The following is a 113997-nucleotide window of genomic DNA, read 5'->3' as shown; positions in this document are numbered from 1 at the left end:
ATGCTGCACGGCGACGCCCCCCCGTCTCGACGACACACGATCGCCCCCGACACCATGCAGTTCGACGCGCGCGCACGACTGCGCATACCCATCGGCGCGCACGGTTCCGTCGCCAGCAACCCGCATCGATCCATGCTCTAATGACCGCCTGTCGCGGCGCTGCCGGCGCCGTTTTCGCGCATGCAACCAAGGAGTTCACGATGATCGACGTCTATAGCTGGGCGACCCCGAACGGCCACAAGGTGCACATCATGCTCGAGGAAACGGGCCTCGCTTATCGTGCCCATCCGGTCGATATCGGTGCAGGCGACCAGTTCAAGCCGGACTTCCTGAAGATCAGCCCGAACAACAAGATCCCCGCGATCGTCGATCCGGACGGCCCCGGCGGCCAGCCGATCTCGCTGTTCGAATCGGGCGCGATCCTGATCTACCTCGCCGAGAAGGCCGGCAAGTTCCTGCCGACCGACCCGGCCGCGCGCTATGCGACGCTCGAATGGCTGATGTTCCAGATGGGCGGTGTTGGCCCGATGCTCGGGCAGGCGCACCACTTCCGCCTGTATGCGCCGGAGAAGATCGAGTATGCGGTCAACCGCTACACGAACGAGGCGAAGCGGCTATACAACGTGATGGACAAGCGTCTCGGCGAATCCGAATATCTCGCAGGCGACGCGTACACGATCGCGGACATTGCGACGTTCCCGTGGACGCGCTCGTGGCAGAACCAGGGCATCGTGCTCGACGAATTGCCGAACGTGAAGCGCTGGCACGAGGCGATCGCTGCGCGACCGGCCGTGCAGCGCGGCGTCGAAGTGCTCGCCTCGATGCGCAAGGCGCTGCAGGACGACAAGGCACGCGAAGTGCTGTTCGGTGCGACGCAATACGCGAAGCACTGACACGCATGTGACGAGCGGAGCGGCAGCCGTGGATGCCGCTCCCCGCGTCAGAAGTAATGCAGCGTGATGAATTCCGCCGCGCAGACAGGCAGCGGCGCATCGGGACCCTCGACCTGCATCGTCACCGACCACGTCACCTGCACACCGCCTTTCGCGGCCTCGGCGGTTTCCTTGACCGCAAACAGCGCACGCACACGCGCACCGACCGGCACCGGCTTCAGGAATCGCACGCGGTTCAGTCCGTAGTTCACGCCCATCTTCTGCTCGAAACGCATCGCGTCGACCATCAACGCCGGAATCAGCGACAGCGTCAGGAACCCGTGCGCGATCGGACCGCCGAACGGCGACTCGCGCCGCGCGCGTTCGGGATCGACGTGAATCCATTGATGATCGCCGGTCGCATCGGCAAAGCCATCGACACGACGCTGGTCGATCGCGATCCAGCCGCTCGCGAGCGGCTCTGCGCCGACACGCGCCTGCAGCGCCTGTGCCGATGCGATCAGCGGCAAGGTCACGTCGGTCATGCGTGCGTGCCTCCCGGATGGCGCAGCCCGAAGATCACCTTGGTATGCACGGTGATCACCGTCTCGCCGGCGCCGTTCACGCCGACCCATTCCGTCGACACGATGCCGCGGTCGGGCTTGCTCTCCGACACGCGCTTGTCGTGGACTTTCTGATACATCGTGATCGTGTCGCCGGCGCGCACCGGCTTGAGCCAGCGGATCGAATCGATGCCCGGCGACCCCATGCTGGTCGAGTCCTGACCGAGCTTCTTGATGAGCAAGCTCATGAACACCGAACACGTATGCCAGCCGCTCGCGACGAGCCCGCCGAAATGCGATGCCTTCCCGGCCTCTTCGTCGAGATGGAACGGCTGCGGGTCGTAGCGTTGCGCGAACGCCTTGATGTCGTCGGATTCGAACGTGTAGCGGCCCACTTCGGTGGTACTGCCGACCACCAGGTCTTCGTAACTGATACCCACTAGGTGTCTCCTTGTCTGGTGCGCTCACGCGTCACCGTCACGCCGCGTCGGCCTGCGCGAAATCAGGCAGCGCCGCGATACGGGCAAGATGATGATCGGTATCGCCGAGCGTCGTCTCGATGATCGTCAGCCGCTTGAACAGGTGCGCAGCGGCGACCTCGTTGGTCACGCCCATGCCGCCGTGCAGTTGAACGGCCTGCTGGCCGACGAAGCGCGCAGCGGCGCCGACACGCGCTTTCGCGGCCGACACGGCCTTGCGTCGCGCATCGGCATCGCCGCTCGCGTAGCGTACGGCAGCAAGGTAAGTCAGCGAACGCGCCTGCTCGGCATGGATCAGCATGTCGACCATCCGGTGCTGCAGCGCCTGGAAACGCGCGATCGGCATGCCGAACTGTTCACGCGTCTTCGTGTATTCGACCGTCGCACGATTCAGTTCGTCGAGCGTACCGACCGCTTCCGCGCACAGCAGGAACGTCGCGTAATCGGCAACCTGCTCGAGGGCAGCCGCGTCGCGCGCACCGCCCGTCAGCAGTCGCGCCGGTGTTTCGTTGAACGCGATCGTCGCGGCACGCTGGCCGTCGATCGTCCGGTAGTCGACCACCTGCGCATTCGCGGCATCCCGTTCGACGACGAAGAGGCCGATGCTGCCGCCGTCGACGCGCGCGGGCACGATCCACGCATCCGCCTGTGCGCCATGCTGAACGACCGACTTCGTGCCGGTCAGCCGGTACGTGCCGCCCTGCTCGCGCGCATGCGTGTCGAGTTCGAACAGGTCGTAGCGCGCATGCGGTTCGTGGAACGCGACCGCCACACGTTTCTGTCCCTGCGCGACCGCCTCCAGCAGCGCGGCATCCTCACCGGCGCCGGAGCCGGCGATGCGCAAGGCTTCGACGCCCACCACCGTTGCCCAGTACGGCTCGATCACGAGCGCGCGGCCGAGCTCCTGCATCACGACCAGCATGTCGACGGGGCCACCGCCGAAACCGCCCTGCGCATCCGGCACGGGCAGCGCGGTCAGCCCCAGCTCGGCGAACGCGCTCCATTGCGTGTCCGACACGCCCGCGTCGCTGCGCACGATCGCCTGGCGCGCTTCGAAACCGTATTGCTCGCCGAGATAACGGCGCAGCGCGTCGGCAAACTGCTGCTGCTCATCGGTAAAGCTGAAATCCATGGTTGTCTCCGTTCCCTGATCACAGCCCCAGAATCATCTGCGCGATGATGTTCTTCTGGATCTCGTTCGAACCGCCGTAGATCGACGTCTTCCGGTAATTGAAGTAGTACGCGGCAAGCGGTGCCGCATCGTCGTCGCCCGCGATGCTGTGCTCGCGCTGGCCGTCGAGGAACGGCACGTCGAACGGTGCGGCGAGCGGGCCGATCGCATCGACCATCAGCTCGGTGAGCGCCTGCTGCACTTCCGTGCCCTTGATCTTCAGCATCGACGCCTCGGGGCCCGGCCCCTTGCCGCTCGTCTCGCGGCTGACGACGCGCAGCACCGTCACTTCGAGCGCCATCAGCTCGACCTCGAGCGCCGCGACCTTCGCGGCGAACACGGGATCGGCAAGCAACGGCTTGCCGTTCTTGCGCTGGTTCGACGCCACGCGCTTCAGGAACGCGAGCTCGCGCTTCGACGCGCCGACGCGTGCGATACCGGTGCGCTCATGGCCAAGCAGGTATTTGGCGTAGGTCCAGCCGCGATTCTCGTCGCCGACGAGATTCTCGACCGGCACTTTCACGTCCTCGAGGAACACCTCGTTGACCTCGTGGTCCTCGTCGAGCATGACGATCGGGCGCACCGTGATGCCGGGCGTCTTCATGTCGATCAGCAGGAACGAGATGCCCTCCTGTTTCTTCGCGGCCGGATCGGTGCGCACGAGGCAGAACATCATGTCGGCGTACTGGCCGAGCGTCGTCCAGGTCTTCTGGCCATTGACGACGTAGTGGTCGCCCTGGCGCTCGGCACGCGTGCGCAACGATGCGAGGTCGGATCCCGAACCCGGCTCCGAGTAGCCCTGGCACCACCAGTCCGAGCCGTCGAGAATGCGCGGCAGATAATGACGTTTCTGCGCTTCGCTGCCGTATTTCATCAACACCGGCGCGACCATCGATACGCCGAACGGCAGCACGGTCGGCGCACCGATCCGCGCGCACTCCTCGTCCCAGATGTGTCGTTGCGTCGCGTTCCAGCCCGGGCCGCCGTATTCAACCGGCCACGCGGGCGCGGACCAGCCGCGCTGGCCGAGAATCCGGTGCCAGCTCGCGAAATCTTCGCGGTCGAGCCGTTTGTGATCGAGTACCTTGGCGCGCAGTGCGTGAGGCAGGTTTGCCTCAAGCCAGGCGCGGACGTCGACGCGGAACGCGTCGTCGGCGGGGGAATAATCCAGATCCATGCGCAGTGTCTCCTGTCCGCAGCCGTCCGGCCCGACAAAGACTCACTGCATACGCTATTGCAGCGGTTCTTTCAGCGCGGCAGGAATCGGCAGCGGCATCACGTCGATGCCTTCTTCGGCCAAGGATTGCACATCTTCGGGCGTCGTGACGCCACGGATGCTGCGTGCCGGCGCCTCGTTGTAATGGATGCGCCGCGCTTCCTCGGCGAAGCGCTCGCCCACATTCTCGGTTTTCTCCAGCACCTCGCGCAGCGCACGCATCACCTGCGCCTGCAGTGCACGCGGATCGGCCGGCTGTGCCTGCGTCGCGCCCGACAAGTTCAGGCGCGGCGCCGACGGCAGACGGTTGACCTCGGTCGTTCCGCACACCGGGCATTCGACCAGCTTGCGGGACAACTGCGCTTCGAATTCATCGGCGGAAGCGAACCAGCCTTCGAACCGATGACCGTGCGGGCACTGTAAATCGAGGACCTTCATGCTGAATCAGGGCGTGTGACGAGTGTAGCGCAAAAAACGCTTTTGTGAACGATCGTGCTAAATACTGATCGCGCGACGCGGAAGCATCGCGTCACCGGATTGTAACGCGGCGCCCCACCCGCCGCTGACGCCGCGCTCAGGGCGTCAGGACCGGCCCGAGTGGCCACGTGCCGGACAGCACCTTGTCGAGCCACATCGTGCCGATGATCGTCTTCACGTCGGAGATCTGGCCCGTGCGCACCCATTCCTGCAGATCGGCCTGCGTCGCGGTGAAGGTCTCGAGGAATTCGCCTTCATCGAGCTTGCGCTCGCCGGCCGTCAGCCCGCGCGCGAGGTACAGGTCGATGAATTCGGTCGAATAGGAAATGATCGGGTGAATCCGGGCCAGGAACACGTACTCGCGTGCGGTGTAACCCGTTTCTTCGCGCAGTTCGCGCACCGCGCATGCGAGCGCGCCTTCGTTCGGATCCAGCTTGCCGGCCGGGAATTCGGCCATCACCTTGCCGATCGGGTAGCGATACTGGCTTTCCATCAGCACGCGGCCGTCGTCGAACAGCGGGATCACCATCACCGCGCCCGGGTGCTGGACGTATTCGCGCGTGGCCTTCTTGCCGTCCGGCAGACGGACGGTATCGCGCTTGAGCTTGAGGAACGAGCCTTCGAAGATCGCCTCGCTTTCGAGGCAGGTTTCGGTCAATGCGGCGTCGTGATTGGGTAGTTCGGCCATCGGCGGCTCCGGGAATGAGCGCGACGGCCGAAGCCGTCAGCGTCGTTTGACGAGATACTGGAACGTGAAGCCGGGAAACGCGAACACGACGAACAAACTGAACGTGATCGCGTAGAACTGCCAGCCCTGTTCGAAGCGGTTGCCGGCGCGCGACTCGAGCCAGAAGCCGAGCGCGCCAACGATGAAGTACAGCACGATCAGCTCGCCGATCCGCACCCACCCGCTCTTCTTCGCCGTGCCGAACGGCACGACGGCGAAGAGACGTTGGTTCAGGAACGGCAGGTTGGCGCAGACGAGCGCCAACAGCACGATAAACCAGCCGGCTGCCGACATTACAGCGGCAGCGTGTGACGAATTGCCTGCAGGCAGGCCGTCAGCAGCGGGCTCGGGATCAGGCCCAGCACGACGACCGCGAGGCCGTTCAGCACGAGGATCGTGCGCTTGCAGAAATCGCCCGTGATCGGCGTCGCATCCTGCGGTGCATCGAAGTACATCAGCTTCACGATGCGCAGGTAGTAGAACGCGCCGAACAGCGACGTGATCACGGCCAGCACGGCCAGCCACGTGAGGCCCGCGTTGACGGTCGCCTCGAGCACGGCGAGCTTCGCGTAGAAGCCGACGGTCGGCGGGATGCCCGCCAGCGAGAACATCATGACCATCATCACGAACGCGAACACCGGGCTGCGCTTGTTGAGGCCCTTGAAGTCGTCGATCGTTTCGGCTTCGAAATCGCGGCGCGCGAGCAGCATCACCACACCGAACGAGCCGAGCGTCGTGATCAGGTAGACGATCGCGTAGAACATCGCCGAGCTGTATGCGTTCGCCGGTGCCGCCGCGTCGCCCTTCACGATGCCCGCGAGCAGGCCGAGCAGCACGAAGCCCATGTTCGAGATCGCCGAGTACGCGAGCATCCGCTTGATGTTGCGCTGGACGATACCGGTGATGTTACCGACGATCAGCGACAGCGCAGCGAGGATCACGAGCGCGGTCTGCCAGTTCTGTGCGAGCGGCAGCAGGCCCATCACCAGGAAACGCAGGCCCCACGCGAACGCGGCAACCTTCGGGCCGCCGCCGACGAACAGCGTCATCGCGGTCGGTGCGCCTTGATAGACGTCCGGCACCCACATGTGGAACGGCACGGCGCCGAGCTTGAACGCGATACCGGCGACGATGAAGACCACGCCGAACATCAGCACGGCTGCATCGGTGTTGCCGCCGACCGCCTTGTACACCTCGCCCAGCTCGAGCGAGCCGGTCGCGCCGTAGAGCATCGAGATGCCGTACAGCACGAAGCCCGACGCGAGCGCGCCCAGCACGTAGTACTTCATCGCGGCTTCGCTCGACTGCGCGGCGTCGCGGCGCAGCGCGATGACGGCGTACAGCGACAGCGACATCAGTTCGAGACCGAGGTACAGCGTCAGGAAGTTGTTGCCCGACACCATGACCAGCTGCCCGAGCAGCGAGAACATGCCGAGCAGGAACACGTCGCCGCGGAACATGTCGCGATCTTCGAGGTACTTGCGCGAATAGACGAGCGAGACCGCGAAACCGAACGACACGACCGCCTTCATCATGCTCGCGAACGAGTCGACGACGATCATCTTCGAGAAGAAGTAGTACTGCTGCGGGTCAAGCGCCTGCACCGCGAACCACACGCCGGCGACAACCGACGATACGACCGCGATCAGATAAGTCAGGCGGCGGCCGGAAGCACCGGTAAAGGTGTCGTTCAGCCATGCGACGACGATGGCGGCCATCACCAGCGCGTCAGGCAACAGGACATTCATAGGAGCGTTCATGATCTTGAGTTCCTCCGCTCGCGATTACTGGGCCAGCGGCAGCTTCGACTGCGCGACGTGGGAGAGGAGGTTTTCCACGGAAACGTGCATCACGTCGGTGAAAGGCTTCGGATACAGGCCCATCAGCATCGTGAACGCGGCGAGTACGGCCAGCATCACGAATTCGCGACGGCCGATGTCCTTCAGCTTGGCAACGTGATCGTTCGCAACCGCGCCGAAGTACACGCGCTTGTACATCCACAGCGTGTAAGCCGCGCCGAGGATCAGCGTGAATGCCGCGCCGAATGCGATCCAGAAGTTGTACTGGACGGCAGCGAGAATCACCATGAACTCGCCGACGAAACCCGACGTACCCGGCAGGCCGCAGTTGGCCATCGAGAACAGCATTGCGAAGGCCGCGAACTTCGGCATCACGTTGACGACGCCACCGTAATCGGCGATCTGGCGCGAGTGCACGCGGTCGTACAGCACGCCGATGCAGAGGAACATCGCGCCCGATACGAAGCCGTGCGAGATCATCTGGATGATCGCGCCTTCGACGCCGAGCTGGTTGAAGATGAAGAAGCCGAGCGTGACGAAGCCCATGTGCGCGATCGACGAATACGCGACCAGCTTCTTCATGTCGGACTGCACCATCGCGACGAGGCCGATGTAGATCACCGCGATCAGCGACAGCGTGATCACGACGGGAGCCAGGAAGTGGCTCGCATCAGGCGTGATCGGCAGCGAGAAGCGCAGGAAACCGTATGCGCCGAGCTTCAGCATGATCGCAGCCAGCACGACCGAGCCGCCCGTCGGCGCTTCCACGTGCGCATCCGGCAGCCAGGTGTGGACCGGCCACATCGGCACCTTCACCGCGAACGCGAGGAAGAAGGCAATGAACAACAGTATCTGCGGCGTCATCGCGATCTTGGCGTTCTGCCACGTCGCGAGGTCGAACGAGTGCGTTTCCGTGTACAGGTAGATCAGCGCGACCAGCATCAGCAGCGAGCCGGCCAGCGTGTACAGGAAGAACTTGAATGCCGCATACACGCGGTTCGGGCCACCCCACACGCCGATGATGATGTACATCGGGATCAGGGTCGCTTCGAAGAACACGTAGAACAGCAGGCCGTCGGCCGCCGAGAATACGCCGATCATGATCCCGGACAGGATCAGGAACGCCGCGAGGTACTGCGCGACGTTCTCGGTGATCACTTCCCATGCGGCGATCACGACGATCACCGTGATCAGCGCGGTCAGCACGACGAACCACATCGAGATGCCGTCGACGCCGAGGTGATACGCGATGTCGAAGCGTTCGATCCAGGTCGACTTCTCGACGAACTGCAGCGCAGCCGTGCTCGAATCGAAGCCCGTGATCAGCGGGATCGTGACCGCCAGGCCGAGCAGCGAACCGATCAGCGCGATCCAGCGGGCCGTCCCCGGATTTTTGTCGTTACCCACCGCAAGCACGAGGAGGCCGAAAACGATCGGCAACCAGATCGCGGTACTGAGAATCGGAAAAGCGTGCATTAAGTTGTCCCCCGCCTTATTTGCCGCCGAGCGTTACAAACAGGGTCAGGAGCCCCAGCATGCCGATGATCATGGCGAACGCGTAGTGATAGATGTAACCGGATTGGAGGAAGCGGATCACGCCGGCGAACCAGCCGATGAACCGGGCGCTGCCGTTGACGAGGCCGTCGATCACCACGACGTCACCCTCCTTCCACAGGCCGCGGCCGATCGCCACCGAACCACGGGCGAACACCACTTCGTTGATCTTGTCCATGTAGTACTTGTTGTCCAGCAGCGTGTAGATCGGGCCGAACGCGCGGCGGATCGACGCCGGCAGTTCCGGACGCTTCAGGTACAGGAACCACGCGACAACGACACCGGCGAGCGCGAGCCAGACCGGCAGGCCCGAAATCGAGTGCAGACCCATGCCCACCCAGTTGGTGAACTCGTGGCCCATCTCCTCGAGCGCCGGGTGATTCGCGCCAATGTAGATCACCTTGTCGAACGCGACGCCGTGCTCGAAGAAGTTGCCGTACAGCATCGGATAGATCGCGAACGCACCGATCACCACCGACGGGATCGCCAGCAGGACCAGCGGCACCCACACGACCCACGGGGTCTCGTGCGGCTCGTGCGCGTGGTCGTCATGACCGTGGCCATGGCCGTGGTCGTCGTGGCCGTGCGCAGCCGCCATGCCCATCGGCGATTCCGGATGCTTCGGCTTGCGGAAGCGCTCTTCGCCGTGGAACACCAGGAAGTACATGCGGAACGAGTACAGCGCCGTGACGAACACGCTCGCGACGACCGCGAAGTACGCGAAGCCCGAACCCGGCAGGTGCGACAGCTTCACCGCGTCGATGATCGAGTCCTTCGAGTAGAAGCCCGAGAAGAACGGCGTGCCGATCAGCGCGAGCGAACCGACGAGCGACGTGATCCACGTGATCGGCATGTACTTGCGCAGGCCACCCATGTTGCGCATGTCCTGGTCGTGGTGCATGCCCATGATGACCGAGCCGGCGCCAAGGAACAGCAGTGCCTTGAAGAACGCGTGCGTCATCAGGTGGAACACGGCGACCGGGTAAGCGGACACGCCGAGCGCGACGGTCATGTAGCCGAGCTGCGACAGCGTCGAGTAAGCAACCACGCGCTTGATGTCGTTCTGGACGATGCCGAGGAAGCCCATGAAGAGCGCCGTGATCGCGCCGATCACCGTGATGAACGACAGCGCGGTGTCCGACAGCTCGAACAGCGGCGACATGCGCGACACCATGAAGATGCCGGCGGTCACCATCGTCGCCGCGTGAATCAGCGCGGAGATCGGGGTCGGGCCTTCCATCGAGTCCGGCAGCCACACGTGCAGCGGGAACTGTGCCGACTTACCCATCGCGCCGATGAACAGGCAGATACAGGCAACGGTCAGCAGGCCCCAGTCGGTGCCCGGGAAGTGCAGGCTCGCCAGTTCCGCGCGCTTCGCGAACACTTCGCCGTAGTTCATCGAGCCGGCGAATGCGAGCAGCAGGCCGATGCCGAGCAGGAAGCCGAAGTCGCCCACGCGGTTCACGAGGAACGCCTTCATGTTCGCGTAGATCGCGCTCTCACGCGTGAAGTAGAAGCCGATCAGCAGGTACGACACCAGACCCACCGCTTCCCAGCCGAAGAACAGCTGCAGGAAGTTGTTGCTCATCACGAGCATCAGCATCGAGAACGTGAACAGCGAGATGTACGAGAAGAAGCGCTGGTAGCCGTCTTCTTCCGCCATGTAGCCGATCGTGTACACGTGCACCATCAGCGAGACGAAGGTCACGACGACCATCATCATCGCGGTCAGCGAATCGACGAGGAAGCCGATTTCGAGCTTCAGCGAGCCGACGTTCATCCATTCGTAGACGGTCGCGTTGAAGCTTGCGCCGCCCATCACGTCGAAGAAGACTTTCGCCGACAGGAGGAACGCGATCATTACGCCGAGGATCGTGATCCGGTGTGCGCCCTTGCGCCCGACTGCGTTCCCGAACAGCCCCGCAATCAGCGAGCCGGCCAGCGGAGCGAGCGGAATCGCCAGCAGCAGGTTTTCATTGAGTGTCGTTGACATAACAGCGTTGCCTGAAATTAACCTTTGAGCTGATCGAGATCCTCGACATTGATCGTGTCGAGCTTACGGAACAGGGTCACCAGAATCGCGAGGCCGATCGCGGCTTCCGCTGCGGCGACCGTCAGCACGAAGAACACGAAGATCTGGCCGTGAATATCGCCGAGGTAGTGCGAAAACGCGACGAAGTTGGTGTTCACCGCCAGCAGCATCAGTTCGATCGACATCAGGATGATGATGATGTTGCGGCGGTTCAGGAAAATCCCGACGATCGCGATCGCAAAGAGGATCGCGCCGAGCACGAGGTAATGAGCAAGAGTCAGCATGTTTTCTTTTCCTCCGCTTAGCCGTTGGTGCCCGAACCGGCTTCGCTCTGCGCCGTTTCCGGCTGCGGCTTTTCCGCTTCCATCTTCACGAGGCGCACGCGGTCGTTGCGGCGCACCTTGACCTGATCCGACACGCGCTGGCGCTTGCTGTCCTTGCCCTTGCGCTCGGTCAGCCCGATCGCTGCAATGATCGCGACCAGCAGCACGAGGCCGGCGATTTCAAACGCGAAGATGTAGTCGGTGTAGATCACCTTGCCGATCAGGCGCGTGTTCGACCAGTTGGCCATCTCGCCCGTCGCCATCGCGTGCACGGTCTGCGTGTCGCCGTAACCGCGCCACAGGATCAGCGCGGTTTCGATCACGATGATCGCGCCGACCACCGTCGCCATCGGGACGAAGCGCTTGAAGTCGCGGCGCAGGTAGTCGATGTTGATGTCGAGCATCATCACGACGAACAGGAACAGCACCATCACGGCGCCCACGTACACCAGCACCAGCAGGATCGCGAGGAACTCCGCTTCCAGCAGCATCCAGATCGCGGCGGCGTTGAAGAACGCCAGCACAAGGAAAAGCGCAGACGCCACCGGGTTGCGCGAAGTGATCACCTTCAGCCCTGATACCACCAGGAGCAGCGCGAAGATGTAGAACAGTACGGTCGTGAATTCCATGATTACCGGTTCATCGTTAGGCCATAGTCAGGCGCGGCTTGCGGGACGCTCTTGCGAGCCGCACCCGTCGCGGCGGCTCGGCCCGTGCTTCGGGCCGGCACTGCAAACACAATCAACGATACGGCGCGTCGGCAGCCTTCGCCGCGGCGATGTCCTTCTCGTAGCGATCGCCCACCGCGAGCAGCATTTCCTTCGTGAAATACAGGTCGCCGCGCTTTTCGCCGTGGTACTCGAGAATCTGCGTCTCGACGATCGAATCGACCGGGCAGCTCTCTTCGCAGAAACCGCAGAAGATGCATTTCGTCAGGTCGATGTCGTAGCGCGTCGTGCGGCGCGTGTTGTCCGCGCGCGTTTCCGATTCGATCGTGATCGCCATTGCGGGGCACACGGCCTCGCACAGCTTGCACGCGATGCAGCGCTCTTCGCCGTTTTCGTAGCGGCGCAGCGCATGCAGCCCGCGGAAACGCGGCGAGATCGGCGTCTTTTCTTCCGGGAACTGCACGGTGACCTTGCGCTTGAACGTGTAACGGCCGGTCAGCGCGAGCCCCTGCAGCAGCTCGGTCAGGAAGAAGGTCTTAAAGAAGTGTTGGATTGCGCTCATGATTTCGTCCGATTACTTCACCCAGATGTTGAGCGGCGACATCATCCAGAAGCCGACCACGATGACCCAGATCACCGTGACGGGCAGGAACACCTTCCAGCCCAGGCGCATGATCTGGTCGTAACGGTAGCGCGGGAACGTCGCGCGAACCCAGATGAACACCGACAGCAGTGCGAAGACCTTCAGCACCAGCCAGAAGACGCCCGGGATGAACGACAGGAATTCGAACGGTGCATCCCAGCCGCCGAGGAACAGCGTCGCGGCCAGCGCCGAGATCACGATCATGTTGATGTACTCGGCGAGGAAGAACAGCGCGAACGCCATACCCGAGTAATCGATCATGTGACCGGCAACGATTTCCGACTCCCCTTCCACCACGTCGAACGGGTGGCGGTTCGTTTCGGCGATGCCCGAGATGAAGTACACGACGAACGCCGGCAGCAGCGGCAGCCAGTTCCACGACAGGAAGTTCACGCCGTGGCCGGCGAAGAAGCCGTGTTGCTGCGAGCCGACGATTTCCGACATGTTCAGGCTGCCGGCCGTCATCAGCACGAGCACCAGCGCGAAGCCCATCGAGATTTCGTACGAGACCATCTGCGCCGCGGCGCGCATCGCACCGAGAAATGCGTACTTCGAGTTCGACGCCCAGCCGGCAAGAATCACCGCGTACACGCCGATCGACGAGATCGCCATCGCGTACAGCAGGCCCGCGTTGATGTCCGCGAGCACGGCCTTGGCCTGGAACGGGATCACCGCCCACACGGCGAACGCCGGCACGACAGTCATGACCGGCGCGATCAGGTACAACCAGCGGCTGGCTGCGCTCGGCTGAATGACTTCCTTCAGCAGCAGCTTCAGCACGTCGGCGATCGGCTGCAGCAGGCCGCCGGGGCCGACGCGGTTCGGACCGAGACGCACGTGCATCCAGCCGATCAGCTTGCGTTCCCACAGAATCAGGTACGCGACGCACAGCAGGATGACGACGGAGACGACGAGGATGCGCACGACTGCCCACACCGTCGGCCACGCGAAGCCGAGAAGCTGGGACCCGCCCGCGTTGATCGTATCGAACAAGCTCATTTACGCCTTCTCCACCACCAGTTCACCGGACAGGCTGCCGAGCGCTGCGCCGGCAGGCGTCGCCGCCGACACGCGAACGACGGTCTCCGCAAGATTCGCGTCGCGCACGGCCGGCAACTGCACCGCACGCTCGCCCTGGCGCACGCGCACGGCGTCGCCTTCCTTCAAGCCCAGCTTGTCGAACAGCGCGGCCGGCAGGGCCGCGGCGTTCGCCGCCTTCGCGGCAGTCGTCAGGTGCAGCGCACCTGCGCGGCGCACGAGTGCGTCGGCATGATAGATCGGCACATCGGCCAGGCGCTCGAAACCGCCGTTCGCGGCATTCGCCGCAACGCGCACCGGCGCGACCGACGTCTGGTTCGACAAGCGGCCCGCGACGCCGGCGTCGCCGAGCGCTGCGAGACGCACTTCTTCCGAGGTCTCGTATTCGAAGTTCGGCAGGCCGAGCAGGCTGCCGAGCACGCGCAGCACCTTCCAGCCCGGACGCGTGTCGCCGAGCGGGCGCACGACGCCGTTGAAGCTTTGCACGGTGCCTTCCGCATTCACGTACGTACCGGCCGTTTCCGTGAACGGCGCAACCGGCAGCAGCACGTCGGCGTAGTCGAGGCCGTGCTTGAACGGCGACATCACGACGACCATCTCAGCCTGGTTCAGCGCGGCGAGTGCCTGCGCCGGATCGGCCGTGTCGAATTCCGGTTCGACGTTCAGCAGCACGTAGCCCTTGCGCGGCTGCTCGAACGCTTCGCGTGCGTTCAGGCCGCCTTCGCCCGGCAGTGCGCCGACGACGTGCGCGCCGACCGTGTTCGCCGCTTCCGTCAGGAAGCCGAACGTGGCGCCGGTGTTGTCGGCGATCCACTTGGCGACGGCGTGCAGCTTCGCGAATTCCGGATGGCGGACCGCGACGTTGCCGAGCAGCACCGCGCGGCGTTCGCCGTTCGCGAGCGACTGGGCGACAGCCTGTGCAGCCGGCGATGCCGTGACGCCCGCGAGCGTGTCGGGCAGCGCGACGCCGCGCAGTTGCGCGACGGCCGCAGCGATGCCGGCCAGCTGGTCGAGCCATGCCGACGGTGCAGCAACGATACGTTGCGCGGTCGGGATCAGTGCGTCGTCACCGGTTGCGTGCAGGAAGTGCAGCTTCGCGCCGTTCTTCGCGGCCTGACGCAGGCGGGCGGCGAACAGCGGGTGGTCGCGGCGAAGGAACGAACCGACGACGAACGCGGCGTCCACGTTCGACAGATCGGCGATCGGCATGCCGAGCCACGGTGCGCCCTGGACCGGCGCCGAGAAATCCTGCTGACGCAGACGGAAGTCGACGTTCGGCGTCTTCAGTTCGTTGGCGAGCTGCTTCACGAGGAACAGCTCTTCAGCGGTGCTGTGCGCGCTCGCGAGCATCGCCAGCGCGTTCGCGCCGTGATCCGCGGCGATGCCCTTCAGGCCCTTCGCGACGTATTCGAGTGCGGTCTGCCAGTCGGTCTCGATCCACTGGCCGCCCTGCTTCAGCATCGGCTTCGTCAGGCGCTCTTCGCTGTTGAGGCCTTCGTACGAGAAGCGATCCTTGTCCGAGATCCAGCATTCGTTGATGGCTTCGTTCTCGAACGGCAGCACGCGCATCACGCGGTTGTTCTTCACCTGCACGACGAGGTTCGCGCCGACGGAATCGTGCGGGCTCACCGACTTGCGGCGCGACAGTTCCCACGTACGGGCGCTGTAGCGGAACGGCTTGCTGGTCAGCGCGCCGACCGGGCACAGGTCGATCATGTTGCCCGACATTTCGGAATCGACCGTCTTGCCGACGAACGTCGTGATTTCCGAGTGCTCGCCGCGGCCCAGCATGCCGAACTCCATCACGCCGGCGATTTCCTGGCCGAAGCGGACGCAGCGCGTGCAGTGGATGCAGCGCGACATTTCTTCCATCGAGATCAGCGGGCCCACGTTCTTGTGGAACACCACGCGCTTCTCTTCCGAGTAGCGCGACGACGACTTGCCGTAGCCGACCGCCAGATCCTGCAGCTGGCATTCGCCGCCCTGATCGCAGATCGGGCAGTCGAGCGGGTGGTTGATGAGGAGGAATTCCATCACCGACTGCTGCGCCTTCACGGCCTTGTCGGATTGCGTATGGACGATCATGCCGGCCGACACGGGGGTCGCGCAGGCAGGCACGGCCTTCGGCATCTTCTCGACTTCGACGAGACACATCCGGCAGTTGGCCGCAACCGACAGTTTCTTGTGATAGCAGAAGTGAGGAATGTACGTATCCGCCTTGTGCGCAGCCTGGATCACCATGCTGCCTTCGGGCACCTCGACCTTCTTGCCGTCTATTTCAAGTTCAACCATGATGGTGAATGGTCCTTAACCTATTTCCGCCCGTTCGCGCCTTCGCCCGACCGTGCGCTCAAATTCCGCAACCGGGTACGCTTCAGGCTGCCGCCGCGTGCGCGTGGCCGCCGACCATGCAGTGCTTGTGCTCGACGTGGTACGCGAATTCGTCCCAGTAGTGCTTGAGCATCCCGCGCACCGGCATCGCCGCCGCATCGCCAAGTGCACAGATCGTGCGGCCCATGATGTTCTCGGCAACCGAGTTCAGCAGATCCAGATCTTCCTGGCGCCCTTCGCCGTGCTCGATACGATTCACGACGCGATACAGCCAGCCGGTGCCTTCACGGCACGGCGTGCACTGGCCGCACGATTCCTCGTAATAGAAGTACGACAGGCGCAGCAGCGAACGCACCATGCAGCGCGTCTCGTCCATCACGATCACCGCGCCGGAACCGAGCATCGAGCCCGCCTTCGCGATCGAATCGTAGTCGAGATCCGTCTGCATCATGATGTCGCCCGGGATCACCGGTGCCGACGAACCGCCCGGAATCACGGCCTTGATCTTCTTGCCGCCGCGCATCCCGCCGGCGAGCTCCATCAGCGTCGCGAACGGCGTGCCGAGCGGCACTTCGTAGTTGCCCGGACGCTCGACGTCGCCCGACACCGAGAAAATCTTCGTGCCGCCGTTGTTCGGCTTGCCGATCTCGAGGTAATTCTGCGGCCCGATGGACAGCAGGAACGGCACTGCGGCGAACGTCTCGGTGTTGTTGATCGTGGTGGGCTTGCCGTACACGCCGAAGCTCGCCGGGAACGGCGGCTTGAAGCGCGGCTGGCCCTTCTTGCCTTCGAGCGACTCGAGCAGCGCCGTTTCTTCGCCGCAGATGTACGCGCCGTAACCGTGGTGCGCGTGCAGCTGGAACGAGAATTCCGAGCCCATGATGTTGTCGCCGAGGAACCCGGCAGCGCGCGCTTCATCGAGCGCGGCTTCGAAGCGTCGATACACTTCGAAGATTTCGCCGTGGATGTAGTTGTAGCCGACGGTGATGCCCATCGCGTACGCGCCGATGGCCATGCCTTCGATCAGCGCGTGCGGGTTCCAGCGCAGGATGTCGCGATCCTTGAACGTGCCCGGCTCGCCTTCGTCCGAGTTGCAGACGAGGTACTTCTGCCCCGGGAACTGGCGCGGCATGAAGCTCCACTTCAGGCCGGTCGGGAAGCCCGCACCGCCACGGCCACGCAGGCCCGACGCCTTGACGTCGGCGATCACCTGCTCGGGCGGAATCTTTTCTTCGAGAATGCGGCGCAGCTGCTTGTAGCCGCCGCGCGCGACGTAATCTTCGAGATGCCAGTTCTCGCCGTTCAGACCAGCGAGGATCAGCGGTTTGATGTGACGGTCGTGGAGGGACGTCATTTCGAGAGCTCCTCAAGCAGCTGGTCGATCTTCTCGCGGCTCATGAAGCTGCACATTCTGTGGTTGTTCACCAGCAGCACCGGCGCATCGCCGCACGAGCCCATGCATTCGCCTTCCTTCAGCGTGAACTTGCCGTCGGGCGTGGTCTCGCCGAAGCCGATGCCGAGCTTCTGTTTCAGGTAGTCGGCCGTCGCTTCCGCGCCGCCGTCCGGGCCAAGCTGGCACGGCAGGTTCGTGCAGAGCGTGATCTTGTGCTTGCCGACCGGGTTGAGCTCGTACATCGTGTAGAACGTCGCGACTTCCTGCACGGCGACTGCCGGCATGCCGAGATAGTCCGCGACGAACTGCATCAGTTCGGGCGACAGCCAGCCGTGCTCTTCCTGAGCAACGGCCAACGCCGACATCACGGCGGACTGTTTCTGATCGGCGGGATACTTCGTCAACGCTCGATCGATTTCCTTCAGGCCTTCAGCTGAGATCATTTTCAGACACGACTCTTTCAATTCCTACCGAACGAACAACCTGCCGCACACTGGGGTGCATGGACGGCAGACCTGGCGCTCACTCTGTTGACAGCTTGCGAAGCCGCGCCGGTTCAGCGCGCATCGCGTGTGACTTGCTGCTCGCCGCCCGCTCGCGCGGGCGGCGCTAACCATTAGCGATCGATCTCGCCGAACACGATGTCCTGCGTACCGATGATCGTGACGGCGTCGGCGATCATGTGACCGCGCGCCATTTCATCGAGCGACGCCAGGTGAGCGAAACCCGGTGCGCGAATCTTGAGGCGATACGGCTTGTTGGCACCGTCCGACACGAGGTAGATGCCGAATTCACCCTTCGGATGCTCGACCGCCGCGTACGCTTCGCCTTCCGGCACATGGAAACCTTCGGTGAAGAGCTTGAAGTGGTGAATCAAGTCTTCCATGTTGGTCTTCATGCCGACGCGCGACGGCGGGGCAACCTTGTGATTGTCCGTCATCACCGGGCCCTGATTCTTGCGGAGCCACTCAATACACTGTTTCGCGATGCGGATCGACTGGCGCATTTCTTCGACGCGCACCAGATAGCGGTCGTAGCAATCGCCGTTCACGCCGACCGGCACGTCGAAATCCATGCGATCGTACACTTCGTACGGCTGCTTCTTGCGCAGATCCCAGGCGATGCCCGAGCCGCGCAGCATCGGGCCCGTCAGGCCCATCTGCAGCGCACGTTCCGGGCTGACCACGCCGATCCCGACCAGACGCTGCTTCCAGATCCGGTTGTCGGTGAGCAGCGTTTCGTATTCGTCGACGCACTTCGGGAAGCGCGTGAAGAAGTCGTCGATGAAGTCGAGCACCGAGCCGCTGCGCGCTTCGTTCATCTTCGCGAGCGCCTTCTCGTTGCGAATCTTCGACGCCTTGTATTGCGGCATTGCGTCAGGCAGGTCGCGATAGACGCCGCCCGGACGGTAGTACGCCGCGTGCATCCGGGCGCCGGACACCGCTTCGTACACGTCCATCAGGTCTTCGCGTTCGCGGAATGCGTACAGGAACACGGCCATCGCGCCGACGTCGAGTGCGTGCGCGCCGATCCACATCAGGTGGTTCAGCACGCGCGTAATTTCGTCGAACAGCACGCGGATGTACTGCGCGCGCTCCGGCACTTCGATGCCGAGCAGCTTTTCGATCGCGAGCACGTAGCCGTGCTCGTTGACCATCATCGACACGTAGTCGAGACGGTCCATGTACGGCACGGACTGGATAAACGTTTTGGATTCCGCGAGCTTTTCCGTCGCGCGGTGCAGCAGGCCGATGTGCGGATCGGCACGCTGGATGACTTCGCCGTCGAGCTCGAGCACGAGGCGCAGCACGCCGTGCGCTGCCGGGTGCTGCGGACCGAAGTTGAGCGTGTAGTTCTTGATTTCTGCCATGACGCCCCCTTAATGTTTCAGACCGCCATAGCGATCCTCGCGGATCACGCGCGGCGTGATTTCGCGCGGCTCGATCGTCACCGGCTGGTACACGACCCGCTTCTCTTCCGGGTCGTAACGCATTTCGACATAGCCCGACACCGGGAAGTCCTTGCGGAACGGGTGACCGATGAAGCCGTAGTCGGTGAGGATGCGGCGCAGGTCGGGGTGGCCTTCGAACACGATGCCGTACAGGTCGAACGCTTCGCGCTCGTACCAGTTCGCGGAGGTCCAGATGTCGACCAGCGATGCCACGATCGGCAGATCGTCGTCCGGCGCGAATGCGCGCAGGCGCAGGCGCCAGTTGTTCGTGACCGACAGCAGGTGCGACACGGCCGCGAAGCGCGGGCCGTCGTAAGCACCGTCGCCGAAGGTCTGGTAGTCGACGCCGCACAGATCGAGCAACTGCTCGAAACGGAGCTTCGGATCGTCGCGCAGCATCTTTGCGACTTCGAGGTAATCGCTCGCCTTCACGACGAGCGTCAGTTCACCGATCGCTTCGGTGAGGCTCACCACGCGCGCGCCGAGCGCGGCTTCGAGGTTTGCCTTGAGGGTCTCGATTTTGCTTGCCATATTGAGGGGACGCTCGGGGCTTTATTGACGGGCGATGGTGTTGGTGCGACGGATCTTCGCCTGAAGCTGGATCACGCCGTACACCAGCGCCTCGGCGGTGGGCGGACAGCCCGGCACATAGACGTCGACCGGCACGATTCGGTCGCAGCCGCGGACCACCGAGTACGAGTAGTGGTAGTAGCCACCGCCGTTCGCGCACGATCCCATCGAGATCACCCAGCGCGGCTCGGCCATCTGGTCGTACACGCGACGCAGCGCGGGCGCCATCTTGTTGCAGAGCGTGCCGGCGACGATCATCACGTCCGACTGACGCGGGCTCGGGCGAAACACGACGCCGAACCGGTCCAGGTCGTAACGGGCCGCGCCCGCATGCATCATTTCGACGGCGCAACACGCGAGCCCGAACGTCATCGGCCACAGCGAGCCAGTACGCGTCCAGTTGATCAGCTTGTCAGCCGTCGTGGTGACAAACCCTTCCTTCAAGACCCCTTCGATACTCATTTGCTTTCCACTCCAGACGAGCGACCGAGCGTGGCCGCCCATGCAAACCGGCGATTAACCCATCACTCCCAGTCGAGGCCGCCTTTCTTCCAGATATAGGCAAAGCCCAGCAGGAATTCGAGCAGAAAAATCATCATTGCGATGAAACCCGGCCAGCCGATATCCCGGAGCGCGACGCCCCACGGAAACAGGAATGCGGTTTCGAGATCGAAGATGATGAACAGGATGGCGACGAGGTAGTACCGGACGTCGAATTTCATCCGGGCGTCTTCAAAGGCTTCGAAGCCGCACTCGTACGGTGCGTTCTTCTCGGCGTCCGGCTTGTTGGGACCAAGGAGCTTGCCGATGCTGACCAGCGCGATACCTAAACCAGTGCCCACGAGGAGGAACAACAAGACGGGGTAATAGGCTGCGAGGTTCAAGGCAATCCTCTATCGGTTGGTTCTGAGCGTCCGGAGAATACCACTTCCGGCGGAAGGAATCATTTCGGAGTACAGGCGATCGCAAGACAACCGCAAGCACACCCCAGAAATGAAAAATGCCAGCCACTAGAAGCGGCTGGCATTGAGTAACTTTGGTGCCGACGGCGAGACTCGAACTCGCACAGCTTTCGCCACTACCCCCTCAAGATAGCGTGTCTACCAATTTCACCACGTCGGCACTGCATGCAACCGGGGGTGTAACTACTTGTTTCCCGCGAATCGCTTCAAGAATTAAATTCTAACCTGACTTCCAGAATTGTTCAACGCACAAACGCAAAAATTTTAACTTTTTATTTCGGGACGTCCTGGCCCGGCGCGCTTGCAGCCGAACCTGCGGCAGCGGATGCCGCGACAGCCGGTGCCGATGCTGCAGGCGCCGATGCCGGTGCGGTCGCAACCCCACCCAGCACGCCTGCCGACGGCGTCGACTTGTACGAACCGAGGTACGTCAGCGCGAGCGTCGCGACGAAGAAGATCGTTGCGAGAATGCCCGTCGTGCGCGACAGGAAGTTCGCCGAGCCCGTTGCACCGAACAGGCTGCCCGACGCGCCGCTGCCGAACGCAGCGCCCATGTCGGCACCCTTGCCGTGCTGCAGCAGCACGAGACCAATCACACCGAGTGCAGACAGCACCTGCACCACAATAATCAGCGTCTTGAATAACAGCATCACACCCACCCGAATGGATCAGGCGACCGGAACGTCCGGCCGCCGTCATGGTTCAATTCGATCTCGGACCGCTCAGCGCGCGGCCCGGCAGATCGCCAGGAAATCTTCCGCCTTCAGCGACGCGCCGCCGATCAGGCCACCGTCGATGTCCGGCTGCGCGAACAGCTCTTCCGCGTTGTCCGGCTTCACGCTGCCGCCGTACAGTACGGACACGTCCGCCGCGCCCTTTGCCGCGAGACGCGCACGCAGGAACGCGTGCACGTCCTGTGCCTGCGCCGACGTCGCGCTCTTGCCCGTGCCGATCGCCCAGACAGGCTCGTATGCGACGACGATGCGCACGGCCTCGTCGGCCGTCAGCACGGCCAGCACTGCGTCGAGCTGCGCACCGACCACCTGCTCGGTCGCACCCGACTCGCGCTCGTCGAGCGTCTCGCCGACGCACACGACAGGCGTGAGCCCCGCCGCAAGTGCGCGCTGCGTCTTCGCCGCGACCGTCTCGTTGCGCTCGCCGTGATACGCGCGGCGCTCCGAGTGACCGACGATCGCATAGCGTGCGCCGAACTCCGCGACCATCGCGGCCGCCACTTCACCGGTGAACGCGCCCTGCTCGTGCGCCGACACGTCCTGCGCACCCCACGCGACACGGCCGCCGTCGAGCTGCGCCTGAACCTGCGCGAGATACGGGAACGGCACGCACACGCCGACCGACGTTTCGGCCGCCACCGCGCCCGCGCCCTGCACCACTTCGTTCAGCAACGCCTGGTTGCCGGCCAGACGGCCGTGCATCTTCCAGTTGCCGATCACACGCTTAGTTCTCTGTTTCGACATCGTGTCTGTCTCGTCACCGCTTGGTCATTAACGCGCCGGAAACCGGCCGTCAGGTTTGATCTGGCGAAGCAAACCGGCGATTTTACTGCGCGCGGCTTGAACCGGTCAAACCGCGCATGTCAAGCCCGGCCGCACGGGCCGTCAGGCGTTCGTACCCCAATCGAGCACGATCTTGCCGGTGTGCTCGCTGCTTTCCATCAGCGCGTGCGCCTGCGCGGCGTCCGCGGCCGGCAAGACGCGATAGATCACCGGCTTGATGCGGCCATCGGCAAGCAGCGGCCACACGCGCGCCTTCAGTTGCGCGGCGATCTGCGCCTTGAACTCGACCGGACGCGGGCGCAGCGTCGAACCCGTGATGGTCAGCCGGCGACGCAGGATCTCGCCGAGGTTGACGTCGGTCTTCGCGCCACCGAGCAGCGCGATCAGCACGAGGCGGCCGCCATCCGCTAGCGCGGACAGTTCGCGCGGCACGTACGAGCCCGCCACCATGTCGAGGATCACGTCGACGCCGCGATCGTGCGTCAGCGACTTCACGACCTCGACGAAGTCTTCCGTCTTGTAGTTGATCGCGCGTTCGGCGCCGAGCGCCTCGCACGCGCGGCACTTGTCGGCGGTGCCGGCCGTCGCGAACACGCGAAAGCCGAGCGCATGCGCGATCTGGATCGCCGTCACGCCGATGCCGCTCGAACCGCCCTGCACGAGCAGCGTTTCCTGCTCGCCGCCCTCGCCCGCGCCGAGCTGCGCGCGGTCGAACACGTTGCTCCACACGGTGAAAAACGTTTCGGGCAGCGACGCGGCCTCGATATCGGTCAGCCCGTCGGGCACCGGCAGGCACTGCAGCAGCGGCGCGACCGCATACTCCGCATAGCCGCCGCCCGCGAGCAGCGCGCACACGCGATCGCCCAGCTTCAGGCCGAACGGGTTCAGCGCGGCGTCGGACAGGTCGCCACCGACGATCTCGCCCGCGACCTCGAGGCCAGGCAGATCCGACGCACCCGGCGGCGGCGCATAGGCGCCCTTGCGCTGGAACACATCGGGCCGGTTCACACCGGAAGCCGCCACCTTGATCAGCACTTCGCCGCGCTTCGGTTCGGGGCGCGGGCGCTCCGCAAGCTTCAGCACGTCGGGGGCACCGAATTCGGTGATTTCGATGGCTTTCATGGTGATGGTCGCTCCAGGATCAGGATCGGAATCGGATGGCGCGCCCGCACGCGGCACGGGCGCCTGACCGGCGCTGCTGCGCCGCACAACGATGCTACAGAAAAAACGGCCGGCACGCTTTCGCACTGCCGGCCGTTGGTCCGCCTGCCCGCTTACTGCTGCGGCGGCGTGTCCGACTGCGACGCCGCCGCTGCTTCATTCAGCAGCGCCTTCGCCGACAGACGCACGCGACCCTTTTCGTCCGTCTGGATGACCTTGACCTTCACTTGCTGGCCTTCCTTCAGGTAGTCGTTGATGTCCTTCACACGCTCGTTGACGATTTCCGAGATGTGCAGCAGGCCATCCTTGCCCGGCAGCAGGTTCACGATCGCGCCGAAATCGAGCAGCTTCAGAACCGTGCCTTCGTACACCTGGCCGACTTCGATCTCGGCCGTGATTTGCTCGATGCGCTTCTTCGCTTCGGCCATGCCGTCGCTGTTCGTGCTCGCGATCGTCACGACGCCGTCGTCGGAGATGTCGATGGTCGTGCCGGTTTCTTCCGTCAGCGCGCGGATCACCGAACCGCCCTTGCCGATCACGTCGCGGATCTTTTCCGGGTTGATCTTGATCGTGATCATGCGCGGAGCGAATTCCGACAGTTGCGTGTTCGCACCCGAGACTGCCGACGTCATCTTGCCGAGGATGTGCATGCGGCCTTCCTTCGCTTGCGCGAGCGCGACCTGCATGATTTCCTTCGTGATGCCCTGGATCTTGATGTCCATCTGCAGTGCCGTCACGCCTTGCTCCGTGCCGGCCACCTTGAAGTCCATGTCGCCGAGGTGATCTTCGTCGCCGAGGATGTCGGTCAGCACCGCGAACTTGTTGCCTTCGAGGATCAGGCCCATCGCGATGCCCGCGACGTGCGCCTTCATCGGCACGCCGGCGTCCATCAGCGCGAGGCAGCCGCCGCACACCGAAGCCATCGACGACGAACCGTTCGATTCGGTGATTTCCGACACGACGCGGATCGAGTAGCCGAATTCGTCGGCGCTCGGCAGGCACTTGACCAGCGCGCGCTTCGCGAGGCGGCCGTGGCCGATTTCGCGGCGCTTCGGCGAGCCGACGCGGCCCGTTTCGCCGGTCGCGAACGGGGGCATGTTGTAGTGGAGCATGAAGCGCTCGCGGTACTCGCCTTCGAGCGCATCGATGATCTGCTCGTCACCCTTCGTGCCGAGCGTCGCGACGACCAGCGCCTGCGTCTCGCCGCGCGTGAACAGCGCCGAGCCGTGGGTACGCGGCAGCACGCCGGTGCGGATCTCGATCGGGCGCACGGTGCGCGTGTCGCGGCCGTCGATGCGCGGCTCGCCGTTCAGGATCTGCGAACGGACGATCTTGGCTTCGATGTCGAACAGCACGTTGCCGACCGTTGCCTTGTCGGCTGCGGCCGTACCGGCTGCCTGCGCGTCTTCCTCGAGCTTCGCCGAGGTTGCTGCGTAGACTTCCTTCAGCTTCGTCGAGCGTGCCTGCTTGTCGCGGAGCTGGTAAGCAGCGAGCAGGTCGTTCTGTGCCAGCTCGGTCACGCGCGCGATCAGCGCTTCGTTCTTCGGTGCCGGCTGCCAGTCCCACTCGGGCTTGCCGCCTTCGCGCACCAGTTCGTGGATCGCGTCGATCGCGACCTGCATTTGCTCGTGGCCGAACACCACGGCGCCCAGCATCACGTCTTCCGACAGTTGATCGGCTTCCGATTCGACCATCAGCACCGCACGTTCCGTACCGGCGACGACGAGGTCGAGGCTCGATGCCTTGATCTGGTCACGCGTCGGGTTCAGCACGTACGCGTTGTCGATGTAGGCCACGCGAGCGGCACCGACCGGGCCGTTGAACGGCAGGCCCGACACGGCGAGCGCAGCCGATGCGCCGATCAGCGCGGGGATGTCCGCCGGGATTTCCGGGTTCACGGACAGCACGTGGATCACGACCTGGACTTCGTTGTAGAAGCCTTCCGGGAACAGCGGGCGCAGCGGACGGTCGATCAGGCGCGACGTCAGCGTCTCGTGCTCCGACGGACGGCCTTCGCGACGGAAGAAGCCGCCCGGGATCTTGCCGGCCGAGTAGGTCTTCTCGAGGTAGTCGACGGTCAGCGGGAAGAAATCCTGACCCGGCTTCGCCGACTTCGCGCCGACGACGGTTGCCAGCACGACGGTGTCTTCGACGTCGACGATCACCGCGCCGCTCGCCTGGCGAGCGACTTCACCGGTTTCGAGGCGCACCTTGTGCTGGCCCCACTGGAATTCCTTCACGACCTTGTTGAACATGGACATGGTTGCTCCTTTGAATTCATGCATTTCAATCGCCGCGCCGGCCATCCAGCACGGCGGCGTCCCGACCGAATCACCCGGAGCAAGGTGTGTTTTTTATGCCATTCCAGCGCGGCGCTCACGCAGCGACGCGCTGGAATGACACAAATCCTGCCCCGGCATCAGCCGTTGCGGCAGCCCCGCACGAACGTGCCGGACAGCCTGCGATGCGTGTGACGCTACGCACCGCGCAAAAACAAAATGCCTGTATCAGCGGACTGACACAGGCATCTTGCTGGCGGCAATCGCCTCGATTACTTACGCAGACCCAGCTTCTCGATCAGTGCGCGGTAACGGTCGGCATCCTTGCCCTTGAGGTAGTCGAGCAGCTTGCGGCGGCGGCTCACCATGCGCAGCAGGCCGCGGCGGCTGTGGTGATCCTTCGCGTGGGTCTTGAAGTGACCCGTCAGTTCGACGATACGTGCGGTCAGCAGAGCGACCTGGACTTCGGGCGACCCCGTGTCGTTGGTAGCGCGGGCGAACTGAGCAACGACTTCCGACTTCTTGATATCTGCAACAGACATGTGATTTCCTTTCTAACTGAACAGGCGGACACGGAAGAATGGCCGTGCCGTGACTTACAACCGGCGCGCATTGTAGCACAACTCCGCACCGTTCTTACCGCCCCCTGTCACGGGCGCGTCATCGAGCAGGCGGACGGCATCTCCGTGCGCTGCGCCGGCACCGCGAGCACCGTCCGGAAGCCATAGCCCGAACCCTCGTTGTCGAAACGCACGCCCGGCGTGCCGACCTTGTCCATCTCCATCACGTAAAGGGGCTGGATCAACTGGTGATCCTGCGCGCGCATCCGCGACGCGTGGAAGCCATCGTCGAACGACAGGCCTTCGAGCGCGCGCGCAACCGCGACGGGGTCGGCCGACCCTGCGCGATTCAGCGCGGCGGCCAGCATCTCGATCATCAGGCTCATCCGGCGCACCGGATAGTCGTCCTGGGCGGCCGGAAAACGGTTCCGGAATGCGCGGTAGAACGCATCGGATTTCGCGCCGCCCGCGTTCGGGTGCCAGTCCGCCACGGCCACGACCCGCCCGACCCCGGCGTCGCCGAGTGCCGCCGGCGCGCCCAGGCTGTTGCCGTAGAACGTATAGAACTTCGCGTTCAGCCCCTGCTCGCGCGCCGCCTTCACGAGCAGCGTGAGGTCGTTGCCCCAGTTGCCGGTCACGACGGCGTCGGCGCCGCTCGCGCGGATCTTTGCGATATACGGCGAGAAATCCTTGATCCGGCCGATCGGGTGGAATTCGTCGCCGGCGATCGTCACGTCCGGGCGCCGCGCGGCCAGCGCCTGCCGTGCGAGCGCGCTGACGTCGTGGCCGAAACTGTAGTCCTGGTTCAGCAGGTAGACCTTGCGCAGCGCGCGGTCACGCGCCATCACGTCCGCGAGCGCGGCCATCCGCATACCCGCGTGCGCATCGAAGCGGAAATGCCAGAAACTGCAGCGCGCGCCGGTCAGCGCCGGATCGTCGGCCGAATAGTTGAGGAACAGCATCCGGTTGTCCGGATCGCGCGCGTTCAGCTTGTCGAGCGCCACGACGAGCGCGGCCGCGACGGCCGAGCTGTTGCCCTGCGTGACGAACCCGATATGGCGATCCGCGGCCGCGCGCAACTGTACGAGCGCCTCCTCGGGGCTGCCCTTGCTGTCGAGCACGACGAGCTCGAGGGGATGCGCACCGTCGCGCAGCTTCACGCCGCCGGCCGCGTTGACCTGCTCGACGCCGAAGCGCAGGTTGCGCTCGACTGCCGCACCCGCGTTCGCGAACGGGCCCGACATCCCTTCGATCAGCGCGATCCGCACCGGCTCGCCGCCGGCAAATGCGGATGACACCAGCATCCACCCCGCGCTCAACGCGAGCGCGCACCGCTTCCACCCCTGCATCGGCCACCTGCCCTTCAATCTGCCCGAGAAGCGCGGATCATAGGCCGGTGCCCGTGCCGCCCGCAAGCGCGACGGCGCTGGTGATCCGCACCGATTTTTTCCACGCGACGCGCGGCCGCGCGCCGTCCGTGATAAAACGGGAATTGTTTCCGTGTTCGGGAGAATCCCATGCGCATTCGCATTTCCGCGCGCCTGCCGGTGCTGCTTGCCGGCGCTGCCGCGCTGCTGGCCGGTTGCGCGCAACCGTGGCAGCAATACCAGGCCGGCCAGGACGAGTCGGCGATCGTCGCGCGCATGGGCCCGCCGCGCGAGATCTACGACCTGCCCGGCGGCGGCAAGCGCCTGATGTGGCCGACCCAGCCGATGGGCGAAATCACCGTCGCGGCCGACGTCGACGCGGCCCACAAGATCGTCAACGTCCGCCAGGTCCTGCAGCCGAGCGAGTTCTATCGCGCCGAGATCGGCAAGTGGACGAAGACCGACGTCCTCGTCAACTTCGGACGCCCCGTCGAGACGTCCTACTTCCCGCTGATGAAGCGCGAGGTGTGGACCTATCGGTATCTCGAGGACAACGTCTGGTACATGATGTACAGCTTCTACTTCGATCCGCAGGGCATCCTGCGCATCACGCAGAAAACGCCCGACCCGCTGCACGACCCCGACCGCCGCAACCTGTTCTGACCGATTACGCATTGACGCGCAATTTTCACGATGGCCATTCACGAATCATTGCGTGAATGGCCATTTCGTTTTTTCCGCCCTTCTATTAAATTTGGCAAATACGGCGGAAATCTTTTCCGATTAATGACAAGCCGATGGCAATACGCTGACATCCCCGTCATGCTGGCCTTTGCGCGGAAACAGGCACACGCCGTGCATGTCATGCGGCGAAATGGTGCATGCAATGCACTGCGCCAAATCAATTTGAAACAAATTGTTTCAGCACCCCCGAAGTGCTAGGGCATACCCCTAATATCAGTCGAAACCAAACCTTTCAATTTAGAAAGAATGCCATTGCGTCATTTCTGCCGATATTCGTTTGCCTTTATCACAAAGGAGTCCTCATGAATCGCCCGAAGAGCATGCTGGTTGCCAACATCGCCTGGGCCCGCGAAACGCGTGAATACACGCCCGGCTTCTTCGACGCACTCGCACGCGGCCAGAACCCGCGCGTGCTGTGGATCGGCTGCGCCGACAGCCGCGTGCCGGCCGAAACCATCACGCACTGCGCACCCGGCGAGCTGTTCGTCCATCGCAACATCGCGAACCTGTTCCATCCCGACGACGACAATTCCGCCAGCGTGCTCGAGTACGCGGTGCGCGTGCTGCAGGTCGACCACGTGATCGTGTGCGGGCACTACGGATGCGGCGGCGTACGCGCGTCGCTGCTGCCACCGCCGTCCGACCTGCCGCACGTCGCACGCCGCATCGCGCCGCTCTGCGCGCTCGCGCGGCGCCATCGCGACGCGCTGGACGGGCTCGACGACACGGCCGCCGCCGACCGCCTCGCCGAACTCAACGTGCTCGAACAGGTGCGACTGCTGCGCGCGTCCCCGATCGTGCAGGGTCGCGAACGGGCGCCGCTCGTGCACGGCTGGATCTTTTCGCTCGCCGATGGTCGCCTGAAGGAGCTCGACTCCGGCTACGTGACACCGACCGACCGCGCAAAACCCGCGCAGGTCGCCGCCGCTGCCGTGCTCTGACCCGCCCTTCCTACGCTATTGAAATCGCCCCGATCATGAAATTCAACGAGCGTCTGTCCACCCTGCCGCGCGACATCGTCGCCGGCGTCGTCGTTTTCCTCGTCGCGCTGCCGCTGTGTCTCGGCATCGCCAATGCATCCGGCGTCGAACCGTTCGCCGGGCTCGTGTCCGGCATCGTCGGCGGCATCGTCGTCGCGCTGCTGAGCGGCTCGTCGCTATCGGTCAGCGGGCCGGCCGCCGGCCTCGTCGTGATCGTCGTCGAAGGGATCGCACAACTCGGCAGCTTCTCCGCGTTCCTGCTCGCCGTGTTGCTGTCCGGCGTACTGCAGTTCGGGTTCGGCATGCTGCGCGCCGGCCGCTTCGCCGCCTATGTGCCGTCGCCCGTCATCAAGGGCATGCTCGCCGCGATCGGCCTGCTGCTGATCGTGAAGCAGGTTCCGTTCGCATTCGGTATCGGCGGCTCGACCGCGCAATCGTTTGCGAACTGGCCAGGCCTGCCGGTCGCATGGGCCGCCACGGCCATCGCACTCGCCTCGCTCGCGCTGCTGGTCGCGTGGGACACGCCCGCGCTGCGTCGCTTCGCGCTGGTGCGAGCGGTACCGGCCCCGCTCGCGGTGGTCGTGCTGGGGATCGGCGCCACGCTCGTGCTGAGCGTTGTCGCACCGTCAGTCGCGCCGGGCGCCGCCCATCGCGTGACGCTGCCCGAACTCGGATCGTTCGCGGCCTTCGCGGCGTCGCTCAAGCATGCGGAGCTCGGGCCGAACTTCGCGCAGCTCGTCAATCCGGACGTGTGGCGCGTCGCGGTCACGCTTGCGGTCGTCGCGAGCCTCGAGACGCTGCTGAGCCTCGAAGCGGTCGAGCAGATCGACCCGAAACGCCGGCCGACCCAGCCCGACCGCGAGCTCAAGGCCCAGGGCGTCGGCAATCTCGTCGCGGGCGCGGTCGGCGGGCTGCCGATCACGTCGGTAATCGTGCGCAGCTCGGTGAACGTCAATGCGGGCGCGCAAAGCCGGATGTCGGCGATCGTCCACGGGATGCTGCTGCTCGCGAGCGTGTTCGCGCTCACCGGCCTGATCAACCTGATCCCGCTCGCGAGCCTGGCCGCGATCCTGATCCACACCGGCTTCAAGCTCGCGAAACCGGCGCTGTTCCGCGCGGTGATGAAACAGGGCCCGGCCGCGTTCGTACCGTTCGCCGCGACCATCGCCGGCGTGCTCGCGGTCGACCTGCTGTTCGGCATCGCGCTCGGCCTCGCGTGCAGCATGCTGGCAGTCGCCGTCGCGAACCTGAAGAGCCCCGTCACGCTCGCGCAGCACGACGACCACTTCCTGCTGTCGTTCCGCAAGGACGTGTCGTTTCTCGGCAAGGTACAGGTCAAGCACCACCTGCGGCACATTCCCGATCGGGCCGCGGTGATCATCGACGCGACGCGCGCCGACTACATCGATCACGACGTGCTCGAGCTGCTCGACGCGTTCGTCGCCGATGCGCCGCGACGCGGGATCGCGGTCGAGTTCCGGCGGCGCAGCCCGGCGCCGCGCGCGGCTGCGCGCCGCTGGCTGTTCCGTGCACCGGCCGCCGAATGAGCGGCGCATGAAAAAACGCCCCGGCGGCACAGGGCCGCACGGGGCGTTTCGGCAATGCGCGACGCGCGGCGCTTATGCGCGCTGCGGATTGAGCTTGTCGTCCTTCGAATGCAGCTTGTTCAGTGCGGAGATATACGCCTTGGCAGATGCAGCGACGATGTCCGGATCGGTGCCGACGCCGTTGACGATCCGCCCGCTCTTCGACAGCCGGACCGTCACTTCGCCCTGCGCCTGCGTCCCGGTCGTGATCGCGTTCACCGAGTACAGCAGCAGCTCGGAACCGCTGCCGACTTCGCTCTCGATCGCGTTGAACGTCGCATCGACCGGACCGTTGCCGCGTGCCTCGCCGGTCACTTCCTTGCCTTCGACCCCGAACACGACCTTCGCGTGCGGCTGCTCGCCCGTTTCCGAGTGCTGCGACAGCGACACGAACTTGAAGTGCTCATGCTCGTGCGCGAGCGCCGACTCCTCCGACACGATCGCGATGATGTCCTCGTCGAAGATCTCGGCCTTGCGGTCGGCCAGATCCTTGAAGCGCATGAACGCGGCGTTCAGTTCGCTCTCGCTGTCGAGCGACACGCCGAGCTCCTGCAGGCGCTGCTTGAACGCGTTACGACCCGACAGCTTGCCGAGCACGATCTTGTTCGCGGTCCAGCCCACGTCTTCCGCACGCATGATCTCGTAGGTGTCGCGCGCCTTCAGCACGCCGTCCTGGTGGATGCCCGATGCGTGCGCGAACGCGTTCGCCCCGACCACGGCCTTGTTCGGCTGCACGACGAAACCGGTGATCTGCGACACGAGCTTCGACGTCGGCACGATCTGCGACGTGTCGATGCCGACGTCGAGATCAAAGTAGTCCTTGCGCGTCTTCACGGCCATCACGATTTCTTCGAGCGACGTGTTGCCCGCGCGCTCGCCGAGACCGTTGATCGTGCACTCGACCTGACGCGCGCCGCCGATCTTCACGCCGGCCAGCGAGTTCGCGACGGCCATCCCGAGGTCGTTGTGGCAGTGCACCGAGAAGATCGCCTTGTCCGAGTTCGGAATGCGTTCGCGCAGCGTCTTCACGAGGTTGCCGTACAGCTCCGGCACGCCGTAGCCGACCGTATCGGCAATGTTGATCGTCGTCGCGCCTTCAGCGATCACGGCTTCCAGCACGCGGCACAGGAAATCCATGTCGGAGCGGCTGCCGTCTTCCGGCGAGAATTCGACGTTGTCGGTGAACTTGCGCGCGAAACGCACCGCGAGGCGCGCCTGCTCGAACACCTGGTCGGGCGTCATCCGCAGCTTCTTCTCCATGTGCAGCGGCGACGTCGCGATGAACGTGTGGATCCGGAAGCTCTCGGCCGGCTTCAGCGCGTCGGCCGCGCGCTGGATGTCCTTGTCGTTGGCGCGCGCCAGCGAGCAGATCGTGCTGTCCTTGATGAGACCGGCGATCGTGTGGATCGCGTCGAAATCGCCGTTCGAGCTGGCCGCGAAACCGGCCTCGATCACGTCGACCTTCATCCGCTCGAGATGCTTCGCGATGCGGATTTTCTCTTCCTTCGTCATCGACGCACCGGGCGATTGCTCGCCGTCACGCAACGTCGTATCGAAAATGATCAGCTTGTCTGTCATGGGGGGCTCCAGGGCTCTTTATACGGAAATCAAACGTAATGAGATCGCGCCACCGCTGGCGACGCTCAACAACAGACGAGGCTTGACGGGGGGCGAGAACGGTCAGCGCGGCAGGCGCGCCAAAGCTAGCGCGCGTAGCGGCGCACCGGCTAGAAGGAGGGAGAGGCGGGAAAATGCGGTCATGCCGAAGACTATAGCGGCATTCCGCTGGGTGCGCAATCGGACGGCACCCGGGGCTTGCGGCGGCCCGATTCGAAACAGGGGCAAAAGAAAACGGCGGCCTGGAGGCCGCCGTTTCCGGGCGAAAAACCCGCGTCAGTGATCGCGCTGCGACGAGCGCGCCGGATTCGCACGCCCGCGAATGGCCATGTAGGCCCAGAACACGTAGCCGGACAGCCCGTACAGCACGAACAGGCAGAACAGCATCAGCGGCGGGTCGGACGACACCAGCACGAACGCGACGACGACCAGCAGGATCGCCGCGAACGGCACGCGATGCCGCACATCGAGTGCCTTGCCGCTGTAGAACGGCGCGTTCGACACCATCGTCACGCCCGCGTAGATCGTCAGCACGAACGCGACCCACGGCAGCCAGCCAAGCTTCATCGGCACGCGGTTGTCGGTCGCGAGCCACACGAAGCCGGCGATCAGCGCCGCGGCCGCCGGGCTCGGCAGCCCCTGGAAGAAACGTTTGTCGACGCTGCCGATGTTCGTGTTGAAACGCGCGAGCCGCAGCGCGGCGCCCGAGCAATAGACGAACGCGGCGAGCCAGCCCCAGCGGCCGAGGTCCTTCAGCACCCACTCGTACATCACGAGCGCGGGCGCGACGCCGAACGACACCATGTCCGACAGGCTGTCGAACTGCTCGCCGAACGCGCTCTGCGTATGCGTCATGCGCGCGACGCGCCCGTCCATCCCGTCGAGCACCATCGCGACGAAAATCGCGATCGCGGCGATCTCGAAGCGCACGTTCATCGCCTGCACGACCGCGAAGAAGCCGCAGAACAGCGCAGCGGTCGTGAATGCGTTCGGCAGCAGGTAGATGCCGCGGGTCTTCAGGAACCGCTGGCGCGCGGCGCGGCGGCTCTCGATGGGCACCGGATCCTGTGCCATCACCTTGTTGCGGCGGAACGGGCGTGGCGTCTGGCCGTTGCGCGGCCGACGCGGTTTGAATGCGGCCATCGTGCGCCCCGCCGCTTACTGTTCGAGCTCGGCGAGGATCGTCGACGACGCGTAGACCTTCTCGCCGATCGACACCTTCGCGCGGCTGCCGAGCGGCAGGTACACGTCGACGCGCGAACCGAAGCGGATGAAACCGTAGCGCTGGCCGCGCGACAGCGGTTCGCCGGCGCGCACGTAGCAGAGAATCCGGCGTGCGACGAGGCCGGCGATCTGCACGGCGGTCACGGTCTTGCCGCTCGCCGTCTGGATCACGACCGCATTGCGCTCGTTTTCCGTCGACGCCTTGTCGATCGCCGCGTTCAGGAACGCGCCCGGGAAGTACTCGACCTTGGAGATCGCGCCATCGACCGGCGAACGCTGCGAATGGACGTTGAAGACATTCATGAACACGCTGATCTTCAGCGCTTCGCGGTTCGCGTACGGATCCTGTGCGGTCTCGACCGCCACGATGCGGCCGTCCGCCGGGCACAGCACCGCATTCGGCTGCGCCGGGATCGGGCGCTGCGGATCGCGGAAGAACTGGACGACGAAGACGAGCAGCAGCCAGAACGGCCACGCGAAGCCGAAGCCCCCGACGGCATGGATCAACAGCGCGATGACGGCTGCAATCGCGATGAACGGCCAGCCTTCGCGCGCGATGATCGGATGAGGATAGTTCATGGATTCGTTCTGTGTTCGGTGAATTGCAAAGCCCGTAGGATAGCAAAAGCCGCCCGGGGCACTGCTGCCTTCGGGCGGCTTTTTGGTACCGGCCCTCTATTCGAGGGGCCGGAACAGCTCGCGGTGCTTAGTTCTTCGTCTGGTCGACGAGCTTGTTCTTCGCGATCCACGGCATCATCGCGCGCAGCTTCGAGCCGACCTGCTCGATCTGGTGCTCGGCCGTCAGGCGGCGGCGCGACTGCAGCGTCGGCGCGCCTGCCTTGTTCTCGAGAATGAAGCTCTTCGCGTACTCACCCGTCTGGATGTCGGTCAGGCACTGCTTCATCGCCTTCTTCGTCTCTTCCGTGACGATGCGCGGGCCCGTCACGTACTCGCCGTACTCCGCGTTGTTCGAGATCGAGTAGTTCATGTTCGCGATGCCGCCTTCGTAGATCAGGTCGACGATCAGCTTCAGTTCGTGCAGGCACTCGAAGTACGCCATTTCCGGCGCGTAGCCTGCTTCGACCAGCGTCTCGAAGCCAGCCTTGATCAGCTCGACGGTACCGCCGCACAGCACGGCCTGCTCGCCGAACAGGTCGGTTTCGGTTTCTTCACGGAAGTTGGTTTCGATGATGCCTGCACGGCCGCCGCCGTTCGCTGCCGCGTACGACAGTGCGATGTCGCGTGCCGCGCCCGACTTGTTCTGCGCAACCGCGATCAGGTGCGGCACGCCGCCACCTTGCGAGTACGTGCCGCGAACCGTGTGGCCCGGTGCCTTCGGCGCGATCATGATCACGTCGAGGTCGGCGCGCGGGATCACCGCACCGTAGTGGACGTTGAAGCCGTGCGCGAATGCCAGCGCCGCGCCCTGCTTGATGTTCGCGTGGACTTCCTTCGCGTACACGTCGGCGATCTGCTCGTCCGGCAGCAGCATCATCACGACGTCGGCGCCCTTCACCGCTTCCGCGACTTCCTTGACCGACAGGCCTGCGTTTTCGGCCTTGCTCCACGACGCGCCGCCCTTGCGCAGGCCGACCGTCACGTTTACGCCGCTGTCCTTCAGGTTCAGCGCGTGTGCATGGCCTTGCGAGCCGTAGCCGATGATCGTGACTTGCTTGCCCTTGATGAGGGAGAGGTCAGCGTCTTTGTCGTAGAAAACGTTCATGATGGTTCCTTCGCTAATTCAAAAATTCAACAATTCATTCGGATGGAGTACTGCGGGCCGGGACATGACGGCGCACCCGGCGTGCCTGTCTGGCATCACACCTTCAGGATGCGCTCGCCGCGTCCGATGCCGGAGCTGCCGGTGCGCACGGTCTCTAGGATCGCGCCCGCGTCCAGCCCCTGGATGAATGCGTCGAGCTTGTCGCTCGCGCCCGTCAATTCGATCGTGTAGGTCTTTTCGGTCACGTCGATGATGCGGCCGCGGAAAATGTCCGCCATCCGCTTCATTTCTTCGCGCTCCTTGCCCACTGCACGTACCTTGATCAGCATCAGCTCGCGTTCGATGTGTGCACCGTCGGTCAGGTCCACCACTTTCACCACCTCGATCAGGCGGTTCAGATGCTTCGTGATCTGTTCGATCACGTCGTCGGAGCCAATGGAAACGATGGTGAGCCGCGACAGCGATTGGTCTTCGGTCGGCGCCACCGTCAAGGTTTCGATGTTGTAGCCGCGTGCGGAAAACAGACCGACCACGCGCGACAGCGCGCCCGGTTCGTTCTCCAGCAGGACGGAAATGATGTGTCTCATGTTCGCTTCTTCCAGAATGTGTCCGTGTCGATTCACCCGCGCCGCGCGCCGCCGCATGCCGCTCCGCCCTTCGTGAAGGCGGGCCGCAGGGGCCGGGCGCGCGTCGCGCCGTTACAGATCTTCCGATCCGAGCAGCATCTCGGTGATGCCCTTGCCGGCCTGTACCATCGGCCAGACGTTTTCTGTCGGATCGGTCTGGAAGTCGAGAAACACGGTGCGGTCTTTCAGGCGCAGCGCTTCCTTCAGCGCCGGCTCCACATCCGAGGTCTTTTCGATCCGCATGCCGACATGGCCGTATGCCTCGGCGAGCTTCACGAAATCAGGCAGCGCATCCATGTACGAATGCGAATAGCGCTTGCTGTATTCGATCTGCTGCCACTGGCGAACCATGCCGAGATAGCGGTTGTTCAGCGAAATGATCTTCACGGGCGTGTCGTACTGCAGGCAGGTCGACAGTTCCTGGATGCACATCTGGATCGAGCCTTCGCCCGTGATGCACAGCACGTCGTCGTCCGGGTGCGCCATCTTGACACCCATCGCTGCCGGCAGGCCGAAGCCCATCGTGCCGAGGCCGCCGGAGTTGATCCAGCGACGCGGCTTGTTGAAACGGTAGAACTGCGCCGCCCACATCTGGTGCTGGCCGACGTCCGAGCACACGAACGCATTGCCGTCCGTCAGCTCCCACGCCTTCTCCACCACGTACTGCGGCTTGATGATCTCGCTTTCGCGGTCGTATTTCAGGCAGTCCTTCGAGCGCCAGCCCTCGATGTCCTTCCACCACTGCGCGAGCGCCTCGGTGTCGGGGCCATGCTCGGCCGTCTGCAGCTGCTCGATCAGCTCCTTCAGCACTTCCTTCACGTCGCCGACGATCGGGATGTCGACCTTCACACGCTTCGAGATCGACGACGGGTCGATGTCGATGTGGATGATCTTGCGCGGACGCGACGCGAAGTGCGCCGGATCGCCGATCACGCGGTCGTCGAAGCGGGCACCGATCGCGATCAGCACGTCGCAGTGCTGCATCGCCATGTTCGCTTCGTAGGTGCCGTGCATGCCGAGCATGCCGAGGAATTTCTTGTCCGACGCGCGATAGCCGCCGAGGCCCATCAGCGTGTTCGTGACCGGGTAGCCGAGGAGATCCGCGAACTGGTTCAGTTCTCGCGACGCGTCGGCGAGAATGATGCCGCCACCCGTGTAGATGTACGGACGCTTCGCCGTCAGCAGCAGCGACACGGCCTTGCGGATCTGACCCGAATGGCCTTTCGTGACGGGATTGTACGAACGCAGCGACACGCTCTTGACGGGCTCGTACTCGCACGGCGTCTTCGAGATGTCTTTCGGGATGTCGATCAGCACCGGGCCCGGACGGCCGGTGCGGGCGATATAAAACGCCTTCTTGACGGTTTCCGCGAGGTCGCGCACGTCCTTCACGAGGAAGTTGTGCTTCACGCACGGACGCGTGATGCCGACGGTGTCGCACTCCTGGAAGGCATCCTGGCCGATCGCGGCCGTGGGCACCTGGCCGCTGATCACGACCATCGGGATCGAATCCATGTACGCCGTGGCGATGCCGGTCACCGCGTTGGTGACACCGGGGCCCGACGTCACGAGACAGACGCCGACATTGCCGGTGGAACGCGCATACGCATCGGCTGCGTGCACGGCCGCCTGTTCGTGGCGCACCAGCACGTGCTGAATCTTGTCCTGCTTGTAAAGCTCGTCGTAGATGTAGAGTACCGAGCCGCCGGGGTAGCCCCAGATGAATTCGACGTTTTCATCGGCCAGTGCCTTCATGAGCACGGTACCGCCGATGGAGTCGCTATCGGGAGGGGAAAGGGGTTCCGACGTGGAGAATTCCGCGCTGGGCATGTTCATTTTGACCTTTCGAATTTTCGGCAAAAAATTGATCGGGTGCTCTCTGCCGGGCTTGTGGCTCGGGTTCAAGCGGCGCGTCCAGTTTGAAGGGCAGGCTTCTTGGGCCAGCCTCAAATGAGACCATCACTTCATGTTGCGAATCATTGACGATAGCGGGTCGCGATTGGGTCGTCAAGCAAAATATCCCGCAGCGCATCATGGGCACCGCCCGGCACCCCGCCGCCGCGGCTCGCGCGCAACGTGCGGCGCCCAACCCGGTGCCAAGCGGCACGAAAATTTGATAGCATCCGCGGGTTTTACGAAATTTTTCGACCTTTTACACCACGCAGCGGCCCGCAGCGCATACCTTCACGGAATGGCATCAGACAAGGAACTCGCCGACTTTCTGGCGGGCGTCGAAAGGCGCGCGTTCAAGCAGGCTGCGTACGCCGTGCGTGACGACGATGCGTCGCTCGACATCGTGCAGGACGCGATGATCAAGCTTGCGGAGAAGTACGGCGACCGGCCGGCGGCCGAATTGCCGCTGCTTTTTCAGCGGATCCTGCAGAACACGATCCACGACTGGTTCCGCCGGCAGAAAGTCCGCAACACGTGGGTCACGCTCTTCTCGTCGCTGAACAACACCGACGACGACGACTTCGACCCGCTCGAAACACTCGAATCCGCGAACGACAACGCGGGCGTCGAAAGCAGCGAGCACCGCCTCGAACGAGAGCAGGTTCTGGCCCTGATCGACGAAGAAATCCAGAAACTTCCAGCGCGTCAACGGGAAGCGTTCCTGATGCGTTATTGGGAAGATATGGATGTCGCCGAGACTGCCGCCGCAATGGGGTGCTCCGAGGGCAGCGTGAAAACGCACTGCTCGCGAGCCACCCATACCCTGGCGCACGCGCTCAAGGCCAAAGGAATCACGCTATGAGCTTCGCTCCCGCAAATCGAGAACACGAATTCGCGTTGAAGGTGCGCCGCGCGCTTGACGAGCGCGCGGCCGACCTGCCTGCCGCGACCACCGACCGTCTGGCCGTCGCCCGCCGGGCCGCGCTCGCGCGCAAGAAGCCCGAAGCCGCGACCGTGCCGGTGTTCGTGCCGGCCTTCGCCGGCGCGGCCGGTGCGTACGGCACGGCGCCCGCGAGCCGCCCGCAGGCGTCGCTCGCGCGCCGCCTGCTGCGCGCGTGGCCGCTGGCGCTGCTGCTCGCGGGGCTGGTCGGCATCGCCTACTGGGAAGACATGCAGCGCACCGCCGAACTCGCCGACATCGACGCGGCGATGCTCAGCGACGACCTGCCGCTCAACGCGTATCTCGACCACGGGTTCAACGCGTATCTGTCGCGCGCTCACTAACAGACAATAACGAGGGGATCGTACGGGTGAGTCAGAAGCGCGGCCTGGCCGTATTTTTCGGATGCGTAATCGCGATCGCCGTTTCCTACGTCGCCACGTACCCACGATTCCACCCGGCCCCCGCGACGCCTGCCGCCGCGACCAGCAGCCCTGCCGCGCCCGCGTCGGCCGCGACCGGGCTGACCACCGAACTCACCCCGCTGCCCCTGCCGTTGCCGGCCGCTACCGGCCCGCTGTCCTGGGCCCGACTCACACCGGCACAGCACGCGGCACTCGCGCCGTTCGCCGACCAGTGGGACGGCTTCAGCGATGCCCGCAAGCGCAAATGGCTGAAGATCGCATCGCGTTTCGCGAAGTTGACGCCCGATGATCAAAAGCGCCTGCAGGACCGGATGACCGAATGGGCGCGGATGACGCCCGAGCAGCGCCGCGTCGCGCGCGAGAACTACCAGAGCGCGAAGGAGCTTTCCGCGCAGGCACGCGAGCGCGCCTGGAAGGCGTATCAGCAACTCCCCGAAGAGCAGAAGGAACGTCTCGCGGCCGCCGAGCGCCGCCGCCGGCCAAGCGTCGTCAGCGCACCGCCGACCGTCGCCGACCGTGACGTCCGCCGCCTCGTCAATTCGCACGAACACGCAGCAAGCGGCGCAGCCACCGCACCGGCGCCCGTCTCGGCCGCCGTCGCGCCGCCGGTGCCCGCCTCGTCGACGGCCGGCGCCGCATCCGCACCGGCTGCCGTGGCGCCAGTATCGCCCGCTGACGCACCCTCGCTGTTCAAGGGCTCCTGAGCGCCCGTGGCGAACGCCCGCGCCCCCGAAACCCCGGCCGCCGCGCCGTCCGTGCGGCGGCGTCTCGCCGCGCTGCTCTACGAAGGCGTGCTGCTGTTCGGCGTGGTGTTCTTCGCCGGGCTTGCGTTCAGCCTCGCGACGCAGCAGCGCAACGGCCTCGTCCATCACAACCTGCTCGCCGCCTGGATCGCGCTCGTGGTCGGTGCGTACTTCGTCTGGTTCTGGACGCACGGCGGCCAGACGCTGCCGATGAAAACCTGGCGGCTGCGGCTCGAATCATCGAGCGGCCGGCCGCTGAGCGCGAGCCACGCGCTCGTCCGCTATGCGCTCGGCTGGCTGTGGTTCCTGCCGCCGCTCGCGCTGCATCCGCTCCTTGGCCTGTCGGTGCCCGTCACGCTCGCGCTCACTGCGGCGTGGATCGTCGCGTGGGCCGGCGCCGCCCGGCTGCATGCCGACCGCCAGTTTCCGCACGACCGGATCGCACGCACGCGCGTCGTCGCGATGCCACGCTGACGCGCCACATTCACCAGACCAAAGCATCTCGCCGGGGCAACGCCCACCCGCCCCGACAGCCTTGCCGGACAACGGCCGGACGTTCCGTACGGCAGGTTACGCAACGTCCCGTCATTCACTGCTAAACACCCTGCAGCGGTCGTAATAAGAACGTCTCGTGACTGTCACGGCACAGTCACGCCCGCATGGCGGAATGCCGGTAATGTCAACCGGCGCGAGTCATGCATGGGCCAGAAAACGTCCGCGACCTCCCTGTTCCGTCACCCCATCGGCGCCCGCGCCGCCACAGCTTTCCTGTCCGGTTCTGCCGCAACCGACGGGCTGGTGTCGCAAGACCCACCTGCCGGGCACGCTACGCAGCATGACGATCCCGATTCGTCTACCCATCGCTACCGGACCATCTGGCTGTCCGACATCCACCTCGGCTCGAGCGGCTGCCAGGCGCCGTACCTGCTCGACTTCCTGCGCCACAACGATTCGGAGTACCTGTACCTCGTCGGCGACATCATCGACGGCTGGCAGCTGAAGAAGGGCTGGTACTGGCCGCAGGCGCACAACGACGTCGTGCAGAAAATCCTGCGCAAGGCGCGCAAGGGCACGCAGGTCGTCTACATCCCCGGCAACCACGACGAGGGGGCCCGGCAGTTCTGCGACCTCGCGTTCGGCGACATCCAGGTGCGCGGCGAGGCGTTCCACACGACGCTCGCGGGCAAACGTTTGTGGATCGTGCACGGCGACCTGTTCGACGGCGTGATCCAGCACGCGAAATGGCTCGCGTATCTCGGCGACACGCTCTACACGCTGATCCTCGTGCTGAACCGCTGGTTCAACCGGATCCGCAGCCGGCTCGGCTTCCAGTACTGGTCGCTGTCGCAGTACCTGAAGCACCAGGTCAAGAACGCCGTCAACTTCATCTCGCAGTTCGAGACCGTGATGACCGACGAGGCGCGTCGCCGCGGCTGCGACGGCGTCGTGTGCGGTCACATCCACAAGGCGGAGATCCGTGACATCGACGGCGTGCTGTACTGCAACGACGGTGACTGGGTCGAAAGCCTGTCCGCGCTCGTCGAGACGATGGAAGGCGAACTGAAGATCGTCTACTGGACGGTGATGCGTGCCGCACCGTCGGAGACCACGTCGCGCAAGGCCAAGGCCACTGCCTGACACACCCCTACTTACAGGACAAAGCCGCGATGAAGATCATGATCGTCACCGACGCGTGGGAACCGCAGGTCAACGGCGTCGTGCGCACGCTGAAGAGCACGTCGCGCGAACTCACCGCGCTCGGCCACCGCGTCGAACTGCTGACGCCGCTGGAATTCCGCACGGTGCCCTGCCCGACCTACCCCGAGATCCGCCTGTCGATCCTGCCGTACCGCAAGCTGCGCGCGCGGATCGATGCGTTCGCACCCGACGCGCTGCACATCGCGACCGAAGGCCCGCTCGGCCTCGCCGCGCGGCGCTATGCGCGTGCGCGCAAGCTGCCGTACACGACCGCGTACCACACGCGCTTCCCGGAATACGTGCAGGCGCGCTTCGGCATCCCGCTCGCCGCGACCTACCGCTTCCTGCACTGGTTCCACGGCCCGTCGCTCGCGGTGATGGCGCCGACGCCGGTCGTCAAGCAGGACCTCGAGAAGTTCGGCTTCACGAACGTCGTGCTGTGGACCCGCGGTGTCGATCTCGACGTGTTCCGGCCGATGGAATCGAAGGTGCTCAATACCGCACGGCCGATCTTCCTGTACGTGGGCCGCGTGGCGATCGAGAAGAACGTCGAGGCGTTCCTGCGCCTCGACCTGCCCGGCTCGAAGTGGGTCGCGGGCGAAGGCCCCGCGCTCGCGGAGCTGAAGTCGCGCTATCCGGAAGTGAACTATCTCGGCGTGCTGTCACAGGCCGAACTCGCGAAGGTGTATGCTGCGGCCGACGTGTTCGTGTTCCCGAGTCGCACCGACACGTTCGGCCTCGTGCTGCTCGAGGCGCTCGCCTGCGGCACGCCGGTGGCCGCCTATCCCGTGACGGGCCCGATCGACGTGCTCGGCGAAAGCGACGCCGGCGCGATGCACGAGGACCTGCAGGAAGCCTGCCTCGAGGCGCTGAAGATCGAACGCACGACTGCGCGCGCGTGGGCCGAACGCTTCTCGTGGCGCGCGGCATCCGAACAGTTCGCGTCGCATCTGAAGCCGCTGCCGAAGACCGCGTACTCGCCAGCCGAAGGTGCCGCCGTTTGAAACGAGACCTGAACGACAAGACCCCGCCCCCCGACGCCACGCCGCAACGGCACCGCCCGTTCGACGAGGACGAGCCGCACGCCGACGCGGACGTGCACGCGCACGAACCGCTCGGCCCCGACGATCAACTGACGCCGCTGCCGCCGAACCCGTACAAGCGCCACCGCGGCATCACGCGCGCCTGGTACGCCCTCAAGCATTCGCTGAACGGCTTTCGCGTCGCGATCCGCGAGGAGAGCGCATTTCGCCAGGAGCTCACGCTCGCCGCGCTGATGCTCCCGATCGGCGCGTTCGCGCCGGTGCCGGCCGCCTCGCGCGCGCTGCTGATCGCGTCGGTACTGCTGGTGCTGATCGTCGAGCTGCTGAACTCGAGCGTCGAGGCCGCGATCGATCGCATCTCGCTCGAGCGCCACGAACTCTCCAAGCGCGCGAAGGACCTCGGCAGCGCCGCCGTGACGGTCGCGCTGTTCGCGTGCGTGACGACCTGGGGCTTCGTGCTCGGCCCGGTCGTCGCACGCTGGCTCGGCTTCTAGACGGCTGTCCTGCGGGCCCACGGCGCAGCGCCCGCGTGCGGCGCTGCACCATGCGCCGCGCGGGGCGATGAATACGAAATGCCCCGATGTGGCGAAACCCCGGTTTATAATCGTCCGCTAGACATAGAACAGCAACCCGCGCCGGACGAATCACGCAGCATCGATTGCAGCGCCCGCCAGTCCGGCACACACAGGGCCGGACGACATGGAAGCGAAACCTCCCCGCCGCACCCGCGAACGGATTCTCGAGTTGTCGTTGAAACTCTTCAACGAGATCGGCGAGCCGAACGTCACCACCACGACGATCGCCGAGGAAATGGAAATCAGTCCAGGCAACCTGTACTACCATTTCCGCAACAAGGACGACATCATCAACAGCATCTTCGCGCAGTTCGAGCAGCAGATCGAACGGCGGCTGCGCTTTCCAGAAGATCATCGTCCGACCATCGACGAAACCTGGTCGTACCTGCAGTACATGGCCGATTTCATGTGGACCTACCGGTTCCTGTATCGCGACCTCAACGACCTGCTCGCCCGCAACCGCACGCTCGAGACGCACTTCAAGCAGATCATCAGCCACAAGGTGCGCTTCGCGCACGACATGTGCGAGCTGCTCGTGTCCGACGCCGAGATGGTCGCGACGCCCACCGAGATCGAAGTCATCGCCACCAACATGGCCGTCATTTCGACGTACTGGCTGTCGTATCAGTACGTGATGCATCCGCGCAAGTACAACGACCAGGACGCGATCCGCGAGGAACTGCACCAGGTCAGCATGCACGTGATCTCCGTGATGGCGCCGTACCTGCGCGGCCGATCGCGCCAGCTGTTCGACGACCTGGTCTCCGGCAAGCTGCCGAAGCGCCAGTTCACCGACTACCTGCCGCCGCGCGACGGTTCGCCGCGCGCCGCCGGCGGGCATGCCCCCGCCAAGGATTCCAAGCAATGAAGGCTGTCTGCGTTTACTGCGGCTCGTCGTCCGGCGTGCGGCCCGTCTATGCCGACGCCGCGCGTGCCTTCGGACGCGCGCTCGTCGACGCGGGCCTCACGCTCGTCTACGGCGGCGGCCGGGTCGGCCTGATGGGCGTGATCGCCGACGAAGTGATGGCGGCCGGCGGCCGTGCAGTCGGCGTGATCCCCGAACTGCTCGTCGACAAGGAAGTTGGCCATACGGGGCTGTCGGAACTGCACGTCGTGCCCGACATGCACCACCGCAAGAAAATGATGGCCGACCTCTCGGACGCGTTCGTCGCGATGCCCGGCGGCGCCGGCACGCTCGAAGAGCTCTTCGAGGTCTACACGTGGGCGCAGCTCGGCTATCACCGCAAGCCCGTCGCGCTCTACAACATCGATTCGTTCTACGATCCGCTGATCGCGCTGCTGCGCCATACGGTCGACGAGGGCTTCATGCGCCCGGCCTATTTCGACGCACTGTGCGTCGAATCGGAACCCGTCGAACTGATCGAGCGACTGCGTCGCTACCAGCCGCCCGCCCGCGACAAGTGGGCACCCGACGCGGCCAAGTAACCGTCACCGGAACCCGCACACGATGACCGCACCGTCCGACCGCAAGGCCGTCCTCATCACCGGCGCAAGCCGTGGCATCGGCCGCGCGACCGCCGTGCTCGCGGCCGAGCGCGGCTGGGACGTCGGCATCAATTACGCGCGCGACGCCGCGGCGGCCGAACTCACCGCGCAGGCCGTCCGAGACGCGGGTGGCCGTGCGTGCGTCGTCGCGGGCGACGTCGCAAACGAAGCCGACGTCGTCGCGATGTTCGACACCGTCACGTCCGCATTCGGACGCTTCGACGCGCTCGTCAACAACGCGGGCATCGTCGCGCCGTCGATGCCGCTCGCCGACATGCCGGCCGACCGGCTGCGGCGGATGTTCGACACCAACGTGCTCGGCACGTACCTCTGCGCACGCGAAGCCGCGCGCCGGCTGTCCACCGACCGTGGCGGCCGCGGGGGCGCGATCGTCAACGTATCGTCGATCGCCTCCCGGCTCGGCTCGCCGAACGAATATGTCGACTATGCGGGGTCGAAAGGCGCGGTCGACTCGCTGACGATCGGTCTGGCGAAGGAACTCGGCCCGCACGGCGTGCGCGTCAACGCGGTACGCCCCGGCCTGATCGAGACCGAAATCCACGCGAGCGGCGGCCAGCCGGGCCGTGCGGCCCGCCTCGGCGCAACGACGCCGCTCGGCCGCGCGGGTGAAGCGCAGGAGATCGCCGAAGCGATCGTCTGGCTGCTTGGCGACGCGGCGTCTTACACGACGGGCGCCCTGCTCGACGTCGGCGGCGGCCGGTAATTCCGCACGGCGGGGCATCAAAAGCCGCCACCCGAAACAATCCGTCGTCACGACACCACAAATCTCCACAATTCCGTGACACGACCGGTAAACCTCCGTAACAATTCCGTGGTCTACTAGCGGATATTGAGACAGGTGTCATCAACACCTAACACCTGTCCGTTACCCCTTGATGTGGCCCTAATCGGTCCAGCCCATGTCGCCGGACCGGCTCGACTCGACCCGAGATTCCTTCCATGCCTGGAACCGCAGCGCCCAGCCGGCGACGCACGTCTGTGCCCGCTCCGGCCCCGCACACCCGCTCGTCCGCCGACGCCGATCTCACTGCAACGCTCGACGCCGCCGGCACGCCGATCGCCGCCTCGACCGCCGCAACCAGCGCCACGCGCGAACGTTCGCTCCTGGCCGGCTGGCGCGCGTGGCTGCTCGTCGCCGCGCTGATCTGCGCGTACACACTGCCGGGCGTGCTCGGTCACGATCCGTGGAAGCAGGACGAAACCTACACGTTCGGCATCATCCAGCACATGCTCGAGACCGGCGACTTCGTCGTGCCGACCAATGCCGGCCTGCCGTTCATGGAAAAGCCGCCGATTTACGCGTGGGTCGCGACCAGCCTCGCCTGGCTGCTGCAGCGCGTGATGCCGCTGCACGACGCGGCGCGGCTCGCAAGCGCACTGTTCGCCGCCCTCGCCTTCGGCTTCATCGCGCGCGCCGCGCGCGTCGCCAGCCGCGCGGACTCCTGGTTCGACCTGCGCGTGATCGGTCCCGCCGTGTTGAGCGCGGGCACGCTCGTCGTCATCAAGCACGTGCACGACATGATGACCGACACCGCACTGTTCGCCGGTACCGCAATCGGCTTCTGCGGGCTGCTCGAACTCGTGATGCAGCATGTCGCGCGCGCGCAGCAGATGCGGCACGGGCTGCCGGCCCGGCCGTCGGGCCGCTGGGCCGCGCCGCTCTTCGGCGCGGGCGTCGGCATCGCCTTCATGGCGAAGGGACTGTTCGTGCCGCTCGTATTCGCGGCCACGCTCACGGCCGCACTCGTGATCTACCCGGCCTGCCGCACCCGCTCGTTCGCACGCGCGCTCGGCGTTGCCGCGCTCGTATTCGCGCCGTTCGCGCTGGTCTGGCCGACCGCGCTGTTCCTGCGCTCCGAGACGCTGTTCATGACGTGGTTCTGGGACAACAACGTCGGCCGGTTCTTCGGCTTCTCGGTGCCCGAACTCGGCGCGGAAAACGACAAGCCGCTCTTCATCGTCCGTTCGTTCCTGAGCGTCGGCTTCCCGGTCGCGCCGCTCGCGATCGTCGCGCTCGCACGCGGGGCCTGGCGCGAGTGGCGCACGCCGGCGATCGCGCTGCCGGTGCTGTTCGCCAGCGTCGGGCTCGCGGTGCTACAAGTGTCCGCGACGTCGCGCCAGCTCTACATCCTGCCGTTCTTCGCGCCGCTCGCGCTGGTCGCCGCGCAGGCGATCGAACGCCTGCCGCGCCGGCTGCATCTCGCATGGGATTACCTGAGCCGCGCCCTGTTCGGCTCGGTCACCGTGCTCGCCTGGGCGATCTGGGCGGTGATGGCCGATCCGGCTGCATCGCACGCCTATCTCGCGCCGCTCGGCCGCTGGCTGCCGCTCGACTGGACGATGCCGATCGAACCCGCGCTCGTGTTCGGCGCGCTCGTGCTGACGGTCGGCTGGTTGACGCTGCTGCCGAAGCTGCGCATGACCGGTCGGTGGCGCGGCGCGCTGTCGTGGGGGGCCGGCGCGCTCGTCGCGTGGGGGCTCGTCTATACGCTGCTGCTGCCGTGGCTTGACGTCGCGAAAAGCTATCGCTCGGTGTTCGACGACCTGAACGCGCATCTCGCACTCGAATGGAACGACGGCGACTGCATGGCAAGCGTCGGTCTCGGCGAGTCGGAAGCACCGATGCTGTACTACTTCTCCGGGATCCAGCACACGCCGATCGACGATGCGCAGGCTGCCCGCTGCACGTGGATGATCGTCCAGGGCAAGCAGACCATCGGTCCGGCACCCGGCAGCGAGTGGAAACCGTTCTGGTCCGGCGCCCGCCCGGGCGACTCCGCGGAACTGCTGCGCGTCTACGTGCGCACGCCCGAACAGCACCTGCAGTGAAGCACGACGGCGCGGCGCGCCGTCTCGTGCTGGTTCAGATACCTTGGCGAAGGTTGAGCACAGCTGCCTGAGCGCGGTGCGCGCCCGCCGCCAGCCGGTTTCCACGGCACCCGCGAATCCGCGGGTTCGCTCCCTCCCCCGCGTCACGCCGCCGGCCCGGATCTTCAGAACGAGGAACCGGGCTCGCGAAGAAACGCCGTCTCCTCGTCGCTCGAGGCCCGACCGAGAATCGCGTTCCGGTGCGGAAAGCGGCCGAAGCGCTCGACGACGGCCGCGTGCAGCAACGCGAAGCGGTGATAGCTCTCGCACCCTGCCTCGTCGCGAATGCCCGCGCACAGGCGCACGGCCTCGCTCTGGCTGTCGACCGACTCGTCGTGCTCGAACGGCAGATACGCAAACGCACGGTGATGTCCGCTCGGCAACTGCGCGTCCCAGCCAGCCGCGACCATGCGGCGCGCGAGTGCGAGCGCCTTCGGATCGGCGGCGAACGCGCGTGGCGTGCCGCGATGGATGTTGCGCGAGAACTGGTCGAGCACGACGATCAACGCAAGCGCCCCCGACGGCGAGCCTGCCCAGCGATCGCATGCGCCGTCGCACGCGGCATCGAGCAATGCGCCGTAACGCGTGCGCAGCACGTCGTCGAACGCCGCGCCACCGTTGAACCAGACCTTGCGGGCCTGCCCGAATTCGGCCGAGCCCGGCTCGCCGAACCAGAAATCCAGAATCTCCCGCGCTTGCGGATCGAGCGCCGTCGCGCCCGCGTGGGTGGTATCGATCGTCATGCAAACTCCAGTACGAGGCGCCGGGTGCGCGCGCTCTTCTTTTCCAGTTTCGCGACACGCAGCTCGCCGATTTCGGACGTGTTGCGCACGTGCGTGCCGCCGCACGGCTGCAGGTCGACCTCCTCGATGCGCAACAGCCGCACGCGGCCGAGGCCCATCGGCGGCTTCACGCTCATCGTGCGCACGAGTTCCGGCCGCTCGGCCATCTCGTCGTCGGTGATCCATTCGGTCGTGACCGGGTGCGCGCCGACCACCAGCCCGGCGAGGCGTCGCTCGACATCGTCGCGGTCGATCGCATCGGACGTCGCGAAATCGAGCCGCACGTAGTCGGCCGTCACGCTGCAGCCGTCGACCGCGTACGGCAGCACCGCGCACATCAGGTGCGCGGCCGTATGCAGGCGCATGTGGCGGTAGCGGCGCAGCCAGTCGATCTCCGCGACCACGCGCATGCCGGGCGCGAGCGCCGCGACGTGCGCCTCCTGCCCCGAGGCGGGCACGTGCACGGCATCGTCGGGCGTCGCGCCGTCGAACTTGGCCTTGCGCGTATCGGCAATCGCGATCGTGCTGCCGTCGGGTAGCGTCAGCGTGCCGGTGTCGCCGGCCTGGCCGCCGCCGAGCGGATAGAACACGGTGCGATCGAGCCGGATGCCGTCGTCGCCGACGGCCAGAACGACCGCGTCGCATTGCGTGAGGTACGCGTCTTCGCGAAACAGCGCTTGTGTCGTCATCGGGCGAGCCTCGTATCGATTGGGGGAAGCGGCCAGTGTCGCGCCGCGCGGCGCGCGCGCCCAGACGCAGATCGTCCCGCGCGCGGACGGCGGCGTACCGGTCGATCAACCGGGCCGGTTGCGCATCCAGTCGGCCGTGTCGTAGAACGAGTGCATGAGCCGCTCGCGCAACGGCTCGGGCAGTCCGATGTCGTCCATCGCCCAGGCCATGCAGCGCAGCCACTGGTCGCGCTCGACCGACGCGATCGGAAACGGCAGGTGCCGCGCGCGCAGCCGCGGGTGGCCGAACCGGCTGATGTAGTGATCGGGGCCGCCCATCCAGCCGCACAGGAACCAGAACAGCTTGTCGCGCGACCCGTCGAGCGACGCCGGGTGCAGCGCGCGAATCTGCGCGAACTCGGGCTCGAGCTCCATCAGGTCGTAAAAGCGGTCCACCATTTCGCGCACGCGGGTTTCGCCGCCCACGAGCTCGAACGCCGTCGGTTGCGACGGCGCATCATCATTCACATCGGTCATACGGATAGTCGGAAAACGGGATCTTCAAGGGTGCCGGCGACGCTCATGCGTCGCGCAGCGACTGCAGCGCGGGGCGCCGCAGCACATTATGCAGGCTCAGCCAGCCGGCCGCACCGGCGCACACGACGCCGGCCGCGATGCCGGCCGGCACGAGCCACGGATCGACGGCGAGCCGGAAGTCGAACACGCGCGACGCAAGCACCCAGCCGACCGCGATCGCACCCGCCGAGGCCAGCGCACCGGCCAGCGCGCCGACCACGACGAACTCGGCGCGCTGCACCGCATTGACCTGCCCGCGCGACGCGCCGAGCGCGCGCAGCAGCGCGGCCTCGCGCACCCGCTCGTCGCGCGTGCCGGCAAGCGCCGTGTACAGCACGAGCACGCCGGCCGCCAGCGTGAACATGAACAGGAACTGCACCGCGCCGACCACCTGCAGCATCATCCGCTGCAACTGCGCGAGGATCGGCGCGACGTCGATCGCGGTCAGGTTCGGGTAGCGCGCGATCAGCGGATCGAGCAGCGCGGCTTCCGAGGCCGGCAAATGGAAGCTCGTCAGGTACACGGCCGGGAAGTCCTTCAGCGCCGGCGGCGGCATCAGCACGAAGAAATTGACGCGAAACGAGCCCCAGTCGAGCTTGCGCACGCTCGTGATCGGCGCGTCGACCGTGAGCCCCGTCACGTCGAAGCGCAGCACGTCGCCCGGCTTCACGTTCAAGGTCTTCGCGAGCCCGGCCTCGATCGAGATCTGCGGCGTGGCCGCGGTGCCGAACCAGTCACCTTCGACGATCCGGTTGTCGGACGGCAGCTCGGTCGTATACGACAGGTTGAACTCGCGGTCGACGAGCCGGCGCGCCTCGTCGGACGGGTACGCGTCCGGATTCACCGGCTTGCCGTTGATCGCGACGAGGCGGCCGCGCACCATCGGCGCGGGCACCGCATCACGAACGCCGTGCGCGGCCAGATAGGCCGCGACGTCAGCGCGCTGGTCGGGCTGGATGTCGATCAGGAACTGGTTCGGCGCATCGGGCGGCGTCGACTGCCGCCAGCCCGCGACCAGATCGTTGCGCGTGATCGCGATCAGCAGCAGGCACATCAGGCCGAGCGCCAGCGCGGTGATCTGCAGCGCGCTGGCCGTGCCGCGCCGGTGTAGCGACGCGAGCGCGTAGCGCCAGCCGACGCCCGCGGCCACACGCGCGTTGCGCACCGCGCGCGCGGCGGCGAACAGCACGAGCCGCGCGATCAGCGCGAAGCCGACCAGCGCGCCGGCGAAACCGCCCGCGACGATCAGCCCGAGCTTCAGGTTGCCGGCGGCCACGATCAGCAGCCCCGCGAACAGCACGACACCGATCGCATACGCGGCCCACGCGGTGCGCGAAGCGTCACCCCACTCGCGTCGCAGCACGCGCACCGGCGGCACCCGCGTGAGCGGCACGAGCGGCGGCAGTGCAAAGCCGAGCAGCAGCACCAGCGCCGCGCCCATGCCGATCAGCGCCGGCCACAGCGTGGGTGGCGGCAACGCGACGTCGATCAGACTGCCGAGCGCGGCCAGCAACGCCCAGTGGCCGCCGTAGCCGAGCACCGCGCCTGCCGCGCCGGACACGATCCCGATGCCGGCGAATTCGAGCGCGAACAGCGCACCGAGCGTGCGGCGGCTCACACCGAGGCAGCGCATCGTCGCGCAGCCGTCGAGGTGCCGCCGCATGTAGCGCTGCGCGGCCATCGCGATCGCGACCGCCGCGAGCAGCGCAGTGAGCAGCGCGACGAGCGTCAGGAAGTGGCGCGCGCGATCCAGCGTCTGCCGCACCTGGGGCTGGCCTTCCTGCAATGACTCGAGACCGACGCCGCGCAGTTTCCCGCCATCCACGCGGTCGTGCGCATACGCTTCGAAGCGCGCGACGGCCTGCGGGTCGCCGGCGACCAGCAGCCGGTACGTGACGCGGCTGCCGTAGCCCGTGAGCCCCGTCGCGGCGAGCTCGTCCGCGCGCATCATCAGCCGCGGCGAAAAATTGACGAACGAAAAACCGCGATCGAGTTCGCGGGAGATCGATGCGGCGACCTTGAACGTGCGCAGCCCGACGCGCACCGTATCGCCGGCCTTCAGGTGCAGCGCGTCGAGCAGCGCCGGATCGGCCCACACGGTGCCGGGCGCCGGAATCCCGGCGGCCTTCTGCGCCGTGGCGGCACCGGCCGGCAGGATCTCGACCGCGCCGCGCAGCGGATAACCGGGCGACACCGCCTTCACAGCCGCGAGGCGTGAGGGCGCCGCGTCGGTCGCCTGTCCGCCCGTGGCGGACGCGATCATGCTCGGGAAGATGGCGGTCGTCGCGGTACGCAGGCCGAGCGCGCGGGCCTGCCGGTCGAACGACGGATCGACGGGGCGATCGGCCCGCACGACGAAATCGGCGCCGAGCATCTGGCGCGCGTCGCGCTCGAGCCCCTGGCGCAGCCGGTCGGCGAGGAAGCCGACGCTCGTCAGCGCCGCGACCGCGAGCACCAATGCGAGGACGAGCAGCGTCAGCTCGCCCGCGCGCCAGTCACGCGCCGTCATGCGTGCGGCCTGGTGAATCAGGTCGCGCAGGCCGAAGCGGCCGGCATACGCGGACACGTCATGGCCGGGTTGCCCGGCAGGCGGCTGCGCCGCGTGTTGCCGCCCTTTCAATCGTGCTTTCCCCCGATCGAGTTGAGCCGCGACACCATGTGGTTCGCCATGCCGCGAAAGCCACCCGAGACGCCGCGCCACAGGCGCGGGAGCGCCCATGCCGACGCCGCGATGAACGCGGTGAGCAGCACGAGGAACGCGAGCGGAACGAAGAATGCAAGTACGAGCCCGCCGACCACGAGGCCGTCCTCGGTCGATGATGCGATCCAGTTCGAAATCGGTTCGGGAGACAGGTTGATCATCGCGCGCGTGCCGGCCTTCGCCACGTGCGCGGCGCCAGCCAGCGAGCCGCCGGCGAGCCCCGCGACCGCGAGCACGGTCGGATCGGCATGGCCAAGCGCGCCGGCTGCGAGCACGGCACCGGCCGGGATGCGGATGAAGGTATGCACGGCATCCCACAGCGAGTCGAACGCGGGGATCTTGTCGGCAAGGAATTCGGTGACGGTGAGCACGGCCGCGGCGCCGATGACCCACGGCGACATCAGGACGGCCAGCGTGTCGGGCAAATGAAGCCAGCCGAACCGCGCCAGCACGCCGGCGATCAGCACCGTCAGGTACAGGCGCAGGCCGCTCGCCCACGCGAGCCCCGCGCCGAGCGAAATGGCTTCGATCATGGCCCTCTCCTTGCACTTTCCGTGCGCTTTGCCGATTGATCGGATCGGGTCGGACAGACTGGCCGCGCGGCGCGTGGCGGCCGGCACCGCGTGCCGCGAGAAGCACGACGGATTTCAGGCCCGAATGCGTTCCATTATAGACAGGCTATCCGGGTGACCGGCGCAATTCCGCGGTGCGGCACCCGGGCGCGTGCGCACCCGGCTGCCGTCGTCAGGCGGCCGACGACAGCTTGAGGCCGATCAGCCCCGCGACGATCAGCACAGCGCTCGCGACGCGCGCGGCGGTCAGCGCCTCGCCCATCATCACGATGCCGAACACGAACGCACCGACCGCGCCGATGCCCGTCCACACCGCGTACGCGGTGCCGAGCGGCAACTGGCGCATCGCAACCGCGAGCAGCCCGAAGCTGGCCAGCGCCGTCACGATCGTAAACACCGACGGACCGAGCTTCGTGAAGCCGTCCGACGATTTCATGCCGGCCGCCCAGGCCACTTCCAGCAATCCGGCAATGAACAACAATCCCCACGCCATCTCGACGTACTCCGTATCGGATGGGGCCGTCCCCGTTGAATCGAATGACCCGGGGTCGTCCCCGGGCGGCGCCGAGTATAACAAGATGCTTACGGACGCGGCGCGGCGCCGGCGGCCGATCGGAGGCCGATCGGCCGGGCCCGGTCAGTTCGATACGCGCTTCGGCGTGACGCCGCCGACGCAGCGGTCGTCGCGGTACAGCGCCCACTCCTCGCACACGCGGCCATCCTTGAACACGCACATGCCGACCTGCCCGCTCGACAGGTTGCGGATCGTGTGACGGCCGCCGAGCTTGGCGCAATTGACCGACGCGGGATTGGCCATCGCCTGCTGGGACGACGACGGTTGCTGCCCGGGCGGCAGCGGTTGGGCGAACGCGCCAGACGCGGCAAGCGCCAGCGCACAGATGACGACCAGACGGACGGACATTGCACGCTCCTCGTTTTCGTTCGCGGAACGGTCAGGATAACGGGGAATGAGCGCCGGGTGTGCAACGCGCGCGTCGGCCGCGAGACTGTCGCGCCGGCGCAACCCTGCCGGTGCGCGACGTCACGCGCAAGTGCGCCGCTGCGGCGCGGCGCGACCCGTCACGCGGCCCCGACCAGCCGGTAGCCGACGCCCGTCTCGGTGACGATGTACTCCGGCTGCGCCGGGTCCCGCTCGAGCTTCTGGCGCAGGTGCGCCATGTAGATGCGCAGGTAGTGGTGGCTTTCGACGTGCGACGGCCCCCACACGTCGCGCAGCAACTGCCGGTGCGTGAGCACGCGCCCCGCGTGCCGCACGAGCGTGGCGAGCAGCCGGTACTCGAGCGGCGTCAGGTGCACGATCTCGTTGTCGCGCCACACCTGGCGCAGCGCGAGATCGACGGTCACGGTGCCGAAGCTCACCTTCGGCGACTCGTTCGCGCCGCCCTGGTTGCGCCGTCGCAGTTGCGCGCGGATCCGCGCACGCAGTTCGGATACGCCGAACGGCTTGGTCAGGTAATCGTCGGCGCCCGCGTCGAGCGCCGCGACCTTCTCTTCTTCCTGCGTGCGCGCGGACAGCACGATCACCGGCACCTCGGACCAGCCGCGCAGTTCGCGGATCACGTCGAGGCCGTCGGTATCGGGCAGGCCGAGGTCGACGATCACGAGATCGGGCTTGCGCGTCGCCGCGTCGATCAGCCCCTGCTTGCCCGTCTCGGCCTCGAACACCGCGATGTCCTCCTCCTCGAGCGCGGCGCGCACGAAACGGCGGATCTGCTTTTCGTCCTCGATCAGGACGACGGTCAGGCTGGGTTCACTCATGGTCTGGCAATGATTCGGATGGGGACGATGCACCCGGCACATCGGGTTCGTCGTCGGGTACGGCAGGCGCGGCCGGCGGCGTCTCGACCGGCAGCGTGAACCAGAAACGCGCGCCCGTCACGTGGCCGTCGGGTGCCGTGCGGTTGAGCGCGCCGATTTTACCGCCGTGCGCTTCGACGATCGCGCGGCAGATCGCGAGGCCGAGGCCGATGCCCGGCGTCGCCGATTCCTTCTCGCCGCGCGTGAACTTGTCGAAGATCCGCGTTTCCATCCCGGCCGGCAGGCCGGGACCATAATCGTCGACGAGCACGCGCACGAACGGCAACCCGTCTTCGGTCATGCGCTCGGCGCCGATGTCGAGCGGCGTATCGGCCGGCGTGTACTTCGCCGCGTTCTCGAACAGGTTGGTGAACAGGCGCTCCATCAGCACCGCGTCCATCTGCAGGAGCGGCAGGTCGGCCGGCAGCACGACGCGCGCGGGATGGCGCGCAAGCACACGCCTGCATGCAGCGAGTGCGGCGCCGACGGTTTCCTCGAGCAGCGACCACTGGCGCTTCAACTGCAGGCTGCCGGCCTGCAGCCGCGCCATGTCGAGCAGGTTCGTGACGATGCCCGTCATCCGCAGCGCCTCGTCATGGATCGCGTCGACGAGTTCGCCCTCGCGCTGCGCGAAACGTTCGGCCGCCGCCGCGTCGCCGCCCTGCGCGGCCGCCCGCCCGTTCGCGAGCATCGACGAGAAGCCGACGATCGTCGTGAGCGGCGTGCGCAGGTCGTGCGAGATCGCCGACAGCAGCGAGTTGCGCAACCGCTCGGATTCCATGTTGACGAGTGCGTCGCGCGCGATCTCGACGTAATGCACGCGTTCGAGCGCGAGCGCGATCTGCGCGGCGAACGCGTCGAGCATCCGCTGCTGCTCCGGCACCTCGAGTTCGCGCGGCTCGCGCGACGCGACCGCGAGCACGCCGCGCGTGCGCATCGGCGCCTTCAGCGGCAGGTACAGCGCGGCCGTCGCCGGCAAGGTATCGGTGCCGCGGCCGGCCGGCTTCTGCTGGTCGTACACCCACTGGCCGACGTCGCTGTCGAGATCGGCGCCCGTCAGCGTGACGGCCGCGTCGGGCTCCTCGATCTTCTGCCGCACCTTGTCCACGCTGTCGGGCAGCAGGAACGCGACGCGCGCACGGAACACCTCGCCCACGTGACGGCTGCCGATCTCGACGATCTGCTCGGTCGTCAGCGCCGCGCCCAGCTCGCGCGCCATCGCGTAGATCGCGCCGGTGCGCCGCTCGCGGCGCTGCGCGACGCTCGCCTGGCGCGTCAGCGTCGACGTCAGGTGGCTGATCACGAGCGACGTCAGCAGCATCCCGAAGAAGGTCAGCAGGTATTGCGTGTCGCTGACCGAGAACGACATGCGCGGCGGCACGAAGAAGTAATCGAACGCGGCCACCGACAGGAACGACTGCAGCACACCCGGGCCGCGCCCGAGCCGCACGGCCGAGAACACGACGCCAAGCAGGTACAGCATCACGAGGTTCGTCAGGTCGAGCCGCTCGGACACGAGGCTCGCGACGACCGTGATCGCCGCGCAGATCGCGGCCGCGTACATGTAGTGCCGCGGCGGCGAACGATGCGTGCCGAACTGCGCGAACGCATCGCGCCAGTCGCGCGCACGCGCGTCGAGCGGCGCGGCACGCGCCTCGTCGCTCGCGGACGCACGGATCAGCATCAGGTCGACGTCGCCCGCGCGTTCGGCGAGCTGTTCGCCGAACGGCCGCGCGAGGCGGCGCACGAGCCCGACCTTCGGCGAGCCGCCCGCGACGATCTTCGACACGTTGCGCACCTTCGCATAGCCGATCAGCGCAGCGACCGCGTCGGCGCCCGCGAGCGTGGCCGTTTCCGCGCCAAGCTCGGCCGCGAGCTTCAGCGCGTCGAGCGTGCGCTGCCGCTGCGCATCGGGCAGCCGCTGCAGGCGCGGTGTCTCCACATAAACGGCGATCCAGTCGGCCTTCAGGCTCGCGGCAAGCCGCGCGGCCGCGCGCACCAGCGTCGGCGCCTCGGGGCCGGGACCGACGCACACGAGCAACCGTTCGCGCGCCTGCCAGATGCGCTGGATCGAGCGGTCGGCACGGTATTCGCGCATCTGCGCGTCGACGCGATCGGCCGTGCGCCGCAGCGCCAGTTCGCGCAGCGCGATCAGGTTGCCCTTGCGGAAGAAGTTGCGCACCGCGCGCTCGGCCTGCTGCGCGAGATAGACCTTGCCGTCGCGCATCCGCTCGAGCAGTTCCTCGGCCGGCAGGTCGACGAGCGTGACTTCATCGGCCGCGTCGAACACGCGGTCGGGCACCGTCTCCCACACGCGGATGCCGGTGATCGCGCCGACCACGTCGTTCAGGCTTTCGAGGTGCTGGACGTTGACGGTCGTATACACGTCGATGCCCGCGTCGAGCAGTTCGTACACATCCTGCCAGCGCTTCAGGTGCCGTGCGCCCTGCACGTTCGAGTGCGCAAGCTCGTCGACGAGGATCAGTTGCGGCTGGCGCGCGAGCGCGCCGTCGAGATCGAATTCGGCGAGCGTGCGGCCGCGATAATCGATGCGCGCGAGCGGCAGCACGTCGAGGCCGTCGAGCAGCGCCGCGGTTTCGCTGCGCCCGTGGGTCTCGACGATGCCGACGACGACGTCGACGCCTTCCTGCAAGCGCTGGCGCGCGGCCTGCAGCATCGCGTAGGTCTTGCCGACACCGGCCGATGCGCCGAAGAAGATCTTGAGCTGGCCGCGCCGCTGCTTTTCTTCGTCACGCTGCAGCTTGTCGAGGAGTTGGTCTGGATCAGGACGATTCATGCGTCAGAAAGGCGGAGCGCCCGGATGCGCGCGAGTACGAGCATTGTTGTTCCAAATCGCCGCAAAAGGCAAAGACGGCGCATGCGCCGTCGGAAAAAGACGCGCCCGGCGCGGATCGGGCCGCGCCGGACGCCTGTTGTCGCACCGGCGACCCGGCCGCGTGCTCAGTGCGCGGCCTGCGCCGCGTCGAGCGCGAGGTTCAGCTGCAGCACGTTCACGCGCGGTTCGCCGAGCACGCCGAACTGGCGGCCCTTCGTGTTCGCGGCGACGAGCTGCGCGACCGCGTCGGGCGCCAGGTTGCGCGCCTTCGCGACGCGCTCGACCTGGTACGCGGCGGCGGCCGGCGTGATCTCCGGATCGAGGCCGCTGGCCGACGCCGTCACGAGGTCGACCGGCACGGGCTTCGACATGTCGGTGCCCGCGTCGCGCAGCGCGGCGATGCGCCCCTTCACCTGGTCGGCGAGCGACGGGTTCAGCGGGCCCAGGTTCGAGCCGCCGGAGCCGGTCGCGTTGTACGGCATCGGCGCCGTGGCCGACAGCCGGCCCCAGAAGTACTTCGGCGCATCGAACTGCTGGCCGATCAGCGCGGAGCCGACTGCCTTGCCGTCCTTCTCGATCAGGCTGCCATTCGCCTGCGACGGGAACACGGCCTGGCCGAACACGGTCATCACGGCCGGGTAAGCGAGCCCCGTCACCGCGGTCAGCACGACAAAGATCACGACGAGCGGACGAATCAACGTTTTCATGATGTTTCCTTCAAATACGGCCGGCTCAGGCCCAGCCGAGTGCAGCGAGCGTCATGTCGATCAGCTTGATGAACGGGAACGGCAGCAGCACGCCGCCGAGGCCGTACACCAGCAGGTTGCGGCGCAGCAGCGACGCCGCGCCGAGCGGCCGGTACGTGACGCCCTTCAGTGCCAGCGGAATCAGCGCGACGATGATCAGTGCGTTGAAGATCACCGCAGACAGGATCGCGGACGCCGGCGACGTCAGGTGCATGATGTCGAGCACGCGCAGCTGCGGGTACGTCGTCACGAACGCGGCCGGGATGATCGCGAAATACTTCGCGATGTCGTTCGCGATCGAGAACGTCGTCAGCGAACCGCGCGTCATCAGCATCTGCTTGCCGATCTCGACGATCTCGATCAGCTTCGTCGGGTTCGAGTCGAGGTCGACCATGTTGCCGGCTTCCTTCGCCGCCTGCGTGCCGGTGTTCATCGCCACGGCCACGTCGGCCTGCGCGAGCGCCGGCGCGTCGTTCGTGCCGTCGCCGGTCATCGCGACCAGACGGCCGGCTGCCTGATGCTCGCGGATCGTCGCGAGCTTGGTTTCCGGCGTCGCTTCCGCGAGGAAATCGTCGACACCCGCTTCCGCCGCGATCGCCGCGGCCGTCAGCCGGTTGTCGCCCGTCACCATCACGGTCTTGATGCCCATCTTGCGCAGTTCCGCGAAGCGCTCCTTGATGCCGCCCTTCACGATGTCCTTCAGCTCGATCACGCCAAGCACGCGCGCCGCCCCTTCATGCAGGTCGGCCACGACGAGCGGCGTGCTGCCGCGGCGCGCGACTTCGTCGACCGCGCGGCGCACTTCTTCCGGGAAGCGGCTGCCGTGCGTCTCGACGTAGTTGCGGATCGCATCGGCCGCACCCTTGCGGATCTCGCGGCCCGGCAGGTCGACGCCGCTCATCCGCGTCTGCGCGGAAAAGCCGATGAACGTCGCGTGCAGCTGCCCCATGTCGCGCTGGCGAATGTTGAAGCGCTCCTTCGCGAGCACGACGATGCTGCGGCCTTCCGGCGTTTCGTCAGCGAGCGACGACAGTTGCGCGGCATCGGCCAGCGCTTCCTCGGTCACGCCCGGCGCCGGCACGAACGTCGATGCCTGGCGGTTGCCCAGCGTGATCGTGCCGGTCTTGTCGAGCAGCAGCACGTCCACGTCGCCGGCCGCTTCCACCGCGCGGCCCGACGTCGCGATCACGTTCGCCTGCATCATCCGGCTCATCCCGGCCACGCCGATCGCGGACAACAACCCGCCGATCGTGGTCGGAATCAGGCACACGAGCAGCGCGACAAGCGCGGTGATCGTCACCACGTGGCCGGCCTTCATCGCTTCCACCGAGAACATCGAGAACGGCAGCAGCGTCGCGGTCGCGAGCAGCATCACGATCGTCAGCGCGACGAGCAGGATCGTCAGCGCGATCTCGTTCGGCGTCTTCTTGCGCTTCGCGCCCTCGACCATCGCGATCATCCGGTCGAGGAACGCCTCGCCGGGGTTCGCGGTGACCTTGACGACGATCCAGTCCGACAGCACGCGCGTGCCGCCCGTCACCGACGAGAAGTCGCCGCCCGATTCACGGATCACCGGCGCGGATTCACCGGTGATCGCCGATTCGTCGACCGACGCGACGCCATCGACCACCTCGCCGTCGGCCGGGATCACGTCGCCCGCTTCGACGAGCACGACGTCGCCCTTGCGCAGTTCGGTCGCGGTCGTGACGCGGATCGGCGACTTCGGATGCGGCTCGTTGAGCTTCTTCGCCATCACGTCTTTCTTCGCGCTGCGCAGCGATGCGGCCTGCGCCTTCGAGCGTCCTTCGGCGAGCGCTTCGGCGAAGTTCGCGAACAGCACGGTGAACCACAGCCACAGCGCGATCGCGAGGATGAAGCCCGCGGGCGCCTCGGCCTGGCCGGCGAGCGCCGCGATCCACAGGATCGTGGTCAGGATGCTGCCGACGTACACGCAGAACATCACCGGATTGCGGAACTGCGTGCGCGGCGTGAGTTTCTTGAACGAGTCCACGATCGCCGGGCGCAGCAGCGCCGGATCGAACATGGACCGTGTTGCGGAATGTTGAGTCATTGCGATCTCTTCAATCTCTTCAGTCTTTTCAATGTGTCGCCATATGGGCGCGCATTACGCGCCCAGCCACATCATCAGGTGCTCGACGCCCGGGCCGAGCGCAAGCGCCGGCACGTAGGTCAGCGCGCCCACCAGCAGCACGGTGCCGAGCAGCAGCACGACGAACAGCGGACCGTGCGTCGGCAGCGTGCCGCTCGTCACCGCGATGCGCTTCTTCGCGGCCAGCGAGCCGGCAATCGCCAGCACCGGCACGATCGTGCCGAAGCGGCCGAACCACATCGCGATCGCGGTCATCCAGTTGTAGAACGGCGTGCCGACCGTCAGGCCCGCGAACGCGCTGCCGTTGTTGTTGGCGGCCGAGCTGAACGCGTACAGGATTTCCGAGAAGCCGTGCGGCCCCGGGTTCGCGATGCCGGCCTTGCCCGCATCGGCAAGCACGGCGATCGACGTGCCGACCAGCACCAGCAGCGGCGTGAGCAGCACGACGATCGACACCATCTTCATCTCGTACGCCTCGATCTTCTTGCCGACGTATTCCGGCGTGCGGCCGATCATCAGGCCGGCGACGAACACCGCGAGCAGCGCGAACACGAGCATCCCGTAGAGACCCGAGCCGACCCCGCCGTAGATCACCTCGCCGAGCTGCATCAGCAGCATCGGCACGAGGCCGCCGAGCGGCGTCAGCGAATCGTGCATCGTGTCGACCGCGCCGCACGACGCGGCCGTGGTCGCGACCGTGAAGATGCCGGTCTGCGCGATGCCGAAGCGCGTTTCCTTGCCTTCCATGTTGCCGCCCGGCTGCAGCGCGCTGGTCGACTGGTCGACGTGCAGCGCAGCGAGCGTCGGGTTGCCGCCCTGCTCGGCGCTCACCTCGGCGCCGATCGCGATCACGAACGCGACCGTCATCGCCGCGAGCACCGCGATGCCCTGCCGGCGGTCGCCGATCATGCGGCCGAACACGAGCGCCAGCGCGGCCGGGATGATCAGGATCGCGAAGATCTGGATGAAGTTCGCGAACGGCGTCGGGTTCTCGTACGGATGCGCGGAGTTCGCGTTGAAGAAGCCGCCACCGTTGGTGCCGAGCATCTTGATCGCTTCCTGCGACGCGACCGGGCCCATCGCGAGCGTCTGCTTCGTGAGCTGGGTCGGCACCGTCACCGGGTTGCCCTTGTCGTCCTTCACCGGATTGCCCTGCGCGTCCAGCTTCGGCGCCGCATAGGTGCTCGTCTGCAGCACCGGCACGTCCTGGTACGCCTTCATGTTCTGGATCACGCCCTGGCTCATCAGCAGCGCGGCGATGATCACCGACATCGGCACGAGCACATACATCGTCACGCGCGTGAGGTCGACCCAGAAGTTGCCGATCGTCTGCGCGGTATGACGTGCGAAACCGCGGATCAGCGCGATCACGACGACGATGCCGGTTGCCGCCGACAGGAAGTTCTGCACGGTCAGGCCGAGCATCTGCGTCAGGTAGCTGACGGTCTGCTCGGGCGTGTAGTCCTGCCAGTTCGTGTTGGTGACGAAGCTGACGGCCGTGTTGAATGCGCCGTCGACCGTCATCGCGCCGAACTGCTGCGGGTTGCCGGGCAGGAAGCCCTGCAGGCGCAGCAGGCCGTAGAGGAACAGCGCGCCGAGCGCGTTGAACGCGATCGTCGCGACTGCGTACTGCTTCCAGTTCATCTCGCTGCCGGCGTCGACGCCGGCGATGCGGTACAGCGCGCGCTCGAGCGGCCCGAACACGCGCACGACACGCGAGCTGCCGTCCATCACCGCCGACAGGTAGCGCGCGACCGGAACGGCCGCCGCCAGCAGCACGACGATGAAGAGCGCCGTCTGAAAAAGATTGTTCGCGTTCATTCAATGTCCTCCGCGCGCAGCAGCGCAAAGACGAGATACGCGAACAGCAGGGCCGTCGAGGCGCCCGCCAGCCAAAGCATCCAGGTCATGCTCGCCCCCCGCGACCGTATTGCACGAGCTTGTCGCAACCGGCAATCAAACCGAGGATCAGCGCGGTGAAGAGCACCAGCACGCCGATGAAAACCCCATCCATTTTTCTGTTCTCCATCGTCGAAATCAGACGACTAGAACCTTATGGGAACGCACGTAAAGGACGGGTCAAAGGTATCGGGGCGCGTATAAAAAACGCGTAAACGTGGAATTCAGGGAAGGACGGCGGGAACCGGGAGGCGGGATGGACGGCACGGTGGTGCCGCCCGGACAAGCGCGTGCCGGCATGGCGCCGGCACGAGGGGACGGGTCAGGGAACGAGTATCGTCGAACCGGTGGTCTTGCGCGCTTCGAGATCTTCATGCGCGCGGCCGACTTCCGCGAGCGGATAGCGCTGGTTGATGCTCGTCTTCACCTTGCCCGACAGCAGCACGTCGAACAGCTCGGCGGCAGCGGATTCGAGATCGGCGCGCTTCGCGACGTACGAGAACAGCGTGGGTCGCGTAAAGAACAGCGAGCCGCGCGACGAGAATTCCTTCGAGTCGATCAGCGGCAGCGGGCCCGACGCGTTGCCGAAGCTGACGAACAACCCGAGCGGCGCGAGGCTGTCGAGCGAGCCGATGTAGGTGTCCTTGCCGATCGAGTCGTAGACGACCGGCACGCCCGCACCGTTCGTGATCTCCTTCACGCGCTGCGTGAAGTTCTCGCGCGTGTAGACGATCGGATGGTCGCAGCCGTGCGCCTTCGCGAGCGCGGCTTTCTCGTCGGAGCCGACCGTCCCGATCACGGTCGCGCCAAGGGCCTTCGCCCACTGGCACACGAGCAGGCCGACGCCGCCGGCCGCCGCGTGGATCAGGATCGTGTCGCCAGCCTTCACCGGATACGTGCGGCGCAGCAGGTAGTGCGCGGTCAGGCCCTGCAGCATCACCGACGCCGCGTCGTCGTAGCTGATGCCGTCCGGCAGCTTCACGAGCCGGTCGGCCGGCATCACGCGCTCCTGCGCGTACGCGCCCGGCGGCTGCCCGACGTACGCGACGCGGTCGCCCGCCTTGAGCGCGGTCACGCCTTCGCCGACGGCCGTCACCTCGCCCGCCGCCTCCATCCCGAGACCACCGGGCAGCGCTTGCGGGTAAAGGCCGGTGCGGAAATAGACGTCGATGTAGTTGAGGCCGACCGCATGCTGCCGGATGCGGACTTCACCCGCTTGCGGTTCGCCGACCTCGACATCGACCCACTTCATCACGTCCGGGCCGCCCGGCTGGTCGTATCGGATTGCTTTCGGCATCGTTTCGCTCCTCGTTTCTGATTCGGTCAGGGAAAAATCCGGGTCGCCCATCCGCGAGCCGGCCGATTCAGGCGGGAACCGGGCAGCAGGCGCGCGTCGCGACGCACGATTCTCGCCCGACGCCGCCAACCGTGCATGGCCCTGCCACCAGCAGGGGCAATCGGGTGCGGACAGCGCCTAGCAGACGTCCTGCATGTTGCGCGCCAGATCGTCGAGCAGCATCCGCGCGGTTGCGACGTTGGTCGCGACCGGCACATCGTGCACGTCGCACGCCCGCACGAGCGCGGTGATGTCGGGGTCGTGCGGCTGCGCGGTCATCGGATCGCGCAGGAACACGACGATGTCGATGCGGCCGTCGGCCAGTTCCGCACCGATCTGCAGATCGCCGCCGAGCGGCCCCGACAGCTTGCGCTCGACCTCGAGCCCGTGCGCGTCCGCGATGCGGCCGCCCGTCGTGCCGGTCGCCACCAGCCGGCATTGCGCGAGCGTCGTGCGGAATTCGCCCGCGAGCGCGACGATCTCGTCCTTCTTCGCGTCGTGCGCAATCAATGCGATGCGGGGTTTGCTCATCTCCAGATCCCTCGTTTCAGGTTGTCGTCGTGAAAGGCGGTGCGCGCGTCAGAACGTGCCCGGATACGCGCCGCCGTCGAGCAGCCAGTTCTGCCCGGTGATGTAGCCGGCATGCACGCTGCACAGGAACGCGCACGCCGCGCCGAACTCTTCGCGCGTGCCGAGGCGGCCGGCCGGGATGTCCTTCGTGCGCCGCGCGCGCAGCTCGTCGACGCTCACGCCCTGCGCCTTTGCCGACGCGGCGAGCGTAGTCGCGATCCGGTCGGTGTCGAACAGGCCCGGCAGCAGGTTGTTGATCGTCACGCCCTGCCCCGCAACCTTGCGCGACAGCCCCGCGACGAAGCCGGTCAGCCCCGAGCGTGCACCGTTCGACAGCGCGAGCACGTCGATCGGTGCCTTCACGGCCGAACTCGTGATGTTGACGATCCGGCCGAAGCCACGCGCGATCATCCCGTCGAGGGTCGCGCGAATCAGCTCGATCGGCGTCAGCATGTTCGATTCGAGCGCGCGGATCCAGTCGTCGTGCGAGAAGTCGCGGAAGTCGCCGGGCGGCGGGCCGCCCGCATTCGTCACGAGAATGTCCGGCTGCGGGCAGGCGGCGAGCGCGGCCGCGCGCCCGTCCGGCGTCGTGATGTCGCAGGCGACCGCGGTCACCGACACGTTCGCGCCGGCGCGGATCTCCTCCGCGGTTTCCTCCAGCGTGTCGCGCGTGCGCGCGACGATCACGAGGTTCACGCCCTCGGCGGCCAGCGCTTCCGCGCAGCCGCGTCCGAGCCCCTTGCTGGCCGCGCACACGAGCGCGGTCTTTCCTGCGATACCGAGATCCATCGTCGATTCCTTCGTGGCGACACGCGCCGGCACGGCCCCGGCCTGCCGGCGCATGAACCCCGGGCGGGTCAGGCGGGCAATCGGGCGGGCGCGGGCGCGCGGATTGTCGTGAGACGTCGATATTATCCGGATCATGCGGCGCGCCTTGGTAAAATTGCGGACATAAGCGCGCGGCCGGCTTGCGCCCGCCGCCGCCCCCCGATCCTCTTTTGCCGCCAAGGCGCCCCCGTCATGAAACAGGACAGCCGTTTCCCGAATCTCTTCATCACCGATCACCCGCTGATCCAGCACAAGCTCACGCACATGCGCGACAAGGACACGTCCACGCGCACGTTCCGCGAGCTGCTGCGCGAAATCACGCTGCTGATGGGTTACGAGATCACCCGCAACCTGCCGATCACGACCAAGCGGGTCGAAACCCCGCTCGTCGAGGTCGACGCGCCGGTGATCGCGGGCAAGAAGCTGGCGATCGTGCCGGTGCTGCGTGCGGGCATCGGGATGTCGGACGGCCTGCTCGACCTGGTGCCGTCCGCGCGCGTCGGCCACATCGGCGTGTACCGCGCCGAGGATCACCGCCCGGTCGAGTACCTGGTGCGCCTGCCGGATCTGGAAGACCGCATCTTCATCCTGTGCGACCCGATGGTCGCGACCGGCTACTCGGCCGTGCACGCGGTCGACGTGCTGAAGCGCCGCAACGTGCCGGCCGCGAACATCATGTTCGTCGCGCTGGTCGCCGCGCCCGAAGGCGTGCAGGTGTTCCAGGACGCACACCCGGACGTGAAGCTGTTCGTCGCGTCGCTCGATTCGCACCTGAACGAGCACGCGTACATCGTGCCCGGCCTCGGCGACGCGGGCGACCGCCTGTTCGGCACCAAGAACTGAGCACCGGCACGGCCGCGCGGCGCACGGCCCGGCTCGCGGCGGCCTGCCCGGCCGTTCGGCCATGCGCGGCGGCCCCGATCCGGCGGTCGCCGCGTGATAAAATCTCGATCCACTCGACACGCGCGGCCCCGCGGCTTCATGCCCGCCGAAACGGCCGCCGATTCAACGACACATTGAAACAATCGCCCGCGCTGCGCGCCCGGGCACGGAGAAAGGTATGGCTGGTCATTCGAAATGGGCCAACATCAAGCATAAGAAGGCAGCGGCCGACGCGAAGCGCGGCAAGATCTGGACTCGCCTGATCAAGGAAATCCAGGTCGCGGCGCGCCTCGGCGGCGGCGACGTCAATTCGAACCCGCGCCTGCGTCTCGCGGTCGACAAGGCGGCCGACGCGAACATGCCGAAGGACAACGTCAAGCGCGCGATCGATCGCGGCGTCGGCGGCGCGGACGGCGCGAACTACGAAGAGATCCGTTACGAAGGCTACGGCATCAGCGGCGCGGCGATCATCGTCGACACGCTGACCGACAACCGCACCCGCACGGTCGCGGAAGTCCGCCACGCGTTCTCGAAGTTCGGCGGCAACATGGGCACTGATGGCTCGGTCGCGTTCATGTTCGATCACGTCGGCCAGTTCCTGTTCGCACCGGGCACGTCGGAAGACGCGCTGATGGAAGCCGCGCTCGAAGCCGGCGCGAACGACGTGAACACGAACGACGACGGTTCGATCGAAGTGCTGTGCGACTGGCAGGCATTCTCGGCGGTGAAGGACGCGCTCGAAGCCGGCGGCTTCAAGGCCGAACTCGCCGAAGTGACGATGAAGCCGCAGAACGAAGTCGAATTCACCGGCGACGACGCGGCGAAGATGCAGAAGCTCCTGGACGCGCTCGAGAACCTCGACGACGTGCAGGACGTGTATACGAACGCCGTCATCGTCGAGGAATGATGTGCCGGCCGCCGTGCTCCTGTCGCGGCGGCGGCCCGACCGAATCCGCGGCCGGCGCGCCTGAGCGTGCCGGCCGCCCTGTTTTCTAGTCTGCGGGGAATCCCATGAAACTACTCGTCGTCGGTTCCGGCGGCCGCGAACATGCGCTGGCGTGGAAGCTCGCGCAGTCGCCGCGCGTCCAGATGGTCTACGTCGCGCCCGGCAATGGCGGCACGGCGCAGGACGAGCGTCTGAAGAACGTCGATATCACGGCGCTCGACGAACTCGCCGATTTCGCGGAACGCGAAGGCGTCGCGTTCACGCTCGTCGGGCCGGAAGCGCCGCTCGCGGCCGGCATCGTCAACCTGTTCCGCGCACGCGGCCTGAAGGTCTTCGGCCCGACCCGCGAAGCCGCGCAGCTCGAGAGCTCGAAGGATTTCGCGAAGGCGTTCATGAAGCGCCACGGCATCCCGACCGCCGAGTATGAAACGTTCTCCGACGTGGCCGCCGCGCACGCGTACATCGACGCGAAGGGTGCGCCGATCGTCGTGAAGGCCGACGGCCTCGCGGCCGGCAAGGGCGTCGTCGTCGCGATGACGCTGGAAGAAGCACACGAAGCCGTCGACATGATGCTGTCGGGCAACAAGCTCGGCGACGCCGGCGCGCGCGTCGTGATCGAGGAATTCCTCGATGGCGAGGAAGCGAGCTTCATCGTGATGGTCGACGGCAAGCACGCGCTGGCGCTGGCTTCCAGCCAGGACCACAAGCGCCTGCTCGACGAGGACCGCGGCCCGAACACCGGCGGCATGGGTGCGTATTCGCCCGCGCCGATCGTCACGCCGCAGATGCACGCACGCGTGATGCGCGAGATCATCATGCCGACCGTGCGCGGGATGGAGAAGGACGGCATCCGCTTCACGGGCTTCCTGTATGCGGGCCTGATGATCGACAAGGAAGGCAATCCGCGCACGCTGGAATTCAACTGCCGGATGGGCGACCCGGAAACGCAGCCGATCATGGCACGCCTGAAGAGTGATTTCTCGAAGGTCGTCGAACAGGCGATCGCGGGCACGCTCGACACGGTCGAGCTCGACTGGGACCGCCGCACCGCGCTTGGCGTCGTGCTGGCCGCGCACGGTTATCCGGACGCGCCGCGCAAGGGCGACCGCATCAACGGGATCCCGGCCGAGACCGAGCAGGCCGTCACGTTCCATGCGGGCACGACGCTCGACGGCGACAAGCTGACGACGTCCGGCGGCCGCGTGCTGTGCGTGGTCGGCCTCGCCGATTCGGTGCGCGAAGCGCAGCAGCATGCGTACGAGACGATCAACCAGATCAATTTCGAAGGCATGCAGTACCGCCGCGACATCGGCTTCCGCGCGCTCAACCGCAAGAGCGCTTGACGTCGCAATCGCCGCCCCGCCCTCGCGCGGCGGCGGCCCCTCTGCCGGGGTTCGATAGAATGCCCGGCAGATGCTTTTTTTACGGCCCCCGCTTCGGGCGGAGGCACCCAGTCCAGACATGACCGATTCGACCTACGACGTAGCGCGCGTGCGCACGTACCTCCAGGACCTGCAGACACGCATCGCCGACGCGCTCGGCGCGCTCGACGGCACGCCGCTCGCGACCGACGCATGGCAGCGCGGGCCGGACGAACGCCTGCGCGGCGGCGGCTGCACGCGGATTCTCGAAGGCGGCCGCGTGTTCGAACGCGCGGGGATCGGCTTTTCCGACGTCGCGGGCGATGCGCTGCCGCCGTCGGCGAGCGCGGCACGCCCGCAGCTCGCGGGGCGCGGCTTCGAGGCGCTCGGCGTGTCGCTGGTGCTGCACCCGCGCAATCCGTACTGCCCGACCGTGCACATGAACGTGCGGATGCTGATCGCGACGAAACCGGGCGAGGAGCCCGTGTTCTGGTTCGGCGGCGGCATGGATCTGACACCGGTTTACGGTTTCGAGGACGACGCCCGGCATTTCCACCAGACCTGCAAGGATGCGCTCGACCCGTTCGGCGTCGAGCTCTACCCGCGCTTCAAGAAATGGTGCGACGAGTATTTCTTCCTGAAGCACCGCAACGAGATGCGCGGCATCGGCGGGATCTTCTTCGACGATTTCTCGGAGCCCGGTTTCGAACGCTCGTTTGACATGATGCAAAGCGTCGGCGACGCGTTCCTGCAGGCCTACCTGCCGATCGTCGAGCGCCGCGCGGAGCTGCCGTACGGCGAGCGCGAGCGCGACTTCCAGGCGTACCGCCGCGGCCGCTACGTCGAATTCAACCTCGTGTTCGACCGTGGCACGCTGTTCGGCCTGCAAAGCGGCGGCCGGACCGAATCGATCCTGATGTCGATGCCGCCGGTCGCGAACTGGCGCTATAACTGGCAGCCCGAGCCGGGAACGCCTGAAGCGCGCCTGTACAGCGACTTCCTCGTGCCGCGCGATTGGGTCTGACCCCTGCTTCAAGCAAAGGACGCGTTTCTGGACACCACCGCCCGCCCCGCCCCGCTGCCGCGTCGTATCGGCTTGCTGGGCGGTACTTTCGACCCGATCCACGACGGCCATCTCGCGCTCGCGCGCCGGTTCGCCGAGCTGCTCGGCCTGACCGAACTCGTGCTGCTGCCCGCTGGGCAGCCGTACCAGAAGCGCGACGTGTCGGCCGCCGAGCATCGGCTCGCGATGACGCGCGCGGCCGCCGGTTCGCTGTCCGTGCCGGGCGTGACCGTGACCGTCGCCACCGACGAGATCGAGCATACCGGCCCGACCTACACGGTCGAGACGCTCGCGCGCTGGCGCGAGCGGATCGGCCCGGACGCGTCGCTGTCGCTGCTGATCGGCGCCGACCAGCTGGTGCGCCTCGACACGTGGCGCGACTGGCGCAAACTGTTCGACTACGCGCACATCTGCGTGTCGACGCGCCCGGGCTTCGAGCTCGGCGCGGCGCCGCCGGACGTCGCGCAGGAAATCGCCGCGCGGCAGGCCGGCGCCGACGTGCTGAAGGCCACGCCGGCAGGCCACCTGCTGATCGATACGACCCTTTCGTTCGACATTGCCGCGACCGACATCCGCGCCCACCTGCGCGAATGCATCGCGCGCCATGCGCAAATGCCCGACGCGTCGGCCGAGCATGTGCCGGCCGCCGTATGGGCCTATATTCTTCAACATCGCCTCTACCATTCCTGAATCCATGGATATTCGCAAACTGCAGCGCGTGATCGTCGACGCCCTCGAAGACGTCAAGGCGCAAGACATCAAGGTGTTCAACACCAGCCACCTGACCGAACTGTTCGACCGCGTGGTCGTCGCTTCGGGCACCTCCAACCGCCAGACCAAGGCCCTCGCGTCGAGCGTGCGTGACAAGGTCAAGGAAGCCGGCGGCGACATCGTCAGCTCCGAGGGCGAAGACACCGGCGAATGGGTGCTCGTCGACTGCGGCGACGCGGTCGTGCACATCCTGCAACCGGCCCTGCGCCAGTACTACAACCTCGAGGAAATCTGGGGCGACAAGCCCGTGCGGATGAAGCTCGGCGGCGGCAAGGGGAACGGCTTCGCCACGGCCAGCGAAAGCGACGACGAAGAAGAGGAAGCCGCGCCCGCACGCCCGGCGCGCAAGACGGCCGCCCGCCGCCGTTGAGCCCCGGGTCGTTACGCCTCTTCCGATGAAGCTTTTCATCCTTGCAGTCGGCCACAAGATGCCGGGCTGGATCGCATCCGGCTTCGACGAATACACGAAGCGGATGCCGCCCGAACTGCGCATCGAGTTGCGCGAGATCAAGCCCGAACTGCGTTCGGGCGGTCGCAGCGCCGAAAGCGTGATGGCGGCCGAGCGCCAGAAGATCGAGGCCGCGTTGCCGAAAGGCGCGCGCCTCGTCGCGCTCGACGAGCGCGGCCGCGACTGGACCACGATGCAGCTCGCGCAGGCGCTGCCCGGCTGGCAGCAGGACGGCCGCGACGTCGCATTCGTGATCGGCGGTGCTGACGGGCTCGATCCGGAGCTGAAAGCGCGCGCCGACACGCTGCTGCGCATCTCGAGCATGACGCTGCCGCACGGGATGGTGCGGGTGCTGCTCGCCGAACAGCTTTACCGGGCGTGGAGCATCACGCAGAATCACCCCTACCACCGCGCATGACGTGTCGTCCTCGAGACGCGCGACACGCGCGCTCACCGAGATAACGACACCATGCCGTCCAGCACGTCCCCCGCGCTTTTCCCGACCCTTTACCTCGCTTCGCAAAGTCCGCGCCGCCAGGAGCTGCTGCAGCAGATCGGCGTGCGCTTCGAGCTGCTGCTGCCGCGCCCCGACGAGGACGCCGAAGCGCTCGAAGCCGAGCTGCCCGGCGAAGCCGCCGATGCCTACGTGCGGCGCGTGACCATCGCGAAGGCCGCGGCTGCGCGTGCGCGCCTCGTCGCGAGCGGCAAGCCGGCCTCGCCGGTGCTGGTCGCCGATACGACCGTCACGATCGACGGCGCGATCCTCGGCAAGCCGGCCGACGCCGACGACGCCCTCGCGATGCTGACGCGCCTCGCGGGCCGCGAACACGCGGTGCTGACCGCCGTCGCCGTGATCGATGCCGACGGCGAACTGCTGCCGCCCGCGCTGTCGCGCTCGTCGGTGCGCTTCGCCACCGCGTCGCGCGACGCGTATGCACGCTACGTCGAATCGGGCGAACCGTTCGGCAAGGCCGGCGCGTACGCGATCCAGGGGCGCGCGGCCGAATTCATCGAGCGAATCGACGGTTCCCATTCAGGTATCATGGGTCTGCCCCTTTTTGAGACTGCCGCGCTGCTACGCACCGCGCGCGTCGCCTTCTGAACCCACCATGAACGAAGAAATCCTGATCAACCTCACGCCGCAGGAAACGCGGGTCGCACTCGTCCAGCAAGGCGCGGTGCAGGAGCTTCACGTCGAACGCACGCTGTCGCGCGGGCGGGTCGGCAACATCTATCTCGGCAAAGTCGTGCGCGTGCTGCCCGGCATGCAGTCGGCGTTCATCGACATCGGGCTCGAGCGCGCGGCGTTCCTGCACGTCGCCGACATCTGGCATCCGCGCCTCGCGGGCGAGCCGCAGTCGGGCACGCCGCACCAGCCGATCGAGAAGATCGTGTTCGAAGGCCAGACGCTGATGGTCCAGGTGATCAAGGATCCGATCGGCACGAAGGGCGCGCGGCTGTCGACCCAGGTCAGCATTGCCGGCCGCACGCTCGTCTACCTGCCGCAGGAGCCGCATATCGGCATCTCGCAGAAGATCGAGAGCGAGGCCGAACGCGAGGCCGTGCGTGCGCGCCTGACGGCCGTGATCCCGCCGGACGAGAAAGGCGGCTACATCGTGCGCACGATCGCCGAAGATGCCACCTCCGACGAACTCGCGGGCGACGTCACGTACCTGCGCAAGACCTGGGCGACGATCGTCGCGCAGGCGCAGCGGCTGCCGGCGACGAGCCTGCTGTACCAGGATCTCGATCTCGCGCAGCGCGTGCTGCGCGATTTCGCGAACGACGACACGACGCGCATCCAGGTCGATTCGCGCGAGACGTACCAGCGCCTCTCGGAATTCGCGGGCGAGTTCACGCCGGCCGTGAGCCCGAAGCTGCACCACTACACGGGCGAGCGGCCGCTGTTCGACCTGTACAACATCGAGACGGAGATCCAGCGCGCGCTGTCGCGCCGCGTCGACCTGAAGTCGGGCGGCTACCTGATGATCGACCAGACGGAAGCGATGACGACGATCGACGTGAACACCGGCGGCTACGTCGGCGCACGCAACTTCGACGACACGATCTTCAAGACCAACCTCGAAGCCGCGCATACGATCGCGCGGCAGCTGCGGCTGCGCAACCTCGGCGGGATCATCATCATCGACTTCATCGACATGGAGAACGCCGAGCATCGCGACGCGGTGCTCTCCGAGCTGAAGAAGGCGCTGTCGCGCGACCGCACGCGCGTGACGGTCAACGGCTTCTCGCAACTCGGGCTCGTCGAGATGACGCGCAAGCGCACGCGCGAATCGCTCGCGCACGTGCTGTGCGAGCCGTGCCCGACCTGCCAGGGCAAGGGCCAGGTGAAGACGTCGCGCACCGTGTGCTACGACATCCTGCGCGAGATCCTGCGCGAGTCGCGGCAGTTCAACCCGCGTGAATTCCGCGTGATCGCCGCGCAACAGGTGATCGACCTGTTCCTCGACGAGGAATCGCAGCATCTCGCGATGCTGATCGACTTCATCGGCAAGCCGGTGTCGCTGCAGGTCGAGTCGAACCTGAGTCAGGAGCAGTACGATATCGTGCTGATGTAGGGTTTACCCCATATCACCTCATATCGCCAACCTCCCCGAAAAGCCTTGCCTAGCAAGGCTTTTTCATTTTCAAAGAATTTTCCCGTATCATCCGGCGTCACGGAAGCGCGCCACAAATGGGTAGCTAGATGGGTAGCTAGAAGCGCAATTGCTCTGAAGCGGATCGTACATGGCGAAAAGAGAATCGAACTTACTCACAGACGTACAGCTTCGGAAGTGGCTGCGCGCGGGCGAGCCTGTCTCCAAGTCAGACGGCAACGGCCTCACATTCACGCTGTCCACAGCCGGCACCGCAGCATGGGTACTACGGTTTCGACATGGCGGCCGTCGCCAAGAGCTGACGCTCGGCCGCTACCCTGACCTCCCACTATCGGCCGCACGCGCAGCCGCGGCTAAGCGACGCGTCGCCGTTAGCGAAGGCATCAACCCGGCCGATGAAGTGCGCAAGGTCAAGGCGCGGAAGGATTGGACTGTTCGGCAGGTCGCAAAGGATTACCGCGAAAAAGTACTCAGCACGTTCGCGAACAGCACGCAGCGCAGCTACGGCCGCAATCTGAAGCGCGTCGAAAACGGCATGGGGTCGATGTCAGTTCAGTCTGTTGGACCCGCTGACATCGTGGCCGAGATCGAGCGCCACCAACTTGGATGGGTCGAGACTTTCACGCTCTGGTGCGTGCTGCGTGGCCTGTTCAAACATGCGACCGGCAAAAAGATCATCGCCGCCAATCCATGCGCAGGCATCCAACTCGATGCAATCATCGGGAAGCGACCCGAAGTGAAACAGCGATTAATGCTGACCGACGACGAGCTACATGTCCTGCTGAACGCGAAAATGCGCGACGTGAACCTCTACGCCGTCAGGATCGCGCTTGCGACCGGCGTGCGAATCTCAGAGCTATACACCGCATTCCGGCGGGACCTACACCTCAATGAGGCGCGCTGGCACGTTCCAAAAAGCAAGACCGGCCCGGAAATGGACATTCCGCTCGCGCCCATCGTGATCGAGTGGTTTGAACGCTTGCTCGATCTCGCTGGAACGTCGGAATACGTCCTGCCAGCCCGATTGAGCAATCGCATTGATCGGCACGACGGTGACACGCACGTATCGAAAGACGCAATTCGGGAGGCGATCGACTACTGGATCGAGCATCACGCCCCCGCGATTCGCCGTTTTACGCCTCACGATCTTCGAAGCACGATGAAGAGCCACATGCGCCGGCTCAAGGTGTCGCGCGACATTTCGGAAATGTGCTTAAACCACAAGGTTCCGGGCGTGGAAGGTATCTACGACCAATATACGTATTGGGACGAGCGACGAGACGCGCTGGAGCTATGGGCGGCGTACCTGACGACACGTATGCGTGGACTCGAATGGAATGTGACACCGATCAAGCAGTCGGCATAATGGTTTGCTGCGCCTAGTTCGACGGAACGAAAGCCGAGTGCCCTACCCGGCCGGCGCGGCTCCTTATTAGGGCTTTGCTACAGGGCAAGCATGAAAACGCGATCTAATTTCGTTAGTTTCCCAACCGAATTCGATCTTCGAAAATATGAAGACTGCGAGAAATTCGGATGGGCTGAGTGGTATAGCAACCTCATGGTGCGCACGCTTCGGCTCGACACCATTCGGAAGCACGTCGACTTCTACGGCGAAGAAATGAGAAGCGGCTTTCGTCACTGGTTTGAAGCACCCCTTGTAAAAAGCCTTGAAATCAAAGAGGGCGATGGATACTCCAAAAATATTAACCGGTCTCAAGTGAAGGATGTAACGGCGCTGGATTACCTAACAGGTCAATCAATTCTTTACAGCGACGACGATAGACATAAACCGTACCTGAATGCCGTGAGGACTATTGAACGTGAGTGGTCAGGAGACGGATCAAACGTTGATCCGAATGCGGTAGCGGCTGCGCTCGATATCCTCGACACTCCAGCATGGAAGATGGTTTCAGAGTGTGGGGTAAATTTGATGGGCGAAATCAGCGCTACCGTAGACTTATATGCCTCAGAAGAGAAGTTGATCGACGACTTCCGGCGTTGGCTCCGGAAAACTCGTAGTGCCCTAGGCATCCCGGATATGAAGAAACGCTTCAGCGCTGATGATTTTCGGGAATGGCATAAATACAGAATCCTTGCATATCTCGACCTCTTGTCGTGGGCGCAGCTATTTGGGCACACGCCAACCAACCAGCAATTTGGCATCGCCTTATTTCCTGATGAATACACAGTTAATCTCGCCGACCGCATGAGGAAGACTGTAGCGCCGACCGCACTCTCGCTCGCGACGGCGACGACGATGGACGCTCTGTTTGGACAGGCTCTTGAGGAAGTGGAACGAAATAATCAAAAAAACATTCCGGATCAATGATCGGGGGGATCGGCTCCGGTGCTTTTATCGCCGTCCATCGCTCCGGCGCGCCTTGGGGATCAACTCACTCCGGCGTCGGCATTGCGATCTTGGATGACTAGGTTATCGTGAAATTGTGCTAAATAATCCGTATCGCCCGTCGCATTCTGGATCACGACGGCGCGATACCCTCCGGGCAGTATCGCGTCGTGCTTATGGAGCGATACTGATGTCTCAACTCGTAAACTTTACGCTCTCGAAAGCGTTCGTTTCTTTCGATTCCCTGCCGAACTCCGCGCACGTCGACGTGCGCGCCGTCGCCGGCCTCTACGGTTGTTCAATTCCGACTGTCTGGCGGCGCGTCGCTGCTAGACTCATCCCTACTCCGAAGAAGTTCGGCCATTCCACGCGCTGGAATGTCGGCGAACTCCGCGCAACCCTGATGCCGGAGGCCGCCTAAAATGAGCGCAAAAAAAATGGCCGACCCGCAGGTCAGCCAAGGCAAAGAGAATCTCAATTCGAACGCAAATGTTAACACGACACTCTCGGTCAAGCCGCTCGGCAAAATCGAACACGTGTTGCTCGAATTGCGTCGCGGAATCTCGCTGAATCGTTTCGACGCCGAACGTATAGGCGACCACTGCCTGAATACAACCATCTCGACGCTGCGTGCGGAAGGCTGGCCCATCACGGGCGAATGGGAAACCGTACCGACCCGCTTCGGCAAGACGGTGCGCGTGCTGCGTTATCGTCTGACCGGCTACCAATACCCGGCGGGAGACGCCGACGAAATAGCCGTGATCCTGAGCGAAGAGGGCTCCGCATGATGCGCCCCTTCAAAAAGCTCTTGCCGTCCGTAAACCGGCGCGCGTATACTTTTACGGTGGCTGAAACAACAGCCGCCCGGATTGGCGTCCGGAAATTGTTGGCGGACGACCGCCGTGTGCGGTTTTTTTACGTCCGTACGCCTTCGCGCACCTTTTCTACGGGTGGGCCTTGGCGGGGGAGCGCTTGCGCTCGCCGGTGCCAACGTTCCGGTACGCCAACCCCGTCATGCGCCCGCCCACCCCGATTGGCGTCGGGGAGCGGGCTTTCAACACCAACGTTGGAGGCCGCTATGCGTCCTAACGCCCTTGCTCGTCCCGAGCAAACACAATCCCCCCTCGAAATCATCCGTATCGCACTGCGCGATGCTGCGCTGTCTGACCGTCCGAACGACGCTATCGACGTTCTCGGCACTACCCTGCTCCAACTGGCCGACATTGCCCGCGCGGAGGTGAGTCATGCGTAACTCAACTCACGACACAATTTATACCAAGGCGAGCCAGCTCGAAGCGATGTTGAACGTGGTTTCCATAGCAAACGAATATGCCTGCGACGAGCTGGACGCAACCACCAGAAGCAATTTCTCGTGGGTGATGATTGAACTCGTGGAGGGGATCAAGGCCGCGCTCGATGCTGACGTGGAAGTTGACACCCGCCGCAACGCCAAATGTCGGCGTATTCATGACGCTGAGTTGTCCTCACGAGGTGGTGCATGACTTTACAGACCGAAGAAGGCCGCATCCGCGCCGCGTTGAGTCACGTCCCGGCAGATTCCCGCGATACGTGGGTACAGATGGGCATGGCTGTAAAGGCCGAACTTGGGGAAGCAGGCTTCGACCTCTGGAACGCATGGTCGGGCGGCGCGGACAGCTACAGCGAGCGGGACTCCGCGACCGTCTGGCGATCGTTCAAGGCTGGCGGCATTACTATCGCGACTCTGTTCAAAGAGGCAATCAGTCACGGCTACCGCGAAAGCGAGCCGTTAAAGTTGATCGACGCCGACGAACTCGCGCGACGCAAGAGCCAGCGCGAGCACGAAGCGCGGGCGGCCGCTGCGCATCACGAACGCACGCAGGCGGAGGCAGCAGAGAAAGCCGTCGACCTGTGGGGCAAGGCCGGCAATCCACACGGCGACCATGCCTATATCCGCGCCAAGAAGATCAAGCCCTATGGGGCGAAGCAACTGCGCGACCAACTCGTATTGAAGGTTCAGGACGTAGACGGCGCACACCATTCGGCGCAGTACATCCAGCCGGACGGCTCCAAGGCGTTCCAGACCGGCGGACGTATCAGCGGTTGCTTTGTCGCCGTGACTGGCGGCGCGAAGCCCGGTAACGACACTCCCCTGCTGGTGTGCGAGGGATTCGCAACTGCCTGCTCGTTGCACGAGGCTACCGGCTATCCGGTAGCGGCTGCGATGAACGCGGGGAACTTGATGGCCGTGGCGAAGGCATGGCGGGCAAAGTATCCGCGCCTGCGTATCGTGATCTGCGCGGATGACGACACGGCGACCGCTGGCAATCCGGGTATGGCGAGGGCAAGGAAGGCGGCGCGCGTCATCGACGCACAGATAGCTGTTCCCGACTTCGGCGCCGACCGCCCGGAGACAACAACGGACTTCAACGACCTGCACGCGCTCAGCGGATTGGAGGCGGTGCGGGCATGCGTAGACGCCGCTACCGCGCCCGGCGGCGTCGGCATTCCCGGCGCGTTGACCAAAGCGCGCCAATCCGTCGTGCTTACGTCGTTCGCGAACATCAAGCCCGAAGCCATTCGCTGGCTTTGGCCGGACTGGCTCCCGGAAGGGAAGTTGACGCTTCTCGCAGGCTCGCCGGGAACCGGTAAGACCACGCTCGCACTCGCCCTGTCTGCCGCCGTCTCGCGCGGCGGTAAGTGGCCGGATGGATCGATCTGCCAGAACCCCGGCAACGTGCTGATCTGGTCAGGCGAAGACGACGCTAGCGATACGCTCGCACCGCGACTGCTGTATGCCGGTGCAGATATGAGCCGGGTTTATCAGGTCGGCGGCCGCGTCGACGAAAGCGGCGAAATCATGCCGTTCGATCCGGCCCACGACATTCCGCTGCTGGCCGAGCGACTGGCCGAAATCGGCGGCGCGAGCCTGCTGATTCTCGACCCGATTGTTGCTGCGGTTTCCGGGGATGCGCATCGCGTGAACGATGTACGCCGAAATCTGCAATCGCTTGTCGATATGGCGAGCGCGTACCGATGCGCGGTGCTTGGTATCAGCCACTTTGCCAAGGGCACCAAGGGCAGTTCGCCAGCTGAGCGCGTCATCGGGTCACAAGCGTTCGTGGCTCTGGCTCGCATGGTGCTTGTCGCAGGCAAGGATGAGACAGCCGAGCGCCGCATCCTCGCGCGCGCGAAATCCAACATCGCACCGGACGAAGGCGGCGTTTCCTACACGCTTGAACAAGGCGAGATCGAAGGCATCCCAAGCAGCCGCGTTGTATGGGGTGAACTGATCGACGGATCGGCTCGCGACATTCTTGGTGACGTTGAGCGGGACGACGAGGAACGAACGGGGCTCGATGACGCTTGCGAGTTTCTAGCCGGCCTGCTGTCGGATGGGCCAGTTCGAACGCGAGTGCTGAAAGCCGACGCAGACGGGGCCGGGCACAACTGGAAGATGATGCAGCGTGCCGCATCGAAGCTCGGCGTTGAGAAACGCAAGGTCGGCATGAAGGAAGGATGGGAATGGGCGCTCGCGAAGGAGACAGCCCGCGAAGAAGACACGAAGAATCCCGCTCTCTATACCGTGTCCCCTTCGGCAATTCATGTCCCCTTCGGCTCTGGCAAGGGTTTGCGGGCGGTCGATTTTGGCGATTTTCCCGAAGGGGACATTGCCAAGGGAGTGTCGCCTTCGGTGAATTCTTCGGTTTCTGACGCCGGAGGTGATGTATGACGCCCCTCGAAATCTGGATCGAGTGCCGTCGCAGCGGGATCACCCTGACCGTCGACGGCGACCGGTTTACATGGCGCGGCCCCAAGGATGCTGCCGCCCGACTGTTGCCCGCCATGCGCGCCAATCGGATCGCGTTGCGCGAGTGCGCCCGTGAACTGAACGGCCTGCCTCTGGAAGACGGCCCGTTCCTACCATGGGGGCCGTATATGACTCCCGAACTCGTGACTCAATGGCAACGCGAGTTGCATGACGCGGTAACGGAACTGGCGCGCCTGGAGCGCTGGCCGGATCGTGACTTTGACCATGTGGTGTCGTGTATCGAGCGACAGCCGCTGTCGACGCTACGCCCTGACCTGACCTATTTCACAGAACGGCTCGCGGCGGCGCGGGCCAGCATCAAAACGGAGAAGAAGAATGAACAGCACTGAGAAAGTTATTGCCGACTACCAACTTGCTGTGAAGCGCCTGTTTCAAGCGGCGTTCGATCAATTGCGCGTCGAAGACCCCGAGTATTACGGCTCATGCTCGCTCGTGCTGGCATCGGGCGGCGCGGTTGAACTGCGTAGCTGTGCGCTGCCAGGCAGCGTGTTGGAGACAGCTATCAGCGTCGTGGACGCGGCGGGCGAGCGGTCGGAAGTGTGTCGCATTGCGGCCGATTCGCTCATCCATTAAGGATAACTTATAATATTGACAAGTGCTATTTGTTGTGCATCCGCACGACATAGAGGCGATATCACAGGCGGTATGCCGTGCCCTGCCGCAATCACAACAACCAGTTTTTAGAAGGCTTCATATGCAATCGAATTCGCAAGTTACTCGTGGTATCAAATCCGTCCACGCCCAAGTTGGCTTGCCGGACATCAAGGCACTCATCGAAGGCGTTGAATCGGGGTTCAAGGCGTTCAAGGAAAAGAACCAAGCGGAAATGGACGAAGTGCGCGGTGCCATCGACAAGATGACGATCCGGCAAGCTGGCGGGGAGATGCTCGGCGGCGCGCGTGATTCCGATGCACAGCAGGAAGAGCAGCCGGTTCACGCATCGACCGGCCTCCGTGGCTCGCAGATCGGCGCGTTCTATCGCAATCGCGCTCAAGCGGCGCAGCGCGGCGCATTCTCCCCGGCAGCCAATTTCGGTATCGCGGACTTCATTCGCGCCGCTGCTGGTATGTCGGGCGTCCCCGAGGGTGCGCGTGCGGCGCTGTCGGAAGGCGTGGGTAAGGACGGCGGCTATGCGGTGCCGGACCTTGTGATGCCCGCGATTCTGGATGCGATGGTGAGCTCATCGGCAGTGCTGGCCGCTGGCGCGAGCATTCTGCCGCTTGGCGCTGCAAAGAGCTTGACCATTCCGGCTGTGGATCAACTGCCGAAACCGGCATGGCGCAACGAGAATGACCCGCTGGAAATCGGTGGCCCGACGTTCCGCGCCGTAACAGCCACGCCGCGTTCGCTCGCAATCGTGGTGCCGATCAGCCGCGAACTCCTGGCCGATGCTGACGACATGGATCGGGCCGTGCGACAAGCGCTCGCGCAAGCGTTCGCCAAGGCATTCGACCGCGCCGCGCTGGTTGGCTCCGGTAAGACTCCCGAGCCGTTGGGCCTGTACGGCATGACGAACGTACAGAAGATCAAGCAGACCGGCTCCGCGTTCGCGTATGCCGACATGCTGGCCGCGTATCAAGCGCAACTGGACGCCGATGCGCCCGCGCCCACGTCGATCATCATGGCGCCACGTACGCTGACCGGCCTTGCTGGTCTGGTCGACACGCTTGGTCAACCGCTCAACGCTCCGGCGCTGCTGGATGGTGTAGTGCGCCGTCCGTCCACTGGCGTTCCGACCAACCTTGGCGATGGCGCTAACAAGTCGCTGGCGTTTATCGGCAACTTCAACACGGTCCAATTCGTGATGCGCGAAAACTTCAATGTCCGTCTGCTGCCGGAGTTGCCGGGTTCGAACGGTCAACTCGCGTTCATCGCTCACGCGCGTTTCGACGTGGTGGCGAACTACCCGGACGCAATCACGGTGATTGAAGGCGTTACGAGCTAAGGCATACCGGCGGCGCGCTGCCTGACGATGCTCTGCTGGCACGGCGGCGCGAGGTTGCGTAGGCCCAAGCGAGGCGGCGCGGATGGCATAGCGCGCCGCTCGCGCGGCCGCAGGCACACCCGCACAGGGGGAGGGGGTAGCAAAAGTTTTCGGCTTTCTTCGACCGAGACCGACCGCTCCCGCACGCGCGGAAAATTTTCACATTTTCGAATTTTGTTAATTAACAAAATCCGCCGGAAAGCCATAGCCAGAAAGCCTTCAGCAGACTCTTCGCGTCGCGCAATGTTAATGGCATTAACATCACAAGGCGCCCCCTCTGTGGCACCACATACACTCCACCCCGACCCGACCCGACCCGACCCGACCCGACCAATCAATTTGACAATAACTTCAAATACGCACCGGCGGCCGATATCGAGCGCCGATTAACATCACGGCCCCAGCAAAGAAACACATCCCCGGCATTACGTAGAGCCAGCCGCTTGCCTTGGTGGAATGAACCATCCACGCCATCGCAACCCCAAGCACACCATAGCAAAGCGCACCACCGTATCTTGTGTCAAAAAACACCTCAAATTTTCGCCATACCGAAGCAAAAGGTAATTTCGAACTGAGAGGCACATTAAACGACTGGAGCATAATACCCTCCTCAATTGATCGAACTCCCTTTATTTTCCCGGCAACAGAGAATTTTTCCTCGACAGCCCCAGTATGGACAATTTGCGCAACAAAATAATCGCCATTATCAAGATAGTCGAAATTTATACGATATTCGACCGAACCCGGCACATAAGCATCGTCCGTTTCTGGCAAGCATCCTTCGCTCGATGACTGGGTCATCTGTATATCCAAGACCTGCACACCTTGCGGAAATTCAATGCGCAATGGGTCGCTCTTCGCAATATCAGCCCCATTAATCGTGCTGCGCCCCTTATTCCAAAATACCAAATTTGTCACACAAATTCTGTCTTGAGCCACTCCCTTATATCTCAACTCAAGGCCCTCAAGCGCGCTGTTAACCTTTTCAATAAGAACCTTTGTTTTTACTCCATACATCGGCTCCTTATCTCGCTTCGCCTTGAAATAAAATATTATCGATGAAACCAGAGAAATCACACCGACAATCGCTATCGCCAAAACAACCCACGGATTGGTAATGATTTTTTGCACTATAACTTCGTTCATTTTTTAGCCCCGGTTCATAACAACACCCGCATTATTGGGCAACCTTTATGCCGCCCCCCTTCATCGGCGGCTTTCTCCCGCTGCCAATTTTTCATCAAGTGCCTAGGCGGGTTGAAGGGCCGCGTCCACTTGCTCGATGGGGATAAGCCCGCATTTGTTGAGCTTGAATGTGCCGTGCTTGACCATCTTGCTAATCGTCCAGCGACTCAATCCCAGCATCTCTGCGGCTTGCTGCATCGTCACTTGAGACGGTCGGGGACGGCGCGCGCTGAAAAGCTCGAACGCCTTGATGGCTATCTTCATTTCGTCGGTCATGTCGTCTTTTCCGTCTCTAACGTTTAATGGTTTGGAGTTGGCCCGTTACCAGTGCGATTCTCGCTGAAAGTCCCGACCCAACCCACCGAGGATTTCTCATGATGGTAAGAATTTCCGCAACGAAGAGCAGAATTGCAAGAGCCAACTTACCCTGTATCATCCTGTTTCGTCATCAATGGGTAGCCAGATGGGTAGCTAGGAAGAAATTTAGCCTGCGGCACTTTCCCAACCCATTGACCTTAAACAGAAATACGAACAACCTCAAGACAGTACGATATCGTGCTGATGTAACGTTCCGTCCATCCGCCGCCGGCATCGCCGCGCGGCGCTTCGATGCGGCACCCGGGCCGCCCGCGCATGCTCCGCGCCGGCACCCGCCGCCGCCCTTTCTACCTACCCTTTTCGCATTCACCACACACCATGAGCCAAGGCCACAACCGCCGCCAGCGCAAGAAACTCCACATCGGCGAATTCCAGGAACTCGCGTTCAACGCCACCGCGCATTACCGCAACGAAATGACCGACCTTGAGCGCGGCGAACTGATCGACGCGTTCATCGACTTCGTCGAAGCGAACGGGCTGCTGACCGTCGCGTCGGCAGACGAAGGCATCGGCGCTTACGTGATTTCCGGCGCGCCGCGCGGCACGACGACCGACGCCGACCGCGAGCTCGTGCGCGGCTGGCTGGCCGCACGGCCGGAACTGACCGACGTCAAGGTCAGCGAATTCAGCGACGCGTGGTATCCGGAAGCCTGAGTTTCCGGTTTCATCGCCCCTCGCGCAGCGCCCGCGCCTGCCCGCCGCCACGGCGGGCCAGGCCGGCGCGGCGCCTCTCTCCTCCGCCCTCCCCCTTCGCCGTCGCGCGACACCCGCGCCAGCGGCACCCACTCACACGATTCGCGCCGCGTCGACGGTGATTACCCCGATTTCCGCAGTGAATCGGACGCTTACTTCAATTTAACGATCATTAAAAGACGGATCGCACCGGCGGACCTACTCTGATCGCCAGGAATCCGGTGTTTTCCGGCGCGATCGGCAAGCAAGGCGAAAGAATGCAAACCGCCCGCCCGACAGGTGTTCCGGATTCCGATACGGGCGAAAACGCGACACGGCGACAGGTCAATCAGGGAGACAACCAACAACGCGCCAGCCGCTTCCCCATCGCAGCGACGACACATCGGCGCACGCGAAGGCCGCCTGACCCCACTCTCCAATGAATACGAGGACGACATGGATACGCCGATCACCCATCAGGCAGGACTCCGAATGATCATGATCGCGGCCGGCGTTGCAGCGCTGATGTCGCTGTCCGCGTGCGGCGGCTCCGGCTCGCTGAGCCAGGGCACGGGCGGCACCGGATCGGGGTCGGGCGACACGACGGCCACGACCGGCGGCACCGGCAGCGGTTCCGGCGGCACGCAGGCCAATTCGGTCGGCCAGACGACCGCGGCGTCGAGCAACATCGTGACGGCCGCGGGCGGCACCGTGTCCGGCGTCGGCACGATGATCGCAGGCCAGTCGCTGCCCGGCACGAACGCAGCGACCACGCAAGGGCTCGGCACCGTCGTACAGGACGCCGGCGCCGCCGTCACGACACTCGGCACCGGGCTCGGGTCGGGGCTCGGCCAGCTCGGCGCATCGTCGAACCCGGTCGGCACGACGGTCGCGAGCACCGGCGGCGTGGTCACGAACCTCGGCGACGCGGTCGCGGCGACCGGCGGCGTCGTGTCGAGCCTCGGCGCCAACGGTTCGGCGCTGGCACCGCTCGCGCCCGTCACGTCGCCCGTCGGCAGCGCGGTCACGACGCTCGGCAATACGATCGCAGGCGGCGGCGCGACGCTCGGCACGCAGTTGTCGACCGGCCCCGTCGCGCAGGTCACGGGCGCCGCCAGTTCGGCGATCACGCCGATCACCACGCAGGTCGGGTCGGTCACGCAGACCGTCGCGTCGAGCACGCCGCTCGGCGCGCCGCTCACGAACCTCGTGACGACGGTCGGCAACGGCGTCGCGAACGCCGGCACGACGATCGCGAAAACCGGCGGGAATCCGGTGACGACCGGCGTCGGCAACGTCGTGACCGCGACCGGCAACACGGTGGCCACCGCCGGCACGACGCTGCTGGGCGGTGGCGGCGCCGCGACGAGTCCGCTCGCGCCGGTCACGGGGCTTTTGTCGACGGGCGCACTCGGCAGCGCGACGGGCGGCAGCAACCCGGCAGGCGCGCTCACGTCGGCGGTGGGCACCGTGACGGGAGCGGTGTCGGGCGCGGCCGGCGGCTCGCCCGTCGCGGGGCTGACGGGCGGCAGCGGCACCGGCGCGCTCTCGAAGACGGGCGGCGGCGTGCTCGCACCCGTGACGACGACGCTCGGCGCACTGGTCAAATAAGCGGCGACAGGCACGGCGCCCGCATCGTCACCGACGATCGGGCGCCGTGCCTCTGCCTCTGCCTCTGCCTCTGCCTCTGCCTCTGCCTCTGCCTCTGCCTCTGCCCCCGTCTCTTCAGAAGCCTCTGCCTCTGCAGAAGCCCCACCCTCGACCGGCATCTGACCGCTTGCCCCACCCCGCGATCCCTTCCTTTTCCCGACAGTCCGCCTCCAGCTAGCCATCGAAATCGGTCCTGAAAGCAAGACACGTTAAAATCTCACCTCGCGTGGTGCGCCGCCCGCACCCGCCATCCATCGCCAGCCGCGTGCCCTCGGGCCGCCCCCGACCCATGGAGTGAGTGTCAATGAGCGGCGGACTTCCGTTTCCCGCATCCCGCAAGTCGTTTCCGTCCTCGACGGTCTTCCTGATTCTCGCCACCGCCGCGCTGCTGTCCGGCTGCGGGCTGTTGCCGGTCCAGAATCCGCCCGCGCCGATCAGCGAGGCGCTCGTCGAGCCCGTCGAGGAAACCGCCGGCGAACCGCTGACGATGCCGCCCGTGCCGGCCCCGACGCGCCCGGAGGAACCGGAAGCGCCGAAGAAGCCGCACCACGAAGTCACGCGGCCGAAGCCCGTGCAGCGGCCCGAATCGCCGACACCGCCGCCGCCTCCACCCGCGCCGATCGTCGCGACGCGCCCGCTCGACCGCACCCAGATCCATGCGCTGCTCGACAGCGAAGTCGCGCGACGCAACGGCAAAGTGATCGGCCGCGCGGTCGACATGGTGACCGACGCGAGCGGCAAGCCGCGCGAGATGATCGTCAACCTGCAGGGCTTCATGGGCGTCGGCGACCGCAAGGTCATCTTCCCGTGGAACGTGTTCCGCTTCACGCCGGGCGGCAAGCAGGAGCCGATCGTGCTCGACGTGCCGTCGGGCGACCTGCCGCCGGCCGCGCGGCCCAAGGCCGTGCCGCTGTCGGGTTCGGCCGCGGCCTCGCCCGCGACGAGACTCACGCTGCTCGACAGCGACGTCGAGCGCTCGAACGGCACGAAGATCGGCCGCATCGTCGACGTGCTGATCGACCGCGCCGCGCAGCCGCAGGCTGTCGTGCTCGACCTCGGCGGCCTCGTCAATACCGACCGCCGTTCGATCGCCGCGAGCTGGGGCGCGCTGCGCTTCGTCACGCGCGACAAGGCGCTGCGCCCGCAGCTCGACCTGAACGACGCACAGATCAAGGCATCGCCGCCCTACGCGGCCGACAAGCCGATCGTCGCGGTCTACCCGCCCGTTACCCCGGCATCGGCGCCGGCTTCGTCTGCGAGTGCGACCCGATGACGATCAAGCATTCCGTCAGCGTACGCAGTCTCCGGTCCCTCGACTGGCTCAACTTCTTCGTTGCAAACGTTCAAACAGGGTTCGGTCCGTTCATCGCGTCCTACCTCGCGTCGCACAAGTGGACGCAGGGCGAGATCGGCATGGTGCTGTCGATCGGCACGATCAGCGCGATGGTCAGCCAGGTGCCGGGCGGCGCGGCCGTCGATGCGCTGAAGAACAAGAAAGGCGCGGCCGCGTGGGCAATCGCGGCCATCATCCTGTCCGCGGTGCTGCTCGCGTCGAGCCCGACGATCGTGCCGGTGATCGCCGCCGAGGTGTTCCACGGTTTCGCAAGCTGCATGCTCGTGCCGGCCATGGCCGCGATCTCGTTCTCGCTCGTCGGCCGCGCCGACCTCGGCGACCGGCTCGGCCGCAACGCACGCTGGGCGTCGATCGGCAGCGCAGTCGCGGCGGGCCTGATGGGGCTCACCGGCGAATACTTCTCCGCGCGCGCGGTATTTTGGCTGACCGCCGTGCTGGCGCTGCCCGCGCTGTTCGCGCTCGCGATGATCCAGCCGACGCACGAGGTGATCCCGCAGTCGTCGAAGCCCGACGACCACGACGAACCCGGCGAACGCGAAACGCTGCTCGAACTGCTGCGCGACCGCCGGATGCTGATCTTCGCGGCGTGCGTGGTGCTGTTCCACCTGTCGAACGCGGCGATGCTGAACCTCGCGGCGGGCGAAGTCACGGCCGGGATGGGCGAGAACGTGCAGCTCGTGATCGCCGCGTGCATCATCGTGCCGCAGGCGATCGTCGCGATGCTGTCGCCGTGGGTCGGCCGCTCCGCGCAACGCTGGGGGCGCCGGCCGATCCTGCTGCTCGGCTTCTCGGCGCTGCCGGTGCGCGCGCTGCTGTTCGCGGGCGTGAGCAGCCCGTACCTGCTGGTGCCGGTGCAGATGCTCGATGGCATCAGCGCGGCGGTGTTCGGCGTGATGCTGCCGCTGATCGCGGCCGACGTCGCGGGCGGCAAGGGCCGCTACAACCTGTGCATCGGGCTGTTCGGGCTCGCGGCCGGGATCGGCGCGACGCTCAGCACGGCTGCGGCCGGCTATGTCGCCGATCACTTCGGCAACGCGGTCAGCTTTTTCGGGCTTGCCGCCGCGGGCGCGCTCGCGGTATTGCTGGTCTGGCTCGTGATGCCGGAAACACGCGTCGAAAACGGCGACGCGGCTGCCGACGAACCGGCCTCCGCGTCGCCCGGACAGGCGCACTGACGCCCGCGCGCCACCGTTACCCGCTTTTTGGCCAACGCATGATGGATACGATCAGGACACTCAACGAAGCCCGCCAGCAGATCCAGCAGTCGATCTTCGATCTGTTCAAGGGGCTGTCATTCAGCGAACGGCTCGCGCAAGGCGGGCTGATGGCGCTGCAGGCCGTGTGCGGCGCGTGCCTCGCGTATGTGATCGGCCGCGCGCTGCACACCGAGCAGGCCGTGTGGGCGGCGATCACCGCGATCGCCGTGACGCAGCACAACTACTCGGACACGATGTCGCTGTCGCGCGACCAGTTCATCGGCGCAATGGTCGGCGGCGTGCTCGGCTTCGCCGGCGCGGCGCTCGGCGGCGACCGCCTGGTCGCGTATGCGATCACCGTCGCGGTCGTGATCGTCTGCTGCTGGTGCCTGAACGTAGGCAGCGCGGCACGGCTCGGCGGCGTGACCGCCACGATCGTGCTGCTGTTTCCGGGCAACGGCCCGCTGTGGGACATTCCGCTGATGCGGCTCGGCGAGGTGACGCTCGGCACGGTGTGCGCGCTGGGCGTGTGCTGGGTGATGTCGAGAATCGAGCGCCGCTGGTTCCGCCACGCCGCGGCAAAGTGACGCGGCGGACCAGCTGCCCGGCGCGCATCGCGGCATCGCGATTCGTGCCGGGGTATCGGCCAGGTCAGTCGCCGATCCGCAGCACGATGCCGGAACCGATCTGCACCAGCAGGTGATCGCCGCCGACGCCGACCCATTGATAGCCGCGCGGCGGCGGGCTGAGGTGATAGCCGCGCCAGTCGTCGATCACGTACTGGCGATCGCGGAACTCGGGGGGCAGCCGGTCGCCCTTGTGCCACTCGCGGCGCGGCTGGTCGGCCCAGCGTGGCGGCACGTCTTCGACGCGGCCGGGCCCTTTACGCATGTCGTGCTTGTCATGACCGTACGCATGGCCATTGCCATGATCGCGCCCCTGGTCGTCCTGTTGTGCGCTGGCCAACGTCGGCGCCGCCAACGCGGCGGCCACGAACAAAACGGCAAGAATCGGGTGCTTTGTTACCATCATCCACCTCCCGTCGAACCGCCGGCGCCGGGATGACGCCGCGGCCGTACAAGGCTAGCACAGCTCGCCAGGCCCGCCAGTTGCGCGGCTTCACGCACGAGGCAGCGGGTATACTCTCGCTCACCTTCGATCCGTACGATTTTTCATGGCTGAACCTACGCTCGGCGTCGCCATCATCGCCCACAACGCCGCACGCCGGCTCGCGCAATGCCTCGGCGCGCTGTCGTTTGCCGACGATATCGTCGTCGTCGACGGCGGCAGCACCGACGACACCGTCGCGATCGCCCGCGCGCATGGCGCACGCGTCGTCGTCGCGACGGACTGGCCGGGCTTCGGGCCCCAGAAGAACCGTGCGCTCGACGCCCTGTCGACCGACTGGGTGCTGTCGATCGACACCGACGAAGTCGTGTCGGACGAACTGGCCGCATCGATCCGCGCGGCGCTACGCGCGCCGCAGGCCGACATCTATGCCATCGACCGGCTGTCCGCTTTCTGCGGGCACTGGGTGCGTCATAGTGGTTGGTACCCGGACTGGATTCCGCGCCTGTTCCGGCGCAGCGCGGCGCGCTTCTCCGACGACCTGGTCCACGAGCGCCTCGTGTACGACGGCCCTGCCGCACGGCTCGACGGCAAGCTGCTCCACTATTCGTACGACGACATCGAATCGGTATTGCGAAAGCTCGACGCGTACTCGAGCGCCGGCGCCCGCCAGCGGCGCGCGGCCGGCGAGCACGCCGGCATCGGCAAGGCCATCCGGCGGGGCTTGTGGGCGTTCGTCCGCACCTACCTGCTGCGGCGCGGGTTCCTCGACGGCCGGGCGGGATTCATGATCGCGGTATTCAACGCGGAAACGGTCTACTACCGCTTCCTGAAACTGGCGCACGATCGTACGCCGCCGTCCGGCCGCTGAAGCCGGGCGCCACGCGACCCTTCAGCGGTCGCGCGTCAGCGACGATGTGTCGATGACCGACGTGCGTGGCGTCTCGACGGCCGGCCGGCCATCGACGAGCGCCGTCGCAACCTCGATCGCACGCTGCGACGAGAGCTCCGTCAGGCAGCGGCTCCAGCTTTCCAGGTGGCGGTCGCACCCCTCGAGCCTGCACGGTACGCAGTCGCCCTCGCCCTGCATCAGGTACACGTTGCCGCGCTGACCGGACCCGCGCAGCGGCCACGGTTCGTCGTGCGCCGGCCAGTTCGCGGGCCACGGCCCCCAGCGGACCGGATTGGAGGGCCCGAACAGCGCGAGGGTCGGCGTGCCGCATGCCGCGGCGACATGGGTTGCGCCGGTGTCGGGCCCGACGAACAGGCGCGCGCGACGAATCAGTTCCGCCGTTTCGCCGAACGTCAGGCGTCCGACAAAGTTGGCGACCGGCTCCTGCGCCGCGTCGACGATGCGACGCGCATAGTCTGCCTCCGCAGGCGCCGGGCCGCCGGTCAGCGCAACGTCGAAGCCGCGCCCGCGTGCCCAGCGGATCAGGTCGACCCAGCCGTCCTCATGCCATTGCTTGTAGCGGAACATCGGCGACGGATGCAGCACGACGAACGGCCGCTCGCCGGACAACCCGCCCGGGGCATGCAGCATTGCGTCGAACCGGGCCACGCGCGCGGGATCGGTGCCGATACCCGGCGCGACGACCTCCGCGCAGGGCGTCACGCCGAGCGCTTCGGCGATCGCAAGACTGCTCGTCACGGTATGCACGTCGCCGTGGCGATCAAGTGCAATGCCGTCGAGCATGAAGCGGATCAGCTTCGTCACGCGCGCGGGATCGACGAGCCCGACGCGCCGGCGGCCGCCGAACCACGCATAGAAGCGCGCCCGGTCGGAGCCGATCGCCGCACAGGCGAGATCGTAGCGACGCCAGACACGCAGCGCGTCGGCGAGACGCTCCCGCGGCTTCGCGCGCTGCGCGACGACGATCACGCGACGGATGTCGGGGTTGTGCTCGAGCACGCCCTCGGTTCCCTTGAACACGATCATGTCGATCTGCGCATCGGGCCAGCGGCGTTTCAGCGAGCGAACGAGCGGCGTGGCCAGCAATACGTCGCCGATCCGGCGGGTACAGGAAACGAGAATGCTGCGTGGCGGCGTATCGAGCCTGAGGGGAACGGTCACGGCGGGTATCGACAAATCGGAACGGGTAATTTTAGCGAAATCGCCGACGGCAAACCATTGGGCACACGGCCGTCAGGCCGTGAGCAGGCCATCGACCAGCGCGGCGATGCGCCGGTTCGCGGCCGCCACGTCGAGCGTCGCGATCTTCGCCGCTGCGCCGGTCGCAAGCAACGCGCGCAGCGACGCATCGGTGACGATCCGCTCGAGCGCGGCCGACATCGCGTCGATGTCGCCAACTGGCACGAGCAGGCCCGCGTTGCCCTCGTCCAGCATGTCACGCGGCCCCGTCGGGCAGTCGGCCGCGAGAACCGGCGTACCGAGCGCCATCGCCTCGCCGAGCACCATCGGCGCACCCTCGTAGCGGCTGCTCAGCACGAGCGCCTCGGCCGAGCGAATGAACGGAAACGGATTCGCGCAATAGCCGGCGAAGGAGACGGCATCGCGAATCCCGAGTTCCGCCGCGAGCTGTTCGAGCGTCGCGCGATCCGGGCCGTCGCCGAGCAGCACGAGCGTCGGGACGTCCGCGCTTCGCGAGCGCCATTTCGCATACGCGTGTAGCAGCGTCCTGTGATCCTTCTGCCCTTCGTCGAGCCTGGCAACCGACACGACGAACCGGCCGGCCGGTCGCTCGAATTCGGCATCGGCGCGGCGACGGATCGCGTTCACATCGATCACGTTCGGCAGATCGGCGATCCGCACACCCGACCCCGCGAATATCTCCTCCGCCTCGCGCCGCATCGCGGGCGTGAGCATCGCGATCGCCGCATAGTGCGAATACTGTCGCGTGCGCCGCGCCATGTACGCCCGGCTCTTGCTGCCGAAGCGCGCGACGAAGCTGTAATGGCTCACGCCGAACCAGGACGCGGCGCCGCGACCGGCGATCCGCCGCAGCGAGAAGTCGAAATCGCAGACGACATCGAAGCCGGCCGCCAGCCGCAGGAAGCGACGCGCGACGAGCGAGCGGATCGCCGCGTGCGTCATCAGCTTGTGCATCAGCTTCTCGCCGAAGCGCAACCGGCGGCGGCGCTCGACCTGATGCAGGACATGCGACCAGCGCGCGTGCGCCAGCACGTGAACCGGCACGTCGGCGGGAATCGCTCCGCTGCGTCGCAGCGCATCGAGATCGTCGGTCGGAAAGGCAACCGACAACGCGGGCGCGAAATGGCGGCGGTCCAGCGCGTTCAGCCAAGAAACCAGCGCGGTTTCGGTGCCGCCCCGCCCGAAGTCGTCGATATGGAACAGCAACCGCACCGGCTTGCCGTCCGCGCTTGGCGTCGCCGCTTGCGCGCGGCTCCGCACGATGCTCACGAGCCGCTCCCCGGCTGCGCCCGACGCACGCCGGCGCGTCGCTCACCGTACCCGAGCATCAGCCCGGCGAATGCCCAGAATGCGAGGATCGTTGTCTGCCACATGAAATCGTCCACCAGGTTCTTCGTGACCATGCCGGCGACGAGCGCGATGCCGCCCGCCGCGATCGACGGTTCAACGTGCCTCAAGCGCCAGAATGCGACGACGAGCGTCGCCAGCAACAGCGCCTGCAGCGCCAGGCCGATGCGCCCGGTCTGCAGCCACGTGTTCAGGAAAAGATTGTGCGCGTGCGTGAGCGCCTGCGGTTCGAGTGCCAGCAACTCCGGCGGCATCTCGCTGCGGTAAGCCATGCCCGGCACCGGTTTGCCGAAACCGATACCGCTCCATTCGTGGCGTCTGCCCTGCTCTTCGTAGAACTTCCACAGCTTCGGCCGCGTGTCCGATGACAACGTGTCGCCGACCCCGGTCATGCCGGGCGGCACATAGAGCCGCACACCGGCGATCGAGATGTCGCGCGAGGCGGCCAGCGGCGGCGGCGCGTCGTGATAGCGCAGCCGTGCGCTGATTTCGAGCGTGCCGACGGCGCCGACACCGACGACGGCCACGGCCAGCACCGCCAGCAGCAGATGATGCCGGTACAGCGGGAAAAGGCCGATCAGCAACGTGACCGCGGCGGCCGGCCAGAAAAAGCGGTTGAGGGTGGCGAGCCCGACCATCACGCACAGCACGATGCCCGTCACGCCGGCCCAGCGCCAGCCGCGTTTCGACACGAAGAACGCACAGAACAGCGCCATCGCAAACGCGGCGAGCGTACTCGTATGGCCGACTCGCGCATAAAAGCGCATCGGGATGGTCAGGGGGGTCGGCGGCTGCAGCTTGCCCCAGTAGATCACGCTGATCGCGGCGAGCAGCGCGCACGCGAGCCACACGGCCAGCGTGACGCGTTCCGCGCGTTCGACCCGCGTGCCGAACAGCCAGAAGCCCCAGAACGACAGCAGCGGATACACGACCTCGTCGAACCATGCGTGCCTGCTGACGTCCGGAAACACTGACCAGCGCACGGCGGCAAAACTCCACGCCGCCCAGGCGACGATCGGGACGAACAACGGCCACCGGAACAATGCCGGCCGCCCACGCGCGCAGGCCGCCGCGACCAGCGCGATACCGACCAGCACCATGCTGCTGTTCACGAACGCCGCCAGGTGTCCGAACATAACCGCGAACATCAGGACGGGGCAACCAATCCACAGAAGACGCTCGATACGCGCCGTAATAACAGTCATCGACCTTGCACCAGAACTTGTTGCAGCGCATCGCGCACCGCGTCCACCGACAGCCCGCTCATGCAGGCCGCGCTGCCGTCATGCCACGCGACGCACGTCGTGGCGTCGCGGTCACATCGCCGGATCCACTGAACGTGGCGCCGGAAAATATAGGGTTGATCGCGGCACGGCATGTCCGCAATCGTCACGGCGACGAACGGAACGTCGCGCCAATAGCGCCCGGCGCCGTGGACAACCGCGCTGCCGGGCCCGAACAGCGCAACGGTCGGCACGCCGATCAGGCGCGCGAGATGCGCAACGCCGGTATCGGGGCAGACAACCGCGCGCGCCGCCGCATACAGGTGCCAGAGATCCGCGAGGCCGAGTTTCCCGGCAAAATTTGGCTGCCCGGCGTGCGGACCGATCGTGTCGATCAGTTCGGATTCGCTCTTGCCGCCGCTCCACACCACCATCTGGCCGGCCGCCTCGATGTCGGCCGCCAGCGCACGCCAGCGCTCGACCGGCCAGCGCTTGACCATCGTACTCGCCCCGGGATGCAACACCACGTAAGGCCGCTCCCGAAGCACCGCGGGCAGCTCGGTGCTCGCGGCCGGCGCCGGCCAGTCACCCGGCCGGTACGCGCGCGGCGACGGACCGTCGACCAGGTCGGCGGTCAGATCACCCCACGCGGCGGGCTCGTCGGGATAGGGGCGGCACTCGTCGACCGGCCAGTTCTTCCAGGCCGGGGAATCGCCGCCATGTGCGACGATCCAGCGGCACCCCGCGCCGAGCGCGAGCCAGCTGTGACGGTTGTCCGCTGCAACGATGCCGAGATCGTAAGGCCCCGACGCCAGCAGCCGGCGCACCGACGCGGGATCGCGCGGATCGAAGGCCAATGCCTGCACGCCAAACGGTCCGCCCGTGTACAGCGGCGCAATCGCCTTCGGGCATGCGAGCACGATACGCGCAGCCGGATGCTGTTCGCGCAACTTCGCCAGCAACGGTGTCAGCAACAGCGTATCGCCGAGCAGCAGGTGATGCGCGACGAAAATGCTCGCCGGCTGCAAGGGCCTGCGCCGCAGCGGCTTGAACAGCAATCTCGGCAGGGCCCGCGCGAAGATGTGGATACGTCCGGGAAAACGGCTCATCGGTATACGGCGGGCGTCTCGATGGCAGGACTCGCAGTGAACATCGGCCTGACGAACGGCCAATTCGTCACACGAATCGTCATGATCATTGTGGATTGAATAAGTGCTTGCGCGGGGCAAATCGCGCCGGGCAACCTGTTCGGCGCACCGGAGCGGAAATCGCGAGCCGCGCTGCCAAACACCGGCCACCGGCCGGTAAACAGGCCGCCAGAGTATACCATCGCCCCCTCGCACTTCCGAACCGAAAGCCAGCCGACAGGCTGGCCATTGCGTGGCCGGAATGCCGCTACGCCGACGTACGCCCGTGGACCGTGCGAGCCAGCGCGAGCAACTGCTCGACATGATGGCGCACGCCCGGGTCGTAGCCCACCGCGCCGTGCGCGACGGCCGCCCGGTCGACGGCTTGCGCCCCGCTCGCCGCCGTCGCCAGCACCGCGCGCAGCGAATCTAGATCGTCCGCCGCGAACGTGAGCTTCGCATGCTCCGCGATCACGTCGTGGCAACCCAGCGTCGGTGGCAGGATCACCGGCGTCCCGCACATGACCGACTCAACGCCGACCAGCCCGAACGGCTCGTATTTCGATGCAAGGATCGTGTAGTCCGCTGCCCGGTAGCCGTCCTCGATGTCCTTCACGTAGCCGATGTAGCGCAGTTGCGCCGAGGTCCGCTCGGGCGGCCGGCCGGCCACCGCGACGACGATCGATGCGTCCGTGCCCTTCAGCGCGGCCTCGATTAGCGGCAGGCCCTTGCGCACGTGACTGCTCGACGGAAACAGCAGGACGACGTCGCGCTCGTCGAACCCGAAGCGGCGCCGCAACGCCGCCCGCTCGCCGTCGCCGACCGGTGTGAAGCGCTGCGCGTCGACCGGCGGATACAGCATGCGGATCTTCGCGTCGTCGACGCCGTACAGCGTGCGCAACTCGTCGCGCATCATCTGCGAATGGGCGACGACGTAGCGCGCGGCCGCATACTGCCGGCTCTCGAGCGCAATCTGGCGCCGGTCGAAATAGCCCGGCGCCCGGCCGATCGCGCGCAGGAAGCCGCGATGCGTGCCGCCGCAAATCGCGATCTCGGCGCCGACGACCCGGTTGCAGCCGATCAGGACGTCGACGTTCGCAGCGCGGCGCGCGCCGCGCAGCCGCCACGAAAACCATTCGTCGCGCAGCTTGCCGGGCAGGAACGACACATCGATCCGATGCGGCTCGACGAGCCGCGCCTCGGGAATCGACGCATCGACCGACCTTGCGAAGAACGCCGGCGTCACCCCGGCCTCCACCATCCCGCGTGCGATATCGATCGCGTAGCGCTCGAGGCCGCCGCCGTGTTTCAACGCATTGGCCGACAGGCCGATCTTCATCGCGGCACTCCCGCGATACGAACCGGCGCGACGCTCACCCGGCCTCCTGCTGGAACTGGATCCGGTGCAGGTGCGCATACAGGCCGCCGGATTCGAGCAGCTCCGCGTGGTTGCCGCTCTCGACGATGCGGCCGCCGTCCATCACGAGAATCCGGTCGGCGCGCTCGATCGTCGACAGCCGGTGTGCGATCACCAGCGTCGTACGGCCCTTCATCAGCGTCTCGAGCGCCGCCTGAACATGGCGCTCGGATTCGGAATCGAGCGCCGACGTCGCTTCGTCGAGAATCAGGATCGGTGCATCCTTGTAGATCGCGCGGGCGATCGCGAGGCGCTGGCGCTGGCCACCCGACAGGCGCATGCCGTTGTCGCCGACGAGCGTGTCGAGCCCGTCGGGCATCGCCTCGACCGTACTGAGCAGGTTCGCCGCGCGCAGCGCCGCGGTCACGCGCTCGCGGTCGGGCGTCTGCCCGTACGCGACGTTGCTCGCGATCGTGTCGTTGAACAGCACGACATCCTGGCTCACCATCGCGATCTGGCCGCGCAAGTCGCGCAGCTGGTATTCGGGCAACGCAACGCCGTCGACGAGGATCTCGCCGGAGGTCGGATCGAAGAAGCGCGGCAACAGGTTGACGAGCGTCGTCTTGCCGCTGCCCGACGGGCCCGCGAGCGCGATCATCTCGCCGGGCGCCACGTCGAACGACACGCGATCGAGCGTCGGCTTGCCGGTACCCGCGCCATACGCGAACGACACGTCGCGGAACCGGATCCGGCCCGTCGCCTTCTCGAGCGGCTTGCCGCCGCCTTCGGGCTCGCACGGCTCGTCGATCAGGCCGAAGATCAGCTCGGCCGCCGTCATCCCGCGCTGCAGCGGCTGGTTCACGTCCATCAGGTGCTTGAGCGGCGAAATGATCAGCAGCATCGCCGTGACGAACGCGACGAAACCGCCGACCGTCGTCTGGTCGTTCGACGACTGCACGACCGCGATCGTCAGCACGACCGCCAGTGCGATCGACGCAAGAAACTGCGTGAGCGGCTGCGCGAGCCCGCCCGACACGATCATCCGCATCGAATAGCCGCGCAGGCGCCGGCTCAGCTCGTTGAACCGGCCGATTTCGTACTGCTCGCCGTTGTGGATCTTGACGACCTTGTAGCCGCCCACGGTTTCCTCGACGATGTACGCGAGCTGGTTCGTCAGCATCTGGTGCTCGCGGTTCAGCCGGCGCAGGCGCCGGTTGATCTTGCCGACGAGCCAGCCGATGCACGGCAGCAGCACGGCGACGATCAGCGTGAGCCGCCAGTTCAGGTAGAACAGGTAGCCGAGCAGGAAGAGCACCGTCAACGAATCGCGCACGAGCGTGATCAGCACGCCCAGCAGGACGTTCAGGACCTGGTTGACCTCGAAGACGACCGCGTTGATTACCGTGCTCGCGGTCTCGCGCTGGAAAAACGACACGCCGGTGTGGATCATCCGGTCGAACATCTGGATCCGCAGATCGAGCAGGATCCGGTTCGACACGTATTGCAGCAGGTAGTTGGACGCGTACTGCGCGGCGGCCCGCACGAGCGCGAGACCGACGACCGCGATCGGCACGTAGAGCTTCGCGCTCACGTCGCCCTTGGTGCCGAAGCCGCGATCGAGCAGCGGCTTGAGCAGCGCCGGGATCCCGGCTTCGGTTGCGGCGACGACGGCCATCGCGAGGACGCCGGCCACCATCACCCACAGGAGCGGCTTCAGGTAAGGCCACAAACGGCGTGCGACGACCACGGGCGACGACGCGTCTTCGCCGCCCAGGGGTTTGCTAAGAGTAGGCTTGACGCTCAAGATGCCCTCAAGGAATTCGAACCGGGTAACATTCAGTAGACAATTTCGGCCGAGCTGCCGTCGAACGCCGCGCGCAGTTCCGCGAGCAGCACGTCGCTCGGCTTCACGCGCCACGCGTCGCCGAGACGCATTTCACCCTGTGCCCGCGCGTTGCTGTAGTGGACCTGCACAGCGAGCCCGTTCGGCAGCGGCGCCTGCGGGCGGCGACCGCCATCGCGCCCGCCACCGCGCGGCGCCGGCGCTTCAACCGCCGGCGCGGCGGCCGGATCGTCCTTCGATACGTGCGACTCGAGCACGCGGCGCAGCGCGACTGCGTCGGCGTTGCCGTTCATCGTCAGCCGCACGGCCTGCGCATAGCGGCTGCGCGCGCGCTCGAGATCCATCACCGTATCGGCCGTGAAGCGGATGCCGCCGGTGAACGCATCGTTGCGCGCCTGCCCCTGCACGATCAGCAACTCGTCTTCCTTGAACAGTGCCTTGTTCGCCTCGAACTGCTCGTTGAAGATCGTGATCTCGCACTGGCCCGAACCGTCGTCGAGCAGCGCGATCAGCATCTTGCCGCGCTGGGTCATCTGCGTGCGCAGCGATGCGATGATGCCGGCCACGATCTTGTCGCGTCCTTCCTTCAGGTCGCCGACCTTCTGCCGGACGAAGCGGCGCACCTCGTCGCGATACGCGTCGAACAGGTGGCCGGACAGGTAGAAGCCGAGGGCCCCCTTCTCTTCCTGCAGGCGGCGCTTGTCGTCCCACGCGGGCTCGTCGACGAGCGCGTGCGCGTGCGGCGACTCGGCACCCATGTCGAACAGGCCGGCCTGCATTGCGTTCGCCGCGGCCTGGTCGGCCGCTTCCATCGCCAGCGGCACCGACGCGATCAGCTGCGCACGGTTCGTATTCAGCGAATCGAACGCGCCGGCGCGGATCAGCGCCTCGACCGTGCGGCGGTTGACGACGCGCCGGTCGATCCGCTCGCAGAAATCGAACAAGTCGGTAAACGCCTTCTCCTCGCGGGCGCGCAGGATTTCCTCGATCGCGTTCTGGCCGCTGCCCTTCACCGCACCGAGGCCATAGCGAATCGTGCGCGAGCGCTTGCCGTCGGCTTCGGCGACCGGCTCGAAGCGGTAGTGCGACTGGTTGATGTCGGGCGGCAGCACGGCGAGGTTGTTCACGACGCAATCGTCGAACAGGATCTTCACCTTGTCGGTGTCGTCCATCGCGAGCGTCATGTTGGCCGCCATGAATTCGGCCGGATGGTGCGCCTTCAGCCACGCGGTGAAGTACGCGAGCAGCGCATAGGCCGCCGCGTGCGACTTGTTGAAGCCGTAGCCCGCGAACTTCTCCATCAGGTCGAAGATTTCGTCGGACTTCTCGCGGGCCAGGCCGTTCTTCGCGGCGCCCGCCGCGAAGATCTCGCGGTGCTCGGCCATCTCCTCGGCCTTCTTCTTGCCCATCGCGCGGCGCAGCAAGTCCGCGCCGCCGAGCGAGTAGCCGCCGATGATCTGCGCCATCTGCATCACCTGCTCCTGATAGACCATGATGCCGTAGGTCTCTTTCAGGACGGGTTCGACGCGCGGATCGGGATACTCGACCTTCTCGCGGCCGTGCTTCCGTGCGCAGAAGCTCGGGATCAGGTCCATCGGGCCCGGACGGTACAACGACACGAGCGCGATGATGTCCTCGAAGCGGTCGGGCTGCGCATCCTTCAGCATGCCCTGCATCCCGCGGCTTTCCAGCTGGAACACCGCGACCGTGTTGGCCTTCTTCAGGATCTGGAACGACGCCGGATCGTCGAGCGGCACCTGCGCGAGCGACCAGTCGGCCTTCGACGGATCGAGGCGGCGGATATAGCGCTCGGCCCAGTCGAGGATCGTCAGCGTCGTGAGACCCAGAAAGTCGAACTTCACGAGGCCGACGGCTTCGACGTCGTCCTTGTCGTACTGGCTGACCACGCCGCCGTCGTCGCCCTGCGTGTACAGCGGGCAGAAGTCGGTCAGCTTGCCGGGCGCGATCAGCACGCCGCCCGCGTGCATCCCGACGTTACGCGTGAGGCCTTCGACGCGCTGGGCGAGGTCGAGCAGCTGGTGCACTTCGTCCTCGTGGTCGTAGCGCTCCTGCAGTTGCGGCTCTTCCTTCATCGCGTCGGCGATCGTCACGTGCTTGCCCGGCTTGAACGGGATCAGCTTCGCAATGCCGTCGGTGAACATGTAGCCGAGGTCGAGCACACGGCCGATGTCGCGCACGGCCGCCTTCGCGGCCATCGTGCCGAAGGTGGCGATCTGCGACACGGCGTCCGCGCCGTACTTCTCCTTCACGTACTGGATCACACGATCGCGGCCGTGCTGGCAGAAGTCGATGTCGAAGTCGGGCATCGACACGCGTTCCGGGTTCAGGAAGCGCTCGAACAGCAGGTTGTAGCGCAGCGGGTCGAGGTCGGTAATGCCGAGCGCGTACGCGACCAGCGAACCGGCGCCCGAGCCGCGGCCCGGGCCGACCGGCACGCCGTTGTTCTTCGCCCAGTTGATGAAGTCCGCAACGATCAGGAAGTAGCCCGGGAAGCCCATCTTCGTGATGGTCCCGCACTCGAATTCGAGCCGCTTGTAGTACGTGTCGCGCTGCGCGTCACGCTCGGCTTCGGCCGGATACAGCTGCGCGAGGCGGGTCTCGAGCCCCTCCTTCGACAGCTGGACCAGGTAGTCGTCGAGCGACATGCCGTCCGGCGTCGGGAACAGCGGCAGTTTCGGCTTGCCGAGCTCGAGCTTCAGGTTGCAGCGCTTCGCGACTTCGACCGTGTTCGCGATCGCCGACGGCAGGTCGGCAAACAGCGCGGCCATGTCGTCCTGCGTGCGGAAAAACTGGTCGGTCGTGAAACGCTTCTGGCGCCGCGGGTTCGCGAGGATGTCGCCTTCCGAGATACACACGCGCGCCTCGTGCGCGGTGAAATCGTCGTCGGTCATGAACTGCGTCGGGTGCGTCGCGACGACCGGCAGTTGCAGCGCCGCGGCGAGCGCCGCAGCCTGCTGGATGTACGCCTCGGCGCCCGGCTGGCCGTACCGCTGCAGCTCGATGTAGAAGCCGCCCGGGAACACCTTCGCCCAGCGCTCGGCGTGACGGCGCGCGGCTTCTTCGTTGCCCGCGGCAAGCGCGAGCCCGATATCGCCCTGTTGCGCGCCCGACAGCGCGAGCAGCCCCTGCGCGAGCTCGCCGTCGAGCCAGCTCGCGTCGAGTTCCGCACGGCCGCGGTACTGGTTCGTGAGCCACGCCTTCGACAGCAGCTCGCAGAGATTCAGGTAACCGACCTTGTCCTTGACGAGCAGCAGTAGCCGCGACGGCTTGTCGCGGTCGTCCGGATTGGTGATCCAGACGTCGCAGCCGGCGATCGGCTTGATGCCCTTGCCGCGGGCTTCCTTGTAAAAACGGACGAGACCGAATGCGTTGCCGAGATCGGTGAGCGCGAGCGCGCCCTGACCGTCTGCGGCCGCGGCCTTGACGATGTCGTCAATGCGCACGATGCCGTCGGCAATCGAGAATTCGGAGTGAACGCGAAGATGGACGAAGCGGGGATCTGACATGGGCGCTATTGTAGCCGCCCCGCCACGCGGGCTGCCCAAAAAATCCCCGCCCCGGCCGTTCGGCCGATGCGCGCGACCACACGCCGCGCGACTGGCCAAACGGCCGGATGCTGGCCTGAGCGCCGTTTGCGGGATAATACGGTTTTTCGAATCCACGCCCCGGCTTCGCACCCTTTTTTGCGGGCCGCCGTGCGGCCGTTTTCCCGTCGGACCATCATGACCATCGTCAACCTCGCCGCCTACCACTTCGTGTCGCTCGACGCGAACGAGCAATGGCGCCCGCTCGTCACCGCCCGCTGCAACGAACTCGGCCTGCGTGGCACGATCCTGCTCGCGCCGGAAGGCATCAACCTGTTCATCGCCGGCACGCGCGAAGCCGCCGACGCGTTCATCGCGTACCTCCGCCACGATCCGCTGTTCGAAGGCAAGTTCGCGTCGCTGCAGTTCAAGGAAAGCCTGTCCGACTCGCAGCCGTTCCGCCGCATGCTCGTGCGCCTGAAGCGCGAGATCATCACGATGAAGAAGCCCGCGATCAAGCCGGAACTCGGCCGCGCGCCGTTCGTCGACGCGCGCACGCTGAAGACGTGGCTCGACCGCGGCCACGACGACACGGGCCGCCCGGTCGTGATGCTCGACACGCGCAACGCGTTCGAAATCGACGTCGGCACGTTCGACGATGCGCTCGACTACCGGATCGACAAGTTCAGCGAATTCCCGGAAGTCATCGATGCGAACCGTGCCGACCTCGAAGGCAAGACGGTCGTGTCGTTCTGCACGGGCGGCATCCGCTGCGAGAAAGCCGCGATCCACATGAAGGAAATCGGCATCGAGAACGTGTACCAGCTCGAAGGCGGGATCCTGAAATACTTCGAGGAAGTCGGCGGCGCGCACTATCACGGTGACTGCTTCGTGTTCGACTACCGCACCGCGCTGAACCCGCAACTCCAGCCCACCGAAAACGTCACGTGCTTCGCGTGCCGCGCGGTCGTCACGCCGGAAGCGCAACAGTCGCCGAGCTACGTGCACGGCAAGTCGTGCCCGGCCTGCGCACCGGCGGCGAGCGCCGCGTAAGCGCGCGTTGCCCCGTGCCCCGATGACTGCCTATCGCGGCCGCTTCGCGCCGTCGCCCACCGGCCCGCTGCACTTCGGCTCGCTGGTCGGCGCACTCGCGAGCTGGCTCGACGCACGCGCGCACGGCGGCGCATGGCTCGTGCGCATCGAGGATCTCGACGGCCCGCGCACGGTGCCCGGCGCGGCCGACGACATCCTCGCGACGCTCGCGCATTTCGGCATGACGCCCGACGAGCCGCCCGTCTGGCAAAGCACGCGCGATGCCGCCTATACGGCCGCGCTCGAACGGCTCGTCGCAGCCGGGCTCGTCTATCCGTGCGGCTGCACGCGCAAGGAAATCGCCGATTCGCTACGCGCCGCGCACGAGCGCCACACGACGCTCGCCTACCCGGGCACCTGCCGCACCGGCCTGCATGGCAAGCCCGCGCGCGCATGGCGGCTGCGCGTGCCGGATGGCGACGATGCGATCGTCACGTTCGACGATCGCTGGCAGCACACGCAATCGCAGAACCTCGCGACCGAAGTCGGCGATTTCGTGCTGAAGCGCGCGGACGGGCAATGGGCCTATCAGCTCGCGGTCGTCGTCGACGATGCCGAAGCGCACATCACGCACGTCGTGCGCGGCGCCGACCTGCTCGACTCGACCGCGCGCCAGATCCACCTGCAGCGCTGCCTCGGCGTGCCGACGCCGCGCTACCTGCATGTGCCCGTCGTCGTCGATGCGAACGGCGAAAAGCTCAGCAAGCAGACGGGCGCGACCGCGCTCGAACGCGACGATCCGCTGCCGGCGCTGCAAGCCGCCGCCGCGCACCTGGGCCTCGCGCCCGACGGCGCGTTCGCAGGCACGACGCTCGATGCGTTCTACGCGGCCGCAACGGCCGCGTGGGCGACGCGCTTCGGGCCGCAAGCCGGCTAAACGCGCGGCAACGAGCCGGTTTCGCGGCGATCGGGCGTCGGCCGGGTGCCGGCTGCGTCGCTCGCCGCCTGCGTACTACACCCTCTTCCGCTCCCCCATCGAACCGCGGCTCCAATGAAAAACGGGCACATGCTCATCGCATGCACCCGCTTCTCCCGCAGCGCTCGCGCGCCGCTCCGTCACGTCCGCCGGGCTTACGCCGACGGCTTGCGCGGCATCCCGAACCCGCCGAGCAGCGCGGCGACCTGACGCTTCGGCCCCTTCTTCTCGGGCTGCTGCGCAGGCTGCGCGTCTTCCTGCTGCTTCGCCGGCGCCGACGGCTCGTACGGCTTCAGGAAGAAATCGTCGACCGGCGCTTCGTGGCGACGGTGATGGCCGCGCTCGGAACCGCCCGGCCGGCGCCCAGATGCGCCGCGATGCTCGTCGCGCTCACGACGGCCACCGCGTTCGCCGCCCCGTTCGCCACCGCGCTCGCTGTTACGGTCGCCGCCGCGATCGCCGCCGCGGTCGTTGCCGCGCTCGTCGTGACGGTGGCGCGCCGGCTTGTCGAGCACGAGCGTCTGCATTTCGAGCGGACGCTTGATCAGCTTCTCGATATCGGCGAGCTGCTTGCGCTCGTTCGGGCTGCACAGCGACAGCGCGTCGCCCGTCGCACCCGCGCGGCCGGTACGGCCAATCCGGTGCACGTAGTCTTCCGCGCTGAACGGCAGGTCAAAGTTGATCACGGCCGGCAGCTCGGCGATGTCGAGGCCGCGCGCGGCCACGTCGGTCGCGACCAGCGCCTCGATCTCGCCGCGCTTGAACGCGTCGAGCGCCTGCATCCGCTCGAGCTGCGTCTTGTCGCCGTGGATCGCCGACGCGACCACGCCGTCGCGCTCGAGGTTGCGCGCGAGCCGGCTTGCGCCGATCTTGCTGTTGCAGAACACGATCACCTGCTTGAGCGCGCGATCGCGCAGCAGCTGCACGACGGCCGCCTGCTTGTCGCCTTCGGCGACGTCGTAGACGATCTGCGTGACGTTCGCGTTCGTCGAGTTGCTGCGCGCGACCTCGATCGTCTGCGGATTGCGCAGGTAGGTCGACGCGAGCTTCTTGATTTCCCCCGAGAAGGTGGCCGAGAACAGCAGCGTCTGGCGCTCCTTCGGCAGCAGGTTCAGGATGCGCTGCAGATCGGGCAGGAAGCCCATGTCGAGCATCCGGTCGGCTTCGTCGAGCACCAGGATCTGCACCTGGCCGAGATTCGCCGTCTTCTGCTGCACGTGGTCGAGCAGGCGGCCCGGCGTCGCGATCAGGATCTCGACGCCGCGGCGCAGTTCGGCCATCTGCGGGTTCATGTCGACGCCGCCGAACACGACCGCGCTGCGCAGCGGCGTGTGCTTCGCATACGCGTGCACGTTCGCGGCGACCTGGTCGGCGAGTTCGCGGGTCGGCGTGAGGATCAGCGCACGCACCGGGTGGCGCGCCGGTGACGCGCTCGTATTGGCCTGCGGCAGCAGGCGCTGGATGATCGGCAGCGAGAAACTCGCGGTCTTGCCGGTGCCCGTTTGCGCGGCGCCCATGACGTCGCGGCCGGCGAGCACGACCGGAATGGCCTGCGCCTGGATCGGCGTCGGCGTCGTATAGCCCTGCTCCGCAATGGCTTTCAGGATATCGGCGGCAAGGCCGAATTGATCGAAGGTTGCGTCGACGGGCTTGGCGACAGAATCGGACATGGTGGCGTTTCGCTCAAAAGGCGCGGCGGGGACATCGTGCGTCAGGCCAGCCGGGCCTGCGCTCATCACAATTCGGAAATAGACGGAGCCGCGGCGCGCCGCGCGGCGCCGCTCTGGCGCTTGGGACCGGTTCAATACGAACGCGGGACACCAGGCCGTGCGGACTCCGTTCGGCGCGAATGCCGGCGGAAAGGGGCGTATTGTAGCACTGCGCGGCCATCTGTCCGTGACAACGCCGCGAACGGCCGCAACGGCAGTTCGCGCGATGGGTCCGGGCAGGCCCTCGCGGTCGACGGATGGCCCGATTGGACTATCCCGATCGGCCGGTGGGCAATTTCAGGGGTCCGATCCCGGATCGTCCTGCCCGGCCGCCCGCTGACAGCCCACGTGCAGGGCCGCCAGGCACAGGAGCCGGCCGCCGGCAGGCAGCGGCGGCGCACGATCCACGTTCGCGCCGGGCGCTCAGCCTTTCTTCTTTTTCTTCTCGACCTGTACGCAGTCGCCCAGCAGCGGCGGCGAATTCTGGTCGGCGATCTCGTCGCGCAGCGTCGCTTCCTTGCCCTTCGTCCACCACGTGTAGCGGCCGGCCTGGTAGCGCGCGCCCGACGCCGACACGGTGTCGACGAACAGCATCTGCTTCCCGTTGACCGGCACGAGCGCGAAGCTCTGGCCGTTGCCCGCGAGCCAGTACGACACGCGCACGGGCTGCTTCTGGTTCGCACACTGGTAAACGGCGAACTGGCGCGAATCGGCGTCGATCTCTTCGACGGTCAGTTGCGCGGCATGCGCGACGGAAACGGCGGTGCCGGCGAGCACGAGCGCGGCGAGGGTTTGGCGAATCATGCAGGCCCTCTCACGAGACGGGTGGAAACGCGCCCTCGCGGGGCGCGCGATTCTTGTTGGCGTTCGGCTGGCGATCGCGCCGGGTATCGCGATCAGGGATCGATGACGTCGGCACACGCGTCGGTCGGCGCGGCCGCGAGGTGGCCGACGAGCGGCACGATCTTGAGCCCGGCCGACGCCACCCGGCAGGGAGCGGCCGCGAGGCCGCAACCCGCGAGACTCGCGACAAGCGCCAGCGCGGCGGCCAGTTTTCCAATACGCAGCCAGTTCGGCGTCATCGTCCTCTCCTGGTTACGTCAGCGCGCCGACACGGGCCGGACGGCCGCGGCGGCACGCTTCGCGCGTTCGCGGGCTTCGTCGACGGTCGCACCGGTCGCCAGCGCGACGCCCATGCGCCGCTTCGCAAAACTTTCCGGCTTGCCGAACAGGCGCAGGTCGGCGCCCGGCACCGCCAGCGCGTCGCGCACGCCTTCGAACGCGATGCCGCGCTCGTCGAGCCCGCCGTAGATCACGGCCGATGCGGCCGGCGTGCCGAGTGCCGGATCGACCGGCAGCCCGAGAATCGCGCGCGCGTGCAACTCGAATTCCGACTGGCGCTGCGATGCGAGCGTGACGAGGCCCGTATCGTGCGGCCGCGGGCTCACCTCGGAGAACCACACGTCGTCACCGCGCACGAACAGTTCGACGCCGAACATGCCGCGCCCGCCGAGCGCCTCGGTGACCTTGTGCGCGATCTCGCGCGACTTCTCGAGCGCCGTCGCGCTCATCGGCTGCGGCTGCCACGACTCGACGTAGTCGCCCGCGACCTGCACGTGGCCGACCGGCTCGCAGAAGTAGGTGCGCGTGGCGTTCGTCGCCGGATCGATCGCGCGCACGGTGAGCTGCGTGATCTCGTAGTCGAAGTCGACAAAGCCCTCGACGATCACGCGGCCGTGGTTCACGCGGCCGCCCGCCATCGCGTAGTCCCACGCCGGCTTCACGTCGGCTTCCGTCTTCACGACCGACTGCCCCTTGCCCGACGACGACATCACGGGCTTCACGACGCACGGCATGCCGATCTTCGCGATCGCCGCGCTGAACGCTTCGAACGAATCCGCGAACGCATACGGCGACGTCGGCAGGCCGAGTTCCTCGGCCGCGAGCCGGCGGATCCCTTCGCGGTTCATCGTGAGCTGCGTCGCGCGTGCGGTCGGGATCACCTCGGCGAGGCCGGCCGCCTCGATCGCCGCGAGCGCGTCGGTCGCGATCGCCTCGATCTCGGGCACGATCAGGTGTGGGCGCTCGGCCTCGACGATCGCCCGCAGCGCGGCGGCGTCCGTCATGTCGATCACGTGCGCGCGATGCGCGACCTGATGGCCCGGTGCGTCCGGATAGCGGTCGACCGCGACGACTTCGACGCCGAGCCGCTGCAACGCGATGATGACTTCCTTGCCGAGTTCGCCGGCGCCGAGCAGCATGACGCGCGTGGCCGAGGGTGAGAGCGGCGTACCGAGCCGCTGACCGATCTGCATGTGATTACCCGCTTCTGGTGGAGGACGAAAACGGCTCCGATGTTAACACGCGCCACGACACCGGTTTGGCGCGTTTCGCCGTGCCGGCAACCGGCCGCGGGCCGCTCGCGAGCGGGCTGCGAACGTTTTCATGCGCGAAGTGTCGGCTCGCCTGCCGCGGGGCGGGTGCGTTACTCTTACGCCTTGATCAGAATCCGATGAGGAACGAGGCTCATGTCCCACCTGTCCGCCGCCGCACGCGCACGCACCGGCCTGCTTCGCCCGTTGCGCGCGCCGCTCTGCGCGTTGACGCTTGCCACGCTTCTCGCCGCCTGCGCGATGCCGACCAATCCCGATTCCGCCGCCCCCGCACCCGACCCGTACAACCCGGCCGCCGTCCAGCTGCTCGACGACACGAGCTGGGAACTCACCAGCTGGCTGAACGCCGACGGCTCGCAGCGCGCGATCCCGCACGGCGACAACGGCGAACCGATCAAGCTCGCGCTGTCGACCGATTCCGGCATCCGGCGCGCCAGCGGGTTCTCGGGCTGCAACCGCTACATGGGCACCTACGCGATCAAGAACGGCCTGCTGAGCTTCGGGCCGCTCGCCGGCACGCGGATGGCCTGCCCGAATACGCTCGGCGGCCAGCTCGAAGCCGCTTACCTCGACGCACTCGCCCACGTCGACAAGACCGGCGTGCAGATGCGCGAGCCGCAGCAATTGCAGATCGTGACCGCTTCCGGCGCAACGCTGACCTTCACGCACCGGAGCCCCTGATGCACGGCGCGCGCGAAGGCCGACCGACCGCCTTCGCGTGCCGCGCACACGCGTCGCGCGGTGTGAATCGGATGCACGCCGCGTTAGAGTCTTGTTCGCCGGCCGGTTAAACTCGGCGGGTCGCGCCCCGCGCGCCCCTCCCCACTCCTGTTTCAAAGCATGCACACGGTAGTCTTCGGCTGGTTCGGCATCTCCGCCGTCTGGTTCCTCCTTCTCTTCTGGCGTCTCGTGCAGGCGATGCTGCCTGGCGGCGTCGGGCTCGCCGGCCGCGGCTCGATCCGCCTGTGGCTCGGCTTCGCTGCGGTGTTCGTGGCGAGCTGCACGCTGACGAGCCCGCTGTCGGGCCCCGACACGAACGCACTCGGCCATGCGTTCTCGGCAGGCTTCGCCCACGTGCTCGGCCCGATCGGCACGCCGGTCGCGATGGTCGTGCTGTTCTTCGCCGGGCTGCCCTGGCTGACCGGCATCGGCTGGCGGCAGTTCGCCGCGTGGGTCGACACGTCGTTCGGCGTCAAGCTGTCGCGCGACGGCAGCGACGACGATGCACGCAGCATCGCCGACCTGCCGCGCAGCGCGCTGCATCGCGACGACGACGTCGTCCAGCCGAGCACCGCGCATACCGTCAACTCGATGGCGCCGCGCCAGAACGGCCGGTATTCGCGTCCGACGCTGTGGAAACCCGACCCGCAGGCGCGGCCGAAGCCGCGCGGCACCCCGCCCCCGCGCCCTCATGTGGAACCCGTTGCGCCGTCGGGCTGGTTGAAGCCAACTGCGCCCCAGCGCATGCCGACGCCGCCCGCGCCGATCCCCCCGGCCAGCGCGATGCCGCCGCCCACGACCGGCAGCACCGCCAGCCTCGCGCGCGCAGCGGCGAACTCGCAAGTCCCGCGCCCTGACCCGGCCCCGCTTCCGGTCGGATTCGAACCCGTCCGCCCGCGGCCGACTGCCGCGCGACCGGCCACCGCCGCGTTGAAGCAGACCCCGCCGCGCACCACGGTCACGCCGCGGCCGGCCGCCGCGCAGCCGCAGCGCCCGCCGGTACGCCCCGCCGCAGGAGCCGGTTCGGCCGGCCTGCCGTCGGATGCGGCACGACGTCGCCCGGCGCCGCCAACACCGGCGCGCGCGCCGCTGTATGCATGGACGGAAAAACCCGCCGCGCCGATCACGCCGGCGCCGAGCGTGCACGACACGCTGCGCTCGATCGAGGCCAGCACCGCACAGTGGGCGACGCTGGACAATGCGCAGTCGGCCGACGCAGGGCACGCAGCGGCGGCAGCCGCAACCGTGGCTGGTATGGCCGCGGCAGCAGCCGGCATTGCAGCGCCGGCAGCGGCGGCCGTGCCGACCGGGATCGCGTCCGCGACCCACGGCCTCGCGACGCATGACACCCGTGCTCCGCTCGCACACGATGCGGCGCCGGCGTTCGACGACAACGCACCGATCGTGCTCGACGCGTTCATGCTGGCAGCGCCCGCTGTCCATGCACCGGTTGCCGATGCGGGCGTCGTGGCGTTCGACGCTGCCGCACCGCACGCGCTGTCGAATACCGGCATCGACGATGCTGCGTTCCCCGATCGCGCCGACAACGCGATCCGATACGCCGACGATGCGCCCGCCGCGCCGGCATCGGGAATCACGCCCGCGCCGTCGTTCGACGCGCCCATCGACCTCGCGCCGTGGGAAGACCTCGCCAGCCAGCCGGTTTCCGCGTTCGACGCATCCGGCTGGAACCCGGTCGCCGAGTCATCGACGGACACGACGGGATCGGAACCGGCCCATGCTGGCGCCGCACACCCCACGACCGAGGCGGTTCATGACATCGCCGCAGGCAACCCGTCGGCATCACTCGATACCGACGACACAGTCACGGCGCAACCGGCTTCCGCAATCGATCGCACGGCATCGGCCCGCGTGCCGCAGGGCATCGCCGACGTGAAGCCCGCCGGGAACATCGCACCGTTCGCGGCCCTCCCCTCTTCGCCGATCGCCGAAACGCCGTCGCGCGCAAGCGCCGAAGCCAGGCCGTTTGCGGCAGCGCCGACACCGGTCGCACCGGAAACCGCCAAGCCGGACACCGTGGAATCCGCGACACGGCCGTCGGCAATCGCTCGGGACGCCACGCCGACGGCGGCATGGTCGTGGACGCCGTCAACGGCACAACCCGCCAAGACGAATCCGCCCGTTGCCGCTGAATTGCCGACATCGCCGGTCGCCGCTCAACCGTTTGCCGCCGCGCAAACGGCTTCGGCAGCCGCTGCGTCGCCGCTCGTTGGCACCACCCACGGTTCGACCGCGCAAGCACCAGCATCGCCCGTTGCGCCGGTCACCGCCGCCGCTTCACCGAATAGCGTGACCGGCACCGCGTCGGCTTCGCTTTCGCAGCCCGTCGCTTCGGCATCGACCTTTGCAGCCGTCACGCCGGCATCCCCTATCGGCGGGATCGGCGCTACGTCGGCTTCACTTTCGCAGCCCGCCGCTTCGACATCGACCGTTGCCGCCGTCACGCCGGCATCCCCCATCGACGGGACCGGCGCTACGTCGGCTTCACTTTCGCAGCCCGCCGCTTCGGCATCGACCTTTGCAGCCGTCACGCCGGCATCCCCTATCGGCGGGATCGGCGCTACGTCGGCTTCACTTTCGCAGCCCGCCGCTTCGGCATCGACCTTTGCAGCCGTCACGCCGGCATCCCCTATCGGCGGGATCGGCGCTACGTCGGCTTCGCTTTCGCAGCCGGCCGCTTCGGCATCGACCGCTGCATCCGTCACCCCGGCATCCCCCAGCGGCGTGACTGGCGGTGCGTCGGCTTCGCTTTCGCAGCCCGCCGCTTCGGCATCGACCTTTGCATCTGTTGCACCGGTCAGCGATGGGGGCACGACTTACGGTTCGCTCCCCCGCGCCTCGACACCTGCATCGTCCGTTGCACCCGCCGTGACGCCGTCGACGGCCAGCCCGTCGGCTTCGACGTCCGGTTCGAACGCGCCAGCGCCGGCGCCGGCGCCGACTGCCACGCCGGCGATCGCCACCGCGACGCCTGCCAATGTCGCGCCCGGCTCGATTACGGCACCGTCTTCCGCACCCGCTCCGACACGCCAGGCCAGCCCGGCAACTTCGTCGACGGGTACGACATTCGGCACATTCAGCCCCTCCGGCGCAGTCGTACCTCAGCCGGCCGCAAGCCTGCCCGTACCACCGGCTGCTTCCGACATGACCGCACCGTCCACCGGCGCAGTCGCCCCGATCGCCACGGCCGCAGCGACTCCGGCGCAACCGATCGCCAGCTCGACCGTTACGCCGGCCGGCTCGCTGACGTCCTTCGGCACGACCACCGCGACGCTGGCTCCATCGATCGCTTCCGCACCCGTAGCAATCGGAGCCACGGCGTTCGCCACCCCACCCGCCCCGGCCTCGTCGCCGGCCAGCTGGTCCGTGTCGAATGTCGCCGCAACACCGGCAGCCGCATCGACCATGGCACCGCCGCAACCCGCAGCGACACTCCCCGGCGCGAGTCTGTCCGTACCGGCGCTCCCCGTTGCCCCGCCGGCCGAAGCAGCCACCGCCGCGGCGACCGAACCGGCCTCGCCGATCGAAGCCGCATCGCCGCCGCCCCCCGACACCCCCGCTCGCCAGCCGCGCCCGAACGCGTTCGAATTCCACGCGCCCGCGTCGTTCAACGTCGAACTGCCGACACTCGACCTGCTCGAGCCCGCATCCGGCGACATCGAAACGATCACCGACGAACACCTCGCGCAGACGGCGCAGGTGATCGAACAGCGGCTGCAGGAATTCAAGGTGCCGGTGACGGTGGTCGGCGCGTCGGCCGGCCCCGTGATCACGCGCTTCGAGATCGAACCCGCGCTCGGCGTGCGCGGCAGCCAGATCGTCGGGCTGATGAAGGACCTGTCGCGCGGCCTCGGCCTCACGTCGATCCGTGTCGTCGAGACGATTCCCGGCAAGACCTGCATGGGCCTCGAACTGCCCAACTCGAAGCGCCAGATGATCCGCCTGTCGGAAATCCTCGAGTCGCGCCAGTACCAGCACTCGGCCTCGCAGCTGACGATCGCGATGGGCAAGGACATCACCGGCCACCCGGTCGTCACCGATCTCGCGAAGGCGCCGCACATGCTCGTCGCGGGCACGACGGGCTCGGGCAAGTCGGTCGCGATCAACGCAATGATCCTGTCACTGCTGTACAAGGCGACACCCGAGGACGTGCGGCTCATCATGATCGACCCGAAGATGCTGGAGCTGTCGGTCTACGAAGGCATCCCGCACCTGCTCGCGCCGGTCGTCACCGACATGAAGCTCGCGGCGAATGCGCTGAACTGGTGCGTCGGCGAGATGGAGAAGCGCTACCGGCTGATGTCGGCCGTCGGCGTGCGCAACCTCGCGGGCTTCAACCAGAAGATCCGCGACGCCGAAGCGAAGGAAAAGAAGATCGGCAACCCGTTCTCGCTGACACCCGAGGATCCCGAGCCGCTGTCGACGCTGCCGCTGATCGTCGTCGTGATCGACGAGCTGGCCGACCTGATGATGGTCGCCGGCAAGAAGATCGAAGAGCTGATCGCGCGCCTCGCGCAGAAGGCGCGCGCGGCCGGCATCCACCTGATCCTCGCGACGCAGCGCCCGTCGGTCGACGTGATCACCGGCCTGATCAAGGCGAACATCCCGACGCGCGTCGCGTTCCAGGTGTCGTCGAAGATCGACTCGCGCACGATTCTCGACCAGATGGGCGCCGAATCGCTGCTCGGGATGGGCGACATGCTGTTCCTGCCGCCGGGCACCGGCTATCCGCAGCGCGTGCACGGTGCGTTCGTCGCCGACGAGGAAGTACACCGGGTCGTCGAGTACCTGAAGCAGTTCGGCGAGCCGCAGTACGAGGAAGGGATCCTCGACGGCCCGGCCGCCGACGGGGCAACGCAGGACCTGTTCGGCGAAGCGCCGGACGCGGAAGCCGATCCGCTGTACGACGAAGCCGTCGCGTTCGTCGTGCGCACGCGGCGCGCGTCGATCTCGTCGGTGCAGCGGCAATTGCGTATCGGCTACAACCGCGCCGCACGCCTCGTCGAGCAGATGGAGGCAGCCGGGCTCGTGTCGCCGATGGGCATCAACGGCAGCCGCGAGGTGCTCGTGCCGGCCGCGGCCGACTGAGCGCGGCGGCCGGTCGGCCGCCGTCAACCGATACGGGCGCCCCGGGAAACCGGCCGCCCCGAAACACAAAGGGCGCTGCATCGGCAGCGCCCTTTTTCATTTACTGCACCGGCACCAGCTTGAAGTCGACCGGCTTGCCGACCGCCACCTTCTGCGGATTCGGGCCGAGCTGCCCGGTTTCGACATTGCGGCTGAACACGTAGAACGTATCGCTGTCCTGGTTGCCGACGATCAGCCACTTGCCGGTCGGATCGATCAGGAACTCGCGCGGCGTCTTGCCGAGGCTCGACTGGCGGCCGACCTGCTTCAACCGGCCGTCTGCCTGGTTCACCGCATAGATCACGAGATCGTTCGCGTCGCCGCGGTTGCTCACGTACAGGAAGCGGCCGTCCGGCGACAGATGGATCGCGCCGCCGCCGACCTTGCCCTTGAAGCCCGGTGCCGTCATCGACACGGTCTCGA

Annotated in this window: 108 protein-coding genes and 1 tRNA gene (1 of these 109 running past the window's edge); 43 read left to right on the top strand and 66 right to left on the bottom strand. The window is 66.2% G+C overall.

What is annotated here, in order from left to right; translation table 11 throughout:
* The first annotated feature begins 200 nt into the window (after positions 1-200).
* Complete coding sequence (locus tag LGN19_RS21560) at positions 201-893, top strand: glutathione binding-like protein (RefSeq protein ID WP_226216999.1); 693 nt, start codon at positions 201-203, stop codon at positions 891-893.
* 47 nt (positions 894-940) lie between these two features.
* Here LGN19_RS21560 and LGN19_RS21555 read toward each other — a convergent pair whose 3' ends face one another.
* From LGN19_RS21555 to LGN19_RS21420, 28 genes are all read right to left on the bottom strand, one after another.
* Entirely contained in the window at positions 941-1417 is a 477-nt protein-coding gene (locus LGN19_RS21555; protein WP_226216997.1) for a MaoC family dehydratase, read from the bottom strand.
* Positions 1414-1875 (bottom strand): MaoC family dehydratase, encoded by a 462-nt coding sequence (locus LGN19_RS21550; protein WP_174961680.1) that lies wholly within the window; start codon positions 1873-1875, stop codon positions 1414-1416. The genes LGN19_RS21555 and LGN19_RS21550 overlap by 4 nt, the downstream gene beginning before the upstream one ends.
* Positions 1876-1912: 37 nt before the next feature.
* Positions 1913-3046 carry an acyl-CoA dehydrogenase family protein gene (locus tag LGN19_RS21545; RefSeq protein ID WP_226216995.1) on the bottom strand — a complete coding sequence of 378 codons (1134 nt, stop codon included), beginning with the start codon at positions 3044-3046 and terminating at the stop codon, positions 1913-1915.
* 19 nt (positions 3047-3065) lie between these two features.
* A complete protein-coding gene (locus LGN19_RS21540) occupies positions 3066-4262 on the bottom strand; it encodes an acyl-CoA dehydrogenase family protein (RefSeq protein ID WP_174961676.1) in 1197 nt (398 codons plus the stop codon).
* 54 nt (positions 4263-4316) lie between these two features.
* The gene (locus tag LGN19_RS21535; protein ID WP_122945890.1) at positions 4317-4739 is read right to left on the bottom strand and encodes a DUF1178 family protein; all 423 of its coding nucleotides are present in this window, start codon (positions 4737-4739) and stop codon (positions 4317-4319) included.
* 136 nt (positions 4740-4875) lie between these two features.
* On the bottom strand, positions 4876-5466 hold the full coding sequence (locus LGN19_RS21530) for an NUDIX domain-containing protein (protein WP_011352689.1): 591 nt from the start codon (positions 5464-5466) through the stop codon (positions 4876-4878).
* Positions 5467-5502: 36 nt separating this feature from the next.
* Entirely contained in the window at positions 5503-5799 is a 297-nt protein-coding gene (locus LGN19_RS21525) for a DUF2818 family protein (protein ID WP_046544751.1), read from the bottom strand.
* A complete protein-coding gene (nuoN, locus tag LGN19_RS21520; RefSeq protein WP_174961694.1) occupies positions 5799-7253 on the bottom strand; it encodes an NADH-quinone oxidoreductase subunit NuoN in 1455 nt (484 codons plus the stop codon). Before nuoN ends, LGN19_RS21525 begins: the two co-directional genes overlap by 1 nt.
* A 36-nt stretch (positions 7254-7289) precedes the next feature.
* On the bottom strand, positions 7290-8780 hold the full coding sequence (locus tag LGN19_RS21515) for an NADH-quinone oxidoreductase subunit M (protein ID WP_069248465.1): 1491 nt from the start codon (positions 8778-8780) through the stop codon (positions 7290-7292).
* A 16-nt stretch (positions 8781-8796) separates the two neighbouring features.
* The gene (nuoL, locus tag LGN19_RS21510; RefSeq protein ID WP_122945893.1) at positions 8797-10851 is read right to left on the bottom strand and encodes an NADH-quinone oxidoreductase subunit L; all 2055 of its coding nucleotides are present in this window, start codon (positions 10849-10851) and stop codon (positions 8797-8799) included.
* 17 nt (positions 10852-10868) lie between these two features.
* The gene (nuoK, locus tag LGN19_RS21505; protein ID WP_122945894.1) at positions 10869-11174 is read right to left on the bottom strand and encodes an NADH-quinone oxidoreductase subunit NuoK; all 306 of its coding nucleotides are present in this window, start codon (positions 11172-11174) and stop codon (positions 10869-10871) included.
* Positions 11175-11191: 17 nt separating this feature from the next.
* Entirely contained in the window at positions 11192-11842 is a 651-nt protein-coding gene (locus LGN19_RS21500) for an NADH-quinone oxidoreductase subunit J (RefSeq protein ID WP_046544750.1), read from the bottom strand.
* 112 nt (positions 11843-11954) lie between these two features.
* Positions 11955-12443, bottom strand: coding sequence for an NADH-quinone oxidoreductase subunit NuoI (gene nuoI, locus LGN19_RS21495; RefSeq protein WP_011352695.1), 489 nt, complete (start codon positions 12441-12443; stop codon positions 11955-11957).
* Positions 12444-12455: 12 nt separating this feature from the next.
* Complete coding sequence (gene nuoH / locus LGN19_RS21490) at positions 12456-13523, bottom strand: NADH-quinone oxidoreductase subunit NuoH (protein WP_226216993.1); 1068 nt, start codon at positions 13521-13523, stop codon at positions 12456-12458.
* Positions 13524-15854, bottom strand: a complete 2331-nt coding sequence (nuoG, locus tag LGN19_RS21485) for an NADH-quinone oxidoreductase subunit NuoG (RefSeq protein ID WP_122945896.1) — start codon at positions 15852-15854, stop codon at positions 13524-13526. It lies immediately after the preceding gene.
* A gap of 82 nt (positions 15855-15936) precedes the next feature.
* Positions 15937-17247: an NADH-quinone oxidoreductase subunit NuoF gene (gene nuoF / locus LGN19_RS21480; RefSeq protein WP_006478267.1), complete on the bottom strand. Its 1311-nt coding sequence runs from the start codon at positions 17245-17247 to the stop codon at positions 15937-15939.
* Complete coding sequence (nuoE, locus tag LGN19_RS21475; RefSeq protein ID WP_006750460.1) at positions 17244-17729, bottom strand: NADH-quinone oxidoreductase subunit NuoE; 486 nt, start codon at positions 17727-17729, stop codon at positions 17244-17246. Before nuoE ends, nuoF begins: the two co-directional genes overlap by 4 nt.
* A 173-nt stretch (positions 17730-17902) precedes the next feature.
* A complete protein-coding gene (locus LGN19_RS21470; RefSeq protein WP_043188847.1) occupies positions 17903-19156 on the bottom strand; it encodes an NADH-quinone oxidoreductase subunit D in 1254 nt (417 codons plus the stop codon).
* A gap of 9 nt (positions 19157-19165) precedes the next feature.
* Positions 19166-19768, bottom strand: a complete 603-nt coding sequence (locus LGN19_RS21465; RefSeq protein WP_011352699.1) for an NADH-quinone oxidoreductase subunit C — start codon at positions 19766-19768, stop codon at positions 19166-19168.
* Between the two features lie 21 nt (positions 19769-19789).
* On the bottom strand, positions 19790-20269 hold the full coding sequence (locus tag LGN19_RS21460) for a NuoB/complex I 20 kDa subunit family protein (RefSeq protein WP_006398799.1): 480 nt from the start codon (positions 20267-20269) through the stop codon (positions 19790-19792).
* Between the two features lie 62 nt (positions 20270-20331).
* Positions 20332-20691: an NADH-quinone oxidoreductase subunit A gene (locus LGN19_RS21455; RefSeq protein WP_226216991.1), complete on the bottom strand. Its 360-nt coding sequence runs from the start codon at positions 20689-20691 to the stop codon at positions 20332-20334.
* Positions 20692-20844: 153 nt separating this feature from the next.
* Positions 20845-20929: transfer RNA gene (locus LGN19_RS21450), tRNA-Leu, on the bottom strand.
* Positions 20930-21041: 112 nt separating this feature from the next.
* Complete coding sequence (secG, locus tag LGN19_RS21445; RefSeq protein WP_011352700.1) at positions 21042-21419, bottom strand: preprotein translocase subunit SecG; 378 nt, start codon at positions 21417-21419, stop codon at positions 21042-21044.
* Between the two features lie 72 nt (positions 21420-21491).
* A complete protein-coding gene (gene tpiA / locus LGN19_RS21440; protein ID WP_122945899.1) occupies positions 21492-22247 on the bottom strand; it encodes a triose-phosphate isomerase in 756 nt (251 codons plus the stop codon).
* Between the two features lie 141 nt (positions 22248-22388).
* A complete protein-coding gene (locus LGN19_RS21435) occupies positions 22389-23408 on the bottom strand; it encodes an NAD(P)H-quinone oxidoreductase (protein ID WP_122945900.1) in 1020 nt (339 codons plus the stop codon).
* Positions 23409-23560: 152 nt separating this feature from the next.
* The gene (pnp, locus tag LGN19_RS21430; RefSeq protein WP_122945901.1) at positions 23561-25708 is read right to left on the bottom strand and encodes a polyribonucleotide nucleotidyltransferase; all 2148 of its coding nucleotides are present in this window, start codon (positions 25706-25708) and stop codon (positions 23561-23563) included.
* Between the two features lie 290 nt (positions 25709-25998).
* Positions 25999-26268, bottom strand: a complete 270-nt coding sequence (gene rpsO / locus LGN19_RS21425) for a 30S ribosomal protein S15 (protein WP_043188860.1) — start codon at positions 26266-26268, stop codon at positions 25999-26001.
* Positions 26269-26375: 107 nt separating this feature from the next.
* Positions 26376-27635 carry a branched-chain amino acid ABC transporter substrate-binding protein gene (locus LGN19_RS21420; protein WP_122945903.1) on the bottom strand — a complete coding sequence of 420 codons (1260 nt, stop codon included), beginning with the start codon at positions 27633-27635 and terminating at the stop codon, positions 26376-26378.
* Between the two features lie 168 nt (positions 27636-27803).
* Here LGN19_RS21420 and LGN19_RS21415 point away from each other — a divergent pair, with 168 nt between their 5' ends.
* The 3 genes from LGN19_RS21415 (at position 27804) to LGN19_RS21405 (ending at position 30924) form a co-directional block, all read left to right on the top strand.
* Entirely contained in the window at positions 27804-28316 is a 513-nt protein-coding gene (locus tag LGN19_RS21415) for a hypothetical protein (protein WP_122945904.1), read from the top strand.
* Between the two features lie 383 nt (positions 28317-28699).
* Complete coding sequence (locus LGN19_RS39950; RefSeq protein ID WP_226216989.1) at positions 28700-29338, top strand: carbonic anhydrase; 639 nt, start codon at positions 28700-28702, stop codon at positions 29336-29338.
* A 35-nt stretch (positions 29339-29373) separates the two neighbouring features.
* On the top strand, positions 29374-30924 hold the full coding sequence (locus LGN19_RS21405) for a SulP family inorganic anion transporter (RefSeq protein WP_226216987.1): 1551 nt from the start codon (positions 29374-29376) through the stop codon (positions 30922-30924).
* Positions 30925-30996: 72 nt separating this feature from the next.
* Here the strand turns inward: LGN19_RS21405 and LGN19_RS21400 are convergent, their stop codons facing one another.
* The 6 genes from LGN19_RS21400 to LGN19_RS21375 all read right to left on the bottom strand — a co-directional run bounded on the left by LGN19_RS21400 (position 30997) and on the right by LGN19_RS21375 (position 37989).
* A complete protein-coding gene (locus LGN19_RS21400; protein WP_226216985.1) occupies positions 30997-32541 on the bottom strand; it encodes a 2-isopropylmalate synthase in 1545 nt (514 codons plus the stop codon).
* Positions 32542-32856: 315 nt separating this feature from the next.
* Positions 32857-33723 (bottom strand): CDP-diacylglycerol--serine O-phosphatidyltransferase, encoded by an 867-nt coding sequence (pssA, locus tag LGN19_RS21395; RefSeq protein ID WP_122945908.1) that lies wholly within the window; start codon positions 33721-33723, stop codon positions 32857-32859.
* 15 nt (positions 33724-33738) lie between these two features.
* A complete protein-coding gene (locus LGN19_RS21390) occupies positions 33739-34383 on the bottom strand; it encodes a phosphatidylserine decarboxylase (protein ID WP_011352710.1) in 645 nt (214 codons plus the stop codon).
* 127 nt (positions 34384-34510) lie between these two features.
* Positions 34511-35527 carry a ketol-acid reductoisomerase gene (gene ilvC, locus LGN19_RS21385; RefSeq protein WP_043188872.1) on the bottom strand — a complete coding sequence of 339 codons (1017 nt, stop codon included), beginning with the start codon at positions 35525-35527 and terminating at the stop codon, positions 34511-34513.
* Positions 35528-35622: 95 nt separating this feature from the next.
* Complete coding sequence (gene ilvN, locus LGN19_RS21380; protein WP_011352712.1) at positions 35623-36114, bottom strand: acetolactate synthase small subunit; 492 nt, start codon at positions 36112-36114, stop codon at positions 35623-35625.
* Positions 36115-36225: 111 nt separating this feature from the next.
* Complete coding sequence (locus LGN19_RS21375) at positions 36226-37989, bottom strand: acetolactate synthase 3 catalytic subunit (RefSeq protein ID WP_046544741.1); 1764 nt, start codon at positions 37987-37989, stop codon at positions 36226-36228.
* Positions 37990-38344: 355 nt separating this feature from the next.
* On the opposite strand from LGN19_RS21375, the gene LGN19_RS21370 reads away from it, so the two are divergent.
* From LGN19_RS21370 to LGN19_RS21320, 11 genes are all read left to right on the top strand, one after another.
* A complete protein-coding gene (locus tag LGN19_RS21370; protein WP_226216984.1) occupies positions 38345-38908 on the top strand; it encodes an RNA polymerase sigma factor in 564 nt (187 codons plus the stop codon).
* The gene (locus tag LGN19_RS21365) at positions 38905-39330 is read left to right on the top strand and encodes a DUF3619 family protein (RefSeq protein WP_226216982.1); all 426 of its coding nucleotides are present in this window, start codon (positions 38905-38907) and stop codon (positions 39328-39330) included. The genes LGN19_RS21370 and LGN19_RS21365 overlap by 4 nt, the downstream gene beginning before the upstream one ends.
* Before the next feature lie 26 nt (positions 39331-39356).
* Positions 39357-40115 carry a DUF3106 domain-containing protein gene (locus LGN19_RS21360; RefSeq protein WP_122945910.1) on the top strand — a complete coding sequence of 253 codons (759 nt, stop codon included), beginning with the start codon at positions 39357-39359 and terminating at the stop codon, positions 40113-40115.
* 6 nt (positions 40116-40121) lie between these two features.
* Positions 40122-40628, top strand: coding sequence for an RDD family protein (locus tag LGN19_RS21355; protein ID WP_174961663.1), 507 nt, complete (start codon positions 40122-40124; stop codon positions 40626-40628).
* Positions 40629-40853: 225 nt separating this feature from the next.
* Entirely contained in the window at positions 40854-41792 is a 939-nt protein-coding gene (locus tag LGN19_RS21350) for a UDP-2,3-diacylglucosamine diphosphatase (RefSeq protein WP_122945912.1), read from the top strand.
* A 29-nt stretch (positions 41793-41821) separates the two neighbouring features.
* On the top strand, positions 41822-42856 hold the full coding sequence (locus tag LGN19_RS21345) for a glycosyltransferase family 4 protein (RefSeq protein WP_122945913.1): 1035 nt from the start codon (positions 41822-41824) through the stop codon (positions 42854-42856).
* On the top strand, positions 42853-43389 hold the full coding sequence (locus LGN19_RS21340) for a diacylglycerol kinase (protein ID WP_226216981.1): 537 nt from the start codon (positions 42853-42855) through the stop codon (positions 43387-43389). Before LGN19_RS21345 ends, LGN19_RS21340 begins: the two co-directional genes overlap by 4 nt.
* A 205-nt stretch (positions 43390-43594) precedes the next feature.
* On the top strand, positions 43595-44338 hold the full coding sequence (locus LGN19_RS21335) for a TetR/AcrR family transcriptional regulator (RefSeq protein ID WP_122945914.1): 744 nt from the start codon (positions 43595-43597) through the stop codon (positions 44336-44338).
* On the top strand, positions 44335-44916 hold the full coding sequence (locus LGN19_RS21330; RefSeq protein ID WP_043188888.1) for a TIGR00730 family Rossman fold protein: 582 nt from the start codon (positions 44335-44337) through the stop codon (positions 44914-44916). Before LGN19_RS21335 ends, LGN19_RS21330 begins: the two co-directional genes overlap by 4 nt.
* 22 nt (positions 44917-44938) lie before the next feature.
* Positions 44939-45700, top strand: coding sequence for an SDR family oxidoreductase (locus LGN19_RS21325; RefSeq protein WP_175223063.1), 762 nt, complete (start codon positions 44939-44941; stop codon positions 45698-45700).
* 236 nt (positions 45701-45936) lie between these two features.
* On the top strand, positions 45937-47826 hold the full coding sequence (locus LGN19_RS21320) for an ArnT family glycosyltransferase (protein WP_226216979.1): 1890 nt from the start codon (positions 45937-45939) through the stop codon (positions 47824-47826).
* Positions 47827-47990: 164 nt separating this feature from the next.
* Here the strand turns inward: LGN19_RS21320 and LGN19_RS21315 are convergent, their stop codons facing one another.
* The 17 genes from LGN19_RS21315 to LGN19_RS21240 form a co-directional block, all read right to left on the bottom strand.
* A complete protein-coding gene (locus LGN19_RS21315; RefSeq protein WP_122945916.1) occupies positions 47991-48608 on the bottom strand; it encodes a DUF924 family protein in 618 nt (205 codons plus the stop codon).
* The gene (locus LGN19_RS21310) at positions 48605-49336 is read right to left on the bottom strand and encodes an alanyl-tRNA editing protein (protein WP_226216977.1); all 732 of its coding nucleotides are present in this window, start codon (positions 49334-49336) and stop codon (positions 48605-48607) included. The genes LGN19_RS21315 and LGN19_RS21310 overlap by 4 nt, the downstream gene beginning before the upstream one ends.
* A 105-nt stretch (positions 49337-49441) precedes the next feature.
* Entirely contained in the window at positions 49442-49852 is a 411-nt protein-coding gene (locus LGN19_RS21305) for a group II truncated hemoglobin (RefSeq protein WP_226216975.1), read from the bottom strand.
* Positions 49853-49895: 43 nt separating this feature from the next.
* Complete coding sequence (locus tag LGN19_RS21300; protein ID WP_226216973.1) at positions 49896-52511, bottom strand: ABC transporter permease; 2616 nt, start codon at positions 52509-52511, stop codon at positions 49896-49898.
* Entirely contained in the window at positions 52508-53125 is a 618-nt protein-coding gene (locus tag LGN19_RS21295) for a DUF4126 domain-containing protein (protein WP_122945919.1), read from the bottom strand. Before LGN19_RS21295 ends, LGN19_RS21300 begins: the two co-directional genes overlap by 4 nt.
* A 211-nt stretch (positions 53126-53336) precedes the next feature.
* Positions 53337-53657, bottom strand: coding sequence for a quaternary ammonium compound efflux SMR transporter SugE (gene sugE / locus LGN19_RS21290; protein WP_122945920.1), 321 nt, complete (start codon positions 53655-53657; stop codon positions 53337-53339).
* A 144-nt stretch (positions 53658-53801) separates the two neighbouring features.
* Entirely contained in the window at positions 53802-54086 is a 285-nt protein-coding gene (locus tag LGN19_RS21285) for a DUF333 domain-containing protein (protein WP_043188908.1), read from the bottom strand.
* Between the two features lie 158 nt (positions 54087-54244).
* The gene (gene kdpE / locus LGN19_RS21280; protein WP_122945922.1) at positions 54245-54943 is read right to left on the bottom strand and encodes a two-component system response regulator KdpE; all 699 of its coding nucleotides are present in this window, start codon (positions 54941-54943) and stop codon (positions 54245-54247) included.
* Complete coding sequence (locus tag LGN19_RS21275) at positions 54936-57779, bottom strand: DUF4118 domain-containing protein (RefSeq protein WP_226216971.1); 2844 nt, start codon at positions 57777-57779, stop codon at positions 54936-54938. Before LGN19_RS21275 ends, kdpE begins: the two co-directional genes overlap by 8 nt.
* Before the next feature lie 164 nt (positions 57780-57943).
* Complete coding sequence (gene kdpC / locus LGN19_RS21270) at positions 57944-58525, bottom strand: potassium-transporting ATPase subunit KdpC (RefSeq protein ID WP_122945924.1); 582 nt, start codon at positions 58523-58525, stop codon at positions 57944-57946.
* A gap of 25 nt (positions 58526-58550) precedes the next feature.
* On the bottom strand, positions 58551-60635 hold the full coding sequence (gene kdpB, locus LGN19_RS21265) for a potassium-transporting ATPase subunit KdpB (protein ID WP_122945925.1): 2085 nt from the start codon (positions 60633-60635) through the stop codon (positions 58551-58553).
* Positions 60636-60689: 54 nt separating this feature from the next.
* Positions 60690-62495 (bottom strand): potassium-transporting ATPase subunit KdpA, encoded by a 1806-nt coding sequence (gene kdpA / locus LGN19_RS21260; RefSeq protein ID WP_226216969.1) that lies wholly within the window; start codon positions 62493-62495, stop codon positions 60690-60692.
* Positions 62492-62584 (bottom strand): K(+)-transporting ATPase subunit F, encoded by a 93-nt coding sequence (gene kdpF, locus LGN19_RS21255; RefSeq protein ID WP_006752209.1) that lies wholly within the window; start codon positions 62582-62584, stop codon positions 62492-62494. Before kdpF ends, kdpA begins: the two co-directional genes overlap by 4 nt.
* On the bottom strand, positions 62581-62703 hold the full coding sequence (locus LGN19_RS39605; RefSeq protein ID WP_264173142.1) for a hypothetical protein: 123 nt from the start codon (positions 62701-62703) through the stop codon (positions 62581-62583). The genes kdpF and LGN19_RS39605 overlap by 4 nt, the downstream gene beginning before the upstream one ends.
* A gap of 192 nt (positions 62704-62895) precedes the next feature.
* Positions 62896-63870, bottom strand: coding sequence for a quinone oxidoreductase family protein (locus tag LGN19_RS21250; RefSeq protein WP_226216968.1), 975 nt, complete (start codon positions 63868-63870; stop codon positions 62896-62898).
* 177 nt (positions 63871-64047) lie between these two features.
* Positions 64048-64440, bottom strand: coding sequence for a methylglyoxal synthase (locus LGN19_RS21245; protein ID WP_043188929.1), 393 nt, complete (start codon positions 64438-64440; stop codon positions 64048-64050).
* Between the two features lie 48 nt (positions 64441-64488).
* Positions 64489-65268, bottom strand: coding sequence for an SDR family oxidoreductase (locus tag LGN19_RS21240; RefSeq protein ID WP_174961645.1), 780 nt, complete (start codon positions 65266-65268; stop codon positions 64489-64491).
* Positions 65269-65499: 231 nt separating this feature from the next.
* On the opposite strand from LGN19_RS21240, the gene upp reads away from it, so the two are divergent.
* From upp to LGN19_RS21150, 18 genes are all read left to right on the top strand, one after another.
* Entirely contained in the window at positions 65500-66150 is a 651-nt protein-coding gene (upp, locus tag LGN19_RS21235) for a uracil phosphoribosyltransferase (protein ID WP_043188934.1), read from the top strand.
* A gap of 217 nt (positions 66151-66367) precedes the next feature.
* Positions 66368-67096 carry a YebC/PmpR family DNA-binding transcriptional regulator gene (locus LGN19_RS21230; protein ID WP_011352741.1) on the top strand — a complete coding sequence of 243 codons (729 nt, stop codon included), beginning with the start codon at positions 66368-66370 and terminating at the stop codon, positions 67094-67096.
* A gap of 104 nt (positions 67097-67200) precedes the next feature.
* Complete coding sequence (gene purD, locus LGN19_RS21225) at positions 67201-68478, top strand: phosphoribosylamine--glycine ligase (RefSeq protein WP_039370477.1); 1278 nt, start codon at positions 67201-67203, stop codon at positions 68476-68478.
* Between the two features lie 118 nt (positions 68479-68596).
* Positions 68597-69520 (top strand): oxygen-dependent coproporphyrinogen oxidase, encoded by a 924-nt coding sequence (gene hemF / locus LGN19_RS21220; RefSeq protein WP_122945928.1) that lies wholly within the window; start codon positions 68597-68599, stop codon positions 69518-69520.
* Between the two features lie 3 nt (positions 69521-69523).
* Positions 69524-70249, top strand: a complete 726-nt coding sequence (locus LGN19_RS21215) for a nicotinate-nucleotide adenylyltransferase (protein ID WP_226217015.1) — start codon at positions 69524-69526, stop codon at positions 70247-70249.
* Between the two features lie 4 nt (positions 70250-70253).
* Complete coding sequence (gene rsfS / locus LGN19_RS21210; protein ID WP_105818712.1) at positions 70254-70700, top strand: ribosome silencing factor; 447 nt, start codon at positions 70254-70256, stop codon at positions 70698-70700.
* A 25-nt stretch (positions 70701-70725) separates the two neighbouring features.
* Positions 70726-71196 (top strand): 23S rRNA (pseudouridine(1915)-N(3))-methyltransferase RlmH, encoded by a 471-nt coding sequence (gene rlmH, locus LGN19_RS21205; protein ID WP_011352746.1) that lies wholly within the window; start codon positions 70726-70728, stop codon positions 71194-71196.
* A gap of 51 nt (positions 71197-71247) precedes the next feature.
* Positions 71248-71880 carry a Maf family protein gene (locus LGN19_RS21200; RefSeq protein WP_122945930.1) on the top strand — a complete coding sequence of 211 codons (633 nt, stop codon included), beginning with the start codon at positions 71248-71250 and terminating at the stop codon, positions 71878-71880.
* Positions 71881-71887: 7 nt separating this feature from the next.
* A complete protein-coding gene (gene rng / locus LGN19_RS21195) occupies positions 71888-73357 on the top strand; it encodes a ribonuclease G (protein ID WP_069248507.1) in 1470 nt (489 codons plus the stop codon).
* Positions 73358-73526: 169 nt separating this feature from the next.
* On the top strand, positions 73527-74762 hold the full coding sequence (locus tag LGN19_RS21190; protein ID WP_226216966.1) for a tyrosine-type recombinase/integrase: 1236 nt from the start codon (positions 73527-73529) through the stop codon (positions 74760-74762).
* A gap of 90 nt (positions 74763-74852) precedes the next feature.
* On the top strand, positions 74853-75725 hold the full coding sequence (locus LGN19_RS21185; protein ID WP_226216964.1) for a DUF6387 family protein: 873 nt from the start codon (positions 74853-74855) through the stop codon (positions 75723-75725).
* 208 nt (positions 75726-75933) lie between these two features.
* Positions 75934-76164 carry a helix-turn-helix transcriptional regulator gene (locus LGN19_RS21180; protein ID WP_226216962.1) on the top strand — a complete coding sequence of 77 codons (231 nt, stop codon included), beginning with the start codon at positions 75934-75936 and terminating at the stop codon, positions 76162-76164.
* A gap of 1 nt (position 76165) precedes the next feature.
* On the top strand, positions 76166-76531 hold the full coding sequence (locus tag LGN19_RS21175) for a hypothetical protein (protein WP_226216960.1): 366 nt from the start codon (positions 76166-76168) through the stop codon (positions 76529-76531).
* Between the two features lie 456 nt (positions 76532-76987).
* Positions 76988-77245: a hypothetical protein gene (locus LGN19_RS21170; RefSeq protein WP_226216958.1), complete on the top strand. Its 258-nt coding sequence runs from the start codon at positions 76988-76990 to the stop codon at positions 77243-77245.
* On the top strand, positions 77242-79455 hold the full coding sequence (locus tag LGN19_RS21165; RefSeq protein ID WP_226216956.1) for an AAA family ATPase: 2214 nt from the start codon (positions 77242-77244) through the stop codon (positions 79453-79455). The genes LGN19_RS21170 and LGN19_RS21165 overlap by 4 nt, the downstream gene beginning before the upstream one ends.
* Entirely contained in the window at positions 79452-79883 is a 432-nt protein-coding gene (locus tag LGN19_RS21160; protein WP_226216954.1) for a hypothetical protein, read from the top strand. The genes LGN19_RS21165 and LGN19_RS21160 overlap by 4 nt, the downstream gene beginning before the upstream one ends.
* Positions 79870-80127, top strand: a complete 258-nt coding sequence (locus tag LGN19_RS21155; protein WP_226216952.1) for a hypothetical protein — start codon at positions 79870-79872, stop codon at positions 80125-80127. The genes LGN19_RS21160 and LGN19_RS21155 overlap by 14 nt, the downstream gene beginning before the upstream one ends.
* Before the next feature lie 121 nt (positions 80128-80248).
* On the top strand, positions 80249-81499 hold the full coding sequence (locus tag LGN19_RS21150; RefSeq protein ID WP_226216950.1) for a phage major capsid protein: 1251 nt from the start codon (positions 80249-80251) through the stop codon (positions 81497-81499).
* A gap of 390 nt (positions 81500-81889) precedes the next feature.
* Here the strand turns inward: LGN19_RS21150 and LGN19_RS21145 are convergent, their stop codons facing one another.
* The gene (locus LGN19_RS21145) at positions 81890-82684 is read right to left on the bottom strand and encodes a hypothetical protein (RefSeq protein ID WP_226216948.1); all 795 of its coding nucleotides are present in this window, start codon (positions 82682-82684) and stop codon (positions 81890-81892) included.
* A 102-nt stretch (positions 82685-82786) separates the two neighbouring features.
* Positions 82787-82999, bottom strand: a complete 213-nt coding sequence (locus LGN19_RS21140; RefSeq protein ID WP_226216946.1) for a helix-turn-helix transcriptional regulator — start codon at positions 82997-82999, stop codon at positions 82787-82789.
* A 420-nt stretch (positions 83000-83419) separates the two neighbouring features.
* Here LGN19_RS21140 and LGN19_RS21135 point away from each other — a divergent pair, with 420 nt between their 5' ends.
* The 5 genes from LGN19_RS21135 to LGN19_RS21115 all read left to right on the top strand — a co-directional run bounded on the left by LGN19_RS21135 (position 83420) and on the right by LGN19_RS21115 (position 88560).
* Entirely contained in the window at positions 83420-83755 is a 336-nt protein-coding gene (locus tag LGN19_RS21135; RefSeq protein ID WP_089440694.1) for a YggL family protein, read from the top strand.
* 474 nt (positions 83756-84229) lie between these two features.
* On the top strand, positions 84230-85384 hold the full coding sequence (locus LGN19_RS21130; RefSeq protein ID WP_226216944.1) for a collagen-like triple helix repeat-containing protein: 1155 nt from the start codon (positions 84230-84232) through the stop codon (positions 85382-85384).
* 343 nt (positions 85385-85727) lie between these two features.
* Entirely contained in the window at positions 85728-86696 is a 969-nt protein-coding gene (locus LGN19_RS21125) for a PRC-barrel domain-containing protein (RefSeq protein WP_174963327.1), read from the top strand.
* On the top strand, positions 86693-87952 hold the full coding sequence (locus LGN19_RS21120) for an MFS transporter (RefSeq protein ID WP_122945935.1): 1260 nt from the start codon (positions 86693-86695) through the stop codon (positions 87950-87952). The genes LGN19_RS21125 and LGN19_RS21120 overlap by 4 nt, the downstream gene beginning before the upstream one ends.
* Positions 87953-87993: 41 nt before the next feature.
* The gene (locus LGN19_RS21115; protein WP_122946737.1) at positions 87994-88560 is read left to right on the top strand and encodes an FUSC family protein; all 567 of its coding nucleotides are present in this window, start codon (positions 87994-87996) and stop codon (positions 88558-88560) included.
* A 64-nt stretch (positions 88561-88624) separates the two neighbouring features.
* Here the strand turns inward: LGN19_RS21115 and LGN19_RS21110 are convergent, their stop codons facing one another.
* Entirely contained in the window at positions 88625-89002 is a 378-nt protein-coding gene (locus LGN19_RS21110) for an RcnB family protein (RefSeq protein ID WP_374104188.1), read from the bottom strand.
* A gap of 145 nt (positions 89003-89147) precedes the next feature.
* Between LGN19_RS21110 and LGN19_RS21105 the strand changes: the two genes are divergently transcribed.
* Positions 89148-89912: a glycosyltransferase family 2 protein gene (locus LGN19_RS21105; protein ID WP_226216942.1), complete on the top strand. Its 765-nt coding sequence runs from the start codon at positions 89148-89150 to the stop codon at positions 89910-89912.
* A gap of 21 nt (positions 89913-89933) precedes the next feature.
* Here LGN19_RS21105 and LGN19_RS21100 read toward each other — a convergent pair whose 3' ends face one another.
* The 7 genes from LGN19_RS21100 to dnaE all read right to left on the bottom strand — a co-directional run bounded on the left by LGN19_RS21100 (position 89934) and on the right by dnaE (position 101578).
* The gene (locus LGN19_RS21100) at positions 89934-91115 is read right to left on the bottom strand and encodes a glycosyltransferase family 9 protein (RefSeq protein WP_226216940.1); all 1182 of its coding nucleotides are present in this window, start codon (positions 91113-91115) and stop codon (positions 89934-89936) included.
* A 72-nt stretch (positions 91116-91187) separates the two neighbouring features.
* Positions 91188-92423 (bottom strand): glycosyltransferase, encoded by a 1236-nt coding sequence (locus LGN19_RS21095; RefSeq protein ID WP_226216938.1) that lies wholly within the window; start codon positions 92421-92423, stop codon positions 91188-91190.
* Positions 92420-93649 carry an O-antigen ligase family protein gene (locus tag LGN19_RS21090; protein WP_413227225.1) on the bottom strand — a complete coding sequence of 410 codons (1230 nt, stop codon included), beginning with the start codon at positions 93647-93649 and terminating at the stop codon, positions 92420-92422. Before LGN19_RS21090 ends, LGN19_RS21095 begins: the two co-directional genes overlap by 4 nt.
* 53 nt (positions 93650-93702) lie before the next feature.
* Positions 93703-94833, bottom strand: coding sequence for a glycosyltransferase family 9 protein (locus tag LGN19_RS21085; protein ID WP_226217013.1), 1131 nt, complete (start codon positions 94831-94833; stop codon positions 93703-93705).
* A gap of 286 nt (positions 94834-95119) precedes the next feature.
* Positions 95120-96190: a glycosyltransferase family 4 protein gene (locus LGN19_RS21080; protein WP_226216935.1), complete on the bottom strand. Its 1071-nt coding sequence runs from the start codon at positions 96188-96190 to the stop codon at positions 95120-95122.
* 34 nt (positions 96191-96224) lie between these two features.
* A complete protein-coding gene (gene msbA, locus LGN19_RS21075) occupies positions 96225-98012 on the bottom strand; it encodes a lipid A export permease/ATP-binding protein MsbA (protein ID WP_122945943.1) in 1788 nt (595 codons plus the stop codon).
* Positions 98013-98044: 32 nt separating this feature from the next.
* Positions 98045-101578, bottom strand: coding sequence for a DNA polymerase III subunit alpha (dnaE, locus tag LGN19_RS21070; protein WP_226216933.1), 3534 nt, complete (start codon positions 101576-101578; stop codon positions 98045-98047).
* 216 nt (positions 101579-101794) lie between these two features.
* Between dnaE and LGN19_RS21065 the strand changes: the two genes are divergently transcribed.
* Entirely contained in the window at positions 101795-102649 is an 855-nt protein-coding gene (locus tag LGN19_RS21065) for a sulfurtransferase (protein WP_122945945.1), read from the top strand.
* A gap of 22 nt (positions 102650-102671) precedes the next feature.
* Complete coding sequence (gene gluQRS / locus LGN19_RS21060) at positions 102672-103565, top strand: tRNA glutamyl-Q(34) synthetase GluQRS (protein WP_226216931.1); 894 nt, start codon at positions 102672-102674, stop codon at positions 103563-103565.
* Between the two features lie 194 nt (positions 103566-103759).
* On the opposite strand, the gene LGN19_RS21055 is transcribed toward gluQRS, so the two are convergent.
* From LGN19_RS21055 to purT, 4 genes are all read right to left on the bottom strand, one after another.
* On the bottom strand, positions 103760-105340 hold the full coding sequence (locus LGN19_RS21055; protein ID WP_226216930.1) for a DEAD/DEAH box helicase: 1581 nt from the start codon (positions 105338-105340) through the stop codon (positions 103760-103762).
* A 396-nt stretch (positions 105341-105736) separates the two neighbouring features.
* Positions 105737-106117: an MliC family protein gene (locus tag LGN19_RS21050; RefSeq protein WP_122945947.1), complete on the bottom strand. Its 381-nt coding sequence runs from the start codon at positions 106115-106117 to the stop codon at positions 105737-105739.
* Between the two features lie 92 nt (positions 106118-106209).
* A complete protein-coding gene (locus LGN19_RS21045) occupies positions 106210-106395 on the bottom strand; it encodes a DUF6726 family protein (RefSeq protein ID WP_122945948.1) in 186 nt (61 codons plus the stop codon).
* 18 nt (positions 106396-106413) lie between these two features.
* Positions 106414-107628 (bottom strand): formate-dependent phosphoribosylglycinamide formyltransferase, encoded by a 1215-nt coding sequence (gene purT, locus LGN19_RS21040; RefSeq protein WP_226216928.1) that lies wholly within the window; start codon positions 107626-107628, stop codon positions 106414-106416.
* A 213-nt stretch (positions 107629-107841) separates the two neighbouring features.
* Here purT and LGN19_RS21035 point away from each other — a divergent pair, with 213 nt between their 5' ends.
* Together LGN19_RS21035 and LGN19_RS21030 are read left to right on the top strand one after the other, a co-directional pair.
* The gene (locus LGN19_RS21035) at positions 107842-108387 is read left to right on the top strand and encodes an META domain-containing protein (protein ID WP_226216926.1); all 546 of its coding nucleotides are present in this window, start codon (positions 107842-107844) and stop codon (positions 108385-108387) included.
* Positions 108388-108546: 159 nt separating this feature from the next.
* Positions 108547-113535 (top strand): DNA translocase FtsK, encoded by a 4989-nt coding sequence (locus LGN19_RS21030; protein WP_226216924.1) that lies wholly within the window; start codon positions 108547-108549, stop codon positions 113533-113535.
* A gap of 100 nt (positions 113536-113635) precedes the next feature.
* Here LGN19_RS21030 and LGN19_RS21025 read toward each other — a convergent pair whose 3' ends face one another.
* Positions 113636-113997, bottom strand: partial view of a lactonase family protein gene (locus LGN19_RS21025; protein ID WP_226216922.1) — the 3' portion only. 883 nt of this gene lie beyond the right edge of the window; the window shows 362 of its 1245 coding nt (coding positions 884-1245); the start codon falls outside the window, past its right edge — the gene reads right to left on this strand; its stop codon occupies positions 113636-113638.

The sequence above is a fragment of the Burkholderia sp. AU30198 genome, from assembly GCF_020419825.1.
Taxonomy (GTDB): Bacteria; Pseudomonadota; Gammaproteobacteria; order Burkholderiales; family Burkholderiaceae; genus Burkholderia.
This window is presented reverse-complemented; position numbering and strand designations above follow the sequence as displayed.

Excerpts from the sequence above, each read along its gene's own strand:
- LGN19_RS21090 (WP_413227225.1), bottom strand. The coding sequence starts at position 93,649 with ATGTTCGCGGTTATGTTCGGACACCTGGCGGCGTTCGTGAACAGCAGC.
- sugE (WP_122945920.1), bottom strand. The coding sequence starts at position 53,657 with ATGGCGTGGGGATTGTTGTTCATTGCCGGATTGCTGGAAGTGGCCTGG.
- LGN19_RS21135 (WP_089440694.1), top strand. The coding sequence starts at position 83,420 with ATGAGCCAAGGCCACAACCGCCGCCAGCGCAAGAAACTCCACATCGGC.
- LGN19_RS21500 (WP_046544750.1), bottom strand. The coding sequence starts at position 11,842 with ATGGAATTCACGACCGTACTGTTCTACATCTTCGCGCTGCTCCTGGTG.
- LGN19_RS21125 (WP_174963327.1), top strand. The coding sequence starts at position 85,728 with ATGAGCGGCGGACTTCCGTTTCCCGCATCCCGCAAGTCGTTTCCGTCC.
- LGN19_RS21080 (WP_226216935.1), bottom strand. The coding sequence starts at position 96,190 with ATGAAGATCGGCCTGTCGGCCAATGCGTTGAAACACGGCGGCGGCCTC.
- ilvC (WP_043188872.1), bottom strand. The coding sequence starts at position 35,527 with ATGAACGTTTTCTACGACAAAGACGCTGACCTCTCCCTCATCAAGGGC.
- LGN19_RS21050 (WP_122945947.1), bottom strand. The coding sequence starts at position 106,117 with ATGATTCGCCAAACCCTCGCCGCGCTCGTGCTCGCCGGCACCGCCGTT.
- LGN19_RS21285 (WP_043188908.1), bottom strand. The coding sequence starts at position 54,086 with ATGTCCGTCCGTCTGGTCGTCATCTGTGCGCTGGCGCTTGCCGCGTCT.
- gluQRS (WP_226216931.1), top strand. The coding sequence starts at position 102,672 with ATGACTGCCTATCGCGGCCGCTTCGCGCCGTCGCCCACCGGCCCGCTG.
- LGN19_RS21140 (WP_226216946.1), bottom strand. The coding sequence starts at position 82,999 with ATGACCGACGAAATGAAGATAGCCATCAAGGCGTTCGAGCTTTTCAGC.
- hemF (WP_122945928.1), top strand. The coding sequence starts at position 68,597 with ATGACCGATTCGACCTACGACGTAGCGCGCGTGCGCACGTACCTCCAG.
- LGN19_RS21540 (WP_174961676.1), bottom strand. The coding sequence starts at position 4,262 with ATGGATCTGGATTATTCCCCCGCCGACGACGCGTTCCGCGTCGACGTC.
- nuoG (WP_122945896.1), bottom strand. The coding sequence starts at position 15,854 with ATGGTTGAACTTGAAATAGACGGCAAGAAGGTCGAGGTGCCCGAAGGC.
- kdpC (WP_122945924.1), bottom strand. The coding sequence starts at position 58,525 with ATGAAAACGTTGATTCGTCCGCTCGTCGTGATCTTTGTCGTGCTGACC.
- dnaE (WP_226216933.1), bottom strand. The coding sequence starts at position 101,578 with ATGTCAGATCCCCGCTTCGTCCATCTTCGCGTTCACTCCGAATTCTCG.
- secG (WP_011352700.1), bottom strand. The coding sequence starts at position 21,419 with ATGCTGTTATTCAAGACGCTGATTATTGTGGTGCAGGTGCTGTCTGCA.
- LGN19_RS21405 (WP_226216987.1), top strand. The coding sequence starts at position 29,374 with ATGAAATTCAACGAGCGTCTGTCCACCCTGCCGCGCGACATCGTCGCC.
- LGN19_RS21460 (WP_006398799.1), bottom strand. The coding sequence starts at position 20,269 with ATGAGTATCGAAGGGGTCTTGAAGGAAGGGTTTGTCACCACGACGGCT.
- LGN19_RS39605 (WP_264173142.1), bottom strand. The coding sequence starts at position 62,703 with ATGGAGAACAGAAAAATGGATGGGGTTTTCATCGGCGTGCTGGTGCTC.
- LGN19_RS21065 (WP_122945945.1), top strand. The coding sequence starts at position 101,795 with ATGACCATCGTCAACCTCGCCGCCTACCACTTCGTGTCGCTCGACGCG.
- LGN19_RS21390 (WP_011352710.1), bottom strand. The coding sequence starts at position 34,383 with ATGAACTATCCTCATCCGATCATCGCGCGCGAAGGCTGGCCGTTCATC.
- kdpF (WP_006752209.1), bottom strand. The coding sequence starts at position 62,584 with ATGACCTGGATGCTTTGGCTGGCGGGCGCCTCGACGGCCCTGCTGTTC.
- nuoN (WP_174961694.1), bottom strand. The coding sequence starts at position 7,253 with ATGAATGTCCTGTTGCCTGACGCGCTGGTGATGGCCGCCATCGTCGTC.
- rsfS (WP_105818712.1), top strand. The coding sequence starts at position 70,254 with ATGGATATTCGCAAACTGCAGCGCGTGATCGTCGACGCCCTCGAAGAC.
- LGN19_RS21045 (WP_122945948.1), bottom strand. The coding sequence starts at position 106,395 with ATGACGCCGAACTGGCTGCGTATTGGAAAACTGGCCGCCGCGCTGGCG.
- LGN19_RS21180 (WP_226216962.1), top strand. The coding sequence starts at position 75,934 with ATGTCTCAACTCGTAAACTTTACGCTCTCGAAAGCGTTCGTTTCTTTC.
- LGN19_RS21350 (WP_122945912.1), top strand. The coding sequence starts at position 40,854 with ATGGGCCAGAAAACGTCCGCGACCTCCCTGTTCCGTCACCCCATCGGC.
- LGN19_RS21530 (WP_011352689.1), bottom strand. The coding sequence starts at position 5,466 with ATGGCCGAACTACCCAATCACGACGCCGCATTGACCGAAACCTGCCTC.
- nuoF (WP_006478267.1), bottom strand. The coding sequence starts at position 17,247 with ATGACGTCCCTCCACGACCGTCACATCAAACCGCTGATCCTCGCTGGT.
- rng (WP_069248507.1), top strand. The coding sequence starts at position 71,888 with ATGAACGAAGAAATCCTGATCAACCTCACGCCGCAGGAAACGCGGGTC.
- LGN19_RS21120 (WP_122945935.1), top strand. The coding sequence starts at position 86,693 with ATGACGATCAAGCATTCCGTCAGCGTACGCAGTCTCCGGTCCCTCGAC.
- LGN19_RS21400 (WP_226216985.1), bottom strand. The coding sequence starts at position 32,541 with ATGACAGACAAGCTGATCATTTTCGATACGACGTTGCGTGACGGCGAG.
- LGN19_RS21240 (WP_174961645.1), bottom strand. The coding sequence starts at position 65,268 with ATGGATCTCGGTATCGCAGGAAAGACCGCGCTCGTGTGCGCGGCCAGC.
- LGN19_RS21035 (WP_226216926.1), top strand. The coding sequence starts at position 107,842 with ATGTCCCACCTGTCCGCCGCCGCACGCGCACGCACCGGCCTGCTTCGC.
- LGN19_RS21250 (WP_226216968.1), bottom strand. The coding sequence starts at position 63,870 with ATGCCGAAAGCAATCCGATACGACCAGCCGGGCGGCCCGGACGTGATG.
- nuoL (WP_122945893.1), bottom strand. The coding sequence starts at position 10,851 with ATGTCAACGACACTCAATGAAAACCTGCTGCTGGCGATTCCGCTCGCT.
- nuoI (WP_011352695.1), bottom strand. The coding sequence starts at position 12,443 with ATGAGCGCAATCCAACACTTCTTTAAGACCTTCTTCCTGACCGAGCTG.
- LGN19_RS21555 (WP_226216997.1), bottom strand. The coding sequence starts at position 1,417 with ATGACCGACGTGACCTTGCCGCTGATCGCATCGGCACAGGCGCTGCAG.
- LGN19_RS21155 (WP_226216952.1), top strand. The coding sequence starts at position 79,870 with ATGAACAGCACTGAGAAAGTTATTGCCGACTACCAACTTGCTGTGAAG.
- LGN19_RS21105 (WP_226216942.1), top strand. The coding sequence starts at position 89,148 with ATGGCTGAACCTACGCTCGGCGTCGCCATCATCGCCCACAACGCCGCA.
- LGN19_RS21185 (WP_226216964.1), top strand. The coding sequence starts at position 74,853 with ATGAAAACGCGATCTAATTTCGTTAGTTTCCCAACCGAATTCGATCTT.
- LGN19_RS21420 (WP_122945903.1), bottom strand. The coding sequence starts at position 27,635 with ATGCAGGGGTGGAAGCGGTGCGCGCTCGCGTTGAGCGCGGGGTGGATG.
- nuoH (WP_226216993.1), bottom strand. The coding sequence starts at position 13,523 with ATGAGCTTGTTCGATACGATCAACGCGGGCGGGTCCCAGCTTCTCGGC.
- kdpE (WP_122945922.1), bottom strand. The coding sequence starts at position 54,943 with ATGAGTGAACCCAGCCTGACCGTCGTCCTGATCGAGGACGAAAAGCAG.
- LGN19_RS21190 (WP_226216966.1), top strand. The coding sequence starts at position 73,527 with ATGGCGAAAAGAGAATCGAACTTACTCACAGACGTACAGCTTCGGAAG.
- LGN19_RS21370 (WP_226216984.1), top strand. The coding sequence starts at position 38,345 with ATGGCATCAGACAAGGAACTCGCCGACTTTCTGGCGGGCGTCGAAAGG.
- LGN19_RS21030 (WP_226216924.1), top strand. The coding sequence starts at position 108,547 with ATGCACACGGTAGTCTTCGGCTGGTTCGGCATCTCCGCCGTCTGGTTC.
- purT (WP_226216928.1), bottom strand. The coding sequence starts at position 107,628 with ATGCAGATCGGTCAGCGGCTCGGTACGCCGCTCTCACCCTCGGCCACG.
- upp (WP_043188934.1), top strand. The coding sequence starts at position 65,500 with ATGAAACAGGACAGCCGTTTCCCGAATCTCTTCATCACCGATCACCCG.
- LGN19_RS21130 (WP_226216944.1), top strand. The coding sequence starts at position 84,230 with ATGGATACGCCGATCACCCATCAGGCAGGACTCCGAATGATCATGATC.
- LGN19_RS21230 (WP_011352741.1), top strand. The coding sequence starts at position 66,368 with ATGGCTGGTCATTCGAAATGGGCCAACATCAAGCATAAGAAGGCAGCG.
- LGN19_RS21335 (WP_122945914.1), top strand. The coding sequence starts at position 43,595 with ATGGAAGCGAAACCTCCCCGCCGCACCCGCGAACGGATTCTCGAGTTG.
- LGN19_RS21115 (WP_122946737.1), top strand. The coding sequence starts at position 87,994 with ATGGATACGATCAGGACACTCAACGAAGCCCGCCAGCAGATCCAGCAG.
- LGN19_RS21150 (WP_226216950.1), top strand. The coding sequence starts at position 80,249 with ATGCAATCGAATTCGCAAGTTACTCGTGGTATCAAATCCGTCCACGCC.
- LGN19_RS21310 (WP_226216977.1), bottom strand. The coding sequence starts at position 49,336 with ATGACGACACAAGCGCTGTTTCGCGAAGACGCGTACCTCACGCAATGC.
- LGN19_RS21545 (WP_226216995.1), bottom strand. The coding sequence starts at position 3,046 with ATGGATTTCAGCTTTACCGATGAGCAGCAGCAGTTTGCCGACGCGCTG.
- LGN19_RS21345 (WP_122945913.1), top strand. The coding sequence starts at position 41,822 with ATGAAGATCATGATCGTCACCGACGCGTGGGAACCGCAGGTCAACGGC.
- nuoK (WP_122945894.1), bottom strand. The coding sequence starts at position 11,174 with ATGCTGACTCTTGCTCATTACCTCGTGCTCGGCGCGATCCTCTTTGCG.
- LGN19_RS21365 (WP_226216982.1), top strand. The coding sequence starts at position 38,905 with ATGAGCTTCGCTCCCGCAAATCGAGAACACGAATTCGCGTTGAAGGTG.
- kdpA (WP_226216969.1), bottom strand. The coding sequence starts at position 62,495 with ATGAACGCGAACAATCTTTTTCAGACGGCGCTCTTCATCGTCGTGCTG.
- LGN19_RS21165 (WP_226216956.1), top strand. The coding sequence starts at position 77,242 with ATGACTTTACAGACCGAAGAAGGCCGCATCCGCGCCGCGTTGAGTCAC.
- LGN19_RS21325 (WP_175223063.1), top strand. The coding sequence starts at position 44,939 with ATGACCGCACCGTCCGACCGCAAGGCCGTCCTCATCACCGGCGCAAGC.
- LGN19_RS21435 (WP_122945900.1), bottom strand. The coding sequence starts at position 23,408 with ATGAAAGCCATCGAAATCACCGAATTCGGTGCCCCCGACGTGCTGAAG.
- LGN19_RS21110 (WP_374104188.1), bottom strand. The coding sequence starts at position 89,002 with ATGGTAACAAAGCACCCGATTCTTGCCGTTTTGTTCGTGGCCGCCGCG.
- LGN19_RS21560 (WP_226216999.1), top strand. The coding sequence starts at position 201 with ATGATCGACGTCTATAGCTGGGCGACCCCGAACGGCCACAAGGTGCAC.
- LGN19_RS21375 (WP_046544741.1), bottom strand. The coding sequence starts at position 37,989 with ATGAACATGCCCAGCGCGGAATTCTCCACGTCGGAACCCCTTTCCCCT.
- LGN19_RS21320 (WP_226216979.1), top strand. The coding sequence starts at position 45,937 with ATGCCTGGAACCGCAGCGCCCAGCCGGCGACGCACGTCTGTGCCCGCT.
- LGN19_RS21465 (WP_011352699.1), bottom strand. The coding sequence starts at position 19,768 with ATGGCAAGCAAAATCGAGACCCTCAAGGCAAACCTCGAAGCCGCGCTC.
- LGN19_RS21200 (WP_122945930.1), top strand. The coding sequence starts at position 71,248 with ATGCCGTCCAGCACGTCCCCCGCGCTTTTCCCGACCCTTTACCTCGCT.
- rlmH (WP_011352746.1), top strand. The coding sequence starts at position 70,726 with ATGAAGCTTTTCATCCTTGCAGTCGGCCACAAGATGCCGGGCTGGATC.
- LGN19_RS21175 (WP_226216960.1), top strand. The coding sequence starts at position 76,166 with ATGAGCGCAAAAAAAATGGCCGACCCGCAGGTCAGCCAAGGCAAAGAG.
- LGN19_RS21525 (WP_046544751.1), bottom strand. The coding sequence starts at position 5,799 with ATGTCGGCAGCCGGCTGGTTTATCGTGCTGTTGGCGCTCGTCTGCGCC.
- LGN19_RS21145 (WP_226216948.1), bottom strand. The coding sequence starts at position 82,684 with ATGAACGAAGTTATAGTGCAAAAAATCATTACCAATCCGTGGGTTGTT.
- tpiA (WP_122945899.1), bottom strand. The coding sequence starts at position 22,247 with ATGTCGAAACAGAGAACTAAGCGTGTGATCGGCAACTGGAAGATGCAC.
- LGN19_RS21245 (WP_043188929.1), bottom strand. The coding sequence starts at position 64,440 with ATGAGCAAACCCCGCATCGCATTGATTGCGCACGACGCGAAGAAGGAC.
- rpsO (WP_043188860.1), bottom strand. The coding sequence starts at position 26,268 with ATGTCTGTTGCAGATATCAAGAAGTCGGAAGTCGTTGCTCAGTTCGCC.
- pnp (WP_122945901.1), bottom strand. The coding sequence starts at position 25,708 with ATGTCCATGTTCAACAAGGTCGTGAAGGAATTCCAGTGGGGCCAGCAC.
- LGN19_RS21535 (WP_122945890.1), bottom strand. The coding sequence starts at position 4,739 with ATGAAGGTCCTCGATTTACAGTGCCCGCACGGTCATCGGTTCGAAGGC.
- purD (WP_039370477.1), top strand. The coding sequence starts at position 67,201 with ATGAAACTACTCGTCGTCGGTTCCGGCGGCCGCGAACATGCGCTGGCG.
- LGN19_RS21055 (WP_226216930.1), bottom strand. The coding sequence starts at position 105,340 with ATGAGCGCAGGCCCGGCTGGCCTGACGCACGATGTCCCCGCCGCGCCT.
- LGN19_RS21315 (WP_122945916.1), bottom strand. The coding sequence starts at position 48,608 with ATGACGATCGATACCACCCACGCGGGCGCGACGGCGCTCGATCCGCAA.
- LGN19_RS21160 (WP_226216954.1), top strand. The coding sequence starts at position 79,452 with ATGACGCCCCTCGAAATCTGGATCGAGTGCCGTCGCAGCGGGATCACC.
- LGN19_RS21515 (WP_069248465.1), bottom strand. The coding sequence starts at position 8,780 with ATGCACGCTTTTCCGATTCTCAGTACCGCGATCTGGTTGCCGATCGTT.
- ilvN (WP_011352712.1), bottom strand. The coding sequence starts at position 36,114 with ATGAGACACATCATTTCCGTCCTGCTGGAGAACGAACCGGGCGCGCTG.
- LGN19_RS21295 (WP_122945919.1), bottom strand. The coding sequence starts at position 53,125 with ATGATCGAAGCCATTTCGCTCGGCGCGGGGCTCGCGTGGGCGAGCGGC.
- LGN19_RS21085 (WP_226217013.1), bottom strand. The coding sequence starts at position 94,833 with ATGAGCCGTTTTCCCGGACGTATCCACATCTTCGCGCGGGCCCTGCCG.
- LGN19_RS21170 (WP_226216958.1), top strand. The coding sequence starts at position 76,988 with ATGCGTAACTCAACTCACGACACAATTTATACCAAGGCGAGCCAGCTC.
- pssA (WP_122945908.1), bottom strand. The coding sequence starts at position 33,723 with ATGGCCGCATTCAAACCGCGTCGGCCGCGCAACGGCCAGACGCCACGC.
- LGN19_RS21305 (WP_226216975.1), bottom strand. The coding sequence starts at position 49,852 with ATGACCGATGTGAATGATGATGCGCCGTCGCAACCGACGGCGTTCGAG.
- kdpB (WP_122945925.1), bottom strand. The coding sequence starts at position 60,635 with ATGACTCAACATTCCGCAACACGGTCCATGTTCGATCCGGCGCTGCTG.
- LGN19_RS21330 (WP_043188888.1), top strand. The coding sequence starts at position 44,335 with ATGAAGGCTGTCTGCGTTTACTGCGGCTCGTCGTCCGGCGTGCGGCCC.
- LGN19_RS21415 (WP_122945904.1), top strand. The coding sequence starts at position 27,804 with ATGCGCATTCGCATTTCCGCGCGCCTGCCGGTGCTGCTTGCCGGCGCT.
- LGN19_RS21470 (WP_043188847.1), bottom strand. The coding sequence starts at position 19,156 with ATGGCAGAAATCAAGAACTACACGCTCAACTTCGGTCCGCAGCACCCG.
- LGN19_RS39950 (WP_226216989.1), top strand. The coding sequence starts at position 28,700 with ATGAATCGCCCGAAGAGCATGCTGGTTGCCAACATCGCCTGGGCCCGC.
- LGN19_RS21275 (WP_226216971.1), bottom strand. The coding sequence starts at position 57,779 with ATGAATCGTCCTGATCCAGACCAACTCCTCGACAAGCTGCAGCGTGAC.
- nuoE (WP_006750460.1), bottom strand. The coding sequence starts at position 17,729 with ATGATCTCAGCTGAAGGCCTGAAGGAAATCGATCGAGCGTTGACGAAG.